Annotated in this window: 101 protein-coding genes, 2 pseudogenes and 1 other annotated feature (2 of these 104 cut by a window edge); of the genes and pseudogenes, 79 read left to right on the top strand and 24 right to left on the bottom strand. The window is 40.9% G+C overall.

Annotated features, from left to right (window positions below; translation table 11 throughout):
- Together CD03_RS0120390 and CD03_RS0120385 are read left to right on the top strand one after the other, a co-directional pair.
- A protein-coding gene (locus tag CD03_RS0120390; protein WP_027295216.1) for a glycoside hydrolase family 9 protein crosses the window boundary here: on the top strand, positions 1–945 show its end. Its footprint begins 1,440 nt before the window's first position; 945 of the gene's 2,385 nt are visible here — the last part of the coding sequence; its start codon lies off the left edge, out of view; it ends in the stop codon at positions 943–945.
- A 21-nt stretch (positions 946–966) separates the two neighbouring features.
- Complete coding sequence (locus CD03_RS0120385) at positions 967–1,704, top strand: 6-phosphogluconolactonase (RefSeq protein WP_027295215.1); 738 nt, start codon at positions 967–969, stop codon at positions 1,702–1,704.
- A gap of 54 nt (positions 1,705–1,758) precedes the next feature.
- Here CD03_RS0120385 and CD03_RS0120380 read toward each other — a convergent pair whose 3' ends face one another.
- A complete protein-coding gene (locus CD03_RS0120380) occupies positions 1,759–2,895 on the bottom strand; it encodes a DUF362 domain-containing protein (protein WP_027295214.1) in 1,137 nt (378 codons plus the stop codon).
- Between the two features lie 320 nt (positions 2,896–3,215).
- Between CD03_RS0120380 and CD03_RS0120375 the strand changes: the two genes are divergently transcribed.
- The 13 genes from CD03_RS0120375 to yicI all read left to right on the top strand — a co-directional run bounded on the left by CD03_RS0120375 (position 3,216) and on the right by yicI (position 19,241).
- On the top strand, positions 3,216–4,199 hold the full coding sequence (locus CD03_RS0120375; protein ID WP_044289545.1) for a LacI family DNA-binding transcriptional regulator: 984 nt from the start codon (positions 3,216–3,218) through the stop codon (positions 4,197–4,199).
- A gap of 22 nt (positions 4,200–4,221) precedes the next feature.
- Positions 4,222–5,604 (top strand): family 4 glycosyl hydrolase, encoded by a 1,383-nt coding sequence (locus CD03_RS0120370; protein ID WP_027295212.1) that lies wholly within the window; start codon positions 4,222–4,224, stop codon positions 5,602–5,604.
- A gap of 1 nt (position 5,605) precedes the next feature.
- Positions 5,606–6,514, top strand: coding sequence for a carbohydrate kinase family protein (locus CD03_RS0120365; protein ID WP_027295211.1), 909 nt, complete (start codon positions 5,606–5,608; stop codon positions 6,512–6,514).
- Between the two features lie 151 nt (positions 6,515–6,665).
- The gene (locus CD03_RS0120360) at positions 6,666–7,757 is read left to right on the top strand and encodes a KamA family radical SAM protein (RefSeq protein WP_027295210.1); all 1,092 of its coding nucleotides are present in this window, start codon (positions 6,666–6,668) and stop codon (positions 7,755–7,757) included.
- Between the two features lie 340 nt (positions 7,758–8,097).
- The gene (locus CD03_RS0120355; protein ID WP_027295209.1) at positions 8,098–9,951 is read left to right on the top strand and encodes a cache domain-containing sensor histidine kinase; all 1,854 of its coding nucleotides are present in this window, start codon (positions 8,098–8,100) and stop codon (positions 9,949–9,951) included.
- On the top strand, positions 9,926–10,666 hold the full coding sequence (locus tag CD03_RS0120350; protein ID WP_027295208.1) for a response regulator transcription factor: 741 nt from the start codon (positions 9,926–9,928) through the stop codon (positions 10,664–10,666). The genes CD03_RS0120355 and CD03_RS0120350 overlap by 26 nt, the downstream gene beginning before the upstream one ends.
- 146 nt (positions 10,667–10,812) lie before the next feature.
- Positions 10,813–12,192, top strand: coding sequence for an ABC transporter substrate-binding protein (locus CD03_RS0120345; RefSeq protein ID WP_044289543.1), 1,380 nt, complete (start codon positions 10,813–10,815; stop codon positions 12,190–12,192).
- Positions 12,176–12,301, top strand: a complete 126-nt coding sequence (locus CD03_RS38980) for a hypothetical protein (RefSeq protein WP_255348105.1) — start codon at positions 12,176–12,178, stop codon at positions 12,299–12,301. Before CD03_RS0120345 ends, CD03_RS38980 begins: the two co-directional genes overlap by 17 nt.
- The gene (locus CD03_RS0120335; protein ID WP_242849131.1) at positions 12,279–13,160 is read left to right on the top strand and encodes a carbohydrate ABC transporter permease; all 882 of its coding nucleotides are present in this window, start codon (positions 12,279–12,281) and stop codon (positions 13,158–13,160) included. Before CD03_RS38980 ends, CD03_RS0120335 begins: the two co-directional genes overlap by 23 nt.
- Position 13,161: 1 nt before the next feature.
- On the top strand, positions 13,162–14,031 hold the full coding sequence (locus CD03_RS0120330; protein WP_242849130.1) for a carbohydrate ABC transporter permease: 870 nt from the start codon (positions 13,162–13,164) through the stop codon (positions 14,029–14,031).
- Positions 14,032–14,177: 146 nt separating this feature from the next.
- A complete protein-coding gene (locus CD03_RS0120325; protein WP_027295204.1) occupies positions 14,178–16,175 on the top strand; it encodes a glycoside hydrolase family 31 protein in 1,998 nt (665 codons plus the stop codon).
- An 81-nt stretch (positions 16,176–16,256) separates the two neighbouring features.
- Positions 16,257–16,898, top strand: coding sequence for a YesL family protein (locus CD03_RS0120320; RefSeq protein WP_027295203.1), 642 nt, complete (start codon positions 16,257–16,259; stop codon positions 16,896–16,898).
- Positions 16,899–16,967: 69 nt separating this feature from the next.
- Positions 16,968–19,241, top strand: a complete 2,274-nt coding sequence (gene yicI / locus CD03_RS0120315) for an alpha-xylosidase (protein ID WP_027295202.1) — start codon at positions 16,968–16,970, stop codon at positions 19,239–19,241.
- A gap of 43 nt (positions 19,242–19,284) precedes the next feature.
- On the opposite strand, the gene CD03_RS0120310 is transcribed toward yicI, so the two are convergent.
- The gene (locus tag CD03_RS0120310) at positions 19,285–20,688 is read right to left on the bottom strand and encodes an amidophosphoribosyltransferase (RefSeq protein WP_027295201.1); all 1,404 of its coding nucleotides are present in this window, start codon (positions 20,686–20,688) and stop codon (positions 19,285–19,287) included.
- A 199-nt stretch (positions 20,689–20,887) separates the two neighbouring features.
- Between CD03_RS0120310 and CD03_RS0120305 the strand changes: the two genes are divergently transcribed.
- From CD03_RS0120305 to CD03_RS0120285, 5 genes are all read left to right on the top strand, one after another.
- The gene (locus CD03_RS0120305; RefSeq protein WP_027295200.1) at positions 20,888–22,942 is read left to right on the top strand and encodes a DHH family phosphoesterase; all 2,055 of its coding nucleotides are present in this window, start codon (positions 20,888–20,890) and stop codon (positions 22,940–22,942) included.
- Positions 22,943–23,386: a 50S ribosomal protein L9 gene (gene rplI, locus CD03_RS0120300; RefSeq protein ID WP_027295199.1), complete on the top strand. Its 444-nt coding sequence runs from the start codon at positions 22,943–22,945 to the stop codon at positions 23,384–23,386.
- A gap of 13 nt (positions 23,387–23,399) precedes the next feature.
- Positions 23,400–24,728 carry a replicative DNA helicase gene (dnaB, locus tag CD03_RS0120295; protein ID WP_027295198.1) on the top strand — a complete coding sequence of 443 codons (1,329 nt, stop codon included), beginning with the start codon at positions 23,400–23,402 and terminating at the stop codon, positions 24,726–24,728.
- 401 nt (positions 24,729–25,129) lie between these two features.
- Positions 25,130–25,984: a hypothetical protein gene (locus tag CD03_RS34195; RefSeq protein ID WP_044289539.1), complete on the top strand. Its 855-nt coding sequence runs from the start codon at positions 25,130–25,132 to the stop codon at positions 25,982–25,984.
- A 196-nt stretch (positions 25,985–26,180) separates the two neighbouring features.
- The gene (locus CD03_RS0120285; protein WP_081820487.1) at positions 26,181–27,014 is read left to right on the top strand and encodes a helix-turn-helix domain-containing protein; all 834 of its coding nucleotides are present in this window, start codon (positions 26,181–26,183) and stop codon (positions 27,012–27,014) included.
- A gap of 147 nt (positions 27,015–27,161) precedes the next feature.
- On the opposite strand, the gene CD03_RS0120280 is transcribed toward CD03_RS0120285, so the two are convergent.
- The 5 genes from CD03_RS0120280 to pflB form a co-directional block, all read right to left on the bottom strand.
- The gene (locus tag CD03_RS0120280) at positions 27,162–27,659 is read right to left on the bottom strand and encodes an anti sigma factor C-terminal domain-containing protein (RefSeq protein WP_255348130.1); all 498 of its coding nucleotides are present in this window, start codon (positions 27,657–27,659) and stop codon (positions 27,162–27,164) included.
- Positions 27,660–27,839: 180 nt separating this feature from the next.
- A complete protein-coding gene (locus CD03_RS0120275; protein ID WP_027295195.1) occupies positions 27,840–28,010 on the bottom strand; it encodes a DUF362 domain-containing protein in 171 nt (56 codons plus the stop codon).
- 101 nt (positions 28,011–28,111) lie between these two features.
- Positions 28,112–28,861: a pyruvate formate-lyase-activating protein gene (pflA, locus tag CD03_RS0120270; protein WP_027295194.1), complete on the bottom strand. Its 750-nt coding sequence runs from the start codon at positions 28,859–28,861 to the stop codon at positions 28,112–28,114.
- Positions 28,862–28,905: 44 nt separating this feature from the next.
- Positions 28,906–29,148: an autonomous glycyl radical cofactor GrcA3 gene (grcA3, locus tag CD03_RS0120265; RefSeq protein WP_027295193.1), complete on the bottom strand. Its 243-nt coding sequence runs from the start codon at positions 29,146–29,148 to the stop codon at positions 28,906–28,908.
- A 102-nt stretch (positions 29,149–29,250) separates the two neighbouring features.
- The gene (gene pflB / locus CD03_RS0120260; RefSeq protein ID WP_027295192.1) at positions 29,251–31,347 is read right to left on the bottom strand and encodes a formate C-acetyltransferase; all 2,097 of its coding nucleotides are present in this window, start codon (positions 31,345–31,347) and stop codon (positions 29,251–29,253) included.
- 358 nt (positions 31,348–31,705) lie between these two features.
- On the opposite strand from pflB, the gene CD03_RS0120255 reads away from it, so the two are divergent.
- The 6 genes from CD03_RS0120255 (at position 31,706) to CD03_RS0120230 (ending at position 39,609) form a co-directional block, all read left to right on the top strand.
- Entirely contained in the window at positions 31,706–33,463 is a 1,758-nt protein-coding gene (locus tag CD03_RS0120255; RefSeq protein ID WP_027295191.1) for a cache domain-containing sensor histidine kinase, read from the top strand.
- A complete protein-coding gene (locus CD03_RS0120250; RefSeq protein WP_027295190.1) occupies positions 33,441–35,009 on the top strand; it encodes a response regulator transcription factor in 1,569 nt (522 codons plus the stop codon). Before CD03_RS0120255 ends, CD03_RS0120250 begins: the two co-directional genes overlap by 23 nt.
- A 260-nt stretch (positions 35,010–35,269) precedes the next feature.
- A complete protein-coding gene (locus CD03_RS0120245) occupies positions 35,270–36,601 on the top strand; it encodes an ABC transporter substrate-binding protein (protein ID WP_027295189.1) in 1,332 nt (443 codons plus the stop codon).
- Positions 36,602–36,612: 11 nt separating this feature from the next.
- Complete coding sequence (locus CD03_RS0120240) at positions 36,613–37,518, top strand: carbohydrate ABC transporter permease (RefSeq protein WP_044289537.1); 906 nt, start codon at positions 36,613–36,615, stop codon at positions 37,516–37,518.
- On the top strand, positions 37,508–38,368 hold the full coding sequence (locus CD03_RS0120235; protein ID WP_027295187.1) for a carbohydrate ABC transporter permease: 861 nt from the start codon (positions 37,508–37,510) through the stop codon (positions 38,366–38,368). Before CD03_RS0120240 ends, CD03_RS0120235 begins: the two co-directional genes overlap by 11 nt.
- A gap of 602 nt (positions 38,369–38,970) precedes the next feature.
- On the top strand, positions 38,971–39,609 hold the full coding sequence (locus CD03_RS0120230; RefSeq protein ID WP_044289535.1) for a rhomboid family intramembrane serine protease: 639 nt from the start codon (positions 38,971–38,973) through the stop codon (positions 39,607–39,609).
- A gap of 40 nt (positions 39,610–39,649) precedes the next feature.
- Here the strand turns inward: CD03_RS0120230 and CD03_RS0120225 are convergent, their stop codons facing one another.
- Positions 39,650–40,378, bottom strand: coding sequence for a sensor histidine kinase (locus tag CD03_RS0120225; RefSeq protein WP_027295185.1), 729 nt, complete (start codon positions 40,376–40,378; stop codon positions 39,650–39,652).
- A 121-nt stretch (positions 40,379–40,499) separates the two neighbouring features.
- On the opposite strand from CD03_RS0120225, the gene CD03_RS0120220 reads away from it, so the two are divergent.
- Both CD03_RS0120220 and CD03_RS0120215 read left to right on the top strand, forming a co-directional pair.
- Positions 40,500–40,910 (top strand): HIT family protein, encoded by a 411-nt coding sequence (locus tag CD03_RS0120220; RefSeq protein ID WP_027295184.1) that lies wholly within the window; start codon positions 40,500–40,502, stop codon positions 40,908–40,910.
- Between the two features lie 24 nt (positions 40,911–40,934).
- Positions 40,935–41,450, top strand: coding sequence for an RNA polymerase sigma factor (locus CD03_RS0120215; protein ID WP_027295183.1), 516 nt, complete (start codon positions 40,935–40,937; stop codon positions 41,448–41,450).
- A gap of 12 nt (positions 41,451–41,462) precedes the next feature.
- On the opposite strand, the gene CD03_RS0120210 is transcribed toward CD03_RS0120215, so the two are convergent.
- Positions 41,463–42,533: an undecaprenyldiphospho-muramoylpentapeptide beta-N-acetylglucosaminyltransferase gene (locus CD03_RS0120210; RefSeq protein ID WP_027295182.1), complete on the bottom strand. Its 1,071-nt coding sequence runs from the start codon at positions 42,531–42,533 to the stop codon at positions 41,463–41,465.
- Between the two features lie 145 nt (positions 42,534–42,678).
- On the opposite strand from CD03_RS0120210, the gene CD03_RS0120205 reads away from it, so the two are divergent.
- From CD03_RS0120205 to CD03_RS0120190, 4 genes are all read left to right on the top strand, one after another.
- Positions 42,679–43,674, top strand: coding sequence for a DUF4367 domain-containing protein (locus tag CD03_RS0120205; RefSeq protein WP_027295181.1), 996 nt, complete (start codon positions 42,679–42,681; stop codon positions 43,672–43,674).
- 73 nt (positions 43,675–43,747) lie between these two features.
- Positions 43,748–44,233 (top strand): DUF6147 family protein, encoded by a 486-nt coding sequence (locus tag CD03_RS36280; RefSeq protein ID WP_052377889.1) that lies wholly within the window; start codon positions 43,748–43,750, stop codon positions 44,231–44,233.
- Positions 44,234–44,402: 169 nt separating this feature from the next.
- A complete protein-coding gene (locus CD03_RS0120195) occupies positions 44,403–45,404 on the top strand; it encodes a hypothetical protein (RefSeq protein ID WP_027295180.1) in 1,002 nt (333 codons plus the stop codon).
- 91 nt (positions 45,405–45,495) lie between these two features.
- On the top strand, positions 45,496–47,109 hold the full coding sequence (locus tag CD03_RS0120190) for an MBL fold metallo-hydrolase RNA specificity domain-containing protein (RefSeq protein WP_027295179.1): 1,614 nt from the start codon (positions 45,496–45,498) through the stop codon (positions 47,107–47,109).
- 98 nt (positions 47,110–47,207) lie between these two features.
- Here the strand turns inward: CD03_RS0120190 and CD03_RS0120185 are convergent, their stop codons facing one another.
- Positions 47,208–47,450, bottom strand: a complete 243-nt coding sequence (locus CD03_RS0120185; RefSeq protein ID WP_027295178.1) for a TIGR03905 family TSCPD domain-containing protein — start codon at positions 47,448–47,450, stop codon at positions 47,208–47,210.
- A gap of 184 nt (positions 47,451–47,634) precedes the next feature.
- Between CD03_RS0120185 and CD03_RS34185 the strand changes: the two genes are divergently transcribed.
- From CD03_RS34185 to CD03_RS0120155, 6 genes are all read left to right on the top strand, one after another.
- The gene (locus CD03_RS34185) at positions 47,635–48,522 is read left to right on the top strand and encodes a diacylglycerol/lipid kinase family protein (protein ID WP_044289534.1); all 888 of its coding nucleotides are present in this window, start codon (positions 47,635–47,637) and stop codon (positions 48,520–48,522) included.
- Positions 48,523–48,611: 89 nt separating this feature from the next.
- Entirely contained in the window at positions 48,612–49,475 is an 864-nt protein-coding gene (gene fba, locus CD03_RS0120175; RefSeq protein ID WP_027295177.1) for a class II fructose-1,6-bisphosphate aldolase, read from the top strand.
- Between the two features lie 185 nt (positions 49,476–49,660).
- The gene (locus tag CD03_RS0120170) at positions 49,661–51,772 is read left to right on the top strand and encodes a glutamine synthetase III family protein (protein WP_027295176.1); all 2,112 of its coding nucleotides are present in this window, start codon (positions 49,661–49,663) and stop codon (positions 51,770–51,772) included.
- A gap of 501 nt (positions 51,773–52,273) precedes the next feature.
- Complete coding sequence (locus tag CD03_RS0120165) at positions 52,274–53,257, top strand: Rpn family recombination-promoting nuclease/putative transposase (protein ID WP_027295175.1); 984 nt, start codon at positions 52,274–52,276, stop codon at positions 53,255–53,257.
- A 226-nt stretch (positions 53,258–53,483) separates the two neighbouring features.
- Positions 53,484–55,595, top strand: a complete 2,112-nt coding sequence (locus CD03_RS0120160) for a glutamine synthetase III family protein (protein WP_027295174.1) — start codon at positions 53,484–53,486, stop codon at positions 55,593–55,595.
- Positions 55,596–56,072: 477 nt separating this feature from the next.
- Entirely contained in the window at positions 56,073–56,282 is a 210-nt protein-coding gene (locus tag CD03_RS0120155; RefSeq protein ID WP_027295173.1) for a DUF1858 domain-containing protein, read from the top strand.
- Positions 56,283–56,375: 93 nt separating this feature from the next.
- Here the strand turns inward: CD03_RS0120155 and CD03_RS0120150 are convergent, their stop codons facing one another.
- Positions 56,376–57,134: an adaptor protein MecA gene (locus CD03_RS0120150; RefSeq protein WP_027295172.1), complete on the bottom strand. Its 759-nt coding sequence runs from the start codon at positions 57,132–57,134 to the stop codon at positions 56,376–56,378.
- Positions 57,135–57,818: 684 nt separating this feature from the next.
- Between CD03_RS0120150 and CD03_RS0120145 the strand changes: the two genes are divergently transcribed.
- The 19 genes and pseudogenes from CD03_RS0120145 to CD03_RS40050 form a co-directional block, all read left to right on the top strand.
- The gene (locus CD03_RS0120145) at positions 57,819–58,052 is read left to right on the top strand and encodes a hypothetical protein (RefSeq protein ID WP_044290161.1); all 234 of its coding nucleotides are present in this window, start codon (positions 57,819–57,821) and stop codon (positions 58,050–58,052) included.
- Between the two features lie 136 nt (positions 58,053–58,188).
- Positions 58,189–59,889: a glycosyl hydrolase family 18 protein gene (locus CD03_RS0120140; RefSeq protein WP_027295170.1), complete on the top strand. Its 1,701-nt coding sequence runs from the start codon at positions 58,189–58,191 to the stop codon at positions 59,887–59,889.
- A gap of 159 nt (positions 59,890–60,048) precedes the next feature.
- Positions 60,049–60,792 carry an N-acetylmuramoyl-L-alanine amidase gene (locus tag CD03_RS0120135; protein ID WP_081820312.1) on the top strand — a complete coding sequence of 248 codons (744 nt, stop codon included), beginning with the start codon at positions 60,049–60,051 and terminating at the stop codon, positions 60,790–60,792.
- A gap of 272 nt (positions 60,793–61,064) precedes the next feature.
- The gene (locus tag CD03_RS40055) at positions 61,065–61,229 is read left to right on the top strand and encodes a DNA glycosylase AlkZ-like family protein (RefSeq protein ID WP_395023610.1); all 165 of its coding nucleotides are present in this window, start codon (positions 61,065–61,067) and stop codon (positions 61,227–61,229) included.
- 125 nt (positions 61,230–61,354) lie between these two features.
- On the top strand, positions 61,355–61,486 hold the full coding sequence (locus CD03_RS38975) for a hypothetical protein (protein ID WP_255348104.1): 132 nt from the start codon (positions 61,355–61,357) through the stop codon (positions 61,484–61,486).
- Positions 61,487–61,673: 187 nt separating this feature from the next.
- On the top strand, positions 61,674–62,879 hold the full coding sequence (locus tag CD03_RS0120120) for a helix-turn-helix domain-containing protein (protein WP_027295168.1): 1,206 nt from the start codon (positions 61,674–61,676) through the stop codon (positions 62,877–62,879).
- Positions 62,880–62,943: 64 nt separating this feature from the next.
- Positions 62,944–63,864, top strand: a complete 921-nt coding sequence (locus CD03_RS0120115; RefSeq protein ID WP_027295167.1) for an alpha/beta hydrolase — start codon at positions 62,944–62,946, stop codon at positions 63,862–63,864.
- 25 nt (positions 63,865–63,889) lie between these two features.
- Positions 63,890–65,320: an MFS transporter gene (locus CD03_RS34180; RefSeq protein ID WP_044289532.1), complete on the top strand. Its 1,431-nt coding sequence runs from the start codon at positions 63,890–63,892 to the stop codon at positions 65,318–65,320.
- Positions 65,321–65,988: 668 nt separating this feature from the next.
- The gene (locus CD03_RS38325) at positions 65,989–66,153 is read left to right on the top strand and encodes a hypothetical protein (RefSeq protein WP_197041682.1); all 165 of its coding nucleotides are present in this window, start codon (positions 65,989–65,991) and stop codon (positions 66,151–66,153) included.
- Positions 66,150–66,251: an N-acetylmuramoyl-L-alanine amidase gene (locus CD03_RS37300; RefSeq protein ID WP_081820310.1), complete on the top strand. Its 102-nt coding sequence runs from the start codon at positions 66,150–66,152 to the stop codon at positions 66,249–66,251. Before CD03_RS38325 ends, CD03_RS37300 begins: the two co-directional genes overlap by 4 nt.
- A gap of 355 nt (positions 66,252–66,606) precedes the next feature.
- Positions 66,607–67,653, top strand: coding sequence for an L-threonylcarbamoyladenylate synthase (locus tag CD03_RS0120090; RefSeq protein ID WP_027295166.1), 1,047 nt, complete (start codon positions 66,607–66,609; stop codon positions 67,651–67,653).
- Between the two features lie 14 nt (positions 67,654–67,667).
- A complete protein-coding gene (locus CD03_RS0120085) occupies positions 67,668–68,129 on the top strand; it encodes an arsenate reductase/protein-tyrosine-phosphatase family protein (RefSeq protein ID WP_027295165.1) in 462 nt (153 codons plus the stop codon).
- Positions 68,123–68,551: a ribose 5-phosphate isomerase B gene (rpiB, locus tag CD03_RS0120080; protein ID WP_027295164.1), complete on the top strand. Its 429-nt coding sequence runs from the start codon at positions 68,123–68,125 to the stop codon at positions 68,549–68,551. The genes CD03_RS0120085 and rpiB overlap by 7 nt, the downstream gene beginning before the upstream one ends.
- 105 nt (positions 68,552–68,656) lie before the next feature.
- Positions 68,657–69,286 carry a uracil phosphoribosyltransferase gene (gene upp / locus CD03_RS0120075; RefSeq protein WP_027295163.1) on the top strand — a complete coding sequence of 210 codons (630 nt, stop codon included), beginning with the start codon at positions 68,657–68,659 and terminating at the stop codon, positions 69,284–69,286.
- Between the two features lie 21 nt (positions 69,287–69,307).
- Positions 69,308–69,793 carry a deoxycytidylate deaminase gene (locus CD03_RS0120070; protein ID WP_027295162.1) on the top strand — a complete coding sequence of 162 codons (486 nt, stop codon included), beginning with the start codon at positions 69,308–69,310 and terminating at the stop codon, positions 69,791–69,793.
- 256 nt (positions 69,794–70,049) lie between these two features.
- A complete protein-coding gene (locus tag CD03_RS0120065) occupies positions 70,050–70,997 on the top strand; it encodes an AAA family ATPase (protein ID WP_027295161.1) in 948 nt (315 codons plus the stop codon).
- 9 nt (positions 70,998–71,006) lie between these two features.
- Positions 71,007–72,110 (top strand): DUF58 domain-containing protein, encoded by a 1,104-nt coding sequence (locus CD03_RS0120060; RefSeq protein ID WP_027295160.1) that lies wholly within the window; start codon positions 71,007–71,009, stop codon positions 72,108–72,110.
- Between the two features lie 46 nt (positions 72,111–72,156).
- Positions 72,157–74,493, top strand: coding sequence for a transglutaminase-like domain-containing protein (locus tag CD03_RS0120055; RefSeq protein ID WP_027295159.1), 2,337 nt, complete (start codon positions 72,157–72,159; stop codon positions 74,491–74,493).
- Positions 74,494–74,506: 13 nt separating this feature from the next.
- Positions 74,507–74,569 (top strand): annotated as a pseudogene (locus CD03_RS40050) (hypothetical protein); the annotation flags it as partial.
- On the opposite strand, the pseudogene CD03_RS40045 reads toward CD03_RS40050, so the two are convergent.
- The 6 genes and pseudogenes from CD03_RS40045 to CD03_RS0120035 all read right to left on the bottom strand — a co-directional run.
- Positions 74,549–74,602: pseudogene (locus tag CD03_RS40045) on the bottom strand (hypothetical protein); the annotation flags it as partial. The pseudogenes CD03_RS40050 and CD03_RS40045 sit on opposite strands and share 21 nt — an antisense overlap.
- 262 nt (positions 74,603–74,864) lie before the next feature.
- Positions 74,865–76,904, bottom strand: coding sequence for a HelD family protein (locus CD03_RS34175; RefSeq protein ID WP_052377888.1), 2,040 nt, complete (start codon positions 76,902–76,904; stop codon positions 74,865–74,867).
- 56 nt (positions 76,905–76,960) lie between these two features.
- On the bottom strand, positions 76,961–77,134 hold the full coding sequence (locus tag CD03_RS40040; RefSeq protein ID WP_442969723.1) for a DUF6783 domain-containing protein: 174 nt from the start codon (positions 77,132–77,134) through the stop codon (positions 76,961–76,963).
- Positions 77,135–77,886: 752 nt separating this feature from the next.
- On the bottom strand, positions 77,887–78,009 hold the full coding sequence (locus CD03_RS38970) for a hypothetical protein (RefSeq protein WP_255348103.1): 123 nt from the start codon (positions 78,007–78,009) through the stop codon (positions 77,887–77,889).
- A 113-nt stretch (positions 78,010–78,122) separates the two neighbouring features.
- Entirely contained in the window at positions 78,123–78,611 is a 489-nt protein-coding gene (locus CD03_RS0120040) for a DUF402 domain-containing protein (protein WP_027295158.1), read from the bottom strand.
- Positions 78,608–79,546: a helix-turn-helix transcriptional regulator gene (locus tag CD03_RS0120035; RefSeq protein ID WP_027295157.1), complete on the bottom strand. Its 939-nt coding sequence runs from the start codon at positions 79,544–79,546 to the stop codon at positions 78,608–78,610. The genes CD03_RS0120040 and CD03_RS0120035 overlap by 4 nt, the downstream gene beginning before the upstream one ends.
- Before the next feature lie 262 nt (positions 79,547–79,808).
- Between CD03_RS0120035 and CD03_RS0120030 the strand changes: the two genes are divergently transcribed.
- From CD03_RS0120030 to CD03_RS0119990, 9 genes are all read left to right on the top strand, one after another.
- Entirely contained in the window at positions 79,809–81,602 is a 1,794-nt protein-coding gene (locus tag CD03_RS0120030; RefSeq protein ID WP_027295156.1) for an L-fucose isomerase, read from the top strand.
- A gap of 311 nt (positions 81,603–81,913) precedes the next feature.
- Positions 81,914–84,010, top strand: coding sequence for an EAL domain-containing protein (locus tag CD03_RS0120025; protein WP_027295155.1), 2,097 nt, complete (start codon positions 81,914–81,916; stop codon positions 84,008–84,010).
- A gap of 285 nt (positions 84,011–84,295) precedes the next feature.
- Complete coding sequence (locus CD03_RS0120020) at positions 84,296–85,291, top strand: LacI family DNA-binding transcriptional regulator (RefSeq protein ID WP_027295154.1); 996 nt, start codon at positions 84,296–84,298, stop codon at positions 85,289–85,291.
- A complete protein-coding gene (locus CD03_RS0120015; RefSeq protein WP_027295153.1) occupies positions 85,288–86,718 on the top strand; it encodes an ABC transporter substrate-binding protein in 1,431 nt (476 codons plus the stop codon). The genes CD03_RS0120020 and CD03_RS0120015 overlap by 4 nt, the downstream gene beginning before the upstream one ends.
- A gap of 64 nt (positions 86,719–86,782) precedes the next feature.
- Positions 86,783–87,691 (top strand): carbohydrate ABC transporter permease, encoded by a 909-nt coding sequence (locus CD03_RS0120010; RefSeq protein ID WP_027295152.1) that lies wholly within the window; start codon positions 86,783–86,785, stop codon positions 87,689–87,691.
- Positions 87,692–87,816: 125 nt separating this feature from the next.
- Complete coding sequence (locus CD03_RS0120005; protein ID WP_027295151.1) at positions 87,817–88,632, top strand: carbohydrate ABC transporter permease; 816 nt, start codon at positions 87,817–87,819, stop codon at positions 88,630–88,632.
- Positions 88,633–88,673: 41 nt separating this feature from the next.
- Positions 88,674–89,345, top strand: a complete 672-nt coding sequence (locus tag CD03_RS0120000; protein WP_027295150.1) for a PIG-L deacetylase family protein — start codon at positions 88,674–88,676, stop codon at positions 89,343–89,345.
- 76 nt (positions 89,346–89,421) lie between these two features.
- On the top strand, positions 89,422–90,699 hold the full coding sequence (locus CD03_RS0119995; RefSeq protein WP_027295149.1) for an L-cysteine desulfidase family protein: 1,278 nt from the start codon (positions 89,422–89,424) through the stop codon (positions 90,697–90,699).
- 66 nt (positions 90,700–90,765) lie between these two features.
- Positions 90,766–91,692 carry a carbohydrate kinase family protein gene (locus tag CD03_RS0119990; protein WP_027295148.1) on the top strand — a complete coding sequence of 309 codons (927 nt, stop codon included), beginning with the start codon at positions 90,766–90,768 and terminating at the stop codon, positions 91,690–91,692.
- A 49-nt stretch (positions 91,693–91,741) separates the two neighbouring features.
- Here CD03_RS0119990 and CD03_RS37980 read toward each other — a convergent pair whose 3' ends face one another.
- Positions 91,742–91,906, bottom strand: a complete 165-nt coding sequence (locus CD03_RS37980) for a hypothetical protein (RefSeq protein ID WP_156042970.1) — start codon at positions 91,904–91,906, stop codon at positions 91,742–91,744.
- 260 nt (positions 91,907–92,166) lie between these two features.
- Here CD03_RS37980 and CD03_RS0119980 point away from each other — a divergent pair, with 260 nt between their 5' ends.
- Positions 92,167–94,386, top strand: a complete 2,220-nt coding sequence (locus CD03_RS0119980) for a bifunctional diguanylate cyclase/phosphodiesterase (RefSeq protein ID WP_027295147.1) — start codon at positions 92,167–92,169, stop codon at positions 94,384–94,386.
- 109 nt (positions 94,387–94,495) lie between these two features.
- On the opposite strand, the gene CD03_RS0119975 is transcribed toward CD03_RS0119980, so the two are convergent.
- Positions 94,496–95,380, bottom strand: a complete 885-nt coding sequence (locus CD03_RS0119975) for a DMT family transporter (RefSeq protein WP_027295146.1) — start codon at positions 95,378–95,380, stop codon at positions 94,496–94,498.
- A gap of 172 nt (positions 95,381–95,552) precedes the next feature.
- Positions 95,553–95,770: a binding site (T-box leader), on the top strand.
- Positions 95,771–95,893: 123 nt separating this feature from the next.
- Between CD03_RS0119975 and proS the strand changes: the two genes are divergently transcribed.
- Positions 95,894–97,333, top strand: a complete 1,440-nt coding sequence (gene proS, locus CD03_RS0119970; protein WP_027295145.1) for a proline--tRNA ligase — start codon at positions 95,894–95,896, stop codon at positions 97,331–97,333.
- Between the two features lies 1 nt (position 97,334).
- On the top strand, positions 97,335–97,871 hold the full coding sequence (locus CD03_RS0119965) for a prolyl-tRNA synthetase associated domain-containing protein (RefSeq protein WP_027295144.1): 537 nt from the start codon (positions 97,335–97,337) through the stop codon (positions 97,869–97,871).
- 73 nt (positions 97,872–97,944) lie between these two features.
- On the opposite strand, the gene CD03_RS0119960 is transcribed toward CD03_RS0119965, so the two are convergent.
- Positions 97,945–99,162: a 6-phosphofructokinase gene (locus CD03_RS0119960; protein WP_027295143.1), complete on the bottom strand. Its 1,218-nt coding sequence runs from the start codon at positions 99,160–99,162 to the stop codon at positions 97,945–97,947.
- Between the two features lie 251 nt (positions 99,163–99,413).
- Here CD03_RS0119960 and CD03_RS34170 point away from each other — a divergent pair, with 251 nt between their 5' ends.
- The 3 genes from CD03_RS34170 to CD03_RS0119945 all read left to right on the top strand — a co-directional run bounded on the left by CD03_RS34170 (position 99,414) and on the right by CD03_RS0119945 (position 103,225).
- Positions 99,414–99,596, top strand: coding sequence for a hypothetical protein (locus CD03_RS34170; protein ID WP_044289531.1), 183 nt, complete (start codon positions 99,414–99,416; stop codon positions 99,594–99,596).
- 228 nt (positions 99,597–99,824) lie between these two features.
- Positions 99,825–102,509 (top strand): sensor histidine kinase, encoded by a 2,685-nt coding sequence (locus CD03_RS0119950; RefSeq protein WP_027295142.1) that lies wholly within the window; start codon positions 99,825–99,827, stop codon positions 102,507–102,509.
- The gene (locus tag CD03_RS0119945; RefSeq protein ID WP_027295141.1) at positions 102,506–103,225 is read left to right on the top strand and encodes a response regulator; all 720 of its coding nucleotides are present in this window, start codon (positions 102,506–102,508) and stop codon (positions 103,223–103,225) included. The genes CD03_RS0119950 and CD03_RS0119945 overlap by 4 nt, the downstream gene beginning before the upstream one ends.
- 107 nt (positions 103,226–103,332) lie before the next feature.
- Here the strand turns inward: CD03_RS0119945 and CD03_RS0119940 are convergent, their stop codons facing one another.
- Complete coding sequence (locus CD03_RS0119940) at positions 103,333–104,175, bottom strand: hypothetical protein (RefSeq protein WP_027295140.1); 843 nt, start codon at positions 104,173–104,175, stop codon at positions 103,333–103,335.
- 331 nt (positions 104,176–104,506) lie between these two features.
- On the opposite strand from CD03_RS0119940, the gene CD03_RS0119930 reads away from it, so the two are divergent.
- The 6 genes from CD03_RS0119930 to CD03_RS0119905 all read left to right on the top strand — a co-directional run bounded on the left by CD03_RS0119930 (position 104,507) and on the right by CD03_RS0119905 (position 110,169).
- Complete coding sequence (locus tag CD03_RS0119930; protein WP_027295139.1) at positions 104,507–105,721, top strand: ABC transporter substrate-binding protein; 1,215 nt, start codon at positions 104,507–104,509, stop codon at positions 105,719–105,721.
- 374 nt (positions 105,722–106,095) lie between these two features.
- Complete coding sequence (locus tag CD03_RS0119925; protein ID WP_330373895.1) at positions 106,096–106,983, top strand: branched-chain amino acid ABC transporter permease; 888 nt, start codon at positions 106,096–106,098, stop codon at positions 106,981–106,983.
- A gap of 8 nt (positions 106,984–106,991) precedes the next feature.
- Positions 106,992–107,963, top strand: coding sequence for a branched-chain amino acid ABC transporter permease (locus CD03_RS0119920; RefSeq protein WP_027295137.1), 972 nt, complete (start codon positions 106,992–106,994; stop codon positions 107,961–107,963).
- Positions 107,964–107,965: 2 nt separating this feature from the next.
- Positions 107,966–108,724, top strand: a complete 759-nt coding sequence (locus CD03_RS0119915) for an ABC transporter ATP-binding protein (RefSeq protein ID WP_027295136.1) — start codon at positions 107,966–107,968, stop codon at positions 108,722–108,724.
- Positions 108,725–108,737: 13 nt separating this feature from the next.
- Positions 108,738–109,448, top strand: a complete 711-nt coding sequence (locus tag CD03_RS0119910) for an ABC transporter ATP-binding protein (protein ID WP_027295135.1) — start codon at positions 108,738–108,740, stop codon at positions 109,446–109,448.
- Between the two features lie 82 nt (positions 109,449–109,530).
- Entirely contained in the window at positions 109,531–110,169 is a 639-nt protein-coding gene (locus CD03_RS0119905) for a cytidylate kinase-like family protein (protein WP_027295134.1), read from the top strand.
- A gap of 91 nt (positions 110,170–110,260) precedes the next feature.
- Here the strand turns inward: CD03_RS0119905 and CD03_RS0119900 are convergent, their stop codons facing one another.
- Complete coding sequence (locus CD03_RS0119900; protein ID WP_152614285.1) at positions 110,261–110,737, bottom strand: MarR family winged helix-turn-helix transcriptional regulator; 477 nt, start codon at positions 110,735–110,737, stop codon at positions 110,261–110,263.
- Entirely contained in the window at positions 110,724–112,082 is a 1,359-nt protein-coding gene (locus CD03_RS0119895; RefSeq protein ID WP_027295132.1) for a citrate/2-methylcitrate synthase, read from the bottom strand. Before CD03_RS0119895 ends, CD03_RS0119900 begins: the two co-directional genes overlap by 14 nt.
- A 354-nt stretch (positions 112,083–112,436) precedes the next feature.
- On the opposite strand from CD03_RS0119895, the gene CD03_RS0119890 reads away from it, so the two are divergent.
- A complete protein-coding gene (locus CD03_RS0119890; RefSeq protein ID WP_027295131.1) occupies positions 112,437–114,632 on the top strand; it encodes an alpha-galactosidase in 2,196 nt (731 codons plus the stop codon).
- Positions 114,633–114,714: 82 nt separating this feature from the next.
- Here CD03_RS0119890 and CD03_RS0119885 read toward each other — a convergent pair whose 3' ends face one another.
- Positions 114,715–115,343 carry the 3' portion of a YesL family protein gene (locus CD03_RS0119885; protein ID WP_027295130.1) on the bottom strand. The gene runs 16 nt beyond the window's last position, so the window shows 629 of its 645 coding nt (coding positions 17–645); the start codon falls outside the window, past its right edge; it ends in the stop codon at positions 114,715–114,717.

Raw genomic sequence — 115,343 nt, 5'->3', positions numbered from 1 at the left:
GAAAAAAGGTTTCGGGATTATGGTATGGAAATGGTTCAGATGTTTGAGCATACATACAATTCAGGTTTATCGCAACACTATGCGGTTATTGTATGGGCAGCCTCGACGTTGTACGCAGCTACCGGTGACGAAGGTTATGCTAAAAAGGCGGAGTACTGGTGCGATAAACTGATGGAGTGCCAGGAAACAGGCAGGGCCGGCATCCGGATCAGTGGATTTTTTTATCGTGATGAAAGCCATAAGATGATAGTACATTTTAATCATCAATCCAGGGAACAGCAATTTATGCAGGCACTGGTCAGTATTTGCGAGACTCAGCCGGATGCACCGAAGAAAAGTCTCTGGGAAGATGCTATGAAGCGTTATGCCGGATACCTGAAGGCAATTGCCGGAAATACAGCACCATATGGGATGCTTCCAGCCGGAGTACATAAAATGGATGAGTATAAGAATAGTGAGGTATTCCAATATCTGCATGTTACCTGTAATTATGAGGAAGAAAGAGAAAACTATAAAAAGCAGTTAGAAAACGGGACGCTAATTGGAAAAGACCATGTAATCCGGAATTTCCCAATCTGGTTTTCCTTCCGGGGAAATACAGTTGTTATGCTGTCTGAGGGTAAGGCAGCGTCTCTTCTTGGGCACTATCTGCAGGATGAGGAACTGCTGCAGATAGGCAGAGAGCAGCTTTATTGGATTTTTGGAAAAAATCCTTTTGGACACTCCCTGATGTATGGCGCAGGCAGCCGGTATCCAGCACAGTATGCGATTTTTCCTGGGGAATGTGTAGGAGAACTTCCGGTGGGAATTGAAACCTTAGACAATGAAGATATTCCATACTGGCCCCAGGGCAATAATGCTACATATCGTGAAGTATGGACCTCATCTGCATGCCGCTGGCTCTGGCTTGCTGCAGATTATGCAGGTGGTAATAACTGTGATTAGTGAAAGGAAATAATAATAAAAATGAAAATAACAATAATGAAGACAGAACATGATTTTGATGTGGCAGCAGCCTGGAGAATTATTGGGCAGATGGTGTCAAAGCCAGATGCAGTAATTGGTTTATCAACAGGACAAACGACAAAAAATATGCATCAGATTGTGAGCGATATCTATAAAAGTTATACTTTTGATACATCCGGTATAACCGTATTCAATGTAGATGAACTGACGAATCTGGACCGCTCTTATCCAGGAAGTTGTTATACGATGATTTATGAACAGCTAGTAAAGAATTTGAACATTCCTGATGAGAATTTCATTATGCCGCCTACTTTTTCAGAAGATTTTGATCAGGAATGCCGGATTTTTGAACAGAGGATCAAACAGCGGGGTGGAGCCGATCTCCAGATGCTTGGAATTGGCTGGAATGGACATATAGGCATCAATCAGCCCGGAACGCCTTTTGAACGCCAGACCTGGGTATCGCCTATGGACCCGGTATTTGAAGAACGGGTACGGAGGGAAACGAATGTGGCGCCGGATTATCCACTGGGCGGTTTGACCAGAGGAATTATAAACATTATGCAGACGCGTAATATCTGCTTAATTGCAAAAGGAGAGAGCAAAGCGGACATTATTGAGAAAGCAGTACTTGGACCGGTGACTACAGATATTCCGGCTTCTGTTGTACAACTGCACCCCAATTGTGAGATTCTTTTGGATGAGGCTGCTGCACAGAAGATCATAGGGAGAATTTAAGCAAAAAGAGGGTTGAAATCCAGAAAATTGGATATCAGCCCTAAATATATTTCATTATTTGATTGACACTAACCCTCTGCGTATATCAATTGCCTTTACCGGGCACATTTCGTGGCAGCAGTAACAGCGGATACAATTACGATAATAAATCTTAGCTTTTTTCGATTCAATGTGAATTGTTTTCTGGGGACAGCTTTCCGCGCACTTACCGCACCCGATGCATTTTTCATTTATGATTACTGGTTTCGCAGAGAGGTAATGAAAAACAAAGGCACGGACGGGACGCCGTATTAATGGAGGCAGAAACGTTGTAAAATCAAGGGAGGATTCCCGGGGAACCCGGAAAGGTTCCTGCTTGGGGATTTCCCCTATCAGTTCAAGCTGATCAAAATCACCGCAGCATAATCCACGGGTAATGGATTCTTTTACGGTAAGTATGCTCTTGGGGTTTACACCAATGATCTTACACAGGCAGTAATCCATGTCATAGGGATTGTCAGATGCCAGAATAAGTCCCGTCTCTCTCATGGTGCCCCCGGAAGGTCCATTGCCTTCCATTGCCTGTATGGCATCCACCAGAATAAAGTCCGGTGAAACCGTTTCACAAAGATCGACCAGCATAGAACAAAAGGGTGTTTTTTCGGGGAACCTGGCATGATAAGCGGGTTTTGTAAGTCCGGGAATTGTTCCAAATAAATTTTTCACGGCTCCGCTTAAGCCGGTCATCGCATGGGTTTTTAGTTTGCAAATGTCAATGATAAAGTCTGCATCACAGACTGGTGTGATTATGGGAAACTGTTTTACTAGTTTCCCTTTTTTGTTCTCTATATTCCGGGAAGACGTATCCAGATTCAGAGTGATGCTGTGCCGTTCACAGATATCCGTCATGCCCGATGCGTGATAGATACCTTTTAATGCAGTAGCAGTGTAGGGACCGCCAGGGCTGTCAGCTATGGTTATTTTACTTATACCATTCTCTTTCAGCCATATGATAACGGCTTCAACAATGGATGGATGTGTGGTTGTAAATTCCTCCGGTGTTCTCTTCATCAGAAGATTTGGCTTTATCAGTACCTTTGTATCCGGGGACAGTTTTTTACCAAGGTTAAAACGTTCCATATGTTCATATACCGCTTTGTTTACAAGAGGCTGCTCGTAAGAACGGGTATTCGTAATACTTATTCTGGTCATGAGTGACTCCTTTCATAGCAATAGGACTTCCTATATTATGAAGATAATTGGGATTATCTAATACGTTATTATATAGGATAGGGATCAGAAAAGAAAGGATTTTTGACCGCTTCGCCCCAGGCTTAATTTGTTTGCTTGAAAATTAGGAAACAAAAAGGAAACAAATGAAACAAGATTGACTTTTAAATGAACTGGAATATAATAAGATTAACATCAAAAATGCAGTATTTATAAGAACATTAAACATACAACAGCTTAACTGATTGATGTGGACTTCAATAAAAAAAGAAGTAACAGCAGGAAACAAAAGGAGGATATAAATGACATTCACAGCAAGAGATGTGGCAAAAAAGGCAGGTGTTTCCCTGGCTACGGTATCCAGGTATTTCAGCGGGGGAAAAGTGGTAAGCACAGAACTGGCAAGGAAGATTGAAGATGCTGCTGACAAGCTTGGATATGAACATAAAGGAAGACGGCATCGTAATTGTGGTGTTATCGCAGTTTTAATCCCTGAGTTTCCCCTTGAGTTTTTTTCAGAGGTTATGCGGGAGATTGTGGATCAGATGCCAAGATACGATTACCGCATCGTTTTTATCCCGATTTTAGAGGGCAAAGATGATTACAAACAGTATTTTAACGAAATGAATATAGAAGGCGTTATCTATCTGGATGAAAATATCAGCGGGGATATTCTGAATTATATTGCTTCAAAAAAAATCAGAACTGTTATGTGCGGCGGGGCAACACTGGACAGGCGTCTGGGAATGGTACATATCAATGATCTTGCGGCAGGATATGAAGGAACCCGTTATTTGCTGGAACTTGGACATGAAAGGATACTGTTCCTGTCGGATCGCAACAGATCCATCAGTTCCGTTTTTCAGCGCCTTACCGGGGCTAAGCGGGCAATGGAAGAGAAGAATGTCCCTTTTGATGAAAAAAGTATGGTGTTGTTTGGCGGGGTTACCTATGATATGGGATACCGGCTTGCGAAACAGGCAGTAGAAAATGAAAGGGAATTTACAGCAATTTTTGCATTCAGCGATGAAATGGCAATTGGTGCGATGGCTGCACTAAAGGAATGCAAAGTGCAGGTTCCCGAAGACGTATCGGTACTGGGATTTGATGATATTACTGCGGCGGGAAGGGCAGTTCCGCCCCTTACCACTATTCACCAGCCTATCCGGCAGTTCGTAACAAAGTCACTGAATATGTTCTTGAATCTCTATGGGGAAGAAGAAAATATGGATATCACACTGCCTTTTGACATCGTGCAGAGAAATACCTGTCAAAAGAGACAGTAACTAAAAAATGGAGGAAACGAAGATGAGCAAAGCAGGAGCAAAAAAAATTACAGTAATAGGCGGAGGCGGTGTACGTTCTATGTTTCTGGCGAAAAGCCTGGTACAGCATGCCAAAAAACTGGGATTTACGGAAATTGTATTTATGGACAACAATGAAACAAAATTAAACATCTACGGAAAAATGGCGGCTCAGGTTGCAAAGCGGATTGACGATACGGTGAATTTTTCCCTGACATCGGACCCGGTGGAAGCTATTAAAGATGCAGATTATATTATTACTACCATACGTGTTGGGGAAGATGAAATGCGTATACAGGATGAGCGGACAGCACTGGCGCTGGGAATCCTGGGCCAGGAGACAACCGGAGCGGCAGGATTTTCTTTTGCGATGCGTTCTATTCCGGCATTGGTTGAATATTGTGAGCTGGCGAAGAAATACGCAAATCCCCGTGTAAAAACATTCAACTTTACGAATCCGGCGGGGGTAGTGTCACAGACCTTGCGGGATATGGGGTTTGATTTTACTTATGGAATCTGCGATGCACCCAGCAGTCTGCTCCATTCCTTTGCACAGATGTACGGTGTAAGCCAGGATTCCATCACAGGAGAATGTTACGGATTAAACCATCTCTCATTTTTTAAGAGTATAAAACTGGATGGAAAAGAAATTATGCCGGAACTGCTTCAAAAAGATGAAATTTATGAAAACACAGAAATGCGGTTTTTTGATAAAGGCCTGGTTGAGCATGTAGGATGCATTTTAAATGAATATCTCTACTACTTCTACTACAGAGAAGAGGCAGTACAGAACATCTTAAATGCAAAAGTCACCAGAGGAGAAGTAATCCGGGATGTGAACATCCATATGACCGAAGAATTATCAAAGATGGATATTGAACATAATTTTGACGAATGCCTGAAGGTATTTGAAAAGTGGTATGGTTTAAGGGAAGCAGCCTACATGGCAAATGAGACCGGAATAGACAGTAAAAAACCTCCTTATCATTTTGATATTTATGCAAAAGACAGCGGCGGATATGCAGGTGTTGCACTGAAATTCATTGAATCGGAATTGGGAGAGGAAGAAAAAGAAATGATACTCTGTGTGCCGAATAACGGAGCAGTCAAAGGACTGGAGGATACCGATGTGGTAGAAATCAGCTGTACGATTAAAAACGGTAATTACTACCCCCACGAGATCGAACCGGACCGCATACCCATGGAAATGATACGCAGAGTCAAAATGTATGAACGCCTGGCTTCCGAAGCAATCAGGGAAAAGAGTATAGAAAAAGCAATTGACTGCCTGATGGTCCACCCGCTGGTTAACTCTTATACCTTTGCCAAAAAGTTAGCTTATGAGTATATGAAAATAAATGAAGCATATATGAAAGGATGGAGCTGATATGGGATTTGCAGCAGGTGTGGGATATTTAAATCTGGATCTACTGTATCTGGGAGTGGGGCACCTTCCAGAAGAGGGAGAAGAGGTTTATGCAAAAAGTCTGGATATTCAGCTGGGCGGCGGTGTACCGGCAACCATGATAACATTGTCCAGGCTGGGAGTTGATTCTAAGATTGCAACTTTTCTGGGGGAAGATGTATTTTCCGGGTATGCAGCAAAACTGCTGGATGCCTGCGGAGTCTCCTATGCAAATTTATATCGTGGAAACGGAATTCCGGTAGCAGTAACATCCGTTATGATTACGGAAAGGGACCGGACTTTTATGTCAGCGCTGGACCGCGTGGACATTACACAGAAAATCCAGGAAGAAACTTACCGGCAGCTGCAGGGGGCAAAAGTCATCGATATGCACGCGGGATTTCTGGATGCTTATAAACGGCTGAAGGCAGAGGGCGCCATTCTGGTTTTTGATGTAGGCTGGGATGAAGGACTGTCCACTCAGAAATACAAAGAGTATCTGGAGCTTGCAGATTTTTTTACACCAAACCAGAAAGAGGCATTAAAAATCACCGGAAAAGACAATGTAGAAGAAGCAGCTGTGGAACTGGGCAGGTTTTTTCCGGAGGTAATAATAAAACTGGACAGTGCAGGCTGTCTGTACTGGAAAAATGGAGAAAGCATTGTCATTCCACCGCTTCAAAACGTAAATAAAATTGATTCCACAGGTGCCGGAGACGCATTTATGGCTGGATTTATCTATGGGCTTTATCATGACTGCAGTGTAACAGACAGCATTATATATGGAAACGTAACAGGAGGAACCTGTGTGGAAGGAGTGGGCTGCCTGACAAAATATGTAAATGAAAAGGAACTGATGGAGAAGGCAAAAGAGATTAAAAAACTTCTGTAATGGCTCATTTTCATGCATATTCTGGCGCATTAAAATTGCGTTAAGACTTTTTGTGCAAAAAAATGGATAAAAAATGGGATTTTTTGTAGGAAAATCCCAAAAAGTCTGTTATAATAGTTTACATAAAAATCTTAACATGGGGGTGCACAAAATGAACAATTGGAAGAAACTGTTAGAGAACAACATCACCACTGCAAAGGAATTAAAAGAAGTCCTTAAATTGTCTAATGAAGAAGTAATCAAAATGGAGGAAATATTGGAGCATTATCCGATGTCCGTACCATTGTATTACTTTTCACTTATCCATGCAGATGATCCGGATGACCCAGTTCGAAAGATGTGCATCCCCAATATCCGAGAGACGGACCTGGGAGGAAGTTTTGATACCAGTGGGGAAGCAAGCAATACCGTAATCGTGGGAATGCAGCACAAATACAGGGAAACCGTACTGATTCTTTCTACAAACCAATGTGCCATGTATTGCAGGCATTGTTTCCGGAAACGGCTGGTGGGACTGTCGGATGAAGAAATTGCCAGTCATTTTGATGAGATGATACAATATATAAAAAATCATTCACAGATCAGCAATGTTTTAATATCCGGTGGAGACGCCTTTTTAAATGATGATGAAGTAATCGAGCAGTATCTATACAGTCTGAGCCGTATCGAACATATCGACTGCATCCGCTTTGGAACCAGAACACCAGTAACATTTCCGGACAGAATCTTAGAAGATCCTGATTTAATAAATATCTTACGCACTTATAGTGAAAAGAAACAAATCTATGTGGTGACACATTTCAATCATCCCAATGAAATTACAGAAAAATCAAAAGCAGCAGTAAGAAATTTAATCGCTGCGGGAATCATCGTCAGAAATCAGACTGTTTTAATAAAAGGGGTGAATGATCATCCCCAGACCCTGGGAACTCTTTTGAAAAATTTAACACGTATTGGCATAGTGCCCTATTACGTATTCCAATGCCGTCCCGTGACCGGAGTGAAGTCTCAGTTTCAGGTACCTTTAAAACGGGGCTGCGATATTGTAGATCAGGCAAAAAATATGCAAAATGGTCTGGGAAAATGTATTCGTTATATTTTATCCCATGAAACAGGAAAAATTGAGATTCTGGGAAGCCTGAATGCAGGGGAAATGCTGTTTAAATATCACCAGGCAAAGGATGAGGAAGATTATGAACGAATCTTTACAAAGAAGATAGAGGAAGGGCAGTGCTGGCTTTAAGAAGCGGCAAAAATTATGGTATGAATGGAAGCGGGTATTGCCCGTTTTCCGGCATATCATAGAAGCATACGCTATCATACGAATTTGTTCCTGCAATCATATTTACTTTTGGAAAAATTTATATATAAAATCTAAAATTCTAAATTCAGTAATATCTATACCATTTCTGGCTATTTCTAAAAATAATCCCCAGTGAGCCGTAAATAGTTTAATTAAGTATTTGTTTAATTAAAAAACTATATTATTGTATCCCAATTTTTATGATGATATAATACTACCATACAGCCATATTTCCCAAGCTTTAAACTTTGAATGGAAATGACAGGAGGAGATGTTCACTATGAATATACGTAAAGTCTGTAAGCGGGTCCGGATATACTGCCGTTCTCATATGTGGTGCTCTTTTGCCGCCGCAATCTGTTTTGCCGTTTTGCTGGTAGTAGTTGTTATGCAGTATTATCTGAAAAATGAATATTTAAAGTATCTGATTGACAGCACGTATGACACTGAAAAAATGTTATTGTCATCCGTAAATCAGAATATTAAAAATCAAATGGATGATTTTATTAAGATAGGTTCTGAAATAGCAGTGGATGATACAAATGCAGATCTGATCAATGAATATAGCACCAATCCCGAGAATATCGCCCGCAATACCAAAGACCTGAAGAATCTACTGGCTAATTATGCGCGATATTCCCAGTATATTGCGGCAATTGCAATTGCGTCAAAAGATGGACTGGTTTACCAGTATGAACGTAATGAAAATACCATTAATGTAGTGAATATCTGGAATGACAAGAATAACAATATTCTGGTTGATACTTTCATAGAGGTAAATGAGATTTCAAAAAGTATGGCATTGCCCAGGTATCAGGTAATTACCAAGCCCAGCGAACATCCGGGTGATGCGTCTAAGCAGTTTATGCATATTGCATATCCGGTACGGGGAAAGCACTTTTATCAGGACATCGAATACATAATGATTGTAACTTTTAAAAGGGATGTATTGGACAACCTGATTGGGCAGTTGAGCGGGAGCAAGGATGATGTGGCACAGGGATTTATTTCTGATAAGTCAGGGGAAATATTCTATCATACCAACAGTCAGAACAATGGGAAGAAAATGGACGATTATATAAAAGAGGAACATTTGACAGACTTAAGCAAGCCGATCGGTGTCTTTGACTGGAATTTGAACATTGCAATTAATAAGAATGCGCTTCAGGCAAAGGTAAACGAAATGTATACCAGAGCGATTGCCCTTTACGCCCTTGTTATTATAGGTATTTTATTGATTCTGTTCTGGGTGACACAAAGAATTCTAAAGCCGGTGGATACTATTAACCGCTCCATTAAAAATGTAAAGAAGGGAAATATGCAGGAGCGTATTGAAATTAAGGGGACACATGAAATCTGGCAACTGGCAAATGAATATAATGAGATGATGCATGCCATCCGGAAAATGAACCGTCAGGTAGAAGGACAGCATCTGGAAGTTGTGGAATCCCTGAAAATGAAGCAGAGGGCGGAGCGGGAAGCCCTGGAGTCCCAGATCAACGCACATTTTATCTGTAATACCTTGAATGCTATTAACTATGAGGCAATCGAAAGTGGAAATTATAAGGTCTCCACCCTGCTGAAAAAACTGTCTAATATTTTACGCTATACTTTTGACCAAAAGCACCAGAATGTCTATATGTATCAGGAAATTACATGGATTGAGCAATATCTGTATCTGCAGAAGGAACGGCTTGAAAATGTATTTGATTATAGCATTGAATTTAATCATGAGTATGATCAGTGGCCCTGCAGGAAGCTGATGCTTCAGCCTTTTGTGGAAAATTCCATACTGCATGGGTTTGAAGGCAGAGAGGAAGGGGGGATGATCCATATCACTGGCACCGGAATGGGAGAATACCTTTGTTTGTCAATAGAAGATAATGGTATGGGGATGACCCGGGAAAGGGAAAAAATCATTCAGGAAGTGCTGTCTAATCCGGTGATCTCAAAAGAAAAAGAGGTGGGGATCGGAATATCCAATGTAGTGACCCGGATGAAAATGTACTATGGAAGCAAGCTTCAGGTTTCCCTTGAGACATCTTACGGGAAAGGATGCAGATTTACATTTTTAATTCCAAGACCATACAGTATACAGGAGGTAGCTTATGAAGATTATGATTGTAGAAGATGAGCAAAGGGCAAGAAGAGGATTACGGAATCTCATTACCACCATATCGGATGAATATGAGATTGTGGCGGAAGCCTCTGATGGAAAACAGGCACTGGAGCTGATACATATTTTGAAGCCCGAAATCGTATTTACCGATCTCAAAATGCCCTATATGGATGGATTATCCCTGATAAGGGCTGTTCATGCGATGGAAATTTCCACACAGTTTGTAATTATAAGTGCCTATGAAGAATTTGACGTAGCCAGGCAGGCAATTTCACTTGAAGTACAGGATTATCTGATTAAACCGGTAACTTATGAGGATGTAGAAGAACTACTGGTACGCCTTTCCAAAAAGGAGAAGCTGTATCTGGAAGACGGGATTAAAGATCTGCAGAAAAAATATCCGGGAGCCCATCCCCTGGTTATAAAAGCGTTAAATATAATTGAAAAGAGTTACTCTGCGAAAATCAGCCAAAAAGATCTGGCGGAAGACCTGGGTATGACCCAGGAATATTTTTGCTATCTCTTTAATAAAGAAATCGGAGTAACATTTTCGAAATTTCTAAAGCACTACCGGATTGAAGTGGCAAAGGGACTTTTGGTAAATAAGGGAATACCAAAAGAAGAAGTGCCTTACCATGTGGGTTTTTCTGATCCGAAGTATTTCAGCAAAGTATTTCGTGAGGTTGAGGGCATCAGTGCTGCTGAGTTTTTGAAAGTAAATGCGAAATAAAAATAGAACTAATTCTTAAAATTTTCCTCCAATCTTAAAATTGTATCTTAAAATTGTATCCGTTATCTTAAAATATTAAGTTTATCATTTAAACTAATATTATTATAATGAATACATCTTAAATACGAAAAAGGAGGAAACAAACTATGAAAAAGAGGTATCAGAGATTGGCTGCGGCAGCTTTGGCGGGAATGATGATAACAGGCCTTGTAAGCGGGTGCGGCAGTTCTTCATCCGGAAGTTCCGCCACGGAAAAAGGCACAGATCCGGCTGCGGCTGCCCAGACCACAGAAGCCGGAGGAGAGACAACGGCACCGGATACAGCAGCAGGGGATAGTAAACCGGCATCGAACGGAGGAAAAGAAGTTACTTTATGGCACTATTTTGAACATGAAGCACCGATACTGGAAAAAATGGTGGAAGAATACAACTCCATGCAGAGTGATATTAATATTGTATGTACGTATATTTCCCGTGAAGAGCTGATGAAACAGTACACCATAGGTGCTGTATCAGGAGAACTTCCGGATATCGGAATGGTAGATTCACCGGATATGGCTTCTTACATTTCTTTGGGCGTATTTGAAGATATTACAGATCAAATGAAGGACTGGAAGGATTTAGAACAGTTTTATCCAGGACCCCTCAGCAGCTGTAAGGATGCGGACGGTAATATTTATGGGATACCTAATAACTCCAACTGTCTGGCAATCGCTTATAATGCGGACATGCTGAAAGCAGCCGGTTTTGATAAAGCACCGGAGACCTGGGATGAGTTTGAAGAGGTATGTGCCAAAACTACGAATGCAGCAGACGGTGTATATGGTTTTGCTATGTCAGCAATTGGTACCGAGGAGGGAACGTTCCAGTTTATTCCATGGCTGTACTCTGCAGGAGCTGACGTAGCATCCACAGATTCACCGGAAGCTGCCCGGGCTTTAGACTACCTGGCGGGGTTAGTAAACAAAGGCTATATGAGTAAGGAAGTTGTAAACTGGTCTCAGTCTGATTCTTATAATGCGTTTTGTGCAGGAAAAGCAGCGATGCTGGAATCCGGTACATGGCAGCTGGCACAGTTTGATGAAGGGATCAAAGGTGCATTTGAGTACAAGATCGCACTGCTTCCAAAAGATAAGAAGTTTGCATCCGTCATCGGGGGTGAGAACTTTGGCGTTTGCGCCGGAAGTGAAGCAAAAGAAGCCTGCGTTACATTCTTAAAATGGATGACCAGCGCAAAGAACAATGCAGCCTGGTGCGAAGGTGCAGGCAAATTCCCGGTTCGTGAAGATTCCGTCGCACTGAATACCACATGGTCAGATGACGAAAGATTTGCAGTTTTCAGTGATGAAATGAACTATGCGGTAGCAAGAGGCCCTCACGAGTCATGGCCTACAATATCAGAAGCTTTATATACGGCAGAACAGTCAGCACTGCTTGGTAATAAAACCGGCGAAGAAGCTATGAAAGAAGCAGCAGCAGTAATTAATCCGATCCTACAGGAGACTCCCATTGCAGTACAGGAATAAGAAATTCGGGAGGGCAATGATACAGGACGGGCGTGAAATCGCCCGTCCTGATATAGAAAGGATGTGGATTATTTATGAAAATGAGTATGGCAAAGAAGAAACGATTTGAAGGATATACTTTTATACTTCCTGGATTTCTCTATATGATTCTGATTTTGGGATATCCCCTGATTTATAACTTTATACTCAGCTTTAAAAATACGAATATTAAAAACTTTAAGTCAGGGGCATCCGTATTTGTAGGATTACAGAATTATATGCAGTTATTTCAGGATTCGACTTTCCAGCTGGTAATTCGGAATACCTTTATTTTTACCATCGCGTGTCTGGTGGTACAGTTTACCATAGGTTTTCTGTTTGCAATGTTCTTTTCTAAAAAGTTTACCTTTGCAGGACCGATTCGTGGACTTGTTTTAATTGGCTATATGATGCCAATGTCCGTTACCGCACTGCTTGGTAAAAATATGTTTGGCGTAACAGAGGGTGTAATCAATAATTTATTAATGAAACTGGGAGTGATACATACTCCGGTAGAGTGGCTGGTAAGCACCAGTACCGCTTTGATCGCGGTTATAGCCGTTAACTGCTGGGTTGGAATTCCATTTAACATGCTTCTTTTAACCTCCGGACTTACGGGAATATCGGACGATATTTATGAAAGTGCTTCCATGGATGGTGCAAACAAACTTCAGCGTTTTCTGCATATAACGCTGCCGCTTATGAAACCGGCTATCTTGTCTGTACTGATGCTGGGCTTCATCTATACTTTTAAGGCATTTGACTTAATGTTTGTTATGACGGCGGGAGGTCCATTAAATTCCACTGATGTACTGGGAACCTATTCCTATACGCTGTCGTTTACACAGTATGAATTCTCCAAAGGGGCCGCATCGGCTATGATACTGTTCTGCTGTTTATTTATCATTGGATTGTTCTACCTGAGACTCACTGCAAAGGAGGACGATTAGTATGAATGAAAAGATGAAGGCAAGGGGATTTCAAATTTTTCGTTATAAATCAGTAAGGGTTAATGCAATATACTGCATCATCTCTGTGCTGATAGCATTTGTTTTTCTGTTTCCCATTTACTGGCTGATCAGTATGTCCTTTAAGACAGACATGGAGTCTTTTGGAAAACTGGTGACCTATTATCCCCATCAGTTTACTTTTGATCCATGGCTTCAGAATTTGCAGGATAAGGATTTTCTGGTATCGCTGAAAAACAGTGCCTGCATTGCAGTCTGTGCCATGTGTATTTCCCTGGTATTCGGTGTACCTGCAGCTTATGGAATGGGCCGGTATAAGGTTCCGGGTCAGAAAGGATTCCTGCTGACCTTTTTAGTTACCCAGATGCTTCCGGCATCCCTGATGCTGACACCAATGTACCTTATCTTTAATAAGATTGGATTACTGGGGACTTATATTGGACCGGCACTTGCGATTGCATCGGGTACCGTACCTTTTATTATTGTTACTCTAAGGCCATATTTTAAATCCATTCCCACCTCACTGGATGATGCTGCACGTATTGACGGATGCGGTGTGTATAAATCTTTTTTCAAGATCATGCTGCCGGCTATCAAGACCGGTATCATAACGGTTGTAGTTATTTCTTTCTTAAATGGATGGAATGATCTGGCGTACTCAATGACCTTTAATGTAAAACCTGAAATGAGGCCGTTGACTGCAAATATTTATAAATTCCAGAGTAAGTATGGAACAAAATGGAATTGTATTATGGCATATGGTGCCATCCTTGTTCTTCCGGTTGTCATTATATTTGTTTTTTTACAGAAATATATTGTTGGCGGTCTGACTGCCGGGGCAGTAAAAGAATAGGTGAAAGAATGCGGGACTGCGATATACGAGAGGTATACGGTTGAAAGAAAATTATGAGATAGAAAGGATGCCACGGTGTAATTCTTTCAGCCTGTTTTAATGTGGCAGTATTGCAGGCAAGCCTGCAATATGTAATGGGTATAAATATGATTAAATGTTTGGGAAATAAAATACTGAGACGTTTTGATAAGGAGTTACTATGTATTGAACCTTGGGGGGAAAATAGTTTTCGTGTCCGTGCCACACAGCGTCATGAGTTTCTTACAGAGGATAACGGGGCATTACTGGATCCGGCAGTATGTGAGAGTAAGGTATATAAGGAGAATGGAGATACTGTTCTGGTAAATGGCAAACTCCGCTGTGAAATTACACCCACCGGCAAACTGCGTTTTAAAAATAATAAGGGGGAACTTTTACTGGAAGAATATGAGCGGATCCGGGAAGAAGTCCAGGGGCGGAAGGAGTTCAACAGTGCCCTTGAAATTGTACCGAGAACCTTTGAACCCCATCCCAATACCGATAACTATCGTCTGATGGTACGGTTTGAGCCAAATGAAGGGGAGAAGCTATATGGATGTGGGCAATATCAGCAGCCATATCTGGATGTGAAGGGTTGTACGCTGGAACTGGCTCACCGCAATTCCCAGGCAAGCATCCCCTTTGTACTTTCTAATAAAGGATATGGAATGCTTTGGAATAATCCGGCAATCGGCTATGTTACGTTTGGTAAAAATGTGACGGAGTGGACCGCTCATTCAACCAGGCAGATGGATTACTGGATCACTGCCGGAGATTCCCCGTCAGAAATAGAAGAAGCTTATGCTAATGCCACGGGCAAAGTTCCGATGATGCCGGAATATGGAATGGGATTCTGGCAGTGCAAACTGCGGTATCAGACCCAGGATGAAATTATGGAGGTAGCCAGGGAGTATAAAAGGCGGGGGCTGCCAATATCGGTCATTGTAGTAGATTTCTTCCATTGGCCTAATCAGGGGGACTGGAAGTTTGATCTGGATTATTGGCCGGATCCCAAGAAAATGGTGGACGAGTTAAAAGAAATGGGTATTGAGCTGATGGTCTCTATCTGGCCTACGGTTGATGCACAGAGTGAAAATTATAAAGAGATGGAAGAATTGGGATATCTGACACGCTCGGAATATGGGAAGCGGATTGGCCAGCTGGGAGATGCATGTGTCATTGATCCGACAAATCCGGAAGCCAGAGCCTATGTGTGGAATAAAATCCGTCAGAACTATTATGATCTGGGAATTAAAATTTTCTGGCTGGATGAGGCAGAACCTGAATTTACCGGATATGAGTACAGCCACTACCGCTATTTTAAAGGGGCAGATATGGAAGTGGGAAACATCTATCCCAGAGAATATGCCAAAATGGCATATGAGGGAATGGAAGCAGAGGGACAGGAAAATATCGTAAACCTGCTGCGCTGTGCCTGGGCAGGGTCTCAGAAATACGGAGCCCTGGTGTGGTCCGGGGATATTGATTCGTCTTTTCGCTCTATGCGGAACCAGCTGGCAGCCGGGCTGAATATGGGATTATCAGGAATTCCCTGGTGGACGACAGATATCGGAGGATTCCATGGAGGAAACATTCAGGATGATAAATTCAAAGAGTGTCTGATCCGATGGTTTGAATTTGGAGCATTTTGTCCTGTATTTCGTCTGCATGGTTTCCGTGAACCCTTTAAGGAGGCGCTTGGAACAACCGGAGGCGGTAAACACATCAGCGGAGCAGAAAATGAAGTCTGGTCTTATGGGGAAGAGGTTCTGTCAGTCTGTATAAAGTATATGGAGCTGAGAGAAAAGATGAAGCCCTATATTACAAGGATCATGAAGGAAGCTCATGAAAAAGGAACACCGGTGATGCGCCCATTATTTTACGATTTCCCACAGGACAATAAATGCTGGGACACAGAGGACGAGTATATGTTTGGCCCGGATCTTCTGGTAGCACCGGTACTATATGAAAATGAAAGGCAGCGCAAGGTATATCTGCCTGATGGTAAGTGGCGGAATATTCATGACAATAAAGAGTATCAGGGTGGGCAGGAAATCAATGTAAATGCACCGATTGATGAGATACCTGTATTTGTCCGGGAGGGATCACTGGAAGAAATCTGTTAGTATTTAAGTGTAATAAATATTCTCTTACATGCCGTCATACGGTGCAGCAGGCATAATCAGAATTTGAAGAGGAGGTAAAGTATGAAAAAAGACGTGGGTAAGAAACGGCTATTTGATTTTGGAGGCGGCTATACAGGGATCATGGGAAAGATTTTTGATTTACTGCTGTTAGGAGTACTTTGGATTATCTGCTGCATTCCGTTAATTACAATAGGAGCATCTACAACCGCTCTTTACTACAGTGTGGTAAAATCAGTAAAGAAAGATAAAGGCTATGCCTTGCGTGAATTCTTTCATGCTTTCCGTCTGAATTTTGTCCCTGCAACCGTGATATGGACAGTAACAGCGGCAGTAACCTTTGTTGTCCAATTAAATATGGGAATTCTAATGCAGAAAACCAGCAGCTATACCGGTCTATTCTTTATCTGCTTTTATTTCCTGGCATCGGTCTTTGTATTTGCAGCTGCATGCTATGTATTTCCTGCACTGTCACGGTTTGATATGAGCGCGGGGTGGATAATAAAACTTGGAATGTATATGTCGGTAAGGTATTTTCTGACTACCCTGGCTGTATTTTTAGTAATAGCCTGTGTGCTGGTTTTATTTTGGGCACTGCCGATGAGTATATTTTTTACACCCGGAGCTGCAGTATTTATCATTTCTGATTTTATGGAGCGTGTTTTAGAAAAACATATGCCGGTTACGGTACAAGAGTTTGAATAAAAATAGAAGAAGGGAAGCCACTAAAAGGCGGAAATTCTGCTCTGCCTGCGGTGGATAAAAGGTGTAGGTATGAAATTTACAAATGGTTATTGGATGCTGAGAGAAGAAATGACTCCGGCATATGCGACAGAATATGCAAGACATATAATTGATGGAAATACTCTTCAGATCTATGTACCGGGGAGTCACATCTTAGGCAGAGGCGATTGTCTGAACCTGCCCATGCTTACCATTACATTAACCAGCCCGATGGAGGGCATTATTAAAGTCTCTGCAGTGCATCATATGGGAGCGGGCTGCAGCGGGCCTTTTGCAGAAGTTACAGAGACAAATCCTGATGTAACCATTCAGGATCAGGAAAATGTTCTGGTGTATCAGAGCGGAAGCCTGAAAGCCGTGATTGACAAATCTCCAAATGGATGGAAAATGGCATTTTACGAAGGAGAATGTTTCCTGACAGAGAGCAGTTTTCGAAATCTTGCACATATGACAAATAGAAAGACGGGAAAATGTTATATGTTGGAGCAGCTGGCTATCGATGTGGATGAATATATCTACGGTTTGGGAGAACGTTTTACGCCTTTTGTAAAAAATGGGCAGATAGTTGAGATGTGGAATGAAGACGGTGGAACAGCCAGCGAGATTGCATATAAAAATATACCCTTTTATATTACCAATAAAGGATATGGTGTGCTGGTAGATAATGAAGGAGATGTTTCCTATGAAATAGGCAGTGAGAAAGTGGAACGGGTTCAGTTTTCGGTAGAGGGCGAACGTCTGGATTACTACTTTATAGGGGGAGGAAGCCCAAAAGCAGCAATCCGGAAATATACGGAGCTGACCGGAAAACCGGCACTGCCTCCTGCATGGTCCTTCGGCCTGTGGCTGACAACATCCTTCACTACCGACTATGATGAAGCAACTACTTCCGGTTTTATCCAGGGGATGGCTGACCGGAAAATTCCGCTGTCTGTATTCCACTTTGACTGCTACTGGATGGATGCGTACGAATGGTGCAGCTTTATATGGGATCCAAAGGTATTTCCGGATCCAAAAGGAATGCTGCAGCGGTATCATGACAGAGGATTGAAGATCTGCGTTTGGATTAATCCATATATCGCTCAGCAATCCTATCTGTTCAGAGAAGGCATGGAAAATGGATATCTGGTTAAAAAATCCGACGGAAGTGTCTGGCAGACGGATCTGTGGCAGCCGGGTATGGGATTGGTTGATTTTACCAATCCGGATGCGGCAAAATGGTATCAAAGCAAGTTAAAGACACTTCTTGATATGGGGACAGACTGTTTCAAGACTGATTTTGGAGAACGTATTCCGGTGAAGAATATCACGTATTTTGACGGTTCAGACCCGGTTAAGATGCATAACTATTATACCTATTTGTATAATCAGACTGTGTTTGAATTACTGGAAAAAGAGCGGGGCGAAGGAGAAGCTGTATTGTTTGCCCGTTCTGCAACAGTTGGAGGACAAAAATTTCCGGCACATTGGGGAGGCGACTGTTCTGCTTCTTATCTTTCTATGGCAGAAACTTTACGGGGCGGTTTATCCCTGGCGCTCAGCGGATTTGGTTTCTGGAGCCATGATATCAGCGGTTTTGAACAGACCGCATCAGCGGATATCTACAAACGCTGGTGCCAGTTCGGACTGCTGACCTCTCACAGCCGGCTTCATGGATCTTCTTCTTATCGTGTACCCTGGTTGTTTGATGAAGAAGCTTGTGAGGTACTGAAAAAATTTGTAAATATCAAATGCAGCCTGATGCCTTATCTGTACAGACAGGCAGTTATAGCTCACCAACAGGGAATACCCATGCACCGGCCTATGTTTATAGAATATCCCGACGACCGTGCCTGCGATACCCTGGATAAGCAATTTTTCTTAGGAGATTCTCTTCTGATAGCACCTGTTTTTAAAGAATCTGGTGAAGTGGATTACTATCTGCCAAAGGGTATCTGGACAAACCTGCTTACTGGTGAGAAACAAAAAGGCGGAACCTGGAGAAAAGAAAAGCATGATTACTTTTCTCTGCCCCTGATGGTAAAGGAGAATACAATACTGCCGGTGGGAAATAATGCTGAAGAAGCATCTTATGATTTTGCGGACGGTGTTACACTCTATCTTTCAGAATTTACGGAGGGAGCAATATCGACGGTAGAAATAACGGATCAGAAAGGGAATACGGTCATGACTGCTTCGGCAAGACGTGAGGGCAATAAGATTACACTAACCACAGAATGTGGAGGTAAAAACTGGAAAGCGGGACTGCTTGGAGCAGACAGTATAATAGAAGGAACAGGAAATCAGATTATAATTGAATGTTAAAAACAGCAGCCTGGGAAGAAAACATCCGGGCTGCTGTATCTTTTTATTCTTTTCCGTTCCAGCAATAGGTACACAATTTGCATGGTTCGATGCCGATAGAAGCCAGCATATCATCCAGCCGGTGGTAACGCAGGGTAGTGAAATTAAGCTGTTTTCGAATTTCGTCTATCATTTCGATATAGTTCTGGCTGTCCGGATTGGTGTAGTCATCCAGCATATTGATATCGTTTTCCCCTTCCCGTTCACGAATAATCCGTCGTGTAATCAAATCCATTTCAGAATTTGAACGTGAAAAGTTCAGATATTTGCAGCCGAACATTAAAGGCGGGCAGGCAGGACGTATATGTACTTCTTTTGCACCCTCCTGGTAAAGAAATTCAGTAGTTTCCCGAAGCTGTGTACCGCGTACGATAGAATCATCGATTAATAACAGTTTTTTGTCACGGATTAAGGCTTCCACCGGAACTAACTTCATTTTCGCGATCATATTACGCTGGCTTTGTTTCGGGGGCATAAAGGAACGGGGCCAGGTTGGTGTATATTTAATGAAAGGGCGGGAATAAGGAATCCCGGTTGCATTTGCATAACCGATTGCGTGAGCAACTCCGGAATCAGGAACACCGGCAACAACATCTGGTTTAACCGTATCCCGGTTAGCCAGAAGACGTCCGCAATTGTAACGCATCTGCTCCACATTGACTCCTTCATAGGAGGATGTGGGATATCCATAATAAACCCAGAGGAAGGAACAGATCTTCATTTTTTCTCTTGGTTTGCTGAGGGTTTCCACACTTTCAGGGGTGATTCTTACAATTTCGCCCGGCCCCAGTTCTTTATAATCGAGGTAACCCAGGTTGACATAGGCAAAACACTCAAAGGATACACAATAGGAGTCTTCCTTCTTGCCAATTGCAAGTGGTGTTCTTCCCATACGGTCTCTGGACGCATAAATCTCAGTAGGGGTCATAACCAGCATGGTCATGGAGCCTTCTACCATCTCCTGAACATATAACATTCCTTCTAATATAGAACTCTTTTGATTGATTAGAGAAGCGACCAGTTCGGTTGCATTAATCAGACCGCCGCTCATTTCCAGGAAATGAGTACAGCCGTTGTCATATGCATTTTGTACCAGCTGGTCAATATTGTTGATTTTACCTACGGTTGTAATGGCAAAACTGCCAAGATGTGACTGCACCAATAAAGGCTGAGGTTCATTATCAGAGATACAGCCGATTCCCAGATTACCCTCCAGTTCATCAATGTCCCGTTCGAATTTAGTACGAAAAGGGGAATTCTCAATATTATGGATTGCCCTGTTGAATCCGTCTTTTCCATAGACTGCCATACCGCCTCTTCTGGTACCCAAATGTGAATGATAGTCAATTCCAAAGAATAAATCTTGCACACAGCTTGTCTTTGAAGCTACGCCGAATATTCCACCCATGTATTCCACTCCTTAATGTTTTCGTTAGTTTTTTGATACAGCTTCATTCTAACATAATATGACCGGAAATAACAAGGGGATTTCTATAATCACATTTTGTTTGAAAGAGGACTACATAAAAAGGTCTTTCCCACTAATAGATTTTGTGATAGAATAGAGTAGTTAATACTATCCTTTTTTAAGTATGGGAGTACAATCTATGAAAAAGATAAATAGAAAGATTAAATATAGCGGAAGATTAAAATCATATATGCAATGGCCGCTGGCCCTGGTAGTGTTTTTACTGCTGATGAATATTGCAGTTTTTGCAGTGGATACCAAGGCCGGGATCGCAGCAGCGCTGTTCAGTGTGGTATATATTGTTTTGATTATCGGCGTATTTGTATTGTACAAACCCCGTATTATGACAGAACTTGTGTCGTTTGCCACACAATATGGGCAGATACAGAAGAAGATGCTTCAGAAATTTGCGATACCTTATGGCTTGCTGGACACCGAGGGTAAGATCATATGGATGAATGAGGCATTTTGTAATGCGGTGGGAAAAGATCCGAAATATCATAAGAATATATTAAACCTGTTTCCTGAGATCAGTGTTAATGTCTTGCCTAAAAATGAAGATATCCAGACCATAGAAGTTCATTTTGACGGAGAAGATTACCGTGCCCAGCTTCAGCGGGTATCGATTGAGGAACTGGCAGATTCTGTAAATATTGTAGAAGTGCCGGAAGACCAGAATTATTTAATTGCGGTATATCTGTTTGATACAACAGAATTAAATCAGTATATAAGAGAAAATAAAGAGCAGAAACTGGTTGCCGGACTTATTTATATTGATAATTATGATGAAGCCCTAGAGAGCGTGGAGGAAGTCCGCAGATCGCTGTTGATGGCACTGATAGACCGTAAAATAAATAAATACATCACAAGCCTGGATGGTATTGTAAAGAAAATTGAGAAAGATAAGTATTTTATTGCTATCAGACAGAGATCTTTAACAACGCTGGAATCTAACCGGTTTTCCTTATTAGAGGAAGTAAAGTCCGTTAATATCGGCAACGATATGAGCGTTACACTTAGTATCGGTATTGGTGTAAATGGAAATGGCTATGTACAGAATTATGATTTTTCACGTATTGCAATAGAACTGGCGCTTGGGCGCGGCGGCGATCAGGCTGTCGTAAAGGATAATGAGAAAATTTCTTATTACGGCGGAAAATCACAGCAGATGGAAAAGAGTACCCGTGTTAAAGCAAGGGTAAAAGCACACGCATTGCGTGAGTTTATTGACAGCAAAGAAGATGTGGTGGTCATGGGCCACAAGATTACCGACATTGATTCTTTTGGAGCTTCCATAGGTGTCTACCGTGCGGCGAGGCTCATGAATAAAAAGGCTCATATTGTAATCGAAGATGTAAACAGTTCGATTCGTCCCTGGATGAATATGTTTTTGAATAATAAAGATTATGAAAGTGATATGTTTGTAAACCATGCCCAGGCGGAAGAAATCGTAGATAACAATACGGTTGTGGTAGTTGTTGATACCAATCGCCCAAGTATGGCTGAATGCTCGTCTATTTTAGAACAGACAAAAACAATTGTTGTTCTGGATCATCACCGCCAGAGCAGTGAAGTTATTAAAAATGCAGTATTGTCTTATATTGAGCCATATGCATCTTCAACCTGTGAGATGGTTGCTGAAATACTGCAGTATTTTGTGGATGGCATTAAGCTTAAGAACATAGAAGCAGATTGTATCTATGCAGGAATTATTATTGATACAAATAATTTTGTGGCAAAGACGGGAGTTCGTACCTTTGAAGCAGCAGCATTTTTAAGACGCTGTGGAGCAGATGTTACAAGAGTCCGTAAAATGCTCAGGAATGATATGTCTGCATATAAGGCGAGGGCAGAAGCGGTCCGTCATGCGGAGCTGTTCCTGAACTGCTATGCATTTAGTATCTGTCCGAGTGAAAATATTGAAAGCCCTACGGTAGTGGGAGCTCAGGCAGCGAATGAATTATTGAATATTATCGGTGTGAAGGCATCTTTTGTGTTTACACCGTTTAATAAACAGGTATATATCAGCGCCCGTTCGATCGATGAGGTCAACGTACAGATCATTACAGAACGTATGGGCGGTGGAGGACATCTGAATATAGCCGGTGCCCAGTTAAAAGATACAACGGTAGAAGAGGCTATCAGCAAATTAAAGGATGTAATAATTAAAATGACAGAAGAAGGAGCGATTTAAATGAAAGTTATATTATTAGAAGATGTAAAATCACTTGGAAACAAAGGCGCAATTGTAAATGTCAGCGATGGATATGCAAGAAATTTATTCACGAAAAAACTGGGCATTGAAGCAACACCAAAGAATATCAATGACCTGAAGCTTCAGAAAGCACATGAGGAAAAAGTAGCGCAGCAGATTCTGGATGAGGCAAAGGCGTTTGCAGCAGAAATTGCTGAAAAGCAGGTTACCGTATCCATCAAAGTCGGAGAGGGCGGAAGAACATTTGGCTCTGTTTCCACCAAAGAAATTGCAGAAGCAGCGAAGGCGCAGCTGGGATATGATATTGATAAGAAAAAAATGATGCTTACAAGTCCGGTCAAGGCTCTTGGAACTACGCTTGTTCCAATCAAGCTGCACCCTAAAGTAACAGCAGAATTAAAGGTTGTAGTAAAGGAAGCTTAGGAGGAAGTCTGACATGGAAGAAGCACTCATAAAACGAATATTGCCACATAGCGTCGAGGCAGAACAGTCTGTAATTGGCTCTATGATCATGGATAGAGAAGCGATTATGACTGCTTCCGAGATTATCAGCAGCGAAGATTTCTATCAGCACCAATACGGGGTTTTATTTGAATCCATGCTGGAGTTATATAATGAGGGCAAACCGGTGGATCTGATTACATTACAGGACCGCCTGAAGGAAAAGGAAGTTCCTCCTGAAATCAGCAGCCTGGAATTTGTCAGGGATCTGCTAAATGCGGTACCAACCTCGGCAAATGTAAAATACTATGCAAATATCGTCCAGGAAAAATCAATGCTCAGAAAATTGATTCGTACTACGGAAGATATCGCTAATACCTGTTATGTGGCTAAGGACAGGCTGGAAGACATTCTGGGAGATACTGAGAAGAAGATATTTGATATCGTCCAGTGCAATACCTCGGGTGATTATGTTCCGATTAAAGAGGTAGTGCTTAACGCGTTGGATAAAATAGAACAGGCTGCCAAGAATAAGGGAAGTGTTACCGGAATCCCTACTGGATTTATAGACCTGGATTATAAAACGTCAGGATTCCAGCCCTCCGATCTTATTCTGATAGCAGCTCGTCCATCCATGGGTAAAACTGCTTTTGTATTAAATGTTGCACAGAACATGGCTTTCAAAGAAAATAAAACAGTGGCTATTTTCAGTTTGGAAATGTCAAAAGAGCAGTTGGTAAATCGTCTGCTCTCTCTGGAATCAAAGGTTGATTCACAATCCATACGAACAGGAAATCTTTCAGATGAAGACTGGTCTAAGCTGATAGAAGGTGCAGGAATTATTGGAAAATCCCATTTGATCATCGATGATACACCGGGTATCTCAATTAATGATTTACGTTCCAAGTGCCGTAAATATAAACTTGAGCAGGATCTGGGAATTATTATCATCGACTACCTGCAGCTGATGACTGGAAGTAAAAAAACGGATTCCAGGCAGCAGGAAATCTCAGATATTTCCCGTTCTCTGAAAGAAGTTGCAAGGGAATTACATGTACCTGTGGTTGCTCTGTCCCAGCTTAGCCGTGCCGTTGAACAGAGGCCGGAACATCGGCCAATGTTATCTGACCTTCGTGAATCCGGGGCGATTGAGCAGGATGCCGATGTGGTAATGTTCCTGTATCGTGACGATTATTATAACAAAGATACAGACAGGCCCAATATTGCGGAAGTTATCATTGCAAAGCAGAGAAACGGTCCGATAGGCACGATAGAACTTGTTTGGCTGCCGAATTACACGAAATTTGCAAACATGCAGAAATAAAGGAAAGAGCGTTCATCTTAAACGGTGAGCGCTTTTATTATAAAATTTATATACATTATGTTAATATAATTATAGAAATTTTATAATATAAATATTTGTGTTGACTTTTAAGATGTTGTGTTCTATAATAATAATATATTTCTAATAGAGCAGTTCTGCTTTTAATTCCCATATAAAATAATTTAAGTATTGTGTTTAAAATGATATTCCTGGCAAGGTGGTTTAAAGGTATTGCAGTAAGTATTAGTTCCTGTTTGAAGTTTAAATATTCTATCTGCACGTCCCGCTTGCCGTATATTAACTCGCATTAGAGTATGATTAAAAAATAAAATGGATCTTTCGCTTCTTATCTTGAGGCATACAGTAGTTGTGGTAATGGATCCAAAGAAGGGAGTGGATTCATGCCCGGGGAGATGTTGCAATGGCATCCGGCTTTTTATGCAGTATTGCAGATAGAGCTGCAGGATGAGTCGAAACATCTGGACTTTGAGAATGAACATATGCTGGGTACCAAACCAAAGCAAATTGATGTATTGGTAATAAAAAATAAAGAAAATTTCCGGATTAAAAAGAATATCGGTCAGATTTTTCGAAAGTATAATATTATAGAATATAAAAATCCAAGAGATTATTTAAGTATAGATGACTTTTACAAAAGCTATGCATATGCCTGTCTGTTTAAGCAGGAAGGAAGTACTCATGATCCAATCGATATAAGGGATATTACCCTGACGTTTGTAAGCAGGCGTTTTCCCGTAAAATTAATTAATCATTGGAAAAAGGTAAGAGGCTTTCAGATTGTGAAACAAGAGGAAGGGATTTTTTATATTTTGGGTGATATTATGCCAATGCAGTTACTCATAACCAGAATGCTTACAAAAGAGGAAAATCTGTGGTTAAGAGGATTAGATGAAGGAATAAATGACAGAAGGCTAATTGAAAATTTATCGTGGGAATACGAAAAGAATCAAAAAAACCAGCTCTATCAGTCAGCGATGAATCTTATTATAAGATCCAATAAAAATGAGTTTAAGGAGGCAAAGAATAATATGTGTGAAGCAATCAGGGAGTTATTTAAAACGGAAATAGAAGAGGCAGTAGGGGAAGCAGTAACGCGGGCAACAGGTAAAGCCAGGTGTGATATGCTGAATGCATTAGAAGACATTCATAACAATGTACCCCTTATTAAGGTACAGGAAAAATACATCTTAACAAAAGAAGAGGTTTCCCGTTTGGAAAAATTAGCAATGTACTAAACACGTTGAACAGGAAATACGTCGAAGCCTGCATTATACTGATGAATCAGGCATATTCCTGACATTAATTGCGATATCTCCATGTTTGAATCTAAGAATCAATATGATATAATAGCCATGTGCAGATTTACTTTTTGCTTATGGCCAAAATGCCTGTATAGATTCTATTTTATAATGGAGGGGACGTATGGAAATAATGGACGAGACGAGATATATGATCTCCGATGCGGCTAAGAAGGTCGCAGTTGAAGCGCATGTTCTGCGTTATTGGGAAGAGGAGCTGGAGCTTCCCATTGCGCGGACGGAACTGGGTCACCGATACTATACAGAAGAAAATATTCGTATATTCCAGAATATTAAAGAACTCAAAGAGAGAGGATTTCAATTAAAAGCGATAAAAGTTTTAATACCGGAGATTGCAAAAAGAGAAATCAAGAATACAGATAATATTATTCACCTGGAAGAAAAACTAAACAGGAAATCACTTGATAAAGATCATGAAGCAAATAAACCGGAGCAGGATATTGATTCCATGCCAGAGAAAGATCAACATAAAGAACAATCATCTGAAGGCCCTCAGAAGCCCCATAAGGAGATTTCAAATGAAGGTTCGAAGGACAAGTCCCATCAGAATGGAAACAAACAGGAAAGAGCCGCTAAGGACAGTAAAAAAGAAATGTCTTCGGATAAAAAAGAATCCGAAAAGTGCGATGCAGATGTATTGGAAACGGCGCTGTCAGATCTGGATTTCAATGTGGACAAGCTGCTGCAATTTGAAAAAATTGTGGGTAACATCGTCACTTCTGCTTTAAAGGAAAATAATAAAGAGCTGAATGAGCAGATCAGTGAAAGTGTTACCAAAGAAATTGACTACCTGATGAAGCTGCGTGAGGAAAAAGAGGAAGACAGATACAGAAGATTGGATGAGACTATCCGCGCGCACCAGAACCAGGGCTCTAAACGTCTTGTGGCTGCAACGAAGTCCGAGGATGCAAAGCAGAAAAAAGGATTCTTTTTTTGGAGACACTGATTGTAAAACGTATTTTTCCTCTATATACCTATGCTGCTTTATTCTCTGGTATTACAAAAGTGCTCGCCTTATAATTATAGGTGAGCACTTTTGTTTAGGTCTGAATAGACCAGCGTCAGGTCGTATAATGTACGATTTGCAAGTATTTCAGGATTCATAATAAACAGATCTTATAATATCTGAATGTTGTAATTTTTCAATGTCTTTTTTGTTAAGCCAGCTTACGAAGCCGTAAATAGATAACCCGTTTTCTTCTATATAAGAAGATGTAGATTTTAAAATTCCTGTTTCAATGCCAATCATTTTGCAGAAGGTATTCTGATTAGAAAGATACCGAAGCATACTGACCATATGATTTTTCATGGTGTTTTCATCATTTGTCAATGCATCCAGCTCATTCAGAGAGAGATCAGTTGAATCCAGTTTTAAATATGGATATCTGTCCGGATAAGGATTGTGCTGGATAATACCTTCCGGCTGAGTTTGAAAACCGGTTATATAGTCCAGGTAAGAATCCGTCTCACCGGTTCTGCATGCCACCCATGATAGATTTATATCATTTTCTTTTTCAAACGATTTAAAATCTGAGAAAGACTGATAATCATTAAAGGAGATATAGGTTTTATACATTGTTTCATCCTGCAGATCATAAATTTTATGTTCTATATCTTTTTTATTGAGTGAGCTCCAAGTCCACTGGGCATAGTGCTGTTCTGGCTTAAGCAGCAGGTTGCCTGCCGGCTGCGAGCAGTGAATTAAATCTGGGATTAGTTTTCAGACATAAAAAAAACACGGGAGGAAATCTCCCGTGTTCAAATACCTTAATTATTCTGCTGAGATAGCGCCTGTTGGGCATTCAGCTTCGCATGTTCCACAATCTAAGCAAGTATCTGCATCGATTACGTATTTTCCATCACCTTCGCTGATTGCTTCTGCTGGACATACTGGAGCGCATGATCCACAAGCTACACATTCATCTGAAATTACATATGCCATGATAATATCCTCCTTAATTAATATACTGTTTTTTGACTTGTCTACCAAGCCTTTCAATTTATTCTAATACATTTATAATGAATATACAAGTGAAATATTTGTTAATTTTTCTGCCGTTTTTGTCGAATTCCGTCTAAAATCAGGGATTTTGCCCATACAACTTTTTCCTTGGGACAATTGTCCAGATCTTTGAGGGGATAATCGATTCCCAGCTGTTCATACTTACTTTTTCCCATATTGTGATAGGGAAGCACATCCAGTGCCTTCAGGTTAGACAGACCCCCTATATAATTGCCAAGCTCTGTCAGATACTTTGGATCATCAGTAATTCCGGGTACCAGTACGTGGCGGATCCACACAGGTATTTTCTTTTTTTCCAGATATTCGGCAAACTGGAGAATGCGTTCGTTGGAGTGCCCGGTCAGCTTTTTATGAGCTTCCATATTAATATGCTTGATATCCAGCATAACCAGATCTGTCACGGATAATAAACGATCAAGCTTTTTTAAATACTCAGAATTTCCCTGAACAAAGGTGATGCCCGAAGTATCAATGCACGTATGAATATTTTCTTTTTTTGATTTTTCAAAGAGATCTGTTACAAAGTCAATCTGAAGGAGAGGTTCACCGCCGGTGACGGTGATACCTCCGTTTTTATAAAAGGCACGGTTCTTATCATAGTTGGACAGAATTTCTTCTGAATCCATCCATGTGCCGGCATTTACCTCCCAGGTATCCGGGTTGTGGCAGTATTGACAGCGCATGGGGCATCCCTGGGTAAATACAACATACCGGATACCCGGCCCGTCTACAGTACCAAAGCTCTCTAAAGAATGAATACGGCCTTTCATAGTTATACCTCCTGAATCCTTAGATTGATGACAATCACGCAATATTACATTGCACCATGGAATGTTCTGGAAATAACTTCATCCTGCTGTGCTTTTGTCAGTTTGTTAAAGTTTACAGCATAACCGGATACACGAATGGTAAGCTGTGGATATTTTTCGGGATGAGCCTGTGCGTCCAGTAATGTATCACGGGTGAACACGTTTACATTTAAGTGATGGCCGCCTTTTTCAACATAGCCATCTAAAAGATTAATTAAGTTTTCTACCTGAGCATTATTTACTGTCATAGTATTGTCCTCCTTATAATTGATAATTGCCTGTGCGTCAATCGGTTACATCTATTTCGAATATATGGGTAGGATAAGCCCTCCATATAATTAATTTAGATTTTAGTTTTCTTCATCTTCTACGCCGTCAAAAAGTGTTGGCGCATTACAGCTTCCACAGCCAAGATCCATATCTACGGAGATATCGCCTGCGAAGATCTGATCATCTTTACCAAGTGCTCCCGGAATAATGGAGAAGGTATTGGAAATACCATCCTGTGCTTCACGGAATGGAAGTTTGGATACAGATGCGAGGGAAGCAACTGCTCCGTGCTCATCACGTCCATGCATTGGGTTCGCACCCGGTGCAAATGGTTCTCCGGCTTTTCTTCCATCCGGAGTAGCTCCTGTGTTTTTACCATAAACAACGTTTGAGGTAATTGTCAGGATAGAAGTTGTAGGGATACCGCCACGGTATGTGTGGTTTCCGCTGATATATTTCATAAAGGTTCTTACAAGGTCAGCTGCAATACTGTCAACACGGTCATCATCGTTTCCGTATTTTGGGAAGTCTCCTTCTACCTGGTAGTCAACAACGATTCCGTCTTCATCGCGGACTGCTTTAACTTTCGCATACTTGATAGCAGACAGAGAGTCAGCTACTACGGAAAGACCAGCGATACCGGTTGCGAACCAGCGTGTTACTTTTTCATCATGCAGAGACATCTGTAATTTTTCATAGCAGTATTTATCATGCATATAGTGAATGATATTTAAAGTATTTACATAAACTCTTGCAAGCCACTGCATCATGTCTTTGTATGCGGACATAACTTCATCATAATCAAGGTATTCAGATGTGATTGGTCTGTATTTCGGTCCAACCTGTTTCTTGGAAACTTCATCAACACCACCGTTGATTGCATATAATAAGCATTTTGCAAGGTTTGCTCTTGCGCCGAAGAACTGCATTTCTTTACCAACCCGCATAGATGATACACAGCATGCAATTGCGTAATCATCACCATGAGTTACTCGCATGAGGTCATCGTTCTCATACTGGATAGCAGAAGACTTTATAGACATTTTAGCGCAGAAAGCCTTGAAGCTATGAGGAAGTCTTGTGGACCACAGTACGGTCAGGTTTGGTTCAGGAGCAGGTCCTAAGTTGTCTAAAGTATGAAGATAACGGAAAGACATTTTTGTTACCATAGGACGTCCGTCGATACCAACACCACCGATGGATTCTGTTACCCATGTCGGGTCACCGGAGAAAAGGTCATTATATTCAGGTGTACGCGCAAATTTAACAAGACGAAGTTTCATAATAAAGTGGTCTACGAATTCCTGGATTTCTTCTTCTGTAAAAGTGCCATTCTTTAAGTCACGTTCTGCATAGATATCGATGAAAGTAGAAGTACGTCCAAGAGACATAGCTGCACCGTTTTGTTCCTTCACAGCTGCCAGATATCCAAAGTATAATGCCTGGATTGCTTCTTTGGTGTTTGTAGCAGGTTTGGAAATATCGCATCCGTAAATTTCACCTAATTTTTTTAATTCTTCAAGAGCACGAATTTGTTCGGATAATTCTTCACGGTTACGGATAACATCAGAGTACATGATGGTACGTGTGCTTTCTTTTTGGTCTTTTTTGTCTTCGATCAGACGATCAACACCATACAGAGCAACACGACGGTAATCGCCGATGATACGTCCGCGTCCATAAGCATCCGGAAGTCCGGTGATGATATGGCTGGAACGGCATGCACGCATTTCCGGAGTATAGGCATCAAATACACCTGCATTATGTGTCTTTCTGTGTTTTGTGAAAAACTCATCAACTTCAGCATCTAATTCATAACCATTGTCTTTACAAGCTTTTGCCGCCATGCGGATACCGCCGTAAGGCTGTAAAGAACGCTTGAAAGGTTTGTCAGTCTGGAATCCAACAATCGTTTCTTTCTCTTTATTCAAATATCCAGGACCATGGGAAGTAATGGTGGAGATAATCTTAGTATCCATATCCAGCACGCCGCCGGCTTCCAGTTCCTTTTTGTTCAGATCCATTACCTGAGCCCACAGTTCCTTCGTGTTTTCTGTCGCCTCAGCCAGGAAGGATTCATCACCTTCATAAACTGTATAGTTTTTTTGGATGAAATCACGGACATTAATTTCTTTTGTCCAAACACCACTGTTAAAATCATTCCATTCGCTTCTCATACATTACCTCCTACGATATGATATTCTTAATTTTCCCCACAAAAGCCAGGGAATATTTATTGAAGTATTGTTAATTAATTGACAGGATTATCATAACATGTACATTGTATACACGTCAAGGGCGGTGATGCACTTTTTCGAATACAGTAGGTCTTAATGAAAAAGATTATTATATATTGACAAAATTGGTAGGATATAAAATCAATATTTGTAAATATTGCGAAAGGATTGTTATAATATAGCATATTGGATGTTATATGAGAGCGGTGCCTTATAACATGGAGAGAAGAGGTTGCTTTTTGTGGTTAGTACGATGTAAAATGTGGATAATAGGAAGATACTGAGGGGGAAATGTGGATTGGGAAAATTCAGGGATTTAACGCTGAAAAGAAAGTTATTCTCATCATTAGTGATTTTTGTGATTATTCCGCTGCTGATTGCGGGGGGATGCTTTTCTATATGGATCAATCATATTGACAAAAAAAGCAGTTGTGAGTCTGGTATTATTATACTAAAAGAAGTACATAAAGATGTGGATAAAATATTTTATGACGTAGAGGATGTTACGTCAAAGTTGATGATTAACAGCTGGATGCAGAAAATTTTGCTTGGAACAGCCACGAAGAAAGATTACTGGGAACTGAAAGAATGGTATGACAGCACAACCAGGAATAAGGAATATTTCAGTGCGCTATGTCTGAGTATGGATGGGAAAATCATCTATCAGAGGGGAAAGGTTCTGCATACGGAAAACAAAGAGTACTTAGAACAGATGGAGCAGGCAGAAGGGAAGAGCTTTTGGTCCCAGCCGTATATTCTGGATCTGTTTCCTCTATATAAAGAAGATAAAAAAGAAACAGTTGTTACATATTATAATGGTATACATCCACAGGAAGGTGTAAATGCTGTCTTAAGTATCAGTGTTCCGGAGGAAGAGATGTGTGCGGCATATCAGCCTTATCTCAATCAGAATTCATGGGAAAGTTTCTTAATGGATTGCGATGGAAACATTATGTCAGCTACCAATAAAGAAGAACTTGGTCAGACATACAGCAGGTATGAACAAATCAGAGACAAGCTTGCGGGGAATCAGGGATATTTTGAAACCACCATTGAAAATAAGAATATGACGGTCTTATATACGAAAAGCAATAGGAATGGGTGGTATTTGGTCAATGAGGTTCCCACTAAGGAGATTCTGAGATCCAATACATTGTATGTTTATTTGATGGTATTGGCCGTTAGCCTTTGTGTGACTTTTGGTTTTATATTTGCAAAAGTGCAGGAACGATTTATTATCCGGCCTTTGGACAAGCTGCTTGGGGAAATGAAAAAGCTAAAAAAAGGGCAGTTTAATATTGAACTGGTGAATAACAGCCGGGATGAGATTGGGACAATAAGCAGCGAATTTGTACAGGTATCAAAACGTTTGGAAGAATTGATTCAGGAGGTATATATATCTAAGATTTATAGCCAGGAGGCGGAACTTCAACTGTTAACTTCTCAGATCAACCCACATTTTCTATATAATACACTGGATTCCATTCATTGGCTTGCAGTTAAGGAAAAGGATTATGATGTTGCTGAACAGCTGGAGGCATTGTCTGATATCTTTCGGCATGTACTTAGCCGCGGAAAAGAAATGGTGACTATTGAAGAAGAGGTAAATCATCTTAAAAATTATATGTTTATCATGAATTCCCGGTATAAAAACCGTGCTAAAATGCGGATTGAGATGGAAGAGGGTTTGAAATATTTTAAAATTCCCAAGTTAATTCTTCAGCCATTGGTGGAAAATGCAATGCTGCATGGGTTAGAACCAAAGATAGAAGGCGGAACAATTGAAGTATGGATTCAAAAGGAGGACGAATTGCTGACGATAATTGTCCGTGATAATGGGGTTGGTACGGATGAAGAAAAGATACGGGAAAAATTGGCGGATGCTCAGGAAGAGCACAATGTATTTGCCCTGAAGAACCTGGATCAACGGATTAAATTAAAATATGGAAAAGAATATGGGTTGTATTTCAAGAGCAGGACAGGTGTAGGAACAGAAGTCAGGGTGACGATGCCAATGCAGGGGGAAGGAATAAATGAGAATCTTGATTATCGATGACGATGTACAGATAAGAGAAGGAATAACCGAAGGAATAGACTGGTCCAGTCTGGGTATAGAAGAAGTTCGAAACTGCGGTGATGGAGCTTCAGGACTGGTCATATATGAAGAATTCAGACCGGATATTATTTTAGCAGATGTCCGGATGCCGGAAATGGATGGTCTGGAATTTTTGCGGAGGATTCGGGAAAAGGATGAAAATGTAAAAGTAATTATGATCAGCGGCTATTCTGATTTTGAATACTTAAAAAGTGCTATTAAATACGGTGCAGAGGACTACGAACTGAAACCTATTAAAGTTAAAAATTTAATCGGTCTCATCAGCAGAACAAAGCAGAAAATAATACAGGAGCGCTTTTCAAAGGCAAAAGTAGAGGAATATCAAAGTTCATATGAAAAAAATTTTATTCGGGAGGTGCTTCGCGCAGAGGTGGTAGATCCAAATGTAATTGTGGGATTTCTTCAAACGAGATTTCGTGCCATGGATACCAGAACTGCTATCTGCGGTGCGTTGATGGCTGATCCGGATACTGACAGGAGTGAATATAGTGAACTGGATCGAAAGGTGCTGTATTATATAGAGAGTCTGGAGGAAGATATCAGCTGTTTTCGTATCAGGGGAGGCCAGTATCTTCTTCTAATGCCCGCACTGCCTTCCAGTCTGTATGTGTTCAATCAGCAGAACAAGATGAAAAGCTGTTATGATAAAATGAAACAGTGTGACTGGTATCGGGAAGGTGGGATTACGATTTCCCTTGGGGTCAGCACGGAAGTGCCCTTATCTCAGGTAAAACGGGGATACGATCTTGCATGCAGCTGGCTGGAATACCGCATCTGTGACGGAAGAGAAAGTGTCCACATTCAGACTGGGGCGACCTGCAGGAATCGCCAAACAGATGAAATTAAGAATATACCAGATCTTACGAGAGCTCTAACAGAAGCTTTTTTGAATAAAAGTGAGTCCCGTATAGAACAAATAGTGGACCAGGTGGGGAACATCATGCGGCATAACAGGGCTATAGATATGAATATTGTACTGGAGTTTTTATTGGACAGTTGTATCGAAGTAAATAATTATTACATAAAAAATGAATACAGAAAAAAACCATTTCATACAGTTTCCATACATGCCCGGTTGGATAAGTATTATTTTTTGGATGATTATCTGGAATATTCAAAAATGTTGTTTAAGGAGGCTTTGAATCAGGAAAAGCAGGAGATATGGAATAAGTACAGCAGTGCAATTGCAAAAGCTGTTCATCATATAGAGATGCATTATATGGAAAATCTGACAGCTGAGTATATGGGAGAATATATAGAAAAGACACCAAATTACTTCAGCCATCTGTTTAAAAAAGAGGTCGGAGTTTCTTTTAAAGAATATCTGAACCGGATGCGTATGGAAAAAGCAAAGGTATTGCTAGTAGACACAGATCTGAAAATATACGAAGTTGCAGAAAAGGTTGGATTTCATGACTCCATCTATTTTTCCCAGGCATTTAAAAAATGTATGGGGTGTTCACCGGCAGAATGTAAAAAGGGGTAATAAATGAAGTGTGCAGGAGCAGGAAGAATCAGGGTGATAAGCCCGGGTTCTTCCTGCTTTGGTTTTATAAGAAAATTGTAGATTTTCTATAATTAATGTAGATTATTCCTGTTTTTTTAGACTGCTTATTTTCGTATAATTAGGATATCAAAGAAACCGTATGATGCTTAACAACCTCAGAGGAGTGCTGGTTCATTACGACGTAATCCGGTTAGAGAGCATCGAGAAAGACTGGTCAGATTAAAAGGAGGAACAACGATATGAGAAAGAAATTGGTTGGGATGTTATTGGCGATAAGTATGACAGCAGCAGCACTAAGCGGATGTGGAGGCAGTGGGAATGCAAAGGAGACTACAGGAACGATGAAAGAAAGCAGTTCCGATACAGCTGCCAATGAAATTACGGATAAAGCTGCTGAAAATAAAGCTGTGGACAAAGACATTGAAATGGTTCTGATGATAGAAAATCCCGAGGTTCCCGTTACCTCAGAGGTTGTAAAAAAGGTACAGGAGAAATTTCCGGAGATAAAATTTATATCTAAAACCTGGGATCAGTCTCAAATAGAAAAGTCAGTTAAAACAGCGTTTGCAGCCGGGGAAGCAGTTGATATCGTTCAATACTGGCCAAATCAAATGAAAAATTTCACCACGTCGGATATGGCACTTGATCTTACACCGTATTTAGATTCGGATCAGGACTGGAAGAACACCTGGGTAGAGGGCGCTTTGGAAGTGGGTGTGTTTGATGATAAAAATGTAGCAGTTCCGTTTGGAACCGTTTATCCATTGCTGCAGGTTAACACGGATATAATGAAAAAGGCAGGTGTGGAAGTAAAAGACCAGTGGACCTGGGATGAGTTAGTTGATGCCTGTGAAAAAATTAAAGAAAATACGGATGCATTTCCACTTGGTGTAAAGTCAGATAATGCATGCTGGTTTGTAAGAAATGGCCTGATGCAGTGCTGGGATAACCAGGACGAGCTGGATAGGTTTAATACGGGTGAAATTTCATTCACGGACAACAGGGTAAAAGAAGTCTTTGATAAAATAAAAGATTTATATGACAAAAGTTATCTCTATCCGGGTGAGGGAGCAGTCTCAGCAACTCAGGATCAGATTACAGCGGCGTTCGCACAGGGGCAGGTAGCAATGTTTGCAAATACCAATAATCAATGTGGAATTGCTAAAGAAGCAGCAAATGGAGCATTTGATGTGGAAATTGTAAGCTGGCCCAATATGGGAAAGGCAGATATGAATTATCTGCTGGGCGGATCGGATGGATTCTTTATTACTGCAAATACAAAGAATCCGGATAAGGCAGTGGAAGTACTGAAATATCTAACCAGTACAGAAATATTACAAATGTATGCAGACACGGGGAATGTCGTACCTGTAAAGGGCATAGCGTCTGCAGATCCCGATTATCAATTATATGGTGTGGATGCCGCAAAGGTTTACCCGACAGAGCCAATTGGAATTTCTCCGGAAATGTTTGATTACATTGTATATAATACCCCGTCTAATTATCTGTTCTATGGTGACACCTGTCTGGAAGAATTAGAAGCGCTGCGCACAGCAGCAGTTGGAAAGTGAGAAATAGTAATATGAAACAGAAGAAGGAAAAGCACGTTCTGAACAAAAAAATAATAATTGCAGGTTGCTTGTTTATGCTTCCGGCTTTTCTCATTATTATATTTACCATGTTAATCCCCCTGATCTGGAATGTGGTGCTTTCATTTTATGAATGGAATGGAAACTCGGACATGAGATTTGTCGGTATAGCAAACTATATCAATGCTTTGACCGAGAGAAGTACAGTGGCTGCACTTAAAAATTCTGTATTTATAGGAGTTGTTTCCACAGTTGTGGCAATGGTACTTGGAATTTTATTTGCACTTTGCATCTATCGCCTGGGGAAAAAGGAAGGGGCTTTCTGCAGATTTATATTTTACAGCCCCAGTATGATGCCTATGACGGTAATCGGATTGTTGTTTGTATTTGTGCTTGCCCAGGATAATGGTCTGTTAAACAGTGCACTAAAAGCAGTTGGACTGACCTCCTTGCAGCATGGCTGGCTTTCAGAACGGGGTACAGTCCTGTGGACCATAGCCATCGTACAGGGGTGGAGATTTTCAGGCACAATTATGATGCTTTGTTATACCGGAATGCTGTCTATTCCAGGTTCTCTGTTTGAATCTGCAAAGCTTGATGGGGCAGGATATATAAAGTCAGTGAGATTAATTATCCTGCCTCTCATAAAACCGACAATTAAACTGGCACTTTCCATGATGCTGCTCTGGTCATTTAAAACCTACGATATGGTTTGGACAATGACCAAGGGGGGACCGGGAGATTTATCCATGACAGCACCCATAAGAATGATAACAACTGCATTTTCATTCAATAAATTTGGAAATGCTTCTGCGATAGGTATTATATTAACAATTATTGTAAGTATCTGTGTCATTATTGGCAGACGAATTGCGAAAGGAGAGACTTATGAATACTAAAATACACCATTTGTCATTTAGAAAGTTTAGTATTGGTTCTATCCTGCTTCGTATTGCCATGGTGAGCTGCATTGCATTCTATGTATTGCCTATTATTTTTTCATTTATTACTTCGTTAAAAACGACTCCTGAGTTCTATCAGAATGTCTGGGCTTTGCCGGAAAAATTTCGTTATGAAAACTATATCCAGGCCTTTACAGAGGGGAAAATCGGGGAATATTTTTTGAACAGCGTTATCATTGCTGTGATATCACTGGTACTTATACAGGTGTTTGCTCTAAGTGCGGCATATGCCCTGTCCAGACTGAAGATTCCATTTGCAAATCTGGTCTTAGTACTGTTGCTTGTTATCCAGGTACTCCCCACAGAATCAATGATTATTCCACTGTATATGATGTTATCCAAGACAGGGCTGCTGAAGCTCCAATACGCGGCAATTATAATCGGTTATGTTGGCTGGTCTCTGCCAGGTACAATTATTATCTTAAAAAACTTCTTTGAAACTATACCGATAGAGTTATTAGAGGCGGCAAGAATAGACGGCAGCGGGGAATTTAATACAATGGTTAAGATTATACTACCTCTTATGAAAGGAGCAATGTCGACTTGTTTTGTAATGAACTTCACTTATGTTTGGGGAGAACTGATGTGGGCGCAGATAGCCACTCTTTTGACCGATAAAGGAATCCCTATCACAGTAGGCTTACTGAATTTCCAGGGAATGTTCACCACCAACTGGCCAATGCTGACAGCGGCAATTTGTATTGTAATGCTTCCCTTGTTTATTATCTTTTTATTCCTTCAAAAGTATTTTGTTTCGGGACTTACCGCTGGGGGTGTCAAAGGTTAAAGCTTTCATCAATATACCTGGTAAATATTAGAAATAAACCGTAGAACCAGGTTCTATTTTATGGAAACAAACATATATAAAAATAAACTTATGGTAAAAGTATTTTAGATAAGAATTAGTAGAAAATTAATGCATTATTCTTTATAGAAGTTTAATATTTTGATGAAACGACATGATTTCATGGATAATCTGATAATATTGGTTATTAAAAATGTTTGGAATTTTATTACGGTGGCAACAAATTGAAACACAAGCACTTTAGTGGGAATCGAATATATTTAGGAGAAATGCATAGAAAAGCTTTTTCAAAAATTTACAAATAATCTTGTTGATAGATCGATAGGCGTTTACAGAAATAATAAAAGCGGGCAGATGATGTCCGCTTTTTATTGTAAAAATGATGTGGTTCTGAAACTATTATGAAAAGATGTATGGTTAAATAGACGAAAATGGGAGGTGTACAAAAATGAGAAACCAGATTCTAAAAATGTAAAATAATGTAGTAACATGGTATAAACCTATGTTAAAATTGCGTTAATAATTGTGACTTAGTACTATGCAAATAGAAATTCATCTGTTACAATAGGGCAAGAGGCGATTCTATGGACGAAATTAAAGATTTTTTGAAATCCAGGACTATAATGAATCTAGTTATAGTTCTTCTTAACATTGGTATTTTTATTGTAATGGAATTAATAGGAGATACAGAGGATGTTCAGTTTATGCTGACTCATGGTGCAAATTTTACTCCATGGGTTTTAGAGCATGGAGAATATTACCGGCTATTCACCTGCATGTTTTTGCATTTTGGAATTGAGCATTTATTCAGCAATATGCTGGTGCTTATTTTTCTGGGAGATACTCTGGAAAGATCTGTGGGAAAAATACGTTATCTTCTGATTTACGTGATTGGTGGTCTTGGAGGCAACCTGTTATCGATGTGGTATGATATGAAAACCGGTGATTTTGCAGTTTCAGCCGGAGCATCGGGGGCAGTATTTGCAGTTATTGGAGCACTTGTATTTATCATAGCAAGAAATAAAGGAAAACTGGAAGATCTGACGGGTAAAAGGCTGGGACTAATGGCAGCCCTTACCTTGTTTCAAGGATTTTCCAGTGCCGGAATAGATAACTCGGCGCATGTAGGTGGCCTGATAACAGGCGTACTTCTTGCGATTTTGCTCTATCGTAAAAAGAAACGTGTCCCGATAGAGCAATATGATCATGATAGCATGCAATAATTTAATAAATATTCATGACTAAAGAATGCAGCTATGTAGGCTAGCAATAAGGAAGGAGGATGGTAAAGCAGGTTCCTGTACCAGGAGTGGATTTCACGGTTAAGCTGCCGTCATGTGCTTCCACAATTCGTTTGGTAATGGCGAGCCCAAGTCCGCTGCCACATTTTTTATGTGTTACAAAAGGGGCAAACAAAGTATCCAGATCTTCTTCCTGGATGCCACAACCATCATCAATAACCTGTATAATCAGTTTTTTATCTTTCGTTAACGCTCGAAAGATAATATGACCGCAGTCGTCTATTGCTTCGACGGCATTACGCAGCAGATTGTAGACTGCCTGGTGTAATTTAGTGTCATCAGCAGTAATATGGGGCAGCACTTTCTGAAAGTCACAGGAAAAATCAATATCAGTATCACGTAAATGGGTTGCAATAGACCCGGCAAGAGCCTCAATCCAGGACTTTACATTCATTTCCTGAAGAGCAAGGCGTTCTCCGTTATTGAAAGAGGATAATTCGTCCAGTAGTTTTCTGAGGAACATCATATCTTCCATGGTCTGATTCCAAAAAGCAAAGCTTCTTACTTCCGGATGTTGCTTTTCGATCAATTGCAGAGAACTGTTTATTAAAGTAACAGGATTGCGAATCTCATGAGAAATCTGGGATACAGTAAATTGTTGATCTTCTTTCAGCTTTTCTATGATATAGCGGAAATCCTCACGCTCATTCATGAGGGCTTTCATCTGTTTTTCGTCATTTTTAGTTAACATATCGACACCTCCATGCATAGAATAGCATTGGTTTCGAAAAATAGCAAATACATATTATTGACATAATTTTACAAAATATCTAACATAATAGTGAATAATTATTAGGAAAAGGAGAGAGTTTATGAAAGAAAATGATTGCATTTTTTGTAAAATAGCGAATGGACAAATACCTTCGGCGGCAATATTTGAAGATGAAGATTTCAAGGTAATACTTGATTTAGGACCGGCATCGAAAGGGCATGCTCTGATTATTCCGAAGGAACATTATGCGAATATTTTCGAGATGCCAGATTCCTTACTCCAAAAAGCTTACACTTTGGCAAAGAAGATGGCTGCTCAGTTAATGGACACACTGGAGTGCGATGGGATCAATATTCTGCAAAATAATGGGGAAGCAGCAGGTCAGACTGTATTTCATTTCCACATTCATCTCATACCGCGCAGAACAAAAGATCATGTCGGTGTAACGTGGAAACCCGGAACCTTGACGGAGAAAGACAAAGAAGAGATACTTTCCAAATTTAAAGCATAAGCTGAGAAGAGGACACTACAAAAGATGAAGAATAAATTGTTTACAGAAGTATATAACAGATATCATCGTCTGGTCATAAAAGCTGCTTTGGATCAGACTGGGGATTTTGAGTTGGCACAAGAAGTCTGTCAACACGTATTTTGGAAATATTATGACAATATGGATACAGTAGCGCCGGATTTTATTAAGGCATGGCTTCTCATTACTGCAAAAAGAGCGGTGATAGATAATTCCAGAAAAGCAAGTGTAAGAAGAGAAGTGATTATGCCCACATCCAGTATTAATACAGCGGTCGAATATTCAATTGATGAGTTAGTGAACAGAACGGCAAATACACAATTGCTGTTTACAATTTTTGACGATTTAAAGCAGATGAATGAAAGATGGTACGAAGTAATTTACCAAAGCTATGTGAATGGACTGACCCAGGAAGAGGCAGCGGCAAAACTTGGGATTGCAGTCACAGTATTCCGAGCAAGATTATGCAGGGCTAAGAAGTACATAAGGCAGAAATATCTGAAAGATTATAGAGAAAAGTAGAGGCGAGCGCCTCTACTTTCCTTGTATTACCTGTCCGATTAATGTAACGATCTTCCCGATTGCATCATTTTGCTGGCTTTTTTCCATAGCAGCAACGTAGGTGCGCCGGGATTCATATAATTTTTGGATAGTGTTTAGCAGTACCTCCGGAGAGAGAGTTTCTTCTTCCAATACTTCGCTGAATCCCTGACGTTTGAAAGAAGCAGCATTTAAAATCTGATCTCCACGGCTAGCTGCTGCAGAGAGCGGAATTAAGAGATTTGGTTTGCGCAGTGCCAGTAATTCACAGATTGCATTTGCACCTGCTCTGGAGACAACTACATCTGCAAGGGCGAACAGATCCGCCAGTTCTTGTTTGATATATTCGTATTGTACATAACCTTCCATATTTTTTAAAGATTCATCGATTTTATCTTTTCCACATAAGTGAATTACCTGGAAAGTTTTCAAGAGTTGTGGTAATATATTCCTAATAGCGGCATTGACAGCAGCGGAACCAAGACTGCCGCCAATAATCAGCAGGACGGGCTTATTTGCTGTAAATCCACAGAACTTCAGCGCCGCCAGTTTATTACCGGATAAGAGCTCTTGACGTATGGGAGATCCGGTAAGAAAGGCTTTTCCTTCCGGTAGGTGTGAAAGCGTTTCAGGAAAATTGCAGCATATTTTATCAGCAGATGGGATGGAAAGTTTATTTGCCAGACCGGGTGTCATATCTGACTCATGTATAATGACTGGGATATGTCTGTGTTTTGCCGCAAGAACTACCGGAACAGCTACAAATCCGCCCTTGGAAAAAATAACGTCCGGTTTCAGGCGCTTCATCAATTTTCGAGCCTGAAAGTAGCCCTTTATTACTTTGAATGGATCTGAAAAGTTCTTTGGATCAAAGTAACGTCTCAATTTACCGGAAGCGATTCCATAATAGGGAATAGAAAGTTCTTCAATTAATTTTTTTTCAATTCCGTCAAAGGAACCAATGTATTGAACATCGTAATCCAGTTCCTTCAGACGAGGAAGTAGTGCAATATTAGGTGTAACATGGCCGGCGGTGCCGCCACCTGTAAGAATAATTCGTTTCATATTCATCCTCCAAAAAGTTCATCATAGATACATATTATACTGTTATGAAAAAAAGTCAAGACGGGACTGGGCGGGATGGGATATAATTATATTAAAAAGCTATCGGATATATACGCAACGTTGCTCGTGCAGAGGGGAGTAAATAGTGGAAGGAAAACAAAGAAAAAACAGTGATAAAATTGAGCCTTTTCCAATTTTCTCGGAGATTACAGAATCCGAGGATAATATGGATGAGGCTCTCCGACGGCAATTAATGATAGAGGCAGATGAATACGAAAAAATTTTAAATTCAGATCAGAATTTAGATTACATAGATGAAATAGAGGAACCACCTGAACTTTTCGCTGCAATTATTCAGAAACTGAAGGACGAGAAGAAGTGGGTTGATGAAGAAGAAACGGAACCAGCAAAGGCAGAGGAGATTCTGGAGACTGTTGTGGGGGAAGAAAAGAAGGTAAATTATGCTCATGGTGAAGGGAATCGTGAGCAAATATATAACTTGCTTTCGGACGAAGATAAGAAGGCCCTTGCGATTGGAAAAAGAAAGCTGGCGCAGCGCAAGCGGGACAAGGTGTTGAAATTCGCTGGAGCTGCGGCTATGGTTTGCTTGTGTTTGTTTGGGGTTAGTATGACTAGTTCGGCTAATAGGGAGTATTTGATTGCGTTATTGAATACGATTTCTTCAAATAGTATTAACGTTAGCATAGACAATAGTGATCATATAATTGAGGGCAATTCAGCAGAAGAGAGCCAGATGTATAAGGAGATTGAGGAAAAGATAGATTTAGCACCAATAAAATTTTTATATAAACCTAAGGGTATGGAGTTTTTGACTTATAATATTGATCAGATTACAAATAATATCATTGTACAATATACGTACAATGATACTATTGTAAATGTTGTAATGTGTAAAAAAAGCCTGGATTCTTCAGGATATCAAGTTTTTGATGGAAAGTATACAGATTCATTTCAGATTACATATTTAGATAATAGAGTTGCTGCAGCATCAGAAATTGAAAACCCTAATGGGGAAAAAGAGTATGTTGCACAATTTGAATATAATTATGTTTATTATTCAGTTTCAGCAATAATGTCTAGAGAAGATTTTACAAAATTATTAAATAATATTTATTTTTAGTTTTTACGTTATATTTTTGCGCCTAATACGTTTATATATATGTAATGTAAAATATAAATACAAAGGAGGAAATATGAAAACAATCAAGAAAAGGCTTTCAATAGTAATATGTTTAGTATTGTGTTTTAGTTTAATGTCGCTAAACGTTAATGCAGCAGGACCAATGGATGGTCAGATGGTAGATGGTTCGTTATTAACATCTGAAAAAAGTGTGAAAGGAACGTGGAGTGCAAAAGCTCGTGGAGACTACTTATCAAGCGGATATGGATCAATTGATGATTATGGAAATGGAGTTATCAAAATATCAGGCATGACAATGTGTACACGCCCTTGCGATAAAGTTATTGTCAATCTGTATTTAGAAAGATTAGTAAATGGAAATTGGGTTTCTGTGGATCAGAGATATCATACAGCTTATAACACAACTCAAGCATCATATAGTACATCATTAGTTGTTGCAAAAGGATATTATTATAGAATCCAAGGTGTTCATATGGCGACAAAAGGAAGTACAACAGAAACAAGCAATAGTTGGTCTAATGGTATTTGGATTAGCTAAAAAAGAATTTTAGGTAATAACAGTTAACAAGTTGAATTATAATTGGCTAAATGAATGTCCCGTACATTACCATTCATTTTTTAAATACGATTATAATCAGCATAAGTTAAAGGAAGTATAATAACATTACTACATATGAACGAATTAGACAAAGGGGAGTAAAAAAATCATGAATGCAAAGTACTATCGCTTTTTATTTCAAAACATTGAGTGTGGAATATGCCATACAGGAAGTATCGTGGACAACTATATAGATGAGAAATGCCAATTTATTTACATTAGTGGATTGATGAATTCGGCATGCAAAAAGACAGAACCAGACAAGAGATTTCAAAAAGTGCCAGAATATCAAATCATGATATTGGCGGATTTATGCTCATTTTCAATACATAAAGCAGTGGAAGTTCTGATGGTATCAAAAGTAGGTAAGGTAATAATGCCGGAATTTACTTTGGATGAATTGAAAGTGCTTACAAATAAAGCTGAAGATGCTAAGGTGTTCGATGAAAATGAACTTAGTTTTATCAGGGATCCATATGGATTTATGCAACACGTTGGTGTGGATGAAATTTGTAAGGTCGAAAAAGATCTGTCTTTTGTTTGTAACGGATGGCGTTTTGATTTCGCTGTTTATGGTGAAGAATTAGAAAAGGGACTGGTTGTATACCATGGTTCAGAAAAAATGGACAAAAAGATGGAAGATACAATTATGGCAGTTAAATATCTCACTGCCGATGAACCTTGTAGTGTATGCATTAATCTTGGCGTACCAAGCTGCGGTATGAGATGTGGGCTATATAATGATTTTGATTTATGTAAAAAGCACAATGGAGCAGGAGAACGAGAATACATTGATGGAAGCTTGCTCTTGGGAACCGTGAATCTCCGGAAGAATCTGGGAGCGGTGAAAAAGCGTTTTGCAGATGTCTGGAATAAGGTCAGAATTGTCGCAATTCCAAACGGTGGAAACTCTGCTGAGTGGGATAAGGGACTTCTGGATATTGGACCAAAAGGATATAAACAGTATTTTGTAGGACCAAAATCTGATTTTAGCAACGCTGAAGCAATCAGGGACATCGGTATGAGCAGTCCATATCAGCAGTTTACAGTAACATCTGAGGATTTTGGCTTATGCTGTTCTGGATTTTACAAGCATCGTGATTACAATTAAATATTAATTTGAAAATGCCTATCTTAATAGCACTAAACAGAGTATAATATTCTTATACAACTATGTTTGGGCGAAAGGAGAGGCATTTTTTATGAGATTGACATTTTTAGGGGCAACACATGAAGTAACAGGAAGCTGCTATTATCTGGAGGCATGCGAAAAAAAGATACTGATCGATTGTGGTATGGAGCAAGGGCCTGACTGTTTTGAAAATCAGGATATACCCGTTCCGGCCAGTGATATTGATATGCTGCTGTTAACACATGCCCACATTGATCATTCCGGGAAGATTCCCCTTTTATACCAAAGAGGATTCAGGGGGCAGGTATTTTCAACCAGAGCAACCCAGGATTTATGTGAGATTATGCTGCGCGACAGTGCGCACATTCAGATGTTTGAGGCTGAATGGAAGAACAGAAAAGGAAAAAGAGCCGGGAAAGCTGAAGTTGCACCATTGTATGATATGGAAGATGCTAATGGGGCAATCAGCTGTTTTATAGGAAATGATTATAATAAAATTATTCCTATTGCAGATGGCATAAAGATACGTTTTATAGATGCGGGACATCTGCTTGGATCTTCTTCTATTGAAGTGTGGATAAATGAAAAAGGCTGTGAAAAAAAGATTGTATTTTCTGGTGATATCGGAAATGAGAATCAACCGCTGATTCGGGATCCCCAATATATTCAGGATGCAGATTATGTAGTCATGGAGTCTACCTATGGTGACAGAAGCCATGGAGGCAGACCGGATTACGTAGGCGAATTTTCGAAGATTATTCAGAGAACTTTCGACAGAGGAGGAAATGTTGTGGTGCCTTCTTTTGCAGTAGGAAGAACCCAGGAACTCCTTTATTTTATTCGTAAGATAAAAGAAGAGCATCTGATTAAGAACCACGAAGGATTTGAAGTTTACGTGGATAGTCCTCTTGCTGTGGAAGCCACCAGTATTTTCCGCGAGCGGATGAGAGAAGATTTTGATGAAGAAGCAACCTCGCTTCTGGATCAGGGGATTAACCCCATAGGATTTCCCGGTTTAAAGACAGCAATTACCAGTGATGAGTCCAAAAATATTAATTTTAATAACAGTCCCAAAATTATCTTATCTGCAAGCGGCATGTGTGATGCAGGAAGAATTAAACATCATCTGAAGCATAATCTGTGGCGTAAAGACAGCACGATTGTATTTGCGGGATATCAGGCTGCAGGAACTTTAGGAAGGGCTATTATAGAAGGCGCAAAAACAGTAAAACTATTTGGAGAAGAAATTGAAGTGCATGCAGAGATATGCAAGCTGCAGGGGATTAGCGGACACGCGGATAATGAAGGATTGATCAGGTGGGTTTCGGCAATTGAAAAGAAGCCTGACAGAGTATTTGTAACTCATGGGGAAGACAGTGTATGTGAGATATTTAAAAATCGTTTATGTGATGAACTGCATTTAAAAGCAACGGCGCCATATAGCGGAACAATATTTGACCTGGCTGAAAATGTGTTTATTAAAGAGGCACATCCGGTTCCAATCGTAAAGGATACTGAGAACATGACAGTTATGGGGGCAAGAGCGAATACAGTATTTGCCAGATTATTGGGTGCCGGGCAAAGACTGCTTACAGTTATCCGCCATAACGAAGGCGGGGCGAATAAAGATTTGGCAAAATTTGCAGACCAGATCAATGCAATGTGCGATAAATGGGATAGATAAAAATTTAGATGAGGCTGTTACCCGGTCAGTACCACGGTTATTATTCGTGTTGATGAATAAGACACTTTGGCATGACTTTTAGGTAACAGCCTCATATTTTATTTCCCGGTTGCTTCCTTTAAAGCTTTTGCAAGCTGATCGGGACAGGATGTAGGTCTTGGACCGCATTTAATGCCCTCCAGTTTTTGTATGGCTTCGTCCACGTTCATTCCTTCAACAAGACGCGCAACGCCCTGAGTATTACCGGAGCAGCCGCCAACAAAAGTTACTTTTTTGATGGTATCGCCGTCTAACTCAAAATCAATTGCCTGTGAACAGACCCCTTTTGTCTTATAAATCATTGTATCACACCTCCTTTTCTCAGGACAGTATAGCATAATCTCAAGAAAATGAAAACCGGTACGCTGCAACTAGTTTGAAATGGTTTAATTCATGAAATTTTTTCTAAAAACAAAATGATTGCATCTGTGAAACTTTGGTAGTAGAATAGGTTCATACATTAGAGGGGTATTGAGGTGTTATGTTATGAAAAAGAAAATGCTATTTATAATCAATCCCAAATCAGGTAAAGGTCTTATTAAGAATAAGCTTCTGGAGATAATTGATATTTTCGTCAAAGGAGGTTATGATGTACATTCCTATACGACGCAGAGCTTTCTGGATGCCTGCAAGATGACAAAGGAACGTGCCAGTGAATATGATATGGTTGTCTGCAGCGGAGGAGACGGAACGCTGGACGAGATAATTACGGGAATGATGGAAAGCGGTGCTGATTGCCCGGTAGGGTATATTCCTGCGGGAAGTACCAATGATTTTGCCAATAGTCTGAAGCTTTCAAAGAATATGGTTAAGGCGGCACAGGATATTATGGATGGAATGCCTTACCTTTGTGATGTTGGCTCTTTTAATGATGATTATTTTGTTTATATTGCTGCATTTGGAATTTTTACAGATGTATCATACCAGACGAGACAGGAGCTAAAGAACATTTTAGGGCATCTGGCATATGTACTGGAGGGCGTGAAGCGGCTTTATGGAATTAAATCTTATAAGATGAAGATAGAAGCAAATGATGAGACCATAGAAGGGGATTTTATTTATGGAATGATCACCAACTCAGATTCTGTTGGCGGATTCCGGAACATGACAGGAAAACATGTAAAGTTAAATGATGGTGTCTATGAGGTGACGTTAATCCGTACACCCCAGAATCCATTGGAGCTTCAGGAGATTATAGGGGCTCTGCTTATGAAAGAAGTAAATTCCAAATATATACATTCGTTTAAGACGGACTATATCGTTATGGAGGCAGAGGAAGAGATTCCTTGGACGCTGGATGGCGAATTTGGCGGTGATCACAAGCATGTTGAGATCATCAATCACAAGCAGGCAATTCCCATTATTGTAAAATAATAGTTTATTTTTATTCAAAGATAGGTTATAATGGTCGCATAGACAATTTTTTAATGAGGCTTTAAATATATCATATGGAGGTAATAGAGATGTTAGTATCAGCAAAAGAAATGTTAGACAAAGCAAAAGCAGGCCACTACGCAGTAGGTCAGTTTAATATCAATAACCTGGAGTGGACAAAGGCAGTTCTCGTTACAGCGCAGGAGTGTAATTCACCGGTTATTTTAGGTGTATCAGAAGGCGCTGGTAAATATATGACAGGTTACAAGACCGTAGTAGGAATGGTAAACGGTATGATGGAAGAATTAAACATCACTGTACCGGTTGCTCTTCACTTAGATCATGGCAGCTTCGAAGGCTGTATGAAATGTATCGAAGCTGGTTTCTCATCTATTATGTATGATGGTTCTCACAGCCCAATCGAAGAAAATGTTGCAAATACTAAGAAATTAGTTGAGATCTGTAAAGAAAAAGGAATGTCTCTGGAAGCAGAAGTAGGTTCTATCGGCGGTGAAGAAGACGGCGTTGTTGGTGCAGGCGAATGTGCTGATCCGGAAGAATGCAAGAGAATTGCAGATCTTGGTGTAGATATGTTAGCAGCTGGTATTGGAAATATCCATGGAAAATATCCTGCAAACTGGAAGGGCTTAAGCTTTGAAACATTAGACGCTGTTCAGAAATTAACTGGCTCAATGCCATTAGTTCTTCACGGTGGTACAGGTATTCCGGAAGACATGATCAAAAAAGCAATCGACTTAGGTGTTGCTAAGATCAACGTAAACACAGAATGCCAGCTTTCTTTTGCAGAAGCTACACGTAAATATATCGAAGAAGGTAAAGATTTACAGGGAAAAGGATTTGACCCACGTAAATTATTAGCTCCTGGAACAGAAGCAATCAAAGCAACTGTGAAAGAAAAAATGGAATTATTCGGATCTGTTAACCAGGCATAGAAACAGACACGAAGTATGCCGGTAACGAAAAATATTCAAAAAACATAAAAATTTGCTTGCATTTTTACTCAAAGTAGGGTATTTTATATTCAGATTAAAAATTGATAAGCGATTAAAGAGTGAACAAGGGTGTTCCGCCATAGGTGGAGTGCCCTTTTTTTGTGCAGGAAAATGGAGGATCAGATATGAGTAAATTAATAAATGTAACGGAGATATTTGGCGAAAATGTATTTAGTGATAAGGTGATGCAGGAACGTCTGCCAAAAAAAGTATATAAAGAATTAAGAAAGACAATTGATGAAGGCAAGGAATTAGATCCTGCGGTTGCTGATGTGGTTGCAGAAGCGATGAAGAACTGGGCTGTGGATAAAGGAGCTACCCACTATACCCACATTTTTCATCCGCTGACAGGTGTTACGGCTGAGAAGCATGATTCATTTATAACCGCACCCAGGGCAGACGGCACAGTGCTTATGGAGTTTTCCGGTAAAGAACTGATCAAGGGAGAACCGGATGCATCCTCCTTCCCCTCCGGCGGTCTGCGGGCAACATTTGAGGCCAGGGGATATACAGCCTGGGATTGTACTTCTCCGGCATATGTCAGGGAAGATGCTGCAGGAGCAATTCTCTGCATTCCAACAGCTTTTTGTTCCTATACAGGTGAAGCATTGGATAAAAAAACACCGCTTTTAAGATCTATGCAGGCCATCAACGATCAGGCGATACGTCTTTTGAAATTATTTGGAAATACCACTTCCAGGAAAGTGTCCGCTTGCGTTGGACCGGAACAGGAATATTTTCTGGTGGATAAACAAAAATATTTGAAGAGAAAAGATCTGATATTTACGGGACGTACTTTATTCGGAGCGATGCCTCCGAAGGGGCAGGAACTGGATGATCACTATTTCGGAACAATCCGTCAGAGAGTAGCATCTTATATGAAAGACGTAAATGAGGAATTGTGGAAATTAGGTGTTTCTTCAAAGACACAGCATAATGAAGTTGCACCGGCACAGCATGAATTAGCGCCGATTTATGCAGAGGCAAATGTAGCGGTGGATCATAATCAGATTGTTATGAAAGTATTGAAGAAGGTGGCTTGCCAGCATGGTTTACAGTGTCTCCTTCATGAGAAGCCATTTGCAGGGGTAAATGGTTCCGGTAAGCACAATAACTGGTCAATTACCACTGATGATGGTATTAATCTGCTGGATCCTGGAAAAACGCCTCATGAGAATATTCAGTTCTTACTGGTGCTTACCTGTATTCTAAAAGCAGTGGATAAACATGCGGATCTTCTGCGTGAATCTGCCGCAGATGTTGGAAATGACCACAGATTGGGAGCAAATGAGGCGCCCCCTGCAATTATTTCCGTATTTCTGGGTGAGCAGCTGGAAGATGTACTGGAACAGCTGATTAGTACCGGGATGGCGACCAAGAGCATTAAAGGTGAGGTTCTGCATACCGGTGTAAAGACACTTCCTGATTTTACAAAAGATGCTACGGATCGCAACAGAACCTCACCTTTTGCGTTTACGGGAAACAAGTTCGAATTCCGTATGGTAGGATCCAGGGATTCCATTGCTTCACCGAATATCGTGTTGAACACAATAGTCGCTGAAGCATTTGCTGAGGCATGTGATGTTTTGGAAAAGGCGAAAGATTTTGACATTACAGTACATGATCTGATCAAAGAATATGCAACAAATCATCAGAGAATTGTCTTTAATGGAAACGGCTATTCTGATGAATGGGTAGCAGAAGCAGAGCGCAGAGGTCTGCCGAATATCAAATCCATGGTAGATGCGATTCCTGCACTTGTTTCAGATAAAGCTGTGGATTTATTCGCTAAATTTGGAGTATTTACCAGGGCGGAACTGGAATCCCGTGTGGAGATCCAATATGAGGCTTATGCAAAAGCGATTAATATTGAAGCGAAAACAATGATTGACATTGCAGGAAAACAGATAATACCTGCAGTAATTCATTATACGAAAGAGCTTGCGGATACTATTGTGTCTGTAAAAGAAGCAGGAGCCAAAGCAAAAGTTCAATCCAGATTACTAGATAAGACCAGTGACTTGCTGGAAGCAGCAGAAAATGCATTGGATAAATTGTCAGAAGTGACCTCAATTGCCGCACAAAAAGCAGAAGGCGAAGAACAGGCAAGATATTTTCATGAAGAAGTAATGCCTGCCATGGACGCATTGCGTATGCCTGTCGACCAGTTGGAAATGATTGTGAATAAAGAGTCGTGGCCGATGCCGTCTTATGGAGACCTAATCTTCGAAGTATAGTAAAGCTTCATAATGCTCCGCCTTTAAAGCGCCATTGGGGGCGGAGCGTTGACTTAGAAATGAAATGCCAATTCATTTCGCTATAGATAATTTTATACAAAGCCGGTAGAAAAAACAAGGTTTATTAAGTCAATTAATTTCTCTAATATCTGTATGGGTAAAAAATGTATGTAGTACTGCCGGCTTTGTAAAAAAGGATGTTAGAAAAACCAAGGTAAATCAATATGTTGCAATGAAAAATATTTAAAATAATCTCTTGAAATATATAGACGTTTGTGTTAGACTTGTTTCATAAAGTATAAAATCTTTTATTCAACGGCGTTTCTGCCAAATTTTTTCATTTAAATAAATAGAATTGAATATTGAGTATATTATCATTAGCTAAACCGGAATTTGGTTTATGATGCAGTATGATATAGAAAAAAGATCCTAGTTTTAATCTGCCAGATTAAGATAATGTTCGTATTTCATAAAAACTTTTAGGGAGGGTATAGCAGAGTATTGAAAAATGATGTAATCATTAATAAATATTTATCAGATAACGAAAGATTTGCAGACCTATATAACCATCAGGTGTTTCGGGGAAAAATGAGAATTTCCCCGGAAGAGTTGTCGGATATAAATCCACTTTCCGGGATGGCATTACATGGAGAAGAAGGAGATATTGGTGTAATAAAGCGAAATAGAGATATTGTAAAAAAGGTATCCGGTAAAACCGGTATTCGGTTCATGATTTTAGGTATGGAAAACCAGATGAAAATACATTATGCAATGCCGTTGAGGTGCATGCTGTATGATGCTTTGACTTACAATGACCAGGTCAGCGCTTTGAAGAAGCAGCATAAAAAGAACAAAGACAAAATGGATGGGACAGAATATTTGTCGGGAATGAGAAAAACAGATACGATATCTCCTGTTATGACTCAAGTAGTATATTATGGAGAAGAAGAATGGAATGGGCCGATGTCATTGTTTGATATGTTTGGGGATGAGGTAGATAAAGAGTTTTTAAGGCAGTACATACCGGATTATTCGATACGGGTAATAAACATTTGTAAGATTAAAGACTATGAGAAGTTTGAGACGGATTTAAAGGCAGTATTTGGACTGATTCAGAATAAGGATTCGAAGCAGGGATTTAAGGAGTTTATAGAAAAAAATAAAGAACATTACAAAAATATGGCATTAGATGCATATGAAGTTGCGGCAGTATTTATGCATAAGAAGCAGTTGTTGGAATTCCAAAGATTAGCTAAAACAGATGAAGGAGGGATAGATATGTGTAAGGCGATAGATGAAATGATATTAGAAGGGGAGCAAAGAGGAGAACAAAAGGGAAAACGCAAAGGAGAGTTAATAGGTCTTGAACTTATGGGGCGATTGGCAAAAAAGATGTTTGAGGATGGAAAAACAAAGGAATTTTTTGAATTTGCTTGTGAGCAAGATAAAAGGCAGGATTTGTTGGAAAAGTATCAGATTATTTGAATAAAAATCAAGGTATAAAATATATTGGTGGAAAGAGGATAAGATTGAAAAAGATGTCATTAATAGTAAATGATTATAATCCATATAACATTATATAATAGTACATGCACAAGCAAAATTCGTGTGATTTACTTGCAATTTTTTAAAAAGTACGGTATTATGCGTATAGCAAATAATAAATTGATGCCATATTCCTGTGGCGATGATAGAAAAGTGGAGGAACACGATGAGCGATAATATAAATGTAGCTGAATTGTTTGGCCAGAATGTATTCAATGATAAGGTGATGCAGGAACGTCTTCCCAAAAAGGTATATAAAGAGTTACATAAGACAATTGATGAAGGTAAAGAGCTGGATCCGATGATAGCAGAAGTGGTTGCTGCTGCCATGAAAGAATGGGCAGTAGAAAAAGGTGCAACCCATTATACACACTGGTTTCAGCCATTGACGGGATTTACTGCAGAAAAACACGATTCATTTATTACAGCTCCAAACCAAGACGGTTCCATTTTGATGGAGTTTTCAGGAAAAGAGTTGATTAAAGGAGAGCCGGATGCATCTTCTTTCCCTTCGGGCGGACTTCGTGCTACTTTTGAAGCAAGAGGATATACCGCGTGGGACTGTACGTCTCCAGCATTTGTAAGGGAAGACGAAGGTGGTGCAATTCTCTGTATCCCAACTGCTTTTTGCTCCTATACAGGAGAAGCCTTAGACCAGAAGACACCGCTTTTACGCTCGATGCAGGCTGTACAGACACAGGCACTGCGTCTAATCCGCCTTTTTGGCAATACAACATCTAAGAGAGTCACTCCTTCGGTAGGCGTTGAACAGGAATATTTTATTGTAGATAGAAAAAATTATTTAAAAAGAAAAGACCTGATTTTTACAGGCAGAACGTTATTTGGAGCGATGCCTCCAAAGGGACAGGAATTGGATGATCATTATTTTGGCGTCATCAGACCGAGAATTGCCAAGTTTATGAAAGAGGTAAATGTAGAACTCTGGAAGCTGGGGGTATCGTCAAAGACGCAGCATAATGAAGTTGCTCCCGCCCAGCATGAACTTGCACCTATTTATGCACAGTGCAACGTAGCGGCAGATCATAACCAGATTATTATGGAAACATTGAAGCATGTGGCTGAAAAACAGGGGCTTCAGTGCCTTCTTCATGAAAAGCCTTTTGCAGGCGTAAATGGATCTGGTAAACATAATAATTGGTCTCTTACAACCGATGATGGAATTAACCTTTTGGAGCCAGGTAAAACACCTCACGAAAATATACAGTTTTTATTGATTCTGACTTGTATTCTTAAAGCAGTGGACATACATGCGGATTTATTACGCGAATCTGCAGCAGATGTTGGAAATGACCATCGTTTAGGAGCCAATGAAGCACCGCCGGCGATCATTTCTGTATTTTTAGGGGAACAGTTAGAGGATGTATTGACTCAGCTGATTAGTACCGGTACAGCAACGCACAGTTTGAAGGGTGGAAGACTTCACACAGGTGTTAAGACATTACCAGACTTTAACAAAGATGCAACAGACAGAAACAGAACCTCACCGTTTGCCTTTACCGGTAATAAATTTGAATTCCGTATGGTAGGATCAAGGGATTCTGTAGCGGAATGTAATGTAGTAATTAATACTATAGTAGCAGAAGCTTTTGCAGAGGCTTGTGAAGTATTAGAAAAAGCAGATGATTTTGATCTGGCAGTGCATGATCTTATAAAAGAATATGCAAGCGAACATGAGAAAATTGTGTTTAATGGAAATGGATATTCCGAAGAGTGGGTGGAGGAAGCGAAGAGGAGAGGTTTGCCTAATATCACATCAATGGTAGAAGCGATTCCTGCACTTGTAACAGATAAAGCAATAGAATTATTCAGTAAATTTAATGTATTTACAAAGCCGGAATTGGAATCCAGGGCTGAGATTCAATATGAGGGATACTCTAAAGCAATCAATATTGAAGCCAGGGCAATGATTGATATCGCCAGCAAACATATTATTCCGGCAGTGCTGCGTTATATACGTAATCTTGCAGACACGGTAAATGCAGTAGTTCAGGCAGGGTTAGAGGCTCAGGTTTCCATAGTGCTGCTGAAAGAGGCTACCGAATTACTTGCAGTTACGAAGAAGGAACTTACCCATCTGGAAGAAGTAACAGAAATAGCAGCAAGTAAGCCGTCAGGCCAGGAACAGGCTATGTATTATTATCAAGAAGTAGATAAAGCCATGGCCAGACTTCGTATTCCGGTGGATCAGTTAGAGATGATTGTGGATAAAGGGGAGTGGCCTATGCCATCTTATGGTGATTTATTATTTGAGGTATAAAAAGAAGATTTTGTACTCACACTCCCAAATAATTATTTTAATTGAAAAGAAAAGTTATTTAATATAAGTTTTACTATTTATGTAAAAATAGCCTGCTGATAACAGGATAATCCAAGCAAAATAAATGATCTTTGGGTTAATCTTGAATTAAGCAGGTTATTTTAATATTTTATCAAAAAAAACTCCCTATAAAGGGAGGATGCCAGGTAGCTGTCCTACCTGGCATTATTATGAAAAAGTTTATTCAAAATAGTAACTTAATACTTAAGAAGTTGTCTTTTGTTCCTGTTGATAATATTATTATATGCAATAGAAATGAAGAAAGAATGTTAGTTAAGTAAAGGTTTTTTGAATGACAAATGAATAAATTATGAACACGTTTCTTGTTGATTTTTCGAAATCAATATTACTCCTTGCATAATAAAAAGAAAAGTATTATAATAAGGGACATCTGAAATGACGAAGGAGGTAATAGACATGGCAAAAGTAACAAAGGACATGCTGATTGGCGAAATCATTGGATTAGATCCCCAAATGCCTGTTGTGCTGATGGAAGGTGGAATGCATTGCGTTGGATGCCCGTCTTCACAGGCTGAATCTTTAGAAGAAGCAGCTATGGTTCATGGAATCGAACCAGATGTTTTAGTAGCAAGACTGAATGCATATCTGGACAGCGTAAGTAAATAGATGAAATCATAAAAAAGCCGCATCGATCGATGCGGCTTTTGATTGTTAAAAAGTAGATGGGCAATCCTGCTTGACAGGCATTTGCAGATGGTTTTAAAGCAATGCTAGTTTCTGCAATGCATCTTCTGCAACAATCTGTTCCATGTGCTCCGTATAAAATGCTTCTGTTGCAGCGGAATATTTGCTGCTCATGCCATATTCTGAAAGAATATTACAAATTTTATTAAATTCTTCCGGTGTATGGTCAGATTTGCTGATGATCAGATGATAAGTTTTCGCATGATCATCTTTGTAAAGAGAGTTATAACCATTATAACTTCCGTTTAAAACACCGGCAACCCGTATTACTGAATCCAGCTGGGGAAATTTGTATAATTTTGTCAGGTTATATGGTATATCTAATACAGGCTCCTGCTTTGAAGATTTCTTCTTCGTACTTGCAGGTGTTTTTTCATTCAGTGACTTCTTAGCTTCCTGAATTTTCTTGAATAAACTTAAAATATCGTCCGCACCTTCTAATTTTGAGGGTGAAGCAGGTGCGGCATCTACTGTTTCACTGCCGTCTGTCGGAGCAAATTTTGCAAATCTTGTATCCAGTTCTTCCGGATCTTCTACCTTTGTAATAATGAGAATAATGGAATCCTGGGAAACTGGAATTGCCTCTATCATCAGTGGAATGTCATTTGCCTCAAATCCAAACTCATAGGCAGCTTGCTGCATCATATCACGAAACAGAGATTTTGCTTTATCTGTACCATAGGCAAGTTCGCTTAATTTTAATTCGCGATCAATAAGGTCTTCCTTCGTCAGCGTACAGCGTATCTGATTGTCGTTGATTTTTTCTATCTTCATATAATCACATCCTATCCAAATATGATACGAACACATCGGGTTATTCTTGCAGGCAGATAAAGCTGCCGCAAGGTCGAAGCGCTTGTAAAACTTAATGTCTTCTTATATTTATATTATATACTGTTACATACAAATATGTAAAGTAAATCACTGGTTTATTTCTTCTTTTTTATACATTTTCATCCATACCCATCTGATCCCAAATACGTGAAAACTGCGATAAATCATATCATTACTGGGTAACCCATAGTATAAACAATCTTTGTATATAAGTCAATACACTAGAATTAGTAATTTTTAAAAAAATTACTTGATTTTTCATAACTTATTATATATAATAAACGTTAAGAGAAGATATAGGACATAAAAAGAGATAAAAAGGAGGGGAGAGTAGCCCGGAAATATTTATATTCTTTTTGATTCTATATTTCAATATATCTGATCAGCGATATTCTTCGCAGATTTCGAGCAATTAATTCATTGCATTTTTCCAATTAAGTTAAATTGAATTCACCTGTTGAGATGATTCTATAAACTCTGGATTTATGTCCCTGTTTTCTCTTAGATGTAGTTGATATTATAAAGACGAAAGCTGTAAAAAGCCTGCGCATTTGAAAATAATATATCACATGCACCTAAGGAAATTTCAGATGCGTACAGATGTCTAGGAAGTGAGTGATGAGGATGAAACCAGAAAAAAATAAAAAGCGTAAAAAGAAAGTTCCGCTTAATGCTCTGCTGTATCAGGAATTAGAAAGGTACGATGAGGCAGGGGTTTCTCTGTGGCTGGACGGAAAGCCCAGTGATCCCGAAAGCATCGCAAGAGCATGCACAGCGAGAGAGGAAAATAATTATATGAGGGATTATTACAGCAATGACCGTAATGAAATTTACGGTATTGGGTTCGATAAAATATAACGCTGTTGAAGACAAGGCCCCCTTTGCAATCAAATGGCAGTAATTGTATAAAAAATGTCGATTTATGTAATGACGAATCGTAAAAATGTGTTATACTAGACAGGTGGAGAGATAAATAAAACAGGAGGTGCAATGAATGAAGAAAAAAATTGTACCGGTTATAGCCGCAGTTGTCATGATTGCGATCGTTGCTTTAATTGGTATAGCTACAAAAGTTGTAGAGAAGTACACGCCAACTAATGAAAGGATGAGCGTGGAAGAATACTTTGGAATCACAAATGAAAATGAAATGGCGCTGATCCTTCAGGATCAGGTGGTTGAATATAAGGGATTTTTATCTGGTGATACTGCGTATATCGATTATGAAGCGGTTAAGAATTATTTAAACAGCCGTTTCTATTGGGATGCAAGTGCCAATATCTGTATCTATACTACACCTACGGATATCATAACGATACCGGCAGGGAAAAAAGAGTATACTGTTTCAGCAAATAAACAGAATGAAAATTATGAAATTGTAAAAGTAGATGGGGATAAGGTATATCTGGCAGCTGATTTCGTGCAGAAGTATACGAATATGGATTATAAAATAGAAAAAGATCCAAGCCGCATGATTGTTACATATAAATGGGGTAAAGTTACTTATGCAGATTTGAAGAAGTCAGAAAGTGTCCGTTATCAGGGCGGAATTAAAAGTCCGGTTCTGACAGATGTAAAGAAGAATGATCAGGTAACAGTCCTGGAAGTAATGGATGACTGGACCAAGGTGATGACGAAAGACGGGTATATTGGTTACGTACAAAATAAGCGTCTGGCAAATTCACGTGAAGAAGAGACAAGCAGAGATTTTGAAGAACCGGTATATACCAGCATTACCAGGGATCATAAGATTAATCTGGTCTGGCATCAGGTGACAAACGAAGACTCTAATGCAGCTCTCGCAACTGATATTGCAGAGTTGAAAGGGGTAAATGTAATTTCACCAACCTGGTTTTCTATTGCTGATAATGATGGAAACCTCACCAGTCTGGCAGACGCGGATTATGTTAAAACTGCACATGCCAACGATCTGGAAGTCTGGGCATTAATTGACAATTTCAGTGAACAGGTGGATACTACAAAGGTATTAAGTTCTACAGCGTCCAGAGAAAAGATTACAAATCAACTGATTGCATCCGCAATTCAAAATGGCTTTGAAGGAATTAATGTGGATTTTGAGACAATTCCGGAGGATGCTGCAGACGGATATATTCAGTTCATTCGTGAACTTTCAGTAAAATGCCGCAAGAATGGAATTGTTTTATCTATAGATGATCCGGTTCCGAAGCCGTTTACGGCACATTATAACCGAAAAGAACAGGGTATTGTAGCAGATTATGTCATTATAATGGGTTATGATGAGCACTATGTGGGTTCTGAAGAAGCCGGCTCAGTGGCATCCATGCCGTTTGTAAAGGCTGGAATTACAGAGACGATTGCTGAAGTACCTGCAGAGAAGGTAATCAATGCAGTTCCTTTTTACACCAGATTGTGGAAGATCACAACAAATAAGAACGGCTCTACGGAGTTGTCCAGTGAAGCGATTGGTATGGATCAGGCAGATGAGTCTCTTGCAAATAATGGGGTTGAGGCAGCCTGGGACGAAGGAACTATGCAGGATTATGCAGAGTTTACCGGTGGTGACGGCAACAACTATAAGATTTGGCTGGAGAATGAGAAGTCCATTGAGGAAAAGGCTAAATTAGTTAAAGAATACAATCTGGGTGGAATCGCCGCCTGGAAGCTTGGATTTGAAAGAGCAAGCATCTGGGACGTCATTTTAAAATATGTAAGTTAAAGCAAGGATGCAGTAAAGTTATATCGAAAATGAATTATAATAAAAAGAAAGCTGTTCTTCAGCCATGGGACAGTTTTATAAACAAATAGAGAAGTCATAGAATGTAGCATATCCCTGCCGCATATACTGGTAATAAGTGTATGAGACAGGGATATTTTTATGAGAAAAAATATGATAGAACTGGGAATGGGAATATTGGTGCTGGTAGGTGCTTATTTCCTGGGAAGTATGGGCGGAAGCCTGGCAGCTGACAGCAGGCTGGCAAAAAGTGCGGCAGTAACAGCTGAATCTGAGGTTGGTAAACCTGGTGGGAGTCAGGTGAGCTCGGACAGAGTAATTGTTCTGGACCCCGGACACGGCGGAGATGACCCTGGAAAGGTTGGGATTAATAAAGCTCTTGAGAAAGATCTGAATCTGGCAATAGCCAAGAAAATTCAGAAAATCCTCACAGATAAAGGAGTTACGGTTGTAATGACCAGGGAAACGCAGGATGGGCTTTATGATCCCGGTGCTTCCAATAAGAAGCAGCAGGATATGAGAAAACGATGTGAACTAATTGACAGCGCCAACCCCAGATTTACGGTGAGCATCCATCAGAACAGTTATACTGCCGAGTCGGTGCATGGTCCTCAGGTATTTTATTATTCCCAGTCTGCAGATGGGCAGAAGATCGCAGCTTACATACAGGAAGCGCTGAATCAGGGACTGGCGGTGGACCGGGCAAGGGAGATCAAGGCCAATGACAGTTACTATCTGCTGAAAAAGACAAAGAGCCCAACTGTTATTGTGGAGTGTGGGTTTTTGAGTAATCAGGCAGAGGCTGCTATGCTGGTTACAGATGAATATCAGGAAAAAGTGGCACAGGCGGTGTGTGATGGAGTTTTGAAGTGTTTGGAGAAGTAGAAATAAGTGGATAATTTACTTTAAATGAGCGCTGTGGTTTGGTATGATTAAAATATCAAATTCCAGCGTTTCTATGTCCTATGGGACAAGTCAAATGGGTAAAGTTTTTTGCCTGATAATTCCAGAGAATGATATTTGCATTACTGATATGGCAGGTGCAAAACATAACAATATAAGAGCAGCGGATGTTATAAAAAATTGGATGAGGAATCTGATTACATACGTTTGTTTTAAGTGTTTCAGAGTGGATTGAAAAGACAGATGCAGTCCTGGTGGTGTTTGGGGAGCGGCATGGGATCAGTCCGATGTTTACTTCATTTGAAAATTGGACAGGTCATAAGCCGGATAGACTGCCGGGTGCAGAGAAAGAATTGGTGCGCAGATTTATGCATTGCTATGGCCCGGCAACATTAGAATCATTCATTGATTGGCTGTGATGCTCGACGGCACAGGGCAAGCGGCTGTGGAGCGGCATTGCGGAGGAAGTAGAACCGGTTCAGGTCGAGGGCGCATTGTCGGTATATGGAAGACTAAAACGCTGAAAGAAAAACTATAGTTGTCCATGATTGCATGGGAACATCTCCAGTCGTCAGAACAGCGGGAGTTGGAGCGTCTTGCGGAAGAATATGCCGCGTTTCGGCGGCTAAAGCTGAGTAAGTGTAAAATAGATAAGGATAACGGGATTACTAGTTAGAATAACCAAAAAAGACCTGAGTCAGGTTAATCTTTTAAAATTACAGAATTGTTAAATGGAATGGACTTTGTCCATTCCATTCTTTTGGATTTTTCGTTATAATTGTTTTATAATGAATATACCATATGAAGGGTGCCGGACAGGTAGTTAAATTTGACATTACCGTTAATAGGGAGGAGATATAAAAATGATACATACAAATTTAAATGTAGATAAGTTTTGCAGGCATTTAGAAAAAGTGATTCATGTTCCAATTATAAAGTTTGATGCAGAAAATAAACTACTTGTAAATTATGCGGGGAGTGATCATATACAATTGCCTCATTTTTCTGAGGAAGAAGGCAAAAGGTTAAGAGAGATAAAGGTGGGAATTATGAACAGCGATGATGATGTTGTATTTGGAGCAGCAGCAGATTGTGAAGAAAATCTTTTTTTGATTGGACCAGTCTGTTTTTACGCTGATTACAAAAGTCTCCCCCAAAATCCTGCTTTTTATTGTCCTTTCTTAACATTAGTTGAAGCCTTGTTGATGCTTTATGATTATATGACTGGCACGGAGATGAATTATATAGAGTTTATGAAAAATAATAGCAGCATCCAATATGAAAGAAATATAGAGGAGATGCGTTCACAATATCATTTTAGGCAGCAGGAGAATGGATGGCTTCATAATTCCTATATGCAGGAGGAGCGGGAGCAAAGTGCTATACGTGAAGGGGATATAGAGAAGCTAAAGAATGCTATTGAGGAGCCTCGTATTGGAAGATTAGGAGTCAGTTCACAAAATATTATTCGTTCCGCTAAAAACAATTGCATTACCGTAATCGCAATATCAGTTCGTTCGGCTATAGAGGGAGGTCTTGATTCGGAAGAGGCATTTCAACTTGGTGATAATTATATGGCTCAGATTGAGAATCAAAATAGTGTCAAAAGTCTGACTGCTGTTACTAGAAATGCAGAAATGGAGCTGACTAGAATTGTGGCAGAAAGAAACAGAAAAAAACAGGAAAAAATGAAGAATACCAACCCATATATAGAAAGCTGTAAAAAATATATTTATAAACATTTGCATGAAAAAATATTAGTTCATGAAATAGCGGATGCAATTGGCCTGAATGAAAGTTATCTTTCTAACCTATTTCGGCAAAAAGAAGAGATCACAATTACTGATTATATTATGCGACAAAAAATATACTATGCTCAGAATCTTTTGATTTATTCGGATTATAGTTATACTGACATTGCCTATTATTTTGATTTTTCCTCACGCAGTCATTTTGGTGCAACATTTAAAAAAGTGACTGGTATGACGCCAAAGCAATATAGAGATCAGAACAGAGAAAAATCTTTTTTGGAGAATGAAAGAATCTTGATAAAAACACAAGTATTTTGATAAAAATAGAGAGCTATCCCTGATATAATTGAGACAACATAGTGAAAAAGGGAGGAATTTTAGTATGAAAATTGAAACGCACCGACTATATGAGAACAGAGATGATGTGACCCTCACAGCATATATTCTGGATGATTCTCCAGAATTAGCGGCAGGAAAGAGAAGACCTGCGATTATTGTGAATCCTGGCGGGGCTTATGTGATGCTTTCAGACCGTGAAGCCGAACCGATAGCAATGCGGTTCGCAGGAATGGGATTTCATACCTTTGTATTGCGTTATTCTGTTTTTACTGGGGGCACAAATGTATGGCCTGAGAATCTAAAAAACTTACCCCCTGATAAAAAGGAGGTTCAGTATCCAGCACCGCTTATAGAACTTGGTATGTCAATGCTGACTGTGAAAAAACACGCAGATGAGTGGTGCATTGATCGGGAACAGATCGGTATCTGTGGTTTTTCGGCAGGTGGTCATAATTGTACGATGTACGCATCCAGCTGGTTCCGTAGTATTCTCACGGAAAGCTTGCATACAACAGAAGCTCAGCTGCGTCCGGCCTTTTGCATTGTAGGCTATCCATTTGTAGACTGGGAGTTTCAATACAATTTGGAAATGGATGAGTTGACAAGAGATAGTTATAGATGGATGTATCAGGACTATTTTGGAGAAACAGATCCGCCAGCAGAAAAAATGAGAGCTTGCAGCCCTAATTACATGATAACCCGAAAGACGGCGCCGACGTTTATATGGACCACAGCAACGGACAAATCTGTAGATCCAAGACATTCCATTCGGCTTGTGGAAGCAATGGCAGATCATGGTGTTCCCTATGAGTTTCATATTTTTAGTGAAGGAGCGCACGGGTTGGCGCTTGCTGATCGGGCGACATTTCAGAAGTCGGGTGATATAAATGAAACAGTAGCTCAATGGGTTCCACTCGCAGATATGTGGCTAAAGAATATAGTAAAACTTGGGACAAACAATTAATATTCCCAGAGGAAGGAAAGTTGTCATGAAGGAAAAATTAGATCCCCGCGGAAAGTTGTCATTTAAGGAAAGGCTTGGCTATAGCCTTGGTGGTTATGGAATCAATATTACCTATTCTCTTTTATCATCATTTTTACTTGTATACTATGTCAGTGTTGCTGGTGCCAATCCAGCAGTTGCGGCAAGTATCATTGCAATATCCAGAATTTTTGATGGAATTACAGATTTAATTATGGGTTATGTGGTAGATCATACAAAAAGCAAATTCGGAAAAGCCCGTCCCTGGATTATTCGCTTAAGTCTTCCGCTGGCGGTTTGTACCGTGTTAATGTTTAGTGCTCCATCAAGTCTGGGCGGTGCAGGGCTGACAGCCTATATGTTTATTACTTATAATCTGGTGGCCTCTATATTTTATACCGGTATGAGCGTTCCCTTTAACTCTATGAACGGATTTATGACACTGGTACAGTATGAAAGAGGACTTCTGGGGAATCTGCAATTCATTACTGCTACGGCGGCCACCATGACGCTTAATACAGTTCTTCTTAGAATGACCAGATTCTTTGGCAATGGCGAACAGTATACCAATAGTGGCTGGCGTATGTCCATTGCTATTTTAATGGTTGCAGCAATTATATGCAACGTGTTTTGTTTCCTGTTATGCCGCGAACGTGTGACCGAAAATGCCGAAGATCTGGCCGCTGAAAATAGTGAAAAAGAACAGCGGCAGATACCGGAGTCGAAAGCATCCGTTCCTCAAATACTCAAAGGTTTAGTCACAAATCCTTACTGGGTAATTATTGTGATCTTTATGTTTATGCTTAATATCATGATGTCAACCTTCTTTGGATCGGGTATTTACTTCGCACAGTATCGCCTGAACGACACAGATATTTATTCACCGATTGCCAATGCGCTTTCTATGGCGCAGATTGTTACTATGTTTGTAACACCATTTATTATGAGAAAAATAACTAAGAGAAATTTGTGTATTCTTGGTTTGGTTGTTACAGTGATTGGTTTTACTGGAACCGCCTTTGCCACAGGCAGTGTATCTCTTTTGATTGTAATGTCCATCATAAAGGGGATTGGATTTGGCGCCTCAGCGGCTCCTATGTATGGCATGCTTCAAGACTCTATCACATATGGGGAATGGAAGAATGGTATTTCAGCAGTAGGAATGGGAAACGCGGCGGCCTCCTTCAGTCAGAAAATAGGCTCTGGGTTAGGTGCAGCTTTTTTGGGATGGATTCTGGCCGCAGGTAATTTTAATGCGGATCCGACATCCGCTTCTGCCCTTACTTCGATTGACTTTGCTTTTATATGGGTACCGGCTATTTGTACAGCGATTGCTATCACCTCGATGTTATTTTACAATCTGGACAGGAAGTATGATAAAATTTCTGCTGATTTAACCAGAGGAAAGCATAAGTATGACGATACTTCAGTTGGATGATTTGATGAATCAGGATTGAGAAAAAGGGGCTATCGGGAAATAAGATAGTCTAGAGAATAGGGGCATACGAGTGCGTATGACCCTATTACTTTGGTGCGCCCGGCGGCGCACGTTTCTAACCGGTGCAAGTCCGGAATCCGCCCGGTAGTGGGAAGGATATAGCCGAAGGCAAGGGTGTCCATCGCGAGGTGGAATCTGAAGGAAGCTGGATGTTGGGAACATACTAACCAACGGGCAAAACTCTGGTCTGACGAACAGAAATCGCATAAGAGGCTATACATGAGGGTAAGGCTGCCAAGCAAGTTGAAGCCCAATGACTACACGGAAGCATGTGTGGTAAATACGGCAGATGGATGGAGAGAAAGAAACGTGTGGTACCCGGGGAGGTCTGTACGATACGCCTAGAAAGAGGTAACCATCGTCGAAAGGCGGTGCTGAACGTACAGAAGTCAGCAGAGGCCATAGTAGCCGAGAGGTAAAGGGCCGAATCAGTAGGAGTCTTTAGTATGACCGAGAAAGGAGGAATGACTGTTGAAAGCAGAAAACAGGAATAAAACTGGCTGTTTGCAAAGAGACAGTGCGGAACACGAAGGGTATATTATGCAGTTAAGCTACAGGGTGATTTACAAGGCAAAGTGGCAGCGCCTGTAATAACGGCTCAGAGCAAAATGGTTAAAGGCCATCCGGAGGTAGAGAAACGTAAAATCATGGATGGAGTATATGAGCAGTATTTAGATGGGGGAATAAGTAAAGATTCATTTTTAAAACAAAAGGCGTTGATGCAGGAGAAAAATAAAAATAGCGAGGAGAAAAAAGCAAGTGTGGGTTTTTGAGTAATCAGGCAGAGGCTGCTATACTGGTTACAGATGAATATCAGAAAAAAGTGGCACAGGCGGTGTGTGATGGAATAATAAAATGTTTAGAGGAATAAAATACGCAAGAGAAAAGACCCGATGAGAAAAGCTCGGATGACTAAAATGCTCTAAAAGAAAGCTTGGATGAATCAGATATACATTCATTAAGCCAGAAGGAATGAAATAAACTGTGATAATGCCTGGAGGGATATATTACCAAAAGGTCAGATTAATTTTTGGAGCTTCTGCTTTATGGTCAAAGGGCCGATAAAGCGGGAGTTTTTTCATTTTTTAATATGTTTGGCTAATATTTCAAAATGCCCCGGGCACATTTACGATTGCCCTTTTAAGTGACTGATGGTATAATATGGACGATAGTTATTTTTAAATTTAAGAAGAAATCTGAACAACTTCAGATTCAAGAGGCAGATTATGGATACAATCATAGAAGTGATGGATCAGCAATTGAATGACGAGAGCATCAGGAAAGCCGGGGAAATTTTAAAGAACGGCGGACTGGTAGCATTTCCAACAGAAACGGTTTACGGACTGGGGGCAAATGCTTTGGATGAAAGAGCGGCAGCCAAGATTTATGAAGCCAAAGGACGTCCTTCCGATAATCCGTTGATTGTACATATTGCAGAAATGGCAGATCTGTATGGCATAGCAGCAGAGGTTCCTGAAAAGGCAGTGGCGCTGGCAAAAGCATTCTGGCCGGGACCGCTTACTATGATCTTCAAAAAAAATGACAAAGTTCCTTATGGGACAACCGGAGGGTTAGATACAGTGGCGGTGCGCATGCCCCGTCATGAATTGGCATGCGCTCTGATCAGGGCAGGCGGCGGCTATATAGCGGCACCCAGTGCGAATACTTCAGGAAGGCCAAGTCCTACGAAGGCAGGCCATGTAAAAGAAGACCTTTCCGGGAAGATTGATATGATTATTGATGGCGGCAGTGTGGGGATCGGATTAGAGTCTACAATTGTGGATTTGAGTGAAGAAACACCTATGATATTAAGACCGGGATATATCAATCGGGAGATGCTGGAAGAAGTAATCGGACCGGTAAAGGTAGACCGGGCTTTATTAAAAGATGATGCTTCTATTCATCCAAAGGCACCGGGGATGAAGTATAAGCATTATGCACCTAAGGCTAATCTGGTTATTCTGGAAGGTGAGGAACAGAATGTCATTTCTAAAATCAATGAGTTGATTCAGCAGGAAATACAGTGTGGGGGAAGCCCGGGGGTTATCGCATCCGATGAAACAGCCGGGGCTTATACAGGCGGTATGGTAAAATCTATTGGAACCAGAAGTGATGAACTTTCTATTGCACAGAATCTGTACGGGATTTTGCGGGAATTTGATGAACTTGAGGTGACGCAGATTTTCTCAGAGGCCTTTGAGACACCAAAGATGGGACAGGCGATCATGAACCGTCTGATGAAAGCAGCAGGACATCAGATCATCAAAGTATAAGGAGCAAAAACGATATGAAGCATTATGATAAGCTTATATTTGTAAGTAATAGCGACACATGTCGAAGTCCTATGGCAGAAGCAATTATGAAGAGTAAATTTTTGCTGGAAGATCTACTGATCGAATCCAAGGGACTGATCGTGCTATTTCCTGAGCCGGTGAATCAGAAAGCGGAGGCAGTGCTTGTGAGCAACGGGCTGTCAATGAAAGATCATACGGCGACGCCGCTGGTCCAGGAGGATTTTGACAAGCGGACATTGATTCTGACTATGGATGAATGGGAAAAGAATAAAATCTTTGAAGAACATGAAAATGCTTATAATGTACATCTATTGACTGAATATGCAGGCTCTAAAGGGGACATTCCCAATCCGGTAGGTGGAAATCTGGTGGAGTATGGGGAATGCTTTGAATATTTAAAAGAATTGATATCAAAATTAGTAGTAGTGTTAAATGAGGAGGAATTGTTATGTTAGGAATAGGCTGTGACCATGGCGGATACACATTAAAACTGGAAATCATGGAACATTTGAAGAAACGTGGGATCGAATATAAGGATTTCGGCTGTGACAGTGAGGCGGCTGTGGATTATCCGATTTACGCAAGAGAAGTTGCGAATGCGGTTGTGAACGGTGAATGTGACAGGGGAATTCTGATCTGTGGAACAGGCATTGGTATTTCTATTGCAGCGAATAAGGTGAAAGGTATCCGTGCAGCACTTTGTTCGGACTGCTTTAGTGCAGAAGCGACAAGGCTTCATAATGATGCAAATATCCTGGCTTTTGGAGCCAGAGTGGTAGGACCGGGACTGGCACTTAAAATTGTAGATACTTTTCTGGATACACCATTTTCCGGCGATGAAAGACATAAGAACAGGATTTCTCTGATCGAAGAGTAATCTTATTCAAATGTAATCGCATTTGGCTGTATAAATCAGAAGATAAAAATAAAAAATAACAATAAGAGAAACGTACACAATTTATGTGCGTGAGGAGGTAGGGCGATGTCAAAGGTGACAGTTATGGATCATCCATTGATCCAGCACAAGATTGGAATTATTCGTAGGAAAGAAGTGGGATCAAAGGATTTCAGACAGATGATCAGTGAAATAGCAATGTTGATGTGCTATGAGGCAACCAGGGATTTAAAATTAGTAGATGTTGACATTGAAACCCCTATCTGTCCGATGACGGCGAAAGAACTTCAGGGAAAGAAATTGGCAGTAGTTCCGATTTTAAGGGCAGGACTTGGAATGGTAGACGGTATGCTGGCTATGATACCGGCTGCAAAGGTTGGCCACATTGGTCTTTACCGTGATCCGGAAACATTGGAGCCTGTAGAATATTATTCAAAATTACCGGCAGATTCATGGGACAGAGAAGTTTTTGTAGTAGACCCGATGCTGGCAACAGGCGGATCTTCTTCGGCAGCGATTAATCTGCTGAAGGAAAAAGGAGTTAAAAATATACGGTTCATGTGTATTATTGCAGCACCGGAAGGTGTGAAACGTATGCAGACGGAACATCCGGATGTAGATATCTATATCGGAGCACTTGATGAGCGTCTGAATGACCATGGCTACATTGTACCGGGGCTTGGAGACGCCGGCGACCGTATCTTTGGTACTAAATAAGAAATTTTGGAGGGTTTTACAATGAGCGATAAAAGGACTGATTATATTTCCTGGGATGAGTATTTTATGGGGGTTGCAAAACTTTCAGGAATGCGCTCAAAGGATCCGAATACACAAGTGGGAGCCTGTATTGTAAGCAATGATAATAAAATATTGTCTATGGGATATAATGGTTTTCCTATGGGATGTTCAGATGACGAATTTCCATGGTGCAGAGAAGGAGGGCCGCTGGACAGCAAATATGTGTACACAACCCACAGTGAGTTAAATGCTATTCTGAACTACAGAGGCGGCAGTCTGGAAGGTGCCAAGCTTTATGTTTCTTTGTTCCCCTGTAATGAATGTGCAAAGGCAATTATTCAGGCGGGAATCACTCAGGTAATCTATGACTGTGATAAATATGCAGACACACCCGCGGTTATTGCGTCTAAGAGAATGATGGATGCGGCAGGGGTTGAATATCGTCAGTATCAGCATACGAATAGAAAGATTGAGATTGAACTTTAAAAAATAGCGCCCTGCAGCGGGGCGCTATTTTTTTGCGGGGTACTGCATTAGGCGCGGAACTTTTGAATAAACAAGACAATTAAGGTTATTTTAAACAATATTATATGGTTTTCGCATTTCTTCTATGATAGTATAATAGAGAGTAAAGTTTCGGGATTTAAGTGAATCCAGGGTCTGTTTGAGAAATCATTGTATTTCTTTGTAAGATATTTAAAATCAGAGTTAAGAATATGGAAATGCGGCATAGGAGGAAAGTATGTCTATTTATGTACAAAAAGTAAGACAGATTATAGAAGAAGTAAAAAAAGCAGTGGTAGGTAAGGATGCCTGTGTGGAGAAGGTGATGATGGCAATGCTGGCAGGCGGGCATGTGCTGCTGGAGGATATTCCGGGAGTGGGGAAGACAACTATGGCTTTAGCATTTTCCAGATCGATGGATCTGCTTTGGCACAGAGTTCAGTTTACACCGGATGTATTGCCGGCAGATATTACCGGATTCTCCATATATCAGAAGGAATTAAATAAGTTTTCCTTTCAGCCGGGTGCCATAATGTGCAATTTATTTCTGGCAGATGAAATCAATCGTACATCGCCTAAGACCCAGTCTGCGCTCCTTGAGGTTATGGAAGAAGGAAATGTTACAGTAGAGGGTGTGACCAGAGAGGTACCAAAGCCTTTTATTGTCATAGCTACACAGAATCCCATTGGTTCGGCGGGAACGCAGATGCTTCCGGAATCACAGCTGGACAGGTTCATGATCTGTATGACGATGGGGTATCCTGATGTGGAAAATGAGATTGCGATTCTGAAGGACAGAGGTTCAGGAAACCCCATTGAAAATATTGTTCCGGTTATTCAGGCTCAGGAGCTGGTACAGATGCAAAAGGAGACAGAACAGGTCTTTATCCATGATGTCATTTATACTTATATAGCGAAATTGATTGCAGCTACAAGGGAGCATCCATTTCTGGAGCTTGGGGTCAGCCCGAGAGGGACAATAGCGGTAACGCGTATGGCTAGGGCAGCGGCTTATCTGGAGGGGAGAAATTATGTGACTCCAAATGATGTCTGTGCCGTACTGAAGGATGTAAGCATGCACCGAATCAAATTAAATGCCAGGGCAAGGGTTAATCATGTAACCACCGAAGGTGTAATGGATGAAATTCTGGAAAAGGTACCAAAGCCGACGCCGAAAAGGAAGTAGGGTTAATGCATGAAAAATAAAATTATTTATCTTCTGGTTCTGGCAGCTACGGTTTTCTTCGGCATTATGTATGACGGAAAATTTCTTCTGATTCTGATGCTTTTTGAGGTACTGTTTGCCACGGCTATGTTTCTGATGTCATGGATGCTTGCATATGGAATCAGCATACGCCTGGAGGTAAAGGGACCGGTGGCATCCAAGGAAGAAATGATTCCGGTGGAGATTTATGTTAAAAATAACTGCTGGCTGCCGGTAAATCATATAGTTATGAAGCTGGTTTTAAGCAACGGATTTTCCGGACACGGGGAAAAAGAAAGGGTGAAGGGTGCGGTACAGGGATCAAGTGAGGTAAGGATCCAGTGCAGTATCAGTTCCCGCTATTGTGGTCAGGTTCAGATAATGCTTGAGCGGATCAAAGTTTATGACTATCTGATGCTGTTTTCCAGAAAGAGAAAAATGCAGGAGAAGATTCAGGTGAATATACTACCGGCGGTGCACCATATAGAAGCAGAGGTCAGTGAACGAACCAGACGTTTTCCGGTTGAAGGCGAGGAGTATGAGACACACAGAAGCGGAGATGATCCTTCAGAGATTTATCAGGTGAGAGAATTCCGAAACGGGGACACTCTACAGAGGGTGCACTGGAAATTAAGTGCCAGAACGGATGAATTGATGACAAAGGAATTCAGTATGCCAAAGGGCTGCAAAATCCTGTTTCTGTTGAATTTCTATTGGGAGAGCAGTAAGGGGCAGATGCTGGATCAGATGAATGCATTTTTAGAAACTGCTGTCTCCCTGTCAAATGCCCTGGCCCGGGAAGAATGTCCTCATTATGTGGCCTGGTATGATAAAGTTCATAATGAGCTTGTCAGAAAGCAGGTTGAGAATGAGGAATCCTTTTATGAGATGATGGAAGAACTACTGACTGCAGTATTCTATTTTGAATCCTATGATATGGAGGCTGGATATAGAGCGGAATATCCGGGAGGAAATTTTAGTACGGTTATGATGCTGGATGGGAACCTGCAGTTAATTATGAATGGAGAGGCTCGTGCGCAATTTTTAAAAGAGGATATAAAGTCGCAGCTGGAGGGTTATTTCCTTCAGGTATAGAGGCAATTCGTTGGTAACAGACAAACGGATTGAAGAATGATAAATTATGAATAGATCAGAGAAAAAAACGGGAATTGATTTAAAAGCAGAAAAGGTAACAGTGATTGCACCCAGGACGAAGGTACATGGGCTTAGTTTTATTGTGCTATTTTTATTCTTTCAGGCTGGCTTGTATGGTACATTTTATTCTTTTATAACTTCATTTCGGGTAGAGTTTGGAGAAAATACAATGTTTTGGGGAATTCTTGTAATAGGATTGCTGCTGTGGGTATTTTACTTTACAGGAAAATACATGAGGATGTTAATTCCAATATCTCTGATTTGCGCCTGTGCCTGGGCATACTGGCATGCTGAGGAACTGAAGAATCAGTCGCTGATCGTTATGAATGCTATCCGGGAGGCGGCAAACAGATATTTTGTAATGGAACTGGATCCGTACAGTACAAATCCCCTGCTTGGAAATGATACAACGCAGATCCTGATGCTGGTCATGATTTTATTTGGCGTGACGCTTTTTTTAGGGCTGGTGGCGGTGAAAAGCCGAATGCTGGTTCTTATGGGGACAATTCTACCTACGGCGGGTGCTATGATGGTGGGGCTGGTTCCCTCCTTTTGGTCCATGTGCCTGCTTCTGTTTTGTTATGTAGGAGCTTTTACCATGGGGAGAGGTGAATTTTCTCTTCGAAAAGCCAAGGTCATCGTGCCAAAGTATTACCGAAATGGGGTGATAGGATACAGTGCCTTATTTATGGGTGTCGCTGCGGTATCACTTTTTGGAATTTCTTATCTGATTCTCAACCCGCAAATGGAGAAGCTAAATACACAGGTGAAAGAAGCGAGAGTATTTGTCCAGAATAATTCACTGGTGGAGACCGTCCGGAATATGTTCCCAAAGCTTCGGATCAGCATGTCGGGCGCAGGTCAGATTGACAGCGGACAATTAGGCGGGAACGTCTATTTTACCGGAGAAGAAGCTTTGAAGTTAACCTTATATCGGGCTCCGGGCGAGACGATTTACTTGAAGGGATATACGGGTGACGAGTATACGGGAAGCCGCTGGTCTGAGGATGACGATCTTTCTTTTTTTACTGACGCAGGAATGGGCACACCGGAAGATGTAAGGCGTGAGTATTATGAACAGCCGTTTCAAATGGCATCAATGCTGGAGGAAGAAGCCGATGAAAATGTAAAACAGATGATCTTGGTCGAAAAACGGGGAGCATCTTCGGAGGAAGAATATGCACCATATATATCCCGGCAGGAGTCAGCGACAAAGAATGAAGCAGCATTTTCTTTTTATGAAAGAGGGAGTTATGAACAGCTTATCAGTGCCAATGGCTATGTGAGCTTATCAGATTTTAGCCCATTGTCAGGTGAATACAGGGATTATGCATATGGGAAATATCTCTCGTATCCGGCGGAGCGGCTGACAAACCTTGCTGCATTATGTGAATCCCATCCCATGACGGATGTGAATGAAATACGGGATTTTATCGTTACAACGCTGACCGGAAATGCGAAATATAATCTTCAGCCTGGTGAATGTCCGGCTAATAAAGACTTCGCTGAGTATTTTTTATTTGAACGAAAAGAAGGATATTGTGTACATTTTGCAACAACAGCAGTGCTGATGTTCCGGATGTATGGAATTCCTGCCAGGTATGCAGCAGGATACATCGCACCTGCATCTGAGTTTACTATTAATTCAGACGGTGAATACGAAGCTCATATCAAAGACGAAAAAGCGCATGCATGGGCGGAGATATACGTGGACGGGGAAGGCTGGATGCCGGTAGAAGCAACACCGGGATATGCTGGAGCCGTAAACCGTAATACTGAGGAGCAGACAGAGGCGCCTCAGTCGGAAGCACAAAGTGAAAAGAAGAAAACAGTACAGACTGAAGGCAGGCAGGAACTGAAAACTGAAGTTCAGACAGAGTCAGCGAATACCAATGGATTTTTCACGGATAGTATGACCGGCAGAGTTTCCTTGATGGCTATTTTAGCAGCTGCAGCTGCAGCCATGATCTTAGCTGTGATTATGATTCGCAGAAGCCTGATATTAAAAAGAAGGGCAGCAGAAGATGTAAGAGGTATTTTTGCATCGATGTATGATGTCATGGTGCTTGGAGGACTTCCAAAAAAATACGACGGAACAGAGCCGGAATTTGTAAAGGAAGTCATACAGAGATTTGATGGAATTGACCCCAATGAATTTGCAAGGGCTATGGATCTTGTAATGCAGGCTAATTATGGTGACGGTGTAATTAGTTCTGAAGATACCAGGTTCGTAAGGGAAGTGTATGAGAAAGTTTGTAAAATTGTTTATCTAAGACTTTCAGGAGCGGAAAAACTGGAATTTAAATATATAAAGGTATTCTAGAGCGTGTTTTAAAATTGCTTTCTGGCAGCTGTGCGTCACAGTTTGTGGGAGATTTGTCCCGGATGTATGGCGCGTAGCGGGCTACGTAACCTGAATTCGGGGCAAATATGCCGCAAAGTGGGGGCGTACAGATGGCAGGCGTTTGAAAGGCTTACCGCAGAACTGGTATTTTCTAACTTTCCCGGAGTGCTATTTGGCTGCACGCGGGCAAGGTAAGTAAATGCATAGATCTGCTATACACCTTCCAAATGCTTGCCATGGTTCGCCCCCTTTTCTTTCCGGGATGCAGTTTATTGATATAAAGCTGGTTTTCTCAGCATGGTGTGACCCCGGGGGGGATGGTATGCTGGACGTTATTGGAAGAACTAAATCTATTTAAACAAATCCGATAATTCTCCATGGCAGAGGATATGCAATTCATGGAGGGCACGTGTAATTGCCACATAAAGAAGCTTTGCATCACCTTCATTTTCCTGATAATTTTCGGTATCCGGGTTCCAGAGTAAAACAGTATCAAATTCCAGACCTTTGGTAAGTGCAATCGGAAGAACCATGACACCTTTTTGAAAGTTCATCTCGGTAACTTTTTCAACTGCAATCTGTTCAGCCAGAAGCTGTTCAACATTCTGTGCTTCTTCCGGGGTGCGGCAGATAACCGCAGTGGTGTCAAATCCCCGTTCCTGAATTCCCTTTATTATGGATACTGCCTGCCCGGCCATTTCCGATGGTGGACAGCGGTACAGCTCGACGGGTGATCCATGCCGGATAACCGGCTGTATTTTGTAAGCTCCCGAAGATGCTTTATCCAATACCTTACCGGCATATTCTGAGATTTCAATGGTATTACGGTAACTCTTGGCAAGAATCCGGAAATGTTCTTTTTCCGGGTCAAATACTTCATTGCAAAGCTCATCCCAGCTGTTCATTCCGGTTGTATAATTTATATTCTGGGAAACATCCCCCATAATGGTGAAGTAGCAGTCGGGAAGTGCATTTCTTAATACATAATAAATCATTGGGCCAAAATCCTGGGCTTCATCAATGATAATCTGTCCGTATTCATCAGAAGCCTTTGCCTCTGTCATCCGTTTTCGAATAAATACCATAGCCGCAAGATCATAGATATCAAAAGATTCATTTTGAATATCCGCCAGCGTGGAATCCACATCCAGGGTGTTTTTATCCGATTCATAAGAAATCAAAAAGTTAATATAAATGGCAAGAGGAGTTTTTGCTTCGGCTTCCCATTTGAAATAATTGCGGTACTGCGATAGCTTTTTTGAACGATAAACTTTTTTGGGTCCATCTGTTAACAGCCGGATTCTGTTCTTCAGCCTGTCATTTAGCTGGGCCAGTTTTTGTTTCAGGGACAATCCCCGGCTGAGCTTTAGAGCCGAACGGATACCGTCAGCGGAGAGTATGACCCCCAGGGCTGGATCTTTAATACTTTTGCATGGGATGGACTGATACTCTATTTTTTTGAGATAGTCACCCAAACGGTAGATAAAATCTAATTTACTCTTGAAAGCGGACTGGGGTTTCATGGTAATATATTTAAATTTTTTCTTCCAGTCTTTATCCAGCAGGTGAATCAGGAAAAGATCCATTCGCTTCTGACCGATACCGGATACATCCAGTTCCGGAAGACCACTTGTAATATAGCTCAGGAGCATATCATTGCTTCCTATAATACAGAATTCCTCAGGGGAAAAACGGTGTGCATAGTTGTATAAAATATAGGAAATCCGGTGCATGGCAACCGTCGTTTTTCCACTTCCGGCTACTCCCTGGACAATAATATCCGTAAAAGGAGTATCCCGTATTATTTCATTTTGTTCTTTTTGGATGGTAGCGATAATATCACCCAGTACAACATCTTTATTTTTGGCAAGGTATTTGACTAAAAGCTCATCATTGGATGCTACATCACTATCATAGAATCCTGTCAGCTTACCTTGTACGATATCAAAGGTTCTCTTTAACTTAAGGTCGATTTCGATGTCACCGACTTCCGGTACATGATATTTTCCTCTGCCCAGTGTATTTTCATAGTAGACGCTGGAAATAGGAGCACGCCAATCCACGATGATAATCTCTGTTTTGTTTCGGCTGATACCATTTTTGCCTATGTAGATGCTTTCCGGTTTGGCAAACTCAATTTCTTCATAATCCACTCGTCCAAAATAAGGCTTTTCCAGAGCCGCGCGGTTCTTACGCAGTGAATTTGCAGCATGAGTGGTAATGTCCTGACTTACAATCAACTGATCATAAAGCTCAGTATCTCCCTGCTGAATGGCAATGTACAACTCATCTGTTTCCCGGCGGCTGTTTTGCACCTGCTCTTCATATAATGCAATATTGTCTTTGATAATCTGGGTACATTCCTGTAAATGCTGCTGTTCCTGATCCATCGTCTAACCTCCTCTAGTTATATAATTAATTACTTGTTTTTTGCGGCAGGGTATTATCATACCAAAAATAATAAAAAAATACTAGAGCTTGTTTTAAAATAGCTTTCTGGCAGCTGTGCGTCACACTTTGTGGAAAATTTGACCCGGATAAAGTTGAGACTCCCTGCGGGTTTAATATATTGGGGTTTAGCTGAGGAATGACGCTTTGTAGATGTAGGTAGTGTACACAAAGAGAAGGGGGCGGACCATGGCAGGCGTTTGGAAGACTTACCGCAGAACTGGCATTTTCTAACCTTCCCAGAGCGCTTTTTGGCGGCACGCGGGCATTCGCTCCGAAATCCTGATGCATTTCGCAGCTCACTGCCCGCTTAGTATCCGATGGGAGCCAGTCGAATACTATCCGCCAAAAAACACTCCGGCAAGGTAAGTAAATGCTCAGATCTGCTATACGCCTTCCAAACGCCTGCCATGGTCCGCCCCCTTCTCTTTCCGGGATGCAGTTTATTGATACAAAGCTGGTTTTCTCAGCAGGGTGGGACCCCGGGCGTGTGGCATGCCGGACGTTATTGGCTTAGATCACATAAAAACCAATAAACCAGCTGGATGTTATCACTGTGAACTGTCTCTAAATTCTACTACTGTATATTTGTGGTTATAGTACCTACATCCAGTTAAGTCTGTGATCAGGAAAGCAGGTGAAATTTCGTCTTATCATCCCCCTTTCACACTGAACTGCCGTAACACACTCTGCTGCATCCAAAAACAAACAGACCGTCACTACCCAGGGGTCTCCACCAGGCTGAGAAAACCAGCTTTGTATCAACGAATGCTATCTCGGAAAGATGGGCGTGGGAAACTGGTATGGGCGGAGGAAGCGTAGAGCAGAGCTGAGTATTTACTTAGCTTTCCGAAGTGTTTTTTGGCGGATAGTATTCGACTGGCTCCCATCGGATACTAAGCGGGCAGTGAGCTGCGAAATGCATCAGGATTTCGGAGCGAATGCCCGCGTGCCGCCAAAAAGCGCTTCGGAAAGGTTAGAAAATACCAGTTCTGCGGCCAGCTGACGGAGCCCATGCCAGTTTTCCACACCCATCTTTCTGTACACTACCTATCATTTACAAAGCGTCTTAATCAGCAAAACCCAAATTTAAACCAAACACTTCCTATACAAAAAGCGGGAAATCATGGAGTATGACCTCTCATGTTTTCCCGCTTTTTCTAAATATCCTGATTTTCAGCATCCTCTATATATTTCTGGTATTTATAAAAGTCATCCCGGTAGATCACATGAAGCAGTGTATCCAGCTGCCTTAGTGCTTTGAGCATCATTTCCGGAGTAATTAACGCCTGCTCCGCTGCATCGGCAAGTTCATCCAGATCGATCACCTTCAGCTTTCCATCTGGATAGACGATGACGTCAGCCAGAAGATCCGTGAATATGTATGTATCCGTGGATTCCTCATAGTCATAGGTGATTATGTCGCAGTACCAGCTGATCAGCCGGCTTTCGTGGTCATAGAATTTGCTTACCTTAATTCCTTTATCCAGAAGATAACAGGAAAGGCCGTGATGCAGGGTTTTCTTAGGATGGAGGGTATTCCATTTTGTAAGAATAATATGATCATCCCTGTAGAGCAGTATATCGTCTTTTAATAATATGCATTCCTCTGGAATCAGGCGTTTACGGTATAGAATGGGGTTTGTCATGGCAGTACCTCCGATGGTATATTTTTTACAACGGTCAGGGAATCATTTTCAACAAATTCCTGCTCCGAGGATTTACGCTTATAATAGGTAAGATTATAGGAATCGGGATCTGTCAGTTTTAAAAATTCACTCGGGGTACAGCCTGTAATTTCTTTAAATACCCTGTTAAATGTACGAATGTTATTAAAACCGCAGTCAATTGCAATGTCTGTGACTTTATTGCTGGTATTTTTCAGTTCACTGGCCGCATGTTCCACGCGTACCATGTTCAGGTAGGTAACGAAATTAATACCTATCAGTTTTTTAAATACCTTGGAAAAATGGCTTTCACTGAAATTCATCTGCTTTGCTGCAAATGACAGAGTAATATTGTCGGCATAGTGTTCTTCCATATAAGATAAGAGCTGCTGCATGTCGTAAAGCATATTTATGCGTTTACTGGTGCTCTGCAGACCGCTGTCATTTTTCGGGATCCTGCGTTTTAGCAGATACCAGAACTCTCTTAATGCTGCGGTAATAATCTCTTTATAATAAGCTTCCTTGTTCTTAAGCTCTGCACCTACCCTGTCCAGCAGTGATATCAGCATTTCATTCATACCATAGGATTCCAGCATTTCTCTGGTTACACAAGGATGAGAAAACTGGGAGTGGTGATAGAGGGAGCTGATAATTCCAGGATCAAAAATGATGAATTCCAGTATATTTTCCATATTTGATGAGTCGCTGTAATGGAAATCACCCGTGTCCACAATGACCAGATCACCGGCGTGGGCAGTAAAAATATCATCATTGATACTGAAATGGGCACTGCCCTGGCGGACATAGATAAATTCGATCTCCTGATGCCAGTGTGCCAGGAAGCTGATGTTCTCATAGGATGAATGCCATACCATAAAATCGGAATCATAGGAACGAACTTCATGGAATGCTTTCATATTATGTGCTTTGACCTCGTGTTCTTTCGAATTCTATTATAGGGCCTGTCTGAAATGATTTCACTCGTCTTGCGCCCAATTATGTGATGATGATATAGTATAACAAAAATCACAAAAATTGTCCATATCCTAACATAATTTTACGTGCAAAATCAAAAATTATGTTGTATACTTAGTACATAAAATGCGGTTGCCATAAAACTGCATTGTGTAAAGTGTATAAACAAACCAAACAATTTTATTAAAATGGAGGTAATTTCAAATGGCAGAAAGCAGATTGATCGGTGGATACCCAGTAATCGGAATCAGACCAACAATTGACGGACGTAGAGGCGCTTTGGACGTAAGAGGTTCTTTGGAAGAGCAGACTATGAACATGGCAAAATCAGCAGCTAAATTATTCGAAGAGAATTTAAAATATTCAAATGGTGAACCAGTAAAAGTTGTTATTGCAGATACCACAATCGGACGTGTTGGTGAAACAGCAGCCTGTGCTGAAAAGTTCAGAAAAGAAGGCGTTGACATCACATTGACAGTTACTCCTTGCTGGTGCTATGGCGCTGAGACAATGGATATGGAAAAGAACACGATTAAAGGTGTTTGGGGATTCAATGGTACAGAAAGACCGGGTGCTGTATACCTTGCATCTGTTCTGGCTACACATGCACAAAAAGGACTTCCTGCTTTTGGAATTTACGGACATGATGTTTGTGATGCAGATGATACAGAGATTCCCTGCGATGTAAAAGATAAATTATTAAGATTTGGACGCGCAGCTGTTGCAGCAGCTTCTATGAGAGGTAAATCTTATTTACAGATTGGTTCTATCTGCATGGGTATCGGCGGATCTATCATTGACCCGGCATTTATTGAAGAATACTTAGGCATGAGAGTGGAATCTGTTGATGAAGTAGAAATCATCCGTCGTATGACAGAAGGTATCTATGATGAAGCAGAGTATAAGAAAGCACTTGCATGGTCTAAAGAAAAATGCAAGATCGGATTCGATAAGAACCCACCTGAATTACAGGTATCTGACGAGCAGAAAGAAAAAGATTTTGAATTCGTAGTTAAGATGATGTGTATCATCAAAGACTTAATGAATGGAAATAAAAATCTGGATCCTAAATTCTCAGAAGAAGCAATTGGACACAATGCTATCGCAGCCGGATTCCAGGGTCAGAGACAGTGGACTGATTTCTATCCAAACTGTGATTTCCCGGAAGCAATGTTAAATACTTCTTTTGACTGGAATGGAGCAAGAGAGCCATACATCCTGGCAACAGAAAATGACGTATTAAACGGTCTCGGCATGATGTTCATGAAATTATTGACCAACAGAGCACAGATCTTTGCAGATGTTCGTACATACTGGAGCCCTGAAGCTGTTAAGAAAGCTACCGGATATGATATTGAAGGTGTTGCAAAAGAAGCCGGCGGATTCATTCACTTAATCAACTCCGGAGCAGCTTGCCTCGATGCAAACGGACAGGCCAAAGATGAAAACGGCAATGGCGTTATGAAACCCTGGTATGAAGTTACAGAAGCAGATCAGGATGCAATCATGAATGCAACTACCTGGAATCCTGCTGATAACGGATATTTCAGAGGAGGCGGATTCTCATCCCGTTTCTTAACAGAAGCTGAAATGCCGGTAACCATGATCCGTTTGAACCTTGTAAAAGGCTTAGGACCGGTTCTTCAGATCGCTGAAGGTCACACAGTGAAACTTCCGGACGAAGTATCTGATAAATTATGGAAGAGAACAGACTACACATGGCCATGTACCTGGTTTGCACCAAGAACAACAGGAGAAGGCGCATTTAAGACAGCATACGATGTAATGAATAACTGGGGTGCTAACCATGGCGCAATCAGCTACGGACATATCGGAGCAGACTTAATCACAATGTGCTCTATGTTAAGAATTCCGGTTGCTATGCATAACGTACCGGAAGAAGAAATCTTCAGACCAGCTTCCTGGAACGCATTCGGACAGGATAAAGAAGGTCAGGATTACAGAGCTTGCGCAGCTTACGGACCATTATATAAATAAAATTAAATAGAAGAACGATAGGGATCATTGCATGTTATGAAGTGCAATGATCCTTTTTTGTTTGTTCTCTATTTATTATTTCCGTATTAGAGCCTATAAGATAATCGGCGGAAAAAAAGTTTATACCAGTTATAGTAACAAGAAAAGTGTAAAGGTCAAATAAATAAAGAGTAAAAAAGTTGCTGCCGACCTGCCGATTAACCGTAGGCGGCAGCAATTTTTTGTGTTATACTAACAGCCAGGAGTATTAATTATTCGTTGTATCAACGTGCGGACAGAGTTACTGATATTATGAAAGAGGTTACTGGATAATGAAGATGAAAAAGAGGATGAAATTACATAGTTCCCTGTATGGTCTTGCAATTAAGCAGGGTTTGAGCCTGGCAATTCCGTTCCTTTTAATAGGGTCGTTTGCTCTTTTATTAAATACTTTTCCCTGGGAGGCATACCAGAACATGATTCAAGGGGTTCTGGATGGAAAACTCGTGGAATTTTTTACGGTAATTTATAATATTACGCTTGGTTCTTTAGCGCTGATTTTGATTTTTACCATAAGTATTTCTATCGGGAAACTATTTGGAAAAGAAGACCTGAATTTTTATCCTGCAATAGCTATCTGTTCTTATCTTGCTTTTATAGGAGGACTTCAGAATCAAAAGGAGCATATTTTCGGTGCAGAATGGGTTTTTACGGCAATGTTTATAACCGTACTCTCCTGTGCCATGTTTCGGCAGGGGATGAACTTTTATAATAAATTTGAAAAACTGCATACGATAGGTGCGGATTATATCTTTAATCAGGCGATGAGAAGTCTGCTTCCGTCTGTGGTTATCATTATTTTGTTTACCGCACTGGGAATAGGTCTTAGAGTATTGATGGGTGATGGAAACATCATGAATTTCGGTTCCTATTTGTTTTTGCAGCTGTTTGAAAAAATAGGAGGAAATATTCTGGGTGTTATTCTGTATATTTTCTTTTCCCATCTTTTGTGGTTTTTTGGAATACATGGAACAAATACTCTGGATGCTGTGGCTAAAAGATTGTTTGAGCGTGGAATTGATGTTAATCAGGCATTAATTGCATCCGGCGGACAGCCAACAGAAATATTTTCCAAAACTTTTCTGGATGTATTTGTTTTTATTGGCGGCTGCGGTACGGCGCTATGTTTAATTATTGCGTTGTTTATTGTTGCAAAAAAGAGCCATAATAAAAGGCTCGCACAGTTTTCCTGTGTACCGGTGCTGTTCAATATCAGTGAGATTGTGGTATTCGGCTTCCCGGTAATCTTTAATCCGATTATGATCATCCCGTTTATATTGACGCCCATTGTTATGGCCGTCATAAGCAGTATTGTAATGGGTCTGGGGTTTGTGCCCCTTGTAACTCATTCGGTAGAATGGACTTCTCCCGTGCTTTTAAGCGGATATACGGCCACCGGTTCCGTTGCGGGAAGTATTTTGCAGCTGGTAAACATTGCAGTTGGGGTTTTTATTTACATTCCTTTTGTGAAAAGAAGCGAGAAGAGACAGACGGAAGATTTTACAAATGAAGTATTGATGATACAGAAAGATATGCAGGTGGGGGAAGAGAAGGGAAGGATTCCCGGATTTTTGTCTAATTCGTATGAATATAATTATGCGGCAAAGACATTGGCAGTGGATCTGAATAATGCCATGAAACGCAGCCATTTGAAGTTGTTTTACCAGGTTCAGGTGCAGCGGGATGGAGCGGTCTATGGAGGGGAAGCACTCCTGAGATGGAAGCATCCGGTTGCGGGATACATATCACCTCCGCTCCTGATTTCCCTGGCGGCCCAGTCAGGATTCTTAAGCAGTCTAGGGTATTATATTATTGAAGAGGCATGCAGAAACATCGAGGAGATTCAGAAGGTATATGAGAAACCAATTCATATATCTGTGAATTTATCCCCGCATCAGTTGGAAGAAGAGGATTTTGTAGAGAAAGTCCGGGAAATTGTTGGAAAGTACACGCTGGGAAATGTAATTCTTGTGTTTGAAATAACGGAGAGGGCTCTTTTTAGCACCACGGCTGTTATGATTAACCGGATTGAGCAGCTGAGAGCAATGGGGATCCAGATCAGCATGGATGATTTTGGAATGGGACACAGTTCTCTTACTTATTTGCAGGAAAATGTATTTGAAGAGGTGAAGCTGGACGGCAGCCTTGTAAAGCAGCTGATGAATAATAAGCGTTCTGAGAATATTGTTCTGGGTATTATTCAGATGGCTAAATCTCTGCATTTTAAAGTTGTGGCGGAGTTTGTGGAGACAGAAGAGCAAAGGGATGTTCTGGCGAGGCTTGGCTGTAATATTTACCAGGGGTATTTGTATGGTAAGGCTGAGCAGCTAGAAGTATTTTTAGAATATTTACAGTCTACAAATGGATGAGAATAGGGTAAATCCCTATTCTCATCCATTTTTTTGTAAAGATTGCAAAACGTGTCGGTCAGCAGCAGGAGAATTGATTTTTTATAGAATTATATCTAAGACAGCGGATACAAAATGAGTGTTTGTTAATGATAAAATATGAAACATATGAAAGGATAATGAAACATATGAAACAATGTTGACGCTGTTATTTTCATAATATATAATAAATTTATCATAAAAACAAAGAAAAAATGTAAAAAATTGTACTATTTATACAATTAACAAAGGAGGGGAGGTGATAAAATGGGGTCAACTATACGAGAAGTAGCTCGTAGGGCTGGACTGTCGCCGGCAACTGTATCAAGGTATTTTCATGGAACAAATGTTGTTTCAGACGATGCATCAAGAAGAATCGAGGAGGCTGTAAAAGAACTGCAGTATATTCCGGTTCATAAACATATGGACCCTGGAGTGATCGCAGTTTTGATACCGGATCTGAAGCTGGCATATTTTAGTGAAGTATTAAAAGAGATACTGGAAGCAGCACCCAGATACCGCTATCGGCTGGTATTTATTCCTACATCATCAGAGGATGAGAGCTATAAATTATTTTTCAGAGAGCTGAATATAACAGGTGTCATTTATCTGGAAGAAAATATGAACTGTAATATGATGAATTACATAGCTGCCAAGAATATCAAAATGGTTATGTTTGGCGGGATCAGCTCAGATGTCCGATGTAAAATGATTCATATAAACGATTTATCTGCAGCATATGAAGGTGCAAAATACCTGTTGGAATTGAGACATGAAAAAATATTGATTCTATCTGATTATCCAAAAAGTATTAGTTCAGGATTTCAGAGAATAACGGGATGTAAGCGGGCTTATGAAGAGTTTGGGGTACCATTTGAAGCTGAGTTTGCAAAATATGGAGAACTGACCTATGAAAATGGATACTGGCTTACGGCACAGGCTTTGCAGAAGGGATTGGCTTTTAGTGCCGTGTTTGCTTTTAGTGATGAAGCAGCAATGGGAGCAATCAGTGCACTTTATGAAAATGGACTGCGTGTGCCGGAACACATTTCCGTACTTGGTTTTGATGGAATCCGTATGTCAGAGCGTATTACACCGAAACTCACTACTATTGCACAGCCTATCAAAAAAATGGTTGAACTTACACTTAATACCTTTTTAGACCTGGAGAAAGATGAAAATGTGGAAATTACAATTCCATATGAAATTTTAAAAAGGGGAACCTGCAAAGAATACAGTAAGAAGATGGAGGAAGGAAAATGAACAAGAAGAGAGTGTTATGTTTTACGATGGCAGCAGTAATGGCAGGCATGTTGGCAGCCTGCGGCAACACCGGTACAAGCAGCGGTAATAATACCGGAAAAGAGGAAACTTCAAAATCGGAAACAAGCAAATCGGAAACAAGCAAATCGGAAACAAGCAAATCGGAAACAAGCAAAGAGGAAACGAGCAAAGAGGAAACAAGTAAAGACGAAACAGGCAAGGTAGAATCAGGAAAATCGGAAAATGGGGACAAGGTAAATATATCATTCTCTCTATGGGACGAAGTGCAGAAACCCGTATTTGACGAAATTGCTGCGAAATTTGAGGAGGAGCATCCGGATATTCATGTGGATGTACAGCTGACACCCTGGTCCCAGTATTGGACGAAACTGGATGCGGCTATGGGGGCAGACAGTGCAGCGGATGTCTTCTGGATGAATACCTATCTTCCTAAATATGCAGAAGCAGGGGTTCTGGAACCACTAGACAGCTATATTGAGAAAGACGGAGTTCAGTTGAGCGACTATGCCGAGGTAGTTACCAAGGCTTATAATTATAAGGAAGTGCAGTATTGTATGCCTAAGGGTATGGATACGGTACAGGTATTCTTCAACAGATCAATTTTTGATAAATACGGAGTGGAAGTTCCAAAGGAAGGATGGACCTGGGATGATATGACCGCAGTGGCTGAGCAGCTAAAGGAAAAGATTTCAGAACAGGGGTCTGATGAATATCCCATCCTAATGGAATTAGATCCACAACCTTCGTTCTTTAACTTTATTGTCCAGAACGGCGGATATGTACTAAGTGAAGATAATAAAACAGCCGGATTTGATCAGCCGGAAACAGTTAAGGCATATCAGGATATTGTTGATTTAATGGATAAGCAGCTTATGCCCGGCAGTGAAGTGCTTTCGGATACCAAAGGTACTGATCTCTTCCTGTCTCAGAAAGGAGCGATATTATTTATGGGATCATGGAAAGCAGCTGTACTTGATGAAGCCAGTTTTGCTTCCGATATCGGCACAATTGCCATGCCAGAGAAGGATGAAAATAACCATAGTGTGATTGGGGGATTAGGATTTGCAATGAATGCGGCAAGCAAAGAAAAGGATGCGGCATGGGAATTGATAAAATATCTCTCAGGAGAAGAATCTAATAAAATGCAGGCTGAGGCAAAAATAGATATGCCGGCGCTTGTCAGTGCACAGCAGTACTATACGCCTAATTTTAAGCATGTAGATGCAAATATATTTTATGAAGCTGCAAAAACAGGTGAACTATTTCCTACATCTCCAAGCGTTGCGGATTGGCTTCCGTCCGTAAATGAAATTTCTGCAAAGATATTTGCAAAGGAGCTTACACCGGAGGAAGGATGTCAGCAAATGCAGGAAGTCACCCAGAAAGCATTGGACAGTGAATCATAATAAAATTATCGGGGCGGACCGGCTGGTCCGTACGCCGCCCCAATGACCAGTTGGGGGATATGGTATGAAGACACACAAAAGTACCAAAGGAAAAAGAAAAAGCAAGGAAATGCTGGCAGGATATCTAATGATATTACCGTTAATGGCAGGCGTGGCTGTTTTCTTTATCGGAGCATTTTTTCAAAATATTTATTATAGCTTTACAAACAAATCCAGTTTTGGCATCCCTAAATTTGTTGGATTTCAGAATTACATTCAGTTGTTTCAGGATGCGGATTTTTACAGAGCGTTGGTCAATACACTTCTATATGTGGTAATATGCGTACCTCTGGTTGTTGTTTTAGCGGTATTACTGGCAGTGCTGTTAAATACAAAAGTGAAAGGAATTGGTTTTTACAGAGTTTGCCTTTTTTTGCCTGCAGTTACCTTGCCTGCAGCTATCGGGCTGCTGTGGAAATGGCTGCTGAATTATAAGTTTGGTCTGGTCAATGAAATACTGGGAACTCTGGGAAAAGGGCCAGTTGCATGGCTTTCGGATTCAAAAATCGTGCTGGTTTCTATTTCTTTGGTATTTATATGGGCAAGCGTTGCTTATCAGGTGATTATTCTGCTTGCGGGACTCCAGGGGATACCCGTCTGTTATCATGAAGCAGCGCGTATTGATGGGGCAAATGGAATAAAAAGATTCTTTAAAATTACGCTCCCGCTTCTTTCACCATCTATTTTCTTTGTCTGTGTTACCACGATGATTAATGTATTTCAGATTTTTGATTTCATTTATTTAATGATACCCCAGGGAAGCAGTGGAACAGAAGCGTCCCGGTCTCTGGTGACCTACTTCTTTGAACAGTCATTTGTGAAATTTCATAAAGGATATGGTGCAGCAATTAGTCTGATGTTGTTCCTGCTGATTCTGATTATTACGGCAGTACAGTTGGTCTGCCAGAAGAAAATGGTATTTTACGATGATTGACAGTTTTAGGCCTGCTTGGAATTTCATCCATCTGCACGATACACTGCATTATATGTACTTTTGTCAGGAAGGATGAAATAAAGAATGATGGTTTGCAAGAACTATATGGAAAGGGGTAATACGGCATGAAAAGTAGAAAATGGCCGTTACATCTGCTTCTGGTTCTGTGTGTGGTAATCACAGTAGGACCATTTCTGTGGATGATATTGACATCGTTTAAGACATATGAAGAGAGTATTCAGATTCCGCCGACTATCTTTCCCCAGGTGCTCACCTTGGAGAGTTACAAAGAGGTAGTACATAAGTTTCCATTTTTAGATTTTTACCGTAATACCTTTGTAGTACTGTTTTTTACAATTACAATTGAATTGGTGATTTGTTCTATGGCGGCATATGCTTTTGCAAGGCTGGAATTTCCTGGGCGGGATGTTATTTTCATTATTTTACTGGCGCTGCTCATGGTACCAGGACAGATCTTTTTAGTTCCCAATTATGATATTATGGTGAAGCTGGGGCTTGCGGATACCGTAACAGCCTTATGGATTCCAAAAGTTTTCAGTGCATTTGGAACCTTTATGCTGCGTGAATTTTTTAAGGGACTCCCAAGATCTTTGGATGAAGCTGCAAAATTGGATGGCTGCAGTTACTTTCAGATTTACTATAAGATTCTGCTTCCTTTGATTAAGCCGGCATTGTCTTCTCTGGCGATTCTGACTGCAATCTCGACTTTTAAAGATCTGATGTGGCCTCTGATTGTGAACAATGCTATGGAGAAAATGACACTTTCCGCAGGGCTTGCAATGCTGATCGGAGAACACACAACGTATTATCCGCAGGTCATGGCAGGGGGGATCATTGCAGTCTTACCTATGATTCTGATTTTCTTCTTATTCCAGAAACAGTTTGTAGAAGGGATTGCAGCGACAGGTGTGAAACAATAGAACAACCGGCAGTTTAAAATACTGTGAGGGAGGAGAAATATATGATTGATATTCTGGCAGTCTGCGCCCACCCGGATGATTTGGAGGTGTGTGCAGGAGGAATCTTTGCAAAAGCAAAAAAAGAAGGATGGACAACGGGGCTGGTGATTATGACGAGGGGTGAGTCCGGAGGATATGCAGAACAGAGTACCCGGGAAGAGGAGGCAAAGCAGGCAGCATCAATTCTGGGATTAGATTATTTTGAAATGTTAAGCTTTCCAGATGCAGGACTGGAATTTAGGAGAGATGCAGTGGAAGCACTGATTCCTCATTTAAGGGCATGTTCTCCGCGTTATATCTTAACGCTTCATGAGAACGATTACCATCCGGATCATGTGGCTGTTTCAAGAATTACCCGGGATGCATGTTTTACTGCAGGTCTTAAAAAATATTCCACAGATGGAACCGATTGGCATTACGATGCAATTTTTTATTTCAGTGCAGACAGACGGACAAATAAAAGAAGACCGGATGTTTATGTGGATATTACAGACGTTATGAATGTGAAGGAAGATGCATGCAAAGCACACCACTCTCAAAATATACTGCCTTTTGCCCTGGAGATGGCTAGAGAATACGGAGCAAGTGCAAATTGTGCTTACGCGGAAGGCTTGTATCTGGAGCAGAGCATAACGCTGGACAGTATCACAGGATTACTCAGAAAAAAACAGTAGATATTTTAGGAGAAGCGGATGAAACAGCAGCCTTTTGCATACTTACATCTGAATTTACGAAAGAAGGTTTTATTGAATGAAAGAAATTGATCTTAGTACCTGTCTTCAGCTGTTAAAAGAGGAAATAGTTCCGGCATTAGGGTGTACGGAACCGGGGGCAGTAGCTCTTGCAGCAGCCTGTGCAAATGAAGCATTGGGATGTAGCTTTGAACATATGGATATCCAGGTAAGCGGAAATATGCTGAAGAATGTAAAAAGTGTTTCGATTCCAAATACAGGAGGCTTAAAAGGAGTGGCGGCTGCCGCTCTTTGCGGCATAGCCGGAGGGTCTGCCAAAAATAAACTGGAGGTGTTGAGTACCCTGACGGAAGAAGTGGCAGAGAGGGTCCGCAGCATGTTGGCTCAAAAAGAACGCTATACGCTGACACTGTCTGATACGATAGAGCCTCTGTATATCAAAGTGCGCCTGACCAGCGGCAGCGACTGGGCCGAGGCGGAAATACAAAAAAGCCATATTAATATTAACAGGGTTTTGCGTAATGGAAAGGATCTTACCAGGGAATTCAACCAAAGGGAATGTATGGGAGGCAGTAGAAAAACCACAGATGATGTAAAAATGCTGGATATCTATGAATTTTCACAAGCGGTACCATTAGAAGAACTGATCCCCATACTGGAGCCACAGATCCGCTGTAATATGAAAATTGCAGAGGAGGGAATAAAGGAAAAATGTGGAGCAAGTGTAGGCAGGCATCTGCTAAATCTCTGCCATGGGAATCGATATGCCGTACTTGCGGGATATGCAGCGGCGGGAAGCGATGCCAGAATGAGTGGATGCAGTCTGCCTGTGGTAGTGAATTCCGGCAGCGGGAATCAGGGGATTACGGTATCCGTTCCGGTTATAATCTATGCAAAAGAAATCGGATCCTCCGAGGATGCTCTCTACCGGGCGCTGGCATTTGCCAATCTGGTCTCTATCCGTCTGAAATCTGGAATTGGTAAATTATCAGCCTACTGCGGGGCGGTCAGTGCAGGCTGTGCTGCGGCATGTGGAATTGCATATCTGGATTATGCGTCATTTTCGGTAATAGAAGATACCATTACCAATACCCTGGCTGCCGTTTCAGGGGTCATATGTGATGGTGCGAAGCCTTCCTGTGCGGCAAAGATTGCAGCCGGTGTTCAGGCAGGTATGCTGGGATATGAAATGGCTAAAGATGGGTGCCGGTTCCGGGAGGGAGAAGGTATTGTAGGGAAAGACCTTGAGACTACGATTGCTTATGTAAGCCGTGTAGGAAGAGAGGGAATGCGGGATACCGACAAAAAAATACTTGAAATTATGATGACACAATAAGAGAGGAGACACGATGAGACCGGCAGATAATATGCGGATAATCAGTACAAAACAGGGGGGATGGCTATGCAGGAAGGTATAGCGGGATTTGGTATTGCGAATATAGACTTTATCTTTGGCAATTCTCCCAGAATGCCGCGGCTTGGAGAGGAGATTTACAGTGAAAGCTGTTCCAGGCAGCTGGGCGGAGGGCCTGTGGCTACGCTGATCCAGCTATCCAGGCTGGGTGTGCCGGTGGAGCTGGCAACCTATGTTGGAACAGGACCACTGAGCCAGTTTCTCGCCGAAGAACTTGAGAAAAACCAAGTCAAGTATGAAAACATGCTTCAGAGCAGGGAGGCTGATCCGGTTACGCTGAGTTGTATTGTCTCCTGCAAGGAAGACAGGGGCATTATCTCATATAAGCCTCAGGAGGAATCTTTTTCAGTAGATGATGAGGGATTGTATCAGTTTTACAGAAGAAAAAAAATTGCTTACGTTACAATTGAGCAAAGACAGCTATGCCGTCGGTTGAAGACTGCCGGGTGTACGGTTGTTATGGATTCAGCCTGGAGTGATTCCCTCAGTCTGGAATGGTATGATGAGATCTTCCCCTATGTTGATTATTTCATTCCAAATGAAAGCGAGGCGCTGAAAATTACAGGTACAAACCGGCCAGGGGATGCATTGAAAGAACTGTCCAAATTCCTGAAAACAGCAATCATAAAAACAGGTAATCTGGGTTGCCTTTTGATGATTAATGGAAAGGAGATTCGGATACCGGCGTCACCGGCAAAACATGTAGACTCTACCGGCGCCGGAGATGCATTTGCAGCCGGTTTTATGTATGGACTGTATCATAAATGCAATATTATGGAAAGCATTTGCTATGGTAATATTACCGGGGGAAATGCTGTGACAAAGATTGGGTGCCTGGCGGCAGAAATGGATGAAGAAAAACTAAAAGCAGAATTTAGAAATATTTACGGAAAATTAAAAGAGATGTCATTATAAAGAAACGGATGATGGAGGAGTTAGACTTCCATCATCCGTTTCTTCATAATCAGCATGCCAATATATTCTGGGCATCCTTCACATAATTATCAACATCTTCTCTTGTAATACAAGGGTTATGGTTCCAGCGGCTTGGATGGCTGATACCTAATGTCCTGCGCATTTTTCTGTAATATTCCTCTGTCTCTTTACTTTCAAAATTCAATTGTGTCATAGATTCCTTCTCCTTTCCTGATACATACAAATCCCCAATATTTATAGTATTTACGTTAGTTTAAATATAGCACTTCTATCGGAAAATACAAGAGTAAATTTTGCTGTATATTAATATTTAGGGGTAATTTTCTGATAAATCACAAGTGACATAGGAATGTTTTTGATTAATTTATTGCACAAGTCAGAAGGGTGATATATAATAAATATAATATATATGGGGAATGAAAAGTCCGTGAAGGAACGGAAAGAGAGGAAGAGATGGAGAAGAGGTTACGGAATCGTCGAATTCTTGACATTGTATTGATTATTTTAGTAATCGCAGCAGCAGGTATTCTGTTTGCAAAACTCTTTTATAATAGTTCGCAGAAAAAGGTGTTAAGTAATTTGGCGGAAATCTCGAATCAGAGTGCCAAGGTTTTCCAGCGGGAAGCAGAAAAAGGGAAAGATATTATCAGCAATCTGGCAATTTTGCTGGGACAGCACGATACTTGTGATACAGATGAATTGATTCAGGAAATTAAAGCCGTAGATGAGTCGAACGATTTTAAGAGAATGGGTATTATTATGCCAGATGGAACGGCTTATACTACAGACGGCGTACTTATGGACCTGGATGGCAGAGATTACTTTAAAAGGTCTATGGATGGAAGTGTTATTATGTCCGATACTTTGAAAGATGTGGAAGGCGGGGATAAGATAAATGTTTACAGCGCTCCGGTCAGTTTCCGGGATGGATTCCGTTGTGTTCTTTTTGCAACACTGGAGACAGATAATTTTAAAAGCGCTCTGGCTGAAACGATCTATTCAGGAGACGGCTACAGTTATATCATCAGAGGAAACGGTGATTATATTGTAGGAGAAGGGGCAGGCCATAAAGAAAAACAGTTTGCGAACATTTACAATTTTATGGAAGAACGGTCGGGAAAAAACAGCACTGCCGTAAAAGAACTGAAGAGAGGGGTAAGCAAGGGGGAAAATGGATATGTAGTTTTCCAGGATGATATGGAATACTATATGTATTATCAGCCGCTGTCTGTCAACCAGTGGTTTTTGCTGACGGTGGTCCCTGGAAAAGTGATTAAACAGAGCATGGGTGAAATCTTAACCCTGGCATACTTGTTTATTTTTTTCTGTTCTTGCCTTATTATCATTTTGATACTTCAGATCAACCGGATCAGACAGGTCAGCAGAAAAGACCTTGAAAAGATTGCATTTACAGATGAAGCAACCGGGATGACTAACTTTAATAAATTTAAGGTAGAGGCAAAGCAGATTCTGGAAGATAATAATGATCAGGAATATACAGTAGTGTGCTTTAATATTCATAAATTTCAATACATAAATGATTTGTTTGGCTATGCGGAAGGGGACAGGGCACTTACCTATGTGGCAGGGGTTATCCAGGAAAACCTCAGAGATAAGGAGGCGTTTGCCAGAATGCTTGCCGATCATTTTGTGGCACTTCTGCAGCAAAAGGATAAAAAAGAGTTAAAGAGCCGCGTGGAAAATATTATCGCCCAGCTGCAAAGCAAAACGGATTTTGGCGGAAAGCATTATGAGATTAAGGCGACAGCAGGGATATACCAGATTGAACCTGGAGTTGATGAAATTGATACAATGGTCGACAGAGCGAAGATGGCACTGAATCGCCCGGAAGGCGATTTGCTTCAGGTATGTGGTTATTATGATGATAAAATGCGGGACCGGAAGATCCGCACAAAGGATATTGAAGATCATTTTGAAACAGCACTGGAAAAGGGCGAGTTTATTATTTATTATCAACCGAAGTTTGATATTGAGAAGCAATGTTTTGAAGGAGCAGAGGCGCTGGTCAGATGGCATAGACCGGAAAAAGGGCTGATGCCTCCGGGGGAATTTATACCTGTTTTTGAGAATAATGGAACGATTGTCCAATTGGATCAATATATTTTTGAAGAGGTCTGCAGACAGATTATAAAGTGGATGAAAGAGGGATATCAGGTAACGCCGGTTTCTGTAAATGTTTCCAGACTGCACTTATACCGTCAGGATTTTGTTGACACGTATCTGGATATTATAAATAAATATAAAGTGCCGGTCCAACTGATTGAACTGGAACTGACGGAGACAGTATTACTGGATAACGAAGAAATTCTGGTTGGTATTCTTGAAAAATTCCATAAGAATGGAATTCGCATTCTGATGGATGACTTTGGTTCCGGATATTCGTCTTTAAATACCCTGAAGAATATTCCGATTGATTTGCTTAAGATGGATAAGACACTGATAGACGATTATGAAAATAACACCAGGAGCAAAAAAATTATTACCAGTGTAATTGCATTGGCACGGGAACTGGGGATTAAAGTTGTGGCGGAAGGTGTGGAAACAAAAGAACAATACGAGTTTCTGGAGAGTATTTCATGTGATTATATTCAGGGATATTACTGTTCCAGACCAATTGCTCAGGCAGATTATGAAAAAATCTTAAAGCAGTAAAAGCGTCTGGTGTTGGGATCCCAGGGTATAAGCCCTGAGGATCATGTGAGTAAAAGTGGATAAGCATGTTAGACAGGCACTTCTGATGGAGTGCCTTTTCTAATAGGGATCAGCGTTCGGAGAGAACTACACCTCCCACAATAAGCAGGGCGCCCAAAAATCCGGTAGGTGTGATGTGTTCTTTCAAAATGAAAAATGCAGCAACCATGGTGATGAATGGATTTAAGTAAATATAATTGTTTGTTTTAATAATACCAATTTTTTTGATAGCTACGTTCCAGGTTAAATAGCAGATTGCGCTTCCGAGTATTCCAAGAAACAGCAGGCAGATGACAATTTCTGTATTAATTGCTGCAGGGGGAAGGAGGCGCTTTTCTGATACTACCATCATAATATAGGAACAGGCAAATCCATAAAAAATAACTTTACGTGTCAGGGCGAAGTTATCGTATTTATTAATATATTTTTTCAAAAGAATGGAATAAACAGCCCAGCAAAGGGCTGCCAGAATTGCCATACCGTCACCCAGTGGATTTAATTTCAGGACTACGGCTCCGTTAAAAACGACCATAACTACACCGATGATAGCGATTAAAAAACCAAATATAATATTTTTCTTCAGCTTTTCATCTTTTGTAAAAAAGTGAGCGAGAATCGCTGTAAAAATCGGGGCAAAGGCAACTAAAATACTGACATTGGAAGCCTGAGTAAAAGATAGTGCAGTATTTTCAAAAAAGTAGTATATCGTTACACCTGACATGGAGAGCAGGAAGATTCCCACCTCATCCCTCCAGTTGTGTTTCAGTGTAAATTGCCGGTTCAGAATGCATATCAGCAGAAGTCCGATATAAGAAATAAAAAAGCGGAGTACCATAATCTGTGTAGCGCTGAAATAATCTAACAGAATTTTAGTTGCAATAAAAGTAGTGCCCCATACAATGATGGTAAGCAGTGCCAGAATATGTCCGGCGGTTTTGCGGTCTGGATTAGTCATGAAATTTAGCTCCTTCGTTTATCTTATGTAATATAGAAATAGTCTATCGATAAAAGAAAGGGATGTCAAGAGGAGGAAGGGAGATTGGAAAGGAGATTGGAAAGGAGATTGCGGAAATCCCTGCTTGACAAATGAATTTATTTATTTTAGAATGACCATATTGAGATATGAGAATACAGCGTTGAAGAGGATTAGTACATTTTGGAAGCTTTTCAGAGAGAGAATCATTTGGTGTGAGATTCTCAAGTGGAGAAGATGGAACCTGCCTTGGAGCTTTGCATGAAAATGCAACGTTGTTCCCGGCGTTAACGGGAATATGAGAGAATGGCCAAAGTTTGGGCTGTTAATTAGGGTGGTACCGCCGAAGTGTTTAAACTATCGGTCCCTTATGTGTCAGGCATAGGAGGATCCGGTAGTTTTTTTGTGCTTTTTTGAAGTTTATAAAGGTAGAAAAATAAGAAAAGCGGATCATCCCATAGAGCAGATTTAAAAATGAAAAGGAGAGTCAGAACAATGGCAAAGGACAAGAAATTAGTAGAAGCCATCACTTCGATGGAAGAAGATTTTGCGAAGTGGTATACAGACGTTGTTAAGAAAGCAGAATTGATTGATTATACAAGTGTAAAAGGATGTATGGTAATTAAACCGGCAGGTTATGCAATCTGGGAGAATATTCAGCATGAACTGGATCGCCGCTTTAAAGAAACAGGGGTAGAAAATGTATATCTTCCTATGTTTATACCAGAAAGCCTGCTTCAGAAAGAAAAAGACCATGTAGAAGGGTTTGCTCCGGAAGTGGCATGGGTTACTCATGGAGGACTGGAACCTTTACAGGAGAGATTGTGCGTACGTCCTACCTCAGAGACATTATTCTGTGATTTTTATGCTAAGGATATCCATTCACACCGTGATCTTCCAAAAGTATATAACCAATGGTGCTCTGTTGTTCGTTGGGAAAAAACAACAAGACCGTTCCTTCGTTCCAGAGAGTTTTTATGGCAGGAAGGACACACTGCTCACGCTACGGCAGAAGAGGCTGAAGAGCGAACAAAGCAGATGTTGAATCTCTATGCTGATTTCTGTGAGGAGACACTGGCAATCCCGGTTGTACGGGGACAGAAAACAGACAAGGAAAAATTTGCAGGTGCAGAAGCGACTTATACGATTGAATCTCTTATGCATGACGGAAAAGCGCTGCAGTCAGGAACCAGCCATAATTTCGGTGACGGATTTGCAAAAGCTTTCGGTATTCAGTTTGCAGATAAGGATAATACTTTGAAATATGTTCATCAGACATCCTGGGGAATGACAACCCGTATGATCGGAGCGATCATCATGGTGCATGGAGACAACAGCGGTCTGGTACTCCCTCCAAGGATTGCGCCTACCCAGGTTATGGTGATTCCGATCCAGCAGAAAAAAGACGGCGTTCTGGATAAAGCGTTCGAAGTGAAAGATACATTGGCGAAAGCAGGACTTCGTGTGAAGGTGGATGATTCTGACAAGAGTCCGGGATGGAAGTTCTCTGAGCAGGAAATGCGTGGAGTTCCAATCCGAATTGAACTGGGACCAAAAGATATCGAAGCAGGTCAGGCTGTTATTGTAAGGCGTGACACCAGAGAGAAGACTGTGGCTGCATTTGATGAGATCGCAGATAAGGCAGCTGAGATCCTGGAAACAATGCAGACAGATATGCTGGAAAGAGCGAGAGAGCATAGGGATACCCACACTTATATTGCTCATAATATAGAAGAGATGAAACAAATCGCGGATGAGAAACCTGGATTTATCAAGGCGATGTGGTGTGGATGCCAGGAATGTGAGGATGCCATGAAAGAAGAAGTAGGAGTGACTTCACGTTGTATTCCGTTTGTGCAGGAAGAGATTTCAGGGGTATGCGTGCATTGCGGCAAACCGGCGAAGCATATGGTATACTGGGGAAAAGCTTACTAGAATGGACAATACACTATATACAACCAGACCGGATGAAAATGGGCGGCTGGAAAAAGAAATGGCAGTTTATGATGTGCTGGAAAAGTTAAACATCCCATATGTAAGGATGGATCATGAAGTAACACCTTCGATTGAAGCGTGCCATGATGTAGACAAACAGCTGGGGATAGAGATTTGTAAAAATTTATTTTTGTGCAACAGTCAGAAGACAAAGTTCTATTTATTGTTAATGCCGGGCATGAAGAAATTTAAAACTAAGGATTTATCCGGTCAGTTAGAAGTGGCCAGACTGTCTTTTGCCAATGAAACTTATATGGAAGAATTTTTAAATATTACACCGGGATCTGTGAGTATCATGGGACTTATGAATGACAAGGAACAGCGGGTTCGTTTAGTAATTGACCGTGAAGTGGCAGAATCGGAGTATATAGGATGCCATCCATGTATCAATACATCCAGTCTGAAAGTGAAAACGAAAGACATATTGGAAAAATTTCTGCCTTATACAGGTCATGATTATACCATCGTTGATCTGTAACGCTCAGCATAACGTGTTATGAAAAAGCAGAGAAAAAATCAGGCACCTGGATTTCCAGGTGCCTTTGCTTACGTTATTTTCGATATGCATAATTTGGCAGACCGTTTTTCATTGGAATAGCTGAATTGCCCTGAATTAACGGCAATGCATAATTGATGAAATCGGTGCTGATGTCGGTGCCATCATTAATAATCCATTCAAGGGGAACGGTTTTTTCTTTATTGCACACTTCATTTACATCTACAAGCCCACAGGAAATGTCGTAAGGTGTTCCGGCAGAACGGTTAAAAGCAATCATTTTTCCGGTTTCTCCATCCAGGGCTGCCGTGACGGCATAAGAACCGGCTGTAGCAGCTTCTCTTGCATCTGTCAGGGACTGGGTAAAGGTGGAACAGCGCTGGTTTACATTCAGTTCCACAGAGCGGACTTTAACACCCAGATGCTCTTTTACCAGATTCTCCAGGTATTTGCCGCTTCCGGTAAGCATCTTGTGTCCAAAATTATCGGTACCAACTTCACTGGCATATTCGCAGATAAATTTCCCGTCCTTGTCATGTATACCTTCGGAGATGCAAACCACCAGATTATTCTTTTTCTCCAGTGCTTTTTTTATCTGTTCCAGGAAGAGATTCTGATCAAAGGAAACTTCCGGCAGGTAAATAAGCACAGGGTTGTCCTCTTCGAATTTACGTGCCAACACTCCGGCAGCAGTCAGCCAGCCAGCGTGACGACCCATAATCTCCACAATTGTAACTGATTTTGTATCATATACAGAGGCATCGATACCTATTTCACAGACGGAAGATGCTACGTATTTTGCAGCACTTCCAAAGCCGGGCGTATGGTCCGTATGTACCAGATCATTATCAATGGTCTTGGGAATCCCCAGGATTCGAATGGTACTCTTATGCTTTGCTGCATAGCGTGATAGTTTGCTTACGGTATCCATAGAGTCATTTCCTCCTATATAAAAGAAATAACCTATCTTCAGTGCCTTGAATTTTTTAAAGAGCTCCGGATATACGGGATCTTCCAGATCCTCCGGAAGTTTATAACGGCAGGATCCCAGGAATGCGCCGGGTGTGATGCGCAGGGACTGCAGGGCCTCTTGACTTACGTCAGTTTCTAAATCCATGTAATGGTCCTTTAAGAATCCTTCAATTCCATTAATCATACCATATACATGATCGATTTTATCCTTGTGTTGTAATCCTTCCTTGATGACTCCAAACAGGCTGCTGTTTATAACGGCTGTCGGGCCGCCGGATTGTCCAACGATTAAATTTTTCATGATAGATACCCCTTTCATTATTTCAGGAGGGCATGTACACTCCCATATACTGCCATCTCCATATATAGTTATTCTACAACAACCAGGTGCATTTTGTATATAGAAAATATTAAGTTTCGGCAAAATAGATATTTTAATTTGATTTTAACGCAGGGATCCCTACACTTACACCCATTTAATCTGAATATTGCTATACTAAAGCCATATTCAGGAGAGAAAGAGGTTATTCCGACAAAGGAAGGTGCAGGATTATGAAAAAGTATTTAGCATTGCATGAAACAAATTTATGGGGAGCAGTTGACCGCCATCCATTATTTACGATGATATTTGGACAGATTGCTGTAGCGTTCTTATTAATTTTAACTGTAGGAGGTATTGCTCTGGCGGGAGGTACTCTTATATGGCTGGTGTACAAAGCTCTTGGGATCATGTAAGAGCTGTAATTTTAATGCAATTTTAATGTGATTTTAATGTCAGGCGCCATATCTGTTATGCCTATTTAATATCTGGTCTGTTATAATCGGCAATATCATTAGTGAGTGTATTCAATTTAAACTTTATGAACTTTAAATCTGAGTTCACTTGGTATAAGATGGAATTGCTAAATAGGAATAGATTTTTAAAACAGATGTGCTATACTGTTACCGAGGAAGGTGTGAGCCATGACAGAAGAGTACCGTAAACCAGACGTTCTTTTGAAGAAGCTGGAAGAGGAAGCATCCAGGACAAAAGGAAGATTAAAGATATTTTTTGGATATGCAGCAGGCGTAGGGAAAACCTATGCCATGCTTGCGTCTGCCCATGAGGCAGAGAAAGCCGGTCTGGATGTTGTTGCAGGATATATAGAACCACATGCCAGACCGGATACGGCAGCGCTGGTTCAGGGACTGGAAGTGTTGCCGCAGCTTCAGATCCGGTATCAGAATATCACTCTGAATGAATTTGACTTAGATGGGGCTTTGGCGAGAAAACCCCAGCTGATTCTGGTGGATGAGCTGGCTCACACAAATGGAGAGGGATGCAGGCATAAGAAACGGTATGAAGATATCCAGGAACTGTTAAAAGAAGGCATAGATGTTTACACTACCGTAAATGTGCAGCATCTGGAAAGCCTGATAGATCTTGTGGACGGAATTACCGGGATTGTGGTAAAGGAGCGGATTCCGGACTTTGTGTTTGACCAGGCAAGCCAGGTGGAGCTGGTAGATATTGAGCCGGAGGATCTGCTGGACAGGTTACGAAAAGGTAAAATATATAAAGAGAGCCGGGCAGAGCAGGCACTGAATCATTTCTTTACCACTGACAATCTGGTATCGCTGCGTGAGATTGCCCTGAGGCGTATGGCGGACCGGGTTAATCTGATACAGGAAAAGTCCTTTCAGACCGGAGAAGCAGGGGCGGCAGAGCATATCTTAATTTGTTTGTCTCCGGCACCATCCAACGAAAAGGTAATCCGTCAGGCAGCCAGGATGGCTTCGGCGTTCCGGGGGAAGTTTACGGCCTTTTTTGTGGAGAACTCGGACTTTACCCAGTATACAAAAGAGGACGTGGAGAGACTGCGCATTAATACCAGACTGGCGGAACAGCTGGGGGCAAAGACGGTGACCTCTTATGGGGACGATATTGTAGAACAGATTGCAGAGTATGCCAAAGTAGCAAGGGTAACAAAAATTGTTCTTGGAAGGACAAATACAAAGAGGGCGTGGCTTTCCATGAAGGAAAGTTTTTCTGAAAAGCTTACCAGACTGGCACCCCAGCTGGAGATTTTTGTTATTCCGGATGCGTATAAAAAGAAATACCGTAAAAAAAGGTTCCGTGCTGCGATTTCGCCGGAAGCACTGGTAGCTGATGCTCTGATCTCGGTAGGGATATTAGGAATTTCCACTGCCATTGCCTATTTGTTTTCGTTTTGGAAATTCAGCGATGCCAATCTGATTATGGTTTATATTCTGGGGATTCTGACGATTTCCCTTGTAACCAGAACTAAGCTTTGCAGTTTGCTGTCCAGTATATTAAGTGTTATAATATTTAACTTTTGTTTTACTGATCCCAAACAGACATTATCTGTAAATGATCCTTCTTATATAGTAACTTTTGGAATCATGTTTCTCTCTGCGCTGATAGGAGCTACTTTAACACAAAAGGTAAAAGATCAGGCAAAGCAGGCGGTGAAGAAATCTTACCGGACAGAGATTTTGCTGGAAACCAGCCAGAAACTGCAAAAAGCGGTGGATGCAAAGGAGATTTCCTTAAGTACGGCAAGGCAGTTAAGCAAGCTCTTAGAGCGCAATGTGGTATTTTATCTTGGGAATCCCCTGAATGACGCTGAACCGATTGTTTTCAAATCAAGTCATGGCCAGAGTGATTTTTATTACGACCAGAAGGAAGAACGGGCAGTAGCCCAGTGGGTTTTTAAGAATAATAAGCATGCTGGTTTTTCTACAACAACTTTGCCCGGAGTGAAGTGTATGTATCTGGCAGTGAGAAGCAGCGAACGGGTATTTGCTGTAGTGGGGATTGATATGGAAGGAAAAGAACTTCAGGCATTTGAGGCGGGAATTATGAGTGCAATACTAAATGAATGTGCTCTGGCGCTTGAAAAAGATCAGTTAGTTGCAGAGAGAAAAGAAGCTGCAATTAAATTGCAGCAGGAACAGCTGCGTGCCAATTTATTACGTTCCATTTCCCATGATCTTCGGACACCACTCACCAGTATTTCAGGAAATGCCAGTGTACTGATTGGAAATGAAGACAAAATCAGTGAAGAACAGAGGAAGAAATTATATATTGATATTTATGATGATTCTATGTGGCTGATAAATCTGGTGGAAAATCTCCTTTCCGTAACCCGTATTGATAATGGAACCATGCAGCTGAATATGCAGGCAGAGCTAATGGATGAGGCAATTACAGAAGCGCTGAGTCATATCAGCAGAAAAGCGGAGGAGCATCATATAGAGGTGCAGCAGGAGGATGATCTCCTGGTTGCCAGGATGGATATTAAGCTGATTGTCCAGGTGTTTATCAATCTGGTAGATAACGCAATTAAGTATACACCTCCCGGATCACATATCACGATCATTACTAAGCGTCAGCATGGCAGTGTTTTGGTAGAAATTGCGGATAATGGAAATGGAATTCCCGATGAAGATAAGAAACGCCTGTTTGACATGTTTTATACTGCAAATAATTCTGTGGCGGATGGAAGACGAGGTATGGGGCTGGGACTGGCATTATGTAAGTCTATTATTACTGCCCACGCAGGAGATCTCACCATACATGACAACATACCCCATGGAACTATTTTCAGATTTACGCTAAAAGCGGAGGAGGTACACCTAACATGATTAATGGAAAACCACAGATACTGGTAGTTGAGGATGATGCACCAGTCAGAAACCTTATTACAACAACTCTGGAGACTCAGAATTATAAATATCAGACAGCCGTGAACGGCACCCAGGCAATCATGAGCGCCGTATCTGCCAAACCAGACATATTTCTTATGGATCTGGGACTGCCGGATATGGATGGTATCGAAGTGATTAAAAAAATACGTTCCTGGTCTGTGGCGCCTATTATTGTGATCAGCGCCCGAAACGATGATAAAGATAAGATCAAGGCACTGGATGCAGGAGCGGATGATTATCTTACCAAGCCTTTCAGTGTAGAAGAACTGTTAGCCAGACTGCGGTCTACACTGCGAAGGATTCAGTATCTGGAGTCAAAGGGAAATGTAGAAGAAGCGGTTTTCCGAAATGGTGAGCTGGAGATCGATTACTCTTCGGCGACTGTAAAAGTTGGTGACCGGGAGATTCATCTGATGCCAATGGAGTATAACCTGCTTTGCCTGCTGGCTAAAAATGTGGGGAAAGTCCTGACACATCAGTATATACTGGATAAAGTATGGACAAATGCACTGGAGAGTGATCTGTCATCCCTGCGGGTATACATGGCCACCCTGCGTAAAAAAATAGAACCGGATAAGGAACATGCAAAATATATCCAGACCCATATTGGAATCGGATACCGTATGGTTAGAACGGATAATATGGAAGCTTAATCAGTTATTATATAAAGAGGGCAGTGGAAGATTTACCGTAATAAGCAAATCTTTCACTGCCCTTTTTCCAATGAATAAGGTGTTCTCATTCCAAATGCCATTGGGAGTTATTTTTCTTCGTTTTCCTCAGTTTCCGCAATCTGTAGAAAATCAGCATTAGCTTTTTTGCGATGTGGGATAAAACGGCGGGCAAAATTACCTTTGCCACGATTTTTCACATAGAAAAATCCGATAATGGAGAAGACTACAGCTCCAATGAAGTTTACAAACATATCCTTCATAGTGTCCAGCAGACCGATATCCAGATAACCGCCCAGACCAAGGTCCTTACCATTAATAATAACACTGGTAATATTGTCTATGGTGTATGGCGTATTCCCTCCGCTGGGATCCAGCATAACAGAAGAGATACTGTTTACAATGGTATCCTTTTGCATATCAAAGCCCAGGAACAAATCCATACCGCATTCGAAAAATTCCCAAAGTACGCCGATCGTCATGGAAAAGCAAAAGGCAATCAGTGCCATAAAAATAGGAGACAGCTCAAATTTAACTTTTTCACTCCGGTTTAGTATATCCACCAGTGAAAAACCGATTGCCGCAGCAAGAAAGCCGTTCATGGTATGGAGAAGGGTGTCCCACATTGGATAGCGGATATAGAATGATTTTATTTCTCCAAGGATCTCGGCTGCAAATATAAAGAGAAGGATAATAATCTCTAAAGCTGTCGGGAGCTCGATCTTAAACTCCATCTGGACAAAACTTGGAATTACGAGAAGCAGCAGGGTAAGTACGCACAGGAATACATTTTCATAGTTTTGGTTAAAGAGCTGCATAATCATCATAATAATTACAAGTGCCCGTAAAACAAAATAGACCAAAAATGAACTCTTGTGTTCTCTCAGCTCCATGCCAAGAGCTTTCCATATGCATTTCAGTTTTTTCTTCATCAGGGGAAGAATCTCCTTTCTGGGGGTGAATATTCTTAAATTTTTGTATTTAAATGAATTATAACATAAAAAGGAAAATAAGATAGTGGAATTAAGAGGTATCACGAAAAAATTCATTATTCCGGGCTGTGCGGACGAATTTCGGTACGTTTGTACACCGGAGCGGGACATGCAGATAACAGGGATTTATTTTCATGCATACACGGTAAAATGGGGATTGACAAAGAATTTATAAGGAGGTATTATTATACGCAAAGTCCCTGGATTTTCATAAGGGAGCGTCAACCTGAATGCGTGTTTCGGGAAAGATCAAAAGGAGGAAGGTATTATTATGAAAAAGTTTAGACAGTTTTTGAGCGCAATTGCAATTGCATCTATGGTGGCTGCATCATTGGCAGGCTGCGGCGGCGGTGATACGAAGACAACGGAAGCGGGAACTGCAGGCACAACAGAGGCGGCAGGAAATGAAGCGGCTGCAGATACAGGCGATGCAGAGACATTTTTAATCGGGGGTATCGGACCTCTTACAGGAGCAGCAGCATCTTACGGAACCAGCGTAAAACAGGGTGCTGAAATTGCTATTAAAGAAGTAAATGAAGCCGGCGGAGTAAAAGCTGGTGATAAAACTTATAAATTTGCATTAGAATTCGCAGATGATGAAGCAACAGAAGACAAAGCAACACAGGCATACAATTCCTTAATGGATAAGGGAATCAATGCTGTTATGGGCGGTGTAACCAGCGGAGCTTGTATGGCGATTGTTGATCAGACCTATGCGGATGGTATCCTTCAGATCACACCTTCCGGTTCAGCAGACGGATGTATTGCAAATGACAATGCTTTCCGTATCTGTTTCTCAGACCAGGCACAGGGTGTGGCTATGGCAGACTACGCTGTAGATACACTTGGATTAAAGAAAATTGCAGTTATTTATAATGCAGCGGATGAGTACAGTACAGGACTTCAGGCTGCGTTTGAAGAAGAAGTAAAGGCAAAAGGCGCGGAAATTGTAGCCAGCGAAGCATTCCAGACAAATGATGTTGAATTTAACACTCAGCTGACAAAAATTAAAGGAACAGATGCAGATGCAATCTATGTTCCAGCGTATTATCAGGACGTAACTTATATTACAAAACAGGCAGCTGATATGGGAATTGACGTTCAGTTTATCGGTTCTGACGGATGGGACGGTGTCTTAGACACAGTAACAGATAAATCTACCGTAGAAGGATGTATCTTCTCCAGCCCGTTCTGTGCAACGGTAGATGATGCCAGAGTTCAGAATTTCGTAAAAGCTTATCAGGATGCTTATAAAGCAACTCCTGACCAGTTCGCAGCAGATGCATACGATACTGTATATACATTCAAAGCAGCAATGGAAAAAGCAGGAACCATTGAAAGTGCAGATTTAATTGCAGCTATGCCTGAAATTTCTGTTGATGGACTGACCGGTGAAGGTATGACTTTTGAAGCAGCTGGATCTGCAGTTAAAGCAGTTAAATTCGTGGAAGTAAAAGACGGAGCTTATAAGTATACAGATAACTAAGGAACGCACATTTTGGCATCAGTATCTTTAGAAAATGTGTCCTTCTTTTTTGGAATGAATCTCCAGCAAAGTGTGACGCACAGTTGTCAGAGAGCAATTTAGAATATGCTCTGAGAAAAAAGAAGACAGTGAGGAAAAGCTGTCTTCTTTTTTTAACAGATGAGTGTTTGCTGCAGACAGACATTTGTTCGACGGGAGAAATTCGATGTGATCTGGAGGAAATATCCCTTTACAGGGTAAAAATGCATATTTATTACGACAAATAAATGGTAAATTTCATTTTTTTCTCGATAATTCTTGCAAGCACATCTTAATTATATTACAATAAAAAAAGTTAGTTTAGATAACTAATGAATTGAGAAAGGTGGAGAGAAATGGACCTGATTAACAATATTTTAGAACAATTAATTAATGGTTTGAGAACAGGAAGTATCTATGCCTTAATTGCTCTGGGTTATACGATGGTTTACGGTATTGCGAAAATGATTAACTTTGCCCATGGCGATATTATTATGGTAGGAGCTTACTCTCTGTATGTATTCGTGGCATTGCTGCATCTGAACCCGGTTGCAGCCATTTTATTGACAATAATAGTATGTGCCGTCCTGGGTGTTGTAATTGAAAAAGTGGCATATAAGCCTCTGAGAAATGCACAGCCGCTGGCTGTATTGATTACAGCCATTGGTGTCAGTTATCTGCTGCAGAATCTGGCATTGCTGATCTTTAAGGCAACCCCGATTCCGTTTGGCTCGATTATTAAAGTTCCCTCTGTTAAGATTGGTTCGCTTAACATTTCCGGAATTACAATTGTAACTCTGGTTGTAACTACAGTTTGTATGATTGCCCTGACAACATTTATTAACAAGACAAAGGCCGGCAGGGCGATGCGTGCGGTATCGGAAGATAAAGGTGCTGCAGAACTGATGGGAATCAGCGTAAATAAAACAATTTCTATGACATTTGCAATTGGATCTGCGCTGGCAGCAGTTGCGGGAATTTTATTTATAGCACAATATGAGACACTGCTGCCCACACTGGGAGCTCTTCCGGGAATAAAGGCTTTCGTAGCTGCAGTACTTGGCGGTATAGGAAGTATTCCTGGCGCAATGCTTGGAGGGATTCTCCTGGGCGTGATTGAAAGTCTTTCCAAAGCGTATATTTCCACACAGCTGGCAGATGCAATTGTATTTGGCGTTCTGGTTATCGTACTTCTTGTGAAGCCATCAGGTTTGCTTGGCAAGTTGAAGATTGAGAAAGTGTAGGTGGGATCATGAAAGACAAGAAGAAATTAATTATAAATGCAGTGATTGCAGTTGCAGTTTATGCTGTCGTTATGGTACTGGTTAATGCAGGAGTATTGAGCCGCCAGATGATGTCCCTGATCATCCCGATCTGCACCTATGTCATGCTGGCTGTATCACTTTGCCTGGTAGTTGGGTTTTTAGGTGAATTAAGCCTTGGGCATGCCGGCTTTATGTCGATTGGGGCATATACCGGAGCGCTTGTCATGATAGGCACGAAGAATCTGCCATCTCTGGTAAGCCTAATTCTTGGACTATTGGTAGGCGGTATCTGTGCGGCTCTCTTTGGTTTGTTAATTGGTATTCCGGTTCTCAGACTGAGAGGGGATTATCTGGCAATTGTAACTCTGGGATTTGGTGAGATTATCAAGTCAATTATTAACTCCATGACTGGAATTACAGGTGGTGCAAAAGGTCTTTCCAAGATTCCTTTAAACACTACATACCGAAACTTCACAGTGGTATTTATATTGACGATGATTGTGATTATTGTAGTAGCCCATCTGGTTAATTCCAGACATGGACGTGCTATCTGCGCAGTACGAGATAACTATGTGGCTGCCCAGGCAGTTGGTATTCCGGTCAGTAAATTCAAAATTATGGCATTTGTTGTGGCTGCATTCCTGGCTGGTATGGCCGGTGTTGTATATGCAGGTAATATCGGTATTTTGAAACCGGCTAATTTTGATTATAACACATCTATTGAGATTCTGGTTATGGTGGTACTCGGCGGCATGGGAAATATTAAAGGTTCTATTATTGCAGCCGTGATACTGACAGCACTTCCGGAATTACTCCGCGGCGCTGCAGATTACAGAATGCTGATTTATTCGATTGTACTGATTGCGCTTATGCTGTTTAATAACTCTTCCTTCAAGAAAATGATGATGGAAAAGAGAAACATGCGGCAGTCTGACAAAGTCCGGAAGGAGGGAGTATAAGTATGGCATTATTAGAAGTGAAAAGCCTGGGTATCTCCTTTGGAGGACTTCGGGCGGTAGATAACTTGAATATGAGTATTGAAGAGGGCAGCCTGGTTGGATTGATCGGACCAAACGGTGCAGGAAAGACAACGGCATTCAACCTGCTCACCGGAGTATACCTTCCGACGGATGGAACGATTACCCTGGACGGGAAAAGTCTGGTAGGGCTGAAGCCGGATCAGATCTGCCAGGCAGGTATTGCAAGGACATTTCAGAATATCCGTCTGTTCGCTCAGATGTCGGTGCTTGACAATGTTAAGGCGGCCCTTCATAATGAAATTAAGTATACCCTTGCTGAAAGTATCCTGCATTTGGGATCTTTTGCGAAAAAAGAAAAAGAAATGGATGAACATGCCACGGAGATCCTGAAAGTATTTGAACTGGATCAATATGCTGATGTTCTGGCATCAAATTTACCATATGGAAAACAGAGGAAGCTGGAGATTGCCAGGGCCCTGGCTACAAAACCAAAACTTCTTCTGCTGGATGAACCGGCTGCCGGGATGAACCCAAATGAAACAGCAGAGTTAATGCATACGATAGAGCTGATCCGGAAAAAGTTTCATGTTACAATTCTTTTGATCGAACATGATATGAAGCTGGTTGCGGGAATCTGTGAATATCTGTATGTATTAAATTTTGGTACGGAACTTGCAAATGGAAAACCTGAGGATGTGCTTAATGATTCGAAAGTAATCACAGCATATCTGGGCGAATAGGAGGTGGATTACAATGGCTATGTTAAGTGTTACTGACCTGAAAGTAAATTATGGTGTAATCCAGGCGATTAAAGGTATTTCCTTTGAAGTAAACGAGGGAGAAGTTATTGCACTGATCGGAGCAAACGGTGCCGGTAAAACTACAATACTTCATACGATCACAGGATTGATTCCTTCTAAAGCAGGTAAGATTGAATTTGAAGGCAGGGATATTACGAAGCTGCCCGGACATAAAATTGTAACGCTGGGAATGGCTCATGTGCCGGAAGGCCGCCGTGTTTTTGCAGACCTGAGTGTATATGAGAACCTGATTCTGGGAGCTTATACGAGAAAAGATAAAGAAGAGATAGCATCTACCCTGAATATGGTTTATAAGAGATTCCCCCGTTTGGAGGAGAGAAAGAATCAGTTATCCGGAACCCTTAGCGGTGGAGAGCAGCAGATGCTTGCAATGGGACGCGCTTTGATGTCACATCCCAGGATAATTTTAATGGATGAGCCATCTATGGGTCTGTCACCTATTTTTGTAAATGAGATCTTTGATATTATCAAAGAAGTCAGCGCAGGCGGCACAACCGTACTGCTGGTAGAACAGAATGCAAAAAAAGCATTGTCTATAGCCGACCGGGCATATGTACTGGAAACAGGTAATATTGTAAAAGAAGCAAAAGCATCTGTTTTAATGATGGATGATTCCATTAAGAAAGCGTATCTTGGAGAGTAAAAGGCCGAACTATCGTGCCTGTCCGGGCAGCTTGGCGGGGATTGCCAATGATATTTAAGAGATGGCAAAAAAGGAGGTCCTTATGGAAAATGTAATAGTAACGATTGCAAGGCAGTATGGCAGCGGCGGAAAGACAATTGGTGAGATGTTTGCCAAGAAAAACAGTATCAATTGCTATAACAGGGAGATTTTAAGAATGGCTTCCGATGAAAGCGGTATTGATGAAAAACTGTTTAACCAGGCAGATGAAAAGTTAAAAAGCAGTCCGCTGTTTGGAATCACAAAAAAGGTTTACAAAGGAGAGCTGATTCCGCCGGAAAGTGATGATTTTGTATCCAATGACAATTTATTCAATTACCAGGCAAAGGTAATTAAGGAATTGGCACAGGAAGAATCCTGCGTCATGATCGGACGATGTGCAGACTTTGTTCTTCGGGACAATCCAAATGTTGTCAGTGTGTTCGTACATGCACCGAAGACCTATTGTATGGCGAGAGCTTTGGAGCGGTCCTCCCTTGGATGGAAGGAAATGGAGAAATTTATAGCCAAAACGGACAAATACCGTGGAGACTATTATCGTTATTACACGGGAAGAGAATGGAATGATGCAAGAAATTATGACTTGTGTCTGGACAGCAGTAAACTGGGATTTGATAAGTGTGTCGAGGAGATCGAAGCATATATTAAAATTCGCTTTCGTGAAATGCTAGAGCCTGTTTGAAAATGGCTTATAGCTAATGACAGGAAGGAATAAAAAACTCCATAACCCATTGAAAAAATGGGCTATGGAGTTTTTTGAATAAATGGCTTTATTATTTAGCAGGATTTGGGCCCTCCAGATAATTCCAGGCATTGTCGATTAGAATCTTCATGATTCGTTCTACTTCCCGGGCGTCTGAATCGGTCAGGTGTTCAGTGAGAATCCGGTTCCATTTTTTTCGAACTTCATAAAGTTTCTGGATTGCGTCCCTGCCATGGGAGGTAATGAAAAGGCGGCTGATCCTTCTGTCATATTTATCCTTTTCACGAACAACATACTTGAGTGTTTCCAGTTTCCGAATGGCTCTGGCAGTTGTTCCTTTGTCAAAGTGTTCGGTTCCGGCCAGATCTAATATACTGATACCTTCATGGTCAGCTATGTGCAGCAGAAAAAATTGCTGGCCGCCGCTGATTCCTATTTCTTCCAGCTCGCGGTCATAATACCGCTGGCTCAAGCGGTACAGAGATGATGCGAGCCGGCTTATAGGATAAATAATATCATCATCGGTATTCATTTTATTTACGCTCACTCATCGGAATGTAATCACCGTCATCCAGAACACTCTTGTATGCGGGACGGATAATTTTCCCCATATTCATCAACTCTTCCAGGCGGTGTGCGCTCCAACCTACAATTCTGGCAATTGCAAATATAGGGGTAAAGAGCTGCTCCGGGATATCCAGCATGCTGTATACAAATCCGCTGTAGAAGTCCACATTGGCGCTGACACCTTTGTAGATTGCCCGTTCTCCGGCGATGATGCGAGGAGCCATGTTCTCGATCATGGAGTATAATTTATAATCTTCTTCCCGATGTTTGTCTTCGGAAAGCTGCTTAACAAAGGATTTTAACACCTGTGCTCTTGGATCGGAAATGGAATAAACAGCATGTCCCATACCATAGATCAAGCCCTTACGGTCAAATGCCTCACCCCGCATTAATTTTTCAAGGTAGTCACGTACCTGATCTTCGTCGGTCCAGTCACTGACGGTTTCTTTTAAGTTCTGAATCATTTCTACAACTTTAATATTTGCACCGCCGTGTTTTGGTCCTTTCAGGGAAGCCAGGGCAGCTGCAACTGCGGAATAGGTATCTGTTCCGGAAGAGGTAACTACGTGAGTGGTAAAGGTGGAGTTATTACCGCCTCCATGTTCCATGTGAAGGATTAGAGCAAGATCCAGGACACGAGCCTCCAGGTCAGAATAGTTTTTATCCGGACGAAGCAGTCTTAAAAGGTTTTCAGCAGTGGAAAGGGTCGGATCCGGCTGATGTATGTACAAACTTTCATCGCACTCATAATGATTGAAAGCATGGTATCCATAGACGGCAAGCATAGGCATGACGCTAATGATCTTCAGAGACTGCTGCAGTACATTTTCCACAGAGATGTCATCCGCTTTCGGATCATAATAGGACAGTGTGAGAATGCTCTTGGCAAGGGAATTCATCATGTCTTTATTTGGAGCCTTCATTACAACGTCACGGACAAAATTTGTTGGAAGTGTACGATAACTTCCGAGTAATTCCTTGAAATCATCCAATTGTTTCTGGTTTGGCAGATTACCGAAAATTAAAAGATAAGCTGTTTCTTCATATCCATAGGTGTTTGTTGAAATAAAGCCCTGAACGAGATCCTGTACATTTACACCACGATACAGAAGTTTCCCTTCACAAGGATAACTCTTTCCGTCTTTTTCAATAGAAGACTGAATATTCGATATTTTGGTGAGACCGGTCAGGACACCCTTGCCGTTAATATCGCGGAGGCCTCTTTTTACGTTGTACTTCTCGTAGAGTTCAAGGTCGATTTTACCATTTTCTTTGCATAGATCGGTTAATTTCTTTAGTTCCTGTTGTTCTTTATCATAGTTCATATAAATCAATCTCCTTTTCTCAAAAATATTTCAGAAATGCCAGAGCACAGGACCTGGTTCTGATAAGCAAGTGCAAATGATTGCGCATGCAACTAAAAAAAGAATACCATAAAATGCTTGCATATGCAACTATTTTAGGAAAATTTTATATTTTATTTCACAGTTCCAGCAAGTTGTGAGTAGGAATTCACAAATTCCCATGTATTCGCGTGAAAACTCCATTCATTTCAATCATAATATATGATAAGATTTAAAAAAATCACAAGAGCGTATAAAAAATGTATCTGTCACGATATACAGTCCGTTTTCATTAATGATTTTTATACAGGTTCTTAGAGGAAAAGGAGAATAAATATGGGAATTGCAGTAAATGAACAACAGAAGTTATTTACTTTAACTACTGATAGCGCTGCCTATCAGATGAAAGTAAATGCTTGGGGGATACTTCTTCATCAGTATTATGGAGGGAAGACTGATGAGGAAGATATGGGATATCTTGCACAGATGTGGGATGTGTCATTTGCAGGAAATCCTTATGAGACAGGCAGAGACCGGACATTTTCACTGGATGTACAGCCTCAGGAGTATACCAGTAATGGAGTGGGAGATTACCGCATTAACAGTATTGAAGTAGAGAATGCAGACGGTACACGGGGAACTGACCTGCGTTATGTATCTTATCGCATAATACCTGGAAAATATGCGCTCCAGGGACTACCGGCTATGTATGGTGAGAAAGAAGATGCGGACACCCTGGAAATTCTATTAAAGGACACTGCTACTGATCTGGAGGTTACTTTATACTACAGTGTCTGGGAAGAATTTGATATCATTACAAGAGCAGTGAAAATTAAAAACGGGAATCAGGAGCCTGTTCGCTTAGAAAAAGCAGCTTCTGTCTGCCTGGATCTCCCCTATGGTGACTGGGATATGATGCATTTCCATGGGCGCCATGCCATGGAGCGTCAGATGGAGCGGGTTCCTCTTTTTCATGGAATCCAGTCAGTTGGCAGTACAAGAGGAGCATCCAGCCATCATCACAACCCGTTTGTAATTTTGTGTGATAAAGAGGCAACGGAAGATTACGGAAACTGTTATGGAATTTCTTTGGTTTACAGCGGTAATTTTGAAGCGCAGATTGAACTGGACCAGTTGAATCAGGTGAGAGCAGTTATGGGCATCAACAGCCAGAAGTTCGCTTATACATTACAGCCGGGAGATGAATTTATAACCCCGGAGGTTGTGATGGTTTACAGTGGGGAAGGCTTAGGTGCAATGTCGAGAAAACTCCATAAAGCCTACCAGAATCATTTATGCAGGGGAAAATACAAGAAGCAGAGAAGGCCGGTTCTTCTAAATAACTGGGAAGCAACTTATTTTGATTTTAATGAAGAAAAGCTGTTGGAAATTGCAAAAGGTGCTGCAAGTCTGGGGGTTGAAATGCTGGTTATGGATGACGGCTGGTTTGGTATTCGAAATGATGACAATACCGGACTGGGTGACTGGTATGTAAACACACAGAAATTAAAAGGCGGGCTGGAACCACTTGTTAAACAGGTAAATGACCTGGGATTAAAATTTGGAATCTGGCTTGAGCCGGAAATGGTAAGCGAGGACAGTGATTTATACCGGGCACATCCGGACTGGGCATTTACCATGCCAGACAGGAAGCCTAACCGTTCCCGCTTCCAGCTGGTTCTGGATATGACAAGAGAAGATGTAAGGGATTATCTGTTTGAGAAGATCAGTAAAGTTCTGGACAGCGCTAATATAGAATATGTAAAGTGGGATATGAACCGCAGCATTTGTGATTTGTACAGCGCAGACCTTCCAAAAGACCGTCAGGCAGAGATACCACATCGTTATATTCTTGGACTTTATGATCTTCTGGAAAAGTTGACAGGGAAATATCCAGATGTGCTGTTTGAAGGCTGCAGCGGCGGCGGCGGACGTTTTGATCCGGGAATGCTTTATTATTCACCTCAGTATTGGTGCAGTGATGATACGGATGCCATCGAAAGAATTAAGATTCAGTATGGTACATCTTTCGCATATCCTATTTCTTCCGTAGGATCTCATGTTTCGGCAGTTCCCAATCATCAGACGGGAAGGCTGACTCCTTTTGAAACCAGAGGTGTAGTGGCAATGGCTGGAAGCTTTGGCTATGAACTTGATTTGAACAAGCTTTCCGATGAAGAAAAAGGGATGGTAACAGAGCAGATAGAGAGGTTCAAAAAATACTACGATTTGATTCACTATGGTGATTACTATCGTCTTTCCAATCCATTTGAACGGGATGATTATGCAGCCTGGGAATACGTTTCCGAAGATAAATCAGAGGCCCTTCTGCATGGTGTGGTACTTCATGCAAAAGCGAACATGGTGAGAATACATGTGAAGCTAAAAGGTCTGGATCCGGATAAGATTTACCGTGTAAATGGAACCGATGAAATTCATAGCGGTAAAGCCCTTATGCACGGTGGTATATTATTCCCGCGTACAAGTGGTGATTATCAGGCTGTGGAGATTCTGCTTACAGAAGTTTCATAACCCGGTTACGTAAAAAGGGCTCTGGCATGATGTGAAATGCCAGAGCCTTTAATCGTAATTGCTCATTTCTTAGATTTTTGATTCAGGCTGTTTCTATATCTTCCTCTGCAGGAAGATATTTCTTAAAAATCCTATAAAAAAACCAGGAACAAATCAGTGCTAAAAGAGCAAATCCAAAGAAAAACCAACAGAACAAGTATAATGGAGCCAGTTTCAAATCCGTAAATGTCAGGCTTAATGGAATCACCCATAGCAGGGCCATAACTAATGTGGAAGGAATGTGCATGTAAGTGAATAAAAATGCATTCTTCAGCAGGTTTTTTGTGGTGTTTGCAAATGCTCCGATAACCGGGAAAATGTAAAGCAGTTCAAATACGACAATTGCTGATATACCGTAGGAAAGATATTTGAGGATGTTTCCATAGGAGGATTGCTGTGTAACTAAAAACTGTATATTAAAAATCAGCATTACGGCAATTACGACAAATACCAGCCAAACAATAGTCGATTGCTTAAAGTTTTCTTTAAAAGACTTTATAAAATCTTTTCGAGCCACGGTTTCATCTCCTTTTATAATCTTCATACAGGAGTAGTAGAGTGCGGCAGCCGATGCTCCAATGGTGAACAGCGGTATGGAGCAGAGAATAAATAAGATATTCAAAGTAATAATATCACCTACTTTACCGAAAAATCTGTTTAAAAAATTGTCAG

The organism is Robinsoniella sp. KNHs210, assembly GCF_000686105.1.
In the GTDB taxonomy this organism is placed as follows: domain Bacteria; phylum Bacillota; class Clostridia; order Lachnospirales; family Lachnospiraceae; genus Robinsoniella; species Robinsoniella peoriensis.
The sequence above is the reverse complement of the archived record's forward strand: the minus strand, read 5'-3'. Positions and strand labels throughout refer to the sequence as shown.

Excerpts from the sequence above, each read along its gene's own strand:
- CD03_RS0120385 (WP_027295215.1), top strand. The coding sequence starts at position 967 with ATGAAAATAACAATAATGAAGACAGAACATGATTTTGATGTGGCAGCA.
- CD03_RS0120380 (WP_027295214.1), bottom strand. The coding sequence starts at position 2,895 with ATGACCAGAATAAGTATTACGAATACCCGTTCTTACGAGCAGCCTCTT.
- CD03_RS0120375 (WP_044289545.1), top strand. The coding sequence starts at position 3,216 with ATGACATTCACAGCAAGAGATGTGGCAAAAAAGGCAGGTGTTTCCCTG.
- CD03_RS0120370 (WP_027295212.1), top strand. The coding sequence starts at position 4,222 with ATGAGCAAAGCAGGAGCAAAAAAAATTACAGTAATAGGCGGAGGCGGT.
- CD03_RS0120365 (WP_027295211.1), top strand. The coding sequence starts at position 5,606 with ATGGGATTTGCAGCAGGTGTGGGATATTTAAATCTGGATCTACTGTAT.
- CD03_RS0120360 (WP_027295210.1), top strand. The coding sequence starts at position 6,666 with ATGAACAATTGGAAGAAACTGTTAGAGAACAACATCACCACTGCAAAG.
- CD03_RS0120355 (WP_027295209.1), top strand. The coding sequence starts at position 8,098 with ATGAATATACGTAAAGTCTGTAAGCGGGTCCGGATATACTGCCGTTCT.
- CD03_RS0120350 (WP_027295208.1), top strand. The coding sequence starts at position 9,926 with ATGAAGATTATGATTGTAGAAGATGAGCAAAGGGCAAGAAGAGGATTA.
- CD03_RS0120345 (WP_044289543.1), top strand. The coding sequence starts at position 10,813 with ATGAAAAAGAGGTATCAGAGATTGGCTGCGGCAGCTTTGGCGGGAATG.
- CD03_RS0120335 (WP_242849131.1), top strand. The coding sequence starts at position 12,279 with ATGGCAAAGAAGAAACGATTTGAAGGATATACTTTTATACTTCCTGGA.
- CD03_RS0120330 (WP_242849130.1), top strand. The coding sequence starts at position 13,162 with ATGAATGAAAAGATGAAGGCAAGGGGATTTCAAATTTTTCGTTATAAA.
- CD03_RS0120325 (WP_027295204.1), top strand. The coding sequence starts at position 14,178 with ATGATTAAATGTTTGGGAAATAAAATACTGAGACGTTTTGATAAGGAG.
- CD03_RS0120320 (WP_027295203.1), top strand. The coding sequence starts at position 16,257 with ATGAAAAAAGACGTGGGTAAGAAACGGCTATTTGATTTTGGAGGCGGC.
- yicI (WP_027295202.1), top strand. The coding sequence starts at position 16,968 with ATGAAATTTACAAATGGTTATTGGATGCTGAGAGAAGAAATGACTCCG.
- CD03_RS0120310 (WP_027295201.1), bottom strand. The coding sequence starts at position 20,688 with ATGGGTGGAATATTCGGCGTAGCTTCAAAGACAAGCTGTGTGCAAGAT.
- CD03_RS0120305 (WP_027295200.1), top strand. The coding sequence starts at position 20,888 with ATGAAAAAGATAAATAGAAAGATTAAATATAGCGGAAGATTAAAATCA.
- rplI (WP_027295199.1), top strand. The coding sequence starts at position 22,943 with ATGAAAGTTATATTATTAGAAGATGTAAAATCACTTGGAAACAAAGGC.
- dnaB (WP_027295198.1), top strand. The coding sequence starts at position 23,400 with ATGGAAGAAGCACTCATAAAACGAATATTGCCACATAGCGTCGAGGCA.
- CD03_RS34195 (WP_044289539.1), top strand. The coding sequence starts at position 25,130 with ATGCCCGGGGAGATGTTGCAATGGCATCCGGCTTTTTATGCAGTATTG.
- CD03_RS0120285 (WP_081820487.1), top strand. The coding sequence starts at position 26,181 with ATGGACGAGACGAGATATATGATCTCCGATGCGGCTAAGAAGGTCGCA.
- CD03_RS0120275 (WP_027295195.1), bottom strand. The coding sequence starts at position 28,010 with ATGGCATATGTAATTTCAGATGAATGTGTAGCTTGTGGATCATGCGCT.
- pflA (WP_027295194.1), bottom strand. The coding sequence starts at position 28,861 with ATGAAAGGCCGTATTCATTCTTTAGAGAGCTTTGGTACTGTAGACGGG.
- grcA3 (WP_027295193.1), bottom strand. The coding sequence starts at position 29,148 with ATGACAGTAAATAATGCTCAGGTAGAAAACTTAATTAATCTTTTAGAT.
- pflB (WP_027295192.1), bottom strand. The coding sequence starts at position 31,347 with ATGAGAAGCGAATGGAATGATTTTAACAGTGGTGTTTGGACAAAAGAA.
- CD03_RS0120250 (WP_027295190.1), top strand. The coding sequence starts at position 33,441 with ATGAGAATCTTGATTATCGATGACGATGTACAGATAAGAGAAGGAATA.
- CD03_RS0120245 (WP_027295189.1), top strand. The coding sequence starts at position 35,270 with ATGAGAAAGAAATTGGTTGGGATGTTATTGGCGATAAGTATGACAGCA.
- CD03_RS0120240 (WP_044289537.1), top strand. The coding sequence starts at position 36,613 with ATGAAACAGAAGAAGGAAAAGCACGTTCTGAACAAAAAAATAATAATT.
- CD03_RS0120235 (WP_027295187.1), top strand. The coding sequence starts at position 37,508 with ATGAATACTAAAATACACCATTTGTCATTTAGAAAGTTTAGTATTGGT.
- CD03_RS0120230 (WP_044289535.1), top strand. The coding sequence starts at position 38,971 with ATGGACGAAATTAAAGATTTTTTGAAATCCAGGACTATAATGAATCTA.
- CD03_RS0120225 (WP_027295185.1), bottom strand. The coding sequence starts at position 40,378 with ATGTTAACTAAAAATGACGAAAAACAGATGAAAGCCCTCATGAATGAG.
- CD03_RS0120220 (WP_027295184.1), top strand. The coding sequence starts at position 40,500 with ATGAAAGAAAATGATTGCATTTTTTGTAAAATAGCGAATGGACAAATA.
- CD03_RS0120215 (WP_027295183.1), top strand. The coding sequence starts at position 40,935 with ATGAAGAATAAATTGTTTACAGAAGTATATAACAGATATCATCGTCTG.
- CD03_RS0120210 (WP_027295182.1), bottom strand. The coding sequence starts at position 42,533 with ATGAAACGAATTATTCTTACAGGTGGCGGCACCGCCGGCCATGTTACA.
- CD03_RS36280 (WP_052377889.1), top strand. The coding sequence starts at position 43,748 with ATGAAAACAATCAAGAAAAGGCTTTCAATAGTAATATGTTTAGTATTG.
- CD03_RS0120195 (WP_027295180.1), top strand. The coding sequence starts at position 44,403 with ATGAATGCAAAGTACTATCGCTTTTTATTTCAAAACATTGAGTGTGGA.
- CD03_RS0120190 (WP_027295179.1), top strand. The coding sequence starts at position 45,496 with ATGAGATTGACATTTTTAGGGGCAACACATGAAGTAACAGGAAGCTGC.
- CD03_RS0120185 (WP_027295178.1), bottom strand. The coding sequence starts at position 47,450 with ATGATTTATAAGACAAAAGGGGTCTGTTCACAGGCAATTGATTTTGAG.
- CD03_RS34185 (WP_044289534.1), top strand. The coding sequence starts at position 47,635 with ATGAAAAAGAAAATGCTATTTATAATCAATCCCAAATCAGGTAAAGGT.
- fba (WP_027295177.1), top strand. The coding sequence starts at position 48,612 with ATGTTAGTATCAGCAAAAGAAATGTTAGACAAAGCAAAAGCAGGCCAC.
- CD03_RS0120170 (WP_027295176.1), top strand. The coding sequence starts at position 49,661 with ATGAGTAAATTAATAAATGTAACGGAGATATTTGGCGAAAATGTATTT.
- CD03_RS0120160 (WP_027295174.1), top strand. The coding sequence starts at position 53,484 with ATGAGCGATAATATAAATGTAGCTGAATTGTTTGGCCAGAATGTATTC.
- CD03_RS0120155 (WP_027295173.1), top strand. The coding sequence starts at position 56,073 with ATGGCAAAAGTAACAAAGGACATGCTGATTGGCGAAATCATTGGATTA.
- CD03_RS0120150 (WP_027295172.1), bottom strand. The coding sequence starts at position 57,134 with ATGAAGATAGAAAAAATCAACGACAATCAGATACGCTGTACGCTGACG.
- CD03_RS0120145 (WP_044290161.1), top strand. The coding sequence starts at position 57,819 with ATGAAACCAGAAAAAAATAAAAAGCGTAAAAAGAAAGTTCCGCTTAAT.
- CD03_RS0120140 (WP_027295170.1), top strand. The coding sequence starts at position 58,189 with ATGAAGAAAAAAATTGTACCGGTTATAGCCGCAGTTGTCATGATTGCG.
- CD03_RS0120135 (WP_081820312.1), top strand. The coding sequence starts at position 60,049 with ATGAGAAAAAATATGATAGAACTGGGAATGGGAATATTGGTGCTGGTA.
- CD03_RS38975 (WP_255348104.1), top strand. The coding sequence starts at position 61,355 with ATGATTGCATGGGAACATCTCCAGTCGTCAGAACAGCGGGAGTTGGAG.
- CD03_RS0120120 (WP_027295168.1), top strand. The coding sequence starts at position 61,674 with ATGATACATACAAATTTAAATGTAGATAAGTTTTGCAGGCATTTAGAA.
- CD03_RS0120115 (WP_027295167.1), top strand. The coding sequence starts at position 62,944 with ATGAAAATTGAAACGCACCGACTATATGAGAACAGAGATGATGTGACC.
- CD03_RS34180 (WP_044289532.1), top strand. The coding sequence starts at position 63,890 with ATGAAGGAAAAATTAGATCCCCGCGGAAAGTTGTCATTTAAGGAAAGG.
- CD03_RS38325 (WP_197041682.1), top strand. The coding sequence starts at position 65,989 with ATGGTTAAAGGCCATCCGGAGGTAGAGAAACGTAAAATCATGGATGGA.
- CD03_RS0120090 (WP_027295166.1), top strand. The coding sequence starts at position 66,607 with ATGGATACAATCATAGAAGTGATGGATCAGCAATTGAATGACGAGAGC.
- CD03_RS0120085 (WP_027295165.1), top strand. The coding sequence starts at position 67,668 with ATGAAGCATTATGATAAGCTTATATTTGTAAGTAATAGCGACACATGT.
- rpiB (WP_027295164.1), top strand. The coding sequence starts at position 68,123 with ATGTTAGGAATAGGCTGTGACCATGGCGGATACACATTAAAACTGGAA.
- upp (WP_027295163.1), top strand. The coding sequence starts at position 68,657 with ATGTCAAAGGTGACAGTTATGGATCATCCATTGATCCAGCACAAGATT.
- CD03_RS0120070 (WP_027295162.1), top strand. The coding sequence starts at position 69,308 with ATGAGCGATAAAAGGACTGATTATATTTCCTGGGATGAGTATTTTATG.
- CD03_RS0120065 (WP_027295161.1), top strand. The coding sequence starts at position 70,050 with ATGTCTATTTATGTACAAAAAGTAAGACAGATTATAGAAGAAGTAAAA.
- CD03_RS0120060 (WP_027295160.1), top strand. The coding sequence starts at position 71,007 with ATGAAAAATAAAATTATTTATCTTCTGGTTCTGGCAGCTACGGTTTTC.
- CD03_RS0120055 (WP_027295159.1), top strand. The coding sequence starts at position 72,157 with ATGAATAGATCAGAGAAAAAAACGGGAATTGATTTAAAAGCAGAAAAG.
- CD03_RS34175 (WP_052377888.1), bottom strand. The coding sequence starts at position 76,904 with ATGGATCAGGAACAGCAGCATTTACAGGAATGTACCCAGATTATCAAA.
- CD03_RS0120040 (WP_027295158.1), bottom strand. The coding sequence starts at position 78,611 with ATGACAAACCCCATTCTATACCGTAAACGCCTGATTCCAGAGGAATGC.
- CD03_RS0120035 (WP_027295157.1), bottom strand. The coding sequence starts at position 79,546 with ATGAAAGCATTCCATGAAGTTCGTTCCTATGATTCCGATTTTATGGTA.
- CD03_RS0120030 (WP_027295156.1), top strand. The coding sequence starts at position 79,809 with ATGGCAGAAAGCAGATTGATCGGTGGATACCCAGTAATCGGAATCAGA.
- CD03_RS0120025 (WP_027295155.1), top strand. The coding sequence starts at position 81,914 with ATGAAGATGAAAAAGAGGATGAAATTACATAGTTCCCTGTATGGTCTT.
- CD03_RS0120020 (WP_027295154.1), top strand. The coding sequence starts at position 84,296 with ATGGGGTCAACTATACGAGAAGTAGCTCGTAGGGCTGGACTGTCGCCG.
- CD03_RS0120015 (WP_027295153.1), top strand. The coding sequence starts at position 85,288 with ATGAACAAGAAGAGAGTGTTATGTTTTACGATGGCAGCAGTAATGGCA.
- CD03_RS0120010 (WP_027295152.1), top strand. The coding sequence starts at position 86,783 with ATGAAGACACACAAAAGTACCAAAGGAAAAAGAAAAAGCAAGGAAATG.
- CD03_RS0120005 (WP_027295151.1), top strand. The coding sequence starts at position 87,817 with ATGAAAAGTAGAAAATGGCCGTTACATCTGCTTCTGGTTCTGTGTGTG.
- CD03_RS0120000 (WP_027295150.1), top strand. The coding sequence starts at position 88,674 with ATGATTGATATTCTGGCAGTCTGCGCCCACCCGGATGATTTGGAGGTG.
- CD03_RS0119995 (WP_027295149.1), top strand. The coding sequence starts at position 89,422 with ATGAAAGAAATTGATCTTAGTACCTGTCTTCAGCTGTTAAAAGAGGAA.
- CD03_RS0119990 (WP_027295148.1), top strand. The coding sequence starts at position 90,766 with ATGCAGGAAGGTATAGCGGGATTTGGTATTGCGAATATAGACTTTATC.
- CD03_RS37980 (WP_156042970.1), bottom strand. The coding sequence starts at position 91,906 with ATGACACAATTGAATTTTGAAAGTAAAGAGACAGAGGAATATTACAGA.
- CD03_RS0119980 (WP_027295147.1), top strand. The coding sequence starts at position 92,167 with ATGGAGAAGAGGTTACGGAATCGTCGAATTCTTGACATTGTATTGATT.
- CD03_RS0119975 (WP_027295146.1), bottom strand. The coding sequence starts at position 95,380 with ATGACTAATCCAGACCGCAAAACCGCCGGACATATTCTGGCACTGCTT.
- proS (WP_027295145.1), top strand. The coding sequence starts at position 95,894 with ATGGCAAAGGACAAGAAATTAGTAGAAGCCATCACTTCGATGGAAGAA.
- CD03_RS0119965 (WP_027295144.1), top strand. The coding sequence starts at position 97,335 with ATGGACAATACACTATATACAACCAGACCGGATGAAAATGGGCGGCTG.
- CD03_RS0119960 (WP_027295143.1), bottom strand. The coding sequence starts at position 99,162 with ATGAAAAATTTAATCGTTGGACAATCCGGCGGCCCGACAGCCGTTATA.
- CD03_RS34170 (WP_044289531.1), top strand. The coding sequence starts at position 99,414 with ATGAAAAAGTATTTAGCATTGCATGAAACAAATTTATGGGGAGCAGTT.
- CD03_RS0119950 (WP_027295142.1), top strand. The coding sequence starts at position 99,825 with ATGACAGAAGAGTACCGTAAACCAGACGTTCTTTTGAAGAAGCTGGAA.
- CD03_RS0119945 (WP_027295141.1), top strand. The coding sequence starts at position 102,506 with ATGATTAATGGAAAACCACAGATACTGGTAGTTGAGGATGATGCACCA.
- CD03_RS0119940 (WP_027295140.1), bottom strand. The coding sequence starts at position 104,175 with ATGAAGAAAAAACTGAAATGCATATGGAAAGCTCTTGGCATGGAGCTG.
- CD03_RS0119930 (WP_027295139.1), top strand. The coding sequence starts at position 104,507 with ATGAAAAAGTTTAGACAGTTTTTGAGCGCAATTGCAATTGCATCTATG.
- CD03_RS0119925 (WP_330373895.1), top strand. The coding sequence starts at position 106,096 with ATGGACCTGATTAACAATATTTTAGAACAATTAATTAATGGTTTGAGA.
- CD03_RS0119920 (WP_027295137.1), top strand. The coding sequence starts at position 106,992 with ATGAAAGACAAGAAGAAATTAATTATAAATGCAGTGATTGCAGTTGCA.
- CD03_RS0119915 (WP_027295136.1), top strand. The coding sequence starts at position 107,966 with ATGGCATTATTAGAAGTGAAAAGCCTGGGTATCTCCTTTGGAGGACTT.
- CD03_RS0119910 (WP_027295135.1), top strand. The coding sequence starts at position 108,738 with ATGGCTATGTTAAGTGTTACTGACCTGAAAGTAAATTATGGTGTAATC.
- CD03_RS0119905 (WP_027295134.1), top strand. The coding sequence starts at position 109,531 with ATGGAAAATGTAATAGTAACGATTGCAAGGCAGTATGGCAGCGGCGGA.
- CD03_RS0119895 (WP_027295132.1), bottom strand. The coding sequence starts at position 112,082 with ATGAACTATGATAAAGAACAACAGGAACTAAAGAAATTAACCGATCTA.
- CD03_RS0119890 (WP_027295131.1), top strand. The coding sequence starts at position 112,437 with ATGGGAATTGCAGTAAATGAACAACAGAAGTTATTTACTTTAACTACT.